Raw genomic sequence first — 115,343 nt, forward strand, 5'->3', positions numbered from 1 at the left:
ACACCACAAAAACGCAGCGGACGTTCTACCGGGTAATGGACGGATTGGGGCGGGGGGTAAAGACGGGGGTAAACACCGGCTCCCCCCCCCCCCCCCCCGGGGCCGGGGGGCGGGCCCCCCCCCCCCGCGCGCCCCGGCTGCTTCACCCACCCCGCACCACTCGAACCCCCACCCGAGAATCCGACACCACCCCCGTCACCCCGCTCACCTGCTCCCCAGCGACATGGAGGCCATGCGGTGCACACCCTGCCGCAACAGCTGGCCAACGGGCTGTTCCTCGGCTCGATGTACGGGCTCATCGCCATCGGCTACACGATGGTGTACGGCATCGTCCAGCTCATCAACTTCGCCCACGGTGAGATCTACATGACCGGCGCCTTCGGCGCTCTCGCGGTCTACACCAACCTTCCGAGCAGCATGTCCATATGGGCGGCCCTGCCCCTCATGCTCCTCGGCGGCGCCATCGTGGCCGTGCTGATCGCCGTCGGCGCCGAACGACTCGCCTACCGGCCACTGCGCAACGCACCACGGCTAGCGCCACTCATCACCGCCATCGGCCTCTCCCTCGCACTCCAGCAGGCGGTCTTCCTCTGGTACCCCAACGCCACCGCGGGCAAGCACTTCCCGCAACTCCCCGGCGGCCCCTTCCACATCGGCTCCATCGACGTCCAGAGCGGTGACATCTTCCTGCTCGCAGCCGCCGTCGTCTGCATGCTCGCCCTCGGCGTCTTCGTCCGCTCCAGCCGCACCGGCCGCGCCATGCAGGCCACCGCGCAGGACCCGGACACCGCCAAGCTCATGGGCATCGACACCAACCGGATCATCATCATCGCGTTCGCCATCGGTGGCTTCTTCGCCGCCGTCGCCGGCCTCGCGTCCGGCCTCAAATACGGCCAGATCCAGTACAACATGGGCTTCCAGGCCGGCCTCAAGGCGTTCACCGCCGCCGTCCTCGGGGGCATCGGCAACATCTACGGCGCCATGCTCGGCGGCCTCGTCCTCGGCATCGCCGAAGCCTGCGCCACCGCCTACATCGCCAACATCCCCGGCATGGAGCAACTCGGCGGCGGAGGCTGGGCCAACGTCTGGGCGTTCGTCCTCCTCATCGTCGTCCTCCTCGTCCGGCCCCAGGGCCTACTCGGCGAGCGCGTCGCGGACAGGGCGTGATCACGACATGACCGACCTCCCCATCGCCGCCGCAGAAGAAGCCGCCGCCACCCTCGACACCGGCCGGCGCACCGCCCCCTACATCCCCCTGCCGCCCGCCGCCGCCCGGATCCTCACCCTCGCCGGCGCCGTGATCACCGTCGCCTCCACGTTCATGTCGTGGACCTACACCACCGACTTCCCCGGCGACCTCACCGTCAGCGGCTACCCCGGCGGCCTGCAGATCCTCACCCTCATCAGCGCCCTCCTCACCGGCGTCATCGCCCTCGGGGCCTTCGGCGTCAAGGGCCTGCGCTGGCTCAACCCCAGCCGCACCGACAACGGCGTCCTGCTGCTCGCCCTGGCCACCCTGGGCACCACCTGGTACACCGTCATCGACATCGCCGCGAAACTCGGCGGATTCGCCAACCTCGACCCCGGCGGCTTCGTCGCCTTCGTCGGCGCGCTCGTCCTCATCGTCGGCGCCCTGGCCCTGCCCATCGACCGACGCCCCAAGGAAGCCGCCGGCGCCGAGTACTACGAACTCGGCCGGTTCGAAAGCATCCCCGCCGTCGTCCGCGGCTACGTCTGGCTGCGCGAAGCCCGCCTGCACCACAGCGACCTGCGCGTCCCCGACGCCCGCAAGGCCAACCCCTGGCTGCAGCGCCTGATCGTCGTCGTCGTCTACGCCGCCGGCCTGAAGGTCCTCACCTACGGCCTCGCCACCGACTACAGCGACCTGTTCATCGGCTACCTCATCGTCGTCACCGTCGCCTTCCTCGGACTCGGCGCCAGCGGACTGCTCAAGCAGTTCCAGCAACTCACCGCACGCAACAAGCGGTTCTCCGCCACCGTCGGCGTACTCGCCGCCGTCGCCTACCCGTTCGCCCAGAACAACGAACACTGGGCCAACCTCGGCGTCAGCGTCCTCATCGTCGGCACCGTCGCCCTCGGCCTCAACATCGTCGTCGGCCTCACCGGCCTGCTCGACCTCGGCTACGTCGCCTTCCTCGGCGTCGGCGCCTACACCGCGGCCCTGGTCTCCGGCTCCCAGTACTCCATCTGGGGCGTCCAGTTCCCGTTCTGGGCCGCCGCCCTCGCCGGCATGGCAGCCGCCTGCGTCTTCGGCATCCTCATCGGCGCCCCCACCCTGCGCCTGCGCGGCGACTACCTCGCCATCGTCACCCTCGGCTTCGGAGAGATCTTCCGCATCGTCGTCCGCAACCTCGACGGCGTCAGCGGCCCCAAGGTCACCAACGGCCCCAACGGCATCGCGCAGATCCCCGACCTGTCCATCTTCGGGTACAACCTCGGCGCCACCCACTCCGTCGGGTCCTTCACCCTCGGCCGGTTCGCCAACTACTACCTGCTGATGCTCGTCATCACCGTCATCGTCGTCCTCGTCTTCACCCGCGCCGCCGACTCCCGCATCGGCCGCTCCTGGATCGCCATCCGCGAGGACGAGACCGCCGCCACCGCCATGGGCATCAACGGCTTCCGCGTCAAGCTCGTCGCCTTCGCCCTCGGCGCGTCCCTCGCCGGCCTCGCCGGCACCGTCTTCGCCCACGTCACCAACAGCGTCGTCCCCGACCCCTACGTCTTCTCCGGACCCGTACCGCCCAACTCCGCGTTCCTCCTCGCCGCCGTCGTCCTCGGCGGCATGGGCACGGTCAGCGGCCCCATCCTCGGCGCCGCACTCCTCTACGTCATCCCCGAGAAGCTGGACTTCCTGTCCAAGTACGAACTCTTCGCGTTCGGCATCGCCCTCATCCTCATCATGCGATTCCGGCCCGAGGGCATCATCCCCAACCGGCGCCGCCAGCTGGAGTTCCACGAGGACGAAGCCCAGGCACCCGCCAACCGACCGATGGGCGACGACACCGTCCCCGCCACCACGGCAGGGGCGTGAGGCACACCATGACCATCACCATCCCCCAGCAGCCCGCCCCCGCCTCCGCGGACACCGCCCTGCTCAAGGCCAGCGGCGTCATCATGCGCTTCGGCGGCCTCACCGCCGTCCGCAACGTCGACCTCACCGTCAACAAAGGCGAGATCGTCGGGCTCATCGGCCCCAACGGCGCCGGCAAGACCACCTTCTTCAACTGCCTCACCGGCCTGTACGTGCCCACCGAAGGCACCGTCAGCTACCAGGGCGCCATCCTGCCGCCCAAACCCCACCTCGTCACCAAAGCCGGCGTCGCCCGCACCTTCCAGAACATCCGGCTCTTCGCCAACATGACCGTCCTGGAGAACGTCCTCGTCGGACGCCACACCCGCACCAAACAGGGCCTGCTCTCCGCCCTCGTCCGCGGCCCCGGCTACCACCGCGCCGAAGCCGAATCCCGCCGACGCGCCATGGAACTCCTGGAGTTCACCGGCCTCGCCGACAAAGCAGAACACCTCGCCCGCAACCTGCCCTACGGCGAACAGCGCAAGCTGGAGATCGCCCGCGCACTCGCCAGCGAGCCCGGCCTGCTCCTCCTCGACGAACCCACCGCCGGCATGAACCCCCAGGAGACCAGGGCCACCGAGGAACTCGTCTTCGCCATCCGCGACCAGGGCATCGCCGTCCTCGTCATCGAGCACGACATGCGGTTCATCTTCAACCTCTGCGACCGCGTCGCCGTCCTCGTCCAGGGCGAGAAACTCGTCGAAGGCAGCTCCGACATCGTCCAGAACGACGAACGCGTCATCGCCGCCTACCTCGGCGAACCCTTCGAAGGCGCACCCGCCGACGAGGGCGACGCCGAAGTCCAGGCCGAGAGCGCCGCCGCGGACGCCGCCGAACCGGCCGAGAACACCGGGACCGATGCCGCAAGCACCACCAGCGAGCAGGAGAACGACCGATGACCGCACTCCTCGAAGTCGAGGACCTCCGCGTCGCCTACGGCAAGATCGAAGCCGTCAAGGGCATCTCGTTCTCCGTCGAAGCAGGCCAGGTCGTCACCCTCATCGGCACCAACGGCGCCGGCAAGACCACCACCCTGCGCACCCTCAGCGGACTCCTCAAGCCCCTCGGCGGACGCGTCCGCTTCGACGGCAAGGTCCTCACCCGCGTCCCCCCGCACCGCATCGTCGCCCTCGGACTCGCCCACTCACCCGAAGGCCGGCACATCTTCCCCCGCCTCACCATCGAGGAGAACCTCAAACTCGGCGCCTACCTCCGCAAGGACGGCACCGGCATAGCCAAGGACATCCAGCGCGCCTACGACCTGTTCCCGATCCTCGGCGAACGCCGCCGCCAGGCCGCAGGCACCCTCTCCGGCGGCGAACAGCAGATGCTCGCCATGGGCCGCGCCCTGATGTCCCAGCCCAAACTGCTCATGCTCGACGAACCCTCCATGGGCCTCTCACCGATCATGATGCAGAAGATCATGGCCACCATCGTCGAACTCAGGAAGCAGGGCACCACCATCCTGCTCGTCGAGCAGAACGCCCAAGCAGCGCTCTCCCTCGCCGACCAGGCCCACGTCATGGAAGTCGGCACCATCAAACTCTCCGGCACCGGCCAGGACCTCCTCCACGACGAAGGCGTCCGCAAGACCTACCTCGGCGAGGACTGACCACCCGCCCCCGCCACCCGCACCACACGGGAAAGCCCCGGCACACCACAGTGCCGGGGCTTCCCCGTGAACCGGACGACACCGCCGCCCGGCCGCACCCGGCGACCCGGCAGCCGCCCGCCTACTTCTCCGCCACCTCGTCGATCACGGCCTGCGCCACCGCCTGCATCGACATCCGCCGATCCATCGACGTCTTCTGGATCCACCGGAACGCCGCCGGCTCCGACAGCCCGTACCGCGTCTGCAGCACGCTCTTCGCCCGGTCCACCAGCTTCCGCGTCTCCAGCCGCAGCGACAGATCCGCGACCTCCGCCTCCAGCGCACGCAACTCCTGGAACCGGCTCACCGCCATCTCGATCGCCGGCACCAGATCACTCTTCGTGAACGGCTTCACCAGATACGCCATCGCACCCGCGTCCCGCGCCCGCTCCACCAGCTCCCGCTGGGAGAACGCCGTCAGCATCAGCACCGGCGCCAGCTTCTCCCCGGCGATCCGCTCCGCCGCCGAGATCCCGTCCAGGACCGGCATCTTCACATCCAGGATCACCAGATCCGGCCGCAGCTCCTCCGCGAGCCGCACCGCCGTCTCCCCGTCCCCCGCCTCACCGACGACGGAGTACCCCTCCTCCTCCAGCATCTCCTTCAGATCCAGCCGGATCAGCGCCTCGTCCTCCGCGATGACGACCTTCGTCGTCACCGGAGGCACGTGCGACTGCTCGTCCTGAGCCTGCTCATCCTGGGGCGTCGGGGACTCTTCGGGGGCGCTCACGGTGCTCCTTGTGCTCCTCGGGCGGGTGAGGGGTACTGCCCCCTGAGCCTACCTAGCTCCGGTAGAGTTTGAGTGCGAAGGATGTGCGCTATCCTGTGAATCGAAGGCCCCGGTAGCCCAATTGGCAGCAGGCAATGGATTCAAAACCCATACAGTGTCGGTTCGAGTCCGACCCGGGGCACTCCACCTTCCAATCGAAGGTAAGCGGTTCTTTCTAGAGAACGCTGAACAGGGTGAACTTGTGAGCGAATCGAGCTGACCGGCTCGCGCATCGCACAGAGTTGCGCCATGTACAACCTCGACACACGTCGCAACGCCCTGCGCCTGGTGGCGTCCGGCCGCAGTCTCAACAGTGTGAGCCGCGAGACCGGCATATCCCGCTCGACCCTTCGCGACTGGCGCGCCCACGGCATCGAGCCCCTCGGTCCGGGGTCCCGTCCCCTCCGTACCGACGGCCCTGCCTACCCCTATCTCCTCGGCCTCTACCTGGGCGACGGCTGCCTCAGCGCCCACCGCCGAGGGGTGTACGTGCTGCGCATCGCGTGTGCCGACGCCTGGCCGGGCCTCGCCGACGCCTGCGAGGCGGCCATCCGCGCGGTGCGCCCCGGCGGTGCCGTCTGCCGGGTGCGCCAGCAGGGCTGCGCGCAGATCACCTCGACCAGCAAGCGATGGCCGGCGGTGTTCCCGCAGCACGGCTCCGGCAGGAAGCACGAGCGGAAGATCACGCTGGAGCCGTGGCAGCAGGACGCCGTCGACGCGTACCCCTGGGAGTTCATCAAGGGTCTCGTCCACTCCGACGGATGCCGGATCACCAACTGGACCGAGCGGATCGTCGCCGGGGTGCGCAAGCGCTACGAGTACCCGCGGTACTTCTTCACGAACACCTCGGCCGACATCCGGCGGCTGTACACGGACACCTTGGACGCCCTCGGTGTCAGCTGGACGGAGACCCGGCGGCGCGGGGACGCCCACAACGTCTCGGTGGCCCGGCGGGCCTCGGTCGCGGTGATGGACCGGCACGTCGGTCCGAAGAACTGAGCCCCCGCCGGGGTCAGGCGGCGCCGTTGGTGGAGGTGGTGGGGGTGGCAGGGCGGAGCATGCAGGTGAGGCGGGCGGTGCAGACGCGCTTGCCGGTGGCGTCGTCGAGGATGGCGACCTCGTAGGTGGCGGAGGAGCGGCCGCGGTGGACGGGGGTGGCGGTGCCGGTGACGGTGCCGGAGCGCAGGCCGCGGTGGTGGGTGGCGTTGAGGTCGACGCCGACGGCGATCTTGCCGGGGCCGCCGTGCAGCATGGCGCCGATGGAGCCGAGGGTCTCGGCGAGGACGGCGGAGGCGCCGCCGTGGAGGAGTCCGTAGGGCTGGGTGTTGCCTTCGACGGGCATGGTGCCGACCACCTTGTCGGGTGCCGCTTCCAGGATCCGGATGCCCATGCGCTCGCCGAGGTGTCCGGCGGAGAAGAGGGCGGGCAGGTCGATGCCGAGGCCGGCGTACTGCTCGAGGATCTCCGGGGGGAAGGAAATGGTGGTGGTCTGCTCGCCCATGGACGGGGGACTCCGTTCAGTGCTGTTCGAGTCGGATGACGACGGACTTGGATGCGGGGGTGTTGCTGGTGTCGGCGGTGTGGTCGAGCGGGATGAGGACGTTGGTCTCGGGGAAGTAGGCGGCGGCGCATCCGCGGGGGGTGCGGTAGTGGACGACGCGGAAGCCTTCCGCGCGCCGTTCGGTGCCGTCGGTCCATTCGCTGACGAGGTCGGTGTAGTCGCCGTCGGCGAGGCCGGCGGCGGCGGCGTCCTCGGGGTGGACGAGGACGACGCGGCGGCCGTCCTTGATGCCGCGGTAGCGGTCGTCGAGCCCGTAGATGGTGGTGTTGTACTGGTCGTGGGAGCGGAGGGTCTGCAGCAGCAGGCGGCCTTCGGGGACGCGGGGGTATTCCAGGGGCGCGGCGGTGAAGTTGGCCTTGCCGGTGGCGGTGGGGAAGGTGCGGCTGTCGCGCGGGGCGTGGGGGAGGGTGAATCCGCCGGGCCGGCGGACGCGGGTGTTGAAGTCGTCGAAGCCGGGGACGACGCGGGCGATGCGGTCGCGGATGAGGTCGTAGTCGTGCTCGAAGTCGGCCCAGGGGGTGGGGCTGTGGGGGCCGAGGGCGGCGCGGGCGAGCCGGGTGATGATGGCGGTCTCGGAGAGCAGGTGGGGTGAGGCGGGGGCGAGGTTGCCGTGGGAGGCGTGGACCATGCCCATGGAGTCCTCGACGGTGACGAACTGCTCGCCGCCGGCCTGCCGGTCCTTCTCGGTGCGGCCGAGGGTGGGGAGGATGAGGGCGCGTGCTCCGGTGACGGCGTGGGAGCGGTTGAGCTTGGTGGAGACGTGCACGGTGAGCCGGGCCTGGCGGACGGCGGCTTCGGTGACGGTGCTGTCGGGGGTGGCGGCGACGAAGTTGCCGCCCATGGCGAAGAAGACCTTGGCGGTGCCGTCGCGCAGGGCGCGGATGGCGTGGACGACGTCGAGGCCGTGGTGGCGCGGGGGTTCGAAGCCGAACTCGTCGCGGAGGGCGTCGAGGAAGGCGGTGGTGGGGCGTTCGAAGATGCCCATGGTGCGGTCGCCCTGGACGTTGGAGTGTCCGCGGACGGGGCAGACGCCGGAGCCGGGGCGGCCGATGTTGCCTTGGAGCAGGAGGACGTTGACGACTTCGCGGATGGTGGGGACGGAGTGCTTGTGCTGGGTGAGGCCCATGGCCCAGCAGACGATGGTGCTCCTGGCGTCGCGCAGCCGGGTGTGGAGTTGGCCGATCTGGTCGCGGGTGAGTCCGGTGGCGGTCTCGACCTCGGTCCAGTCGGTGGCGAGCGCGGCGTCCTTGTAGTCCTGGTATCCGTGGGTGTGGGTGTCGACGAAGGTGTGGTCGACGGTGTCGTCCTCGATGAGGAGGCGGCCGAGGGCGCGGAAGAGGGCCTGGTCGCCGCCGAGGCGTATCGGGAGGTGGAGGTCGGTGAGGGCGGTGCCGCGGCCGGCGAGGCCGGTGGCGGTCTGGGGGTTCTTGAAGCGTTCGAGGCCGGCTTCGGTCAGGGGGTTGATGCTGACGATGGTGGCGCCGGCCTGTTTGGCCTTCTCCAGTGCGGAGAGCATGCGGGGGTGGTTGGTGCCGGGGTTCTGGCCGGCGACGATGATCAGTTCGGCCTGGTGGAGGTCGTCGAGGAGGACGCTGCCCTTGCCGACGCCGAGGGTTTCGGTGAGGGCGGAGCCGGACGACTCGTGGCACATGTTGGAGCAGTCGGGCAGGTTGTTGGTGCCGAACTCGCGGGCGAAGAGCTGGAGGAGGAACGCGGCTTCGTTGCTGGTGCGTCCGGAGGTGTAGAAGACGGCCTCGTCGGGGTCGTCGAGGGCGGTGAGTTCCTCGGCGACGATGTCGAAGGCGCGTTCCCAGGGGATGGCCTCGTAGTGGTCGGCGCCTTCGGGCAGGTACATGGGCTGGGTGATGCGGCCTTGCTGGCCGAGCCAGTAGCCGCTGCGCCGGGCGAGGTCGGAGACCGGGTGCGCGGCGAAGAACTCGGGGGTGACGCGGCGGAGGGTGGCCTCTTCCGCGACGGCCTTGGCGCCGTTCTCGCAGAACTCGAACGTGTGGCGTTTGTCGCCTTCGGGCCAGGCGCAGCCGGGGCAGTCGAAGCCGTCCTTCTGGTTGACCTTGAGGAGGGTGAGGGCGGCGCGCCGTGCTCCCATCTGGGCGCCGGCGACCTTCACGGTCTGTCCGATCGCGGGCAGTCCAGCGGCGGACTGCTTGGGCGCACTGACGTGCGGCGCGTCTTGTACGGGGTCTCCGGCCGGGGGCTTCGTTGCCATACGAACGATCCTGCCACTGTTTTTTGAAAGCGGGATCCCCCCATTTCTTTTGCGCCGGATCGCCTGCGGGCCCTTTCGGGCCCGGTGCCGACAGGGGCCCGGAGGGTGAGGGGGCCGGGTTGTCGGTGCTGCGTGGGAGGATCGGGCTGTGGCAGAGAAAGCGACGAAGACGACGACCGACCGCCCCCGGCTGATGCTGCTGGACGGGCATTCGCTGGCGTACCGGGCGTTCTATGCGCTGCCGGTGGAGAACTTCAGCACGGCCACGGGCCAGCCCACGAACGCGATCTACGGGTTCACCTCGATGCTGTCGAACACGTTGCGTGATGAGCAGCCGACGCATCTGGCGGTGGCGTTCGACGTGTCGCGCAAGACGTGGCGGTTCGACGAGTACCCGGAGTACAAGGCGACGCGGTCGAAGACGCCCGACGAGTTCCGCAGCCAGGTGGGGTTGATCGGCGAGTTGCTCGACGCGATGGGTGTGAGCCGGTTCGCGGTGGACGGCTTCGAGGCGGACGACGTCATCGCGACGCTGGCCACGCAGGCGGAGGAGCTGGGGTACGAGGTGCTGATCGTCACCGGTGACCGGGACGCCTTCCAGTTGGTGTCGGATCACGTGACGGTGCTGTATCCGACGAAGGGCGTCTCGGAACTGACGCGCTACACCCCGGAGAAGGTCGAGGAGAAGTACGGGCTCACTCCGCGGCAGTATCCGGACTTCGCGGCGCTGCGCGGGGACCCGTCGGACAATCTGCCGGGGATTCCGGGGGTCGGGGAGAAGACCGCGGCCAAGTGGATCATGCAGTTCGGGTCGTTCGCGGAGCTGTGCGAGCGGGTCGGTGAGGTGAAGGGCAAGGCGGGGGACAACCTCCGGGCGCATCTGGAGGCGGTGAAGCTGAACCGCCGTCTGACGGAGATGGTCAAGGACGTGCCGCTGGGGGCGGGGCCGGCGGAGCTGGAGCGGCCGCCGTACGACCGGGAGAAGCTCGGCGGCGTGCTGGACGCGCTGGAGTTCCGCAACCCGAACTTCCGGGAGCGGCTGTTCGCGGCGGATCCGGGTGCGGCCGAGCAGGAGGCCGAGGTCGCCGAGGGGGTCGCGGTCGACGGGATCGTGCTGGCGGCGGGTGATCTGCCGGGCTGGCTGGCGGAGCGGGCCGGGGAGCGGCTGGGGCTGGCGAGCGTGGACACGTGGTCGCTGGGCGGCGGCAGTGTGTCGCAGATCGCGCTGGCGGGCACCGAGGGTGCGGCGTGGTTCGATCCGTCGCAGGTGGGGGAGGCCGACGAGCAGGCGTTCGCGGCGTGGCTGGCGGATGCGGACCGGCCGAAGGTGGTGCACAACGCGAAGAACGTGGCGCGGGTGTTCGCCGAGCACGGCTGGCGGCTGGCGGGTGTGGCGATGGACACGGCGCTCGCGGCGTATCTGATCAAGCCGGGCCGGCGGTCGTTCGCGCTGGACGTGCTGTCGGTGGAGTACCTGGGGCGGGAGCTGGCGCCGGCGGACGGGGGCAGCGGGCAGCTGGCGTTCGGTGAGGAGGACGACGGCGAGGCGGCCGCGGCCGAGGCGCTGATGGTGCAGGCCCGCACGGTGCTGGATCTGGGCGAGGTGTTCGGGCAGCGGCTGCCGGAGGTGGGCGCGGCGGAGTTGCTGGACGACGTGGAGTTGCCGATCTCGGCGTTGCTGGCGCGGATGGAGCGGGCCGGGATCGCCGCGGACCGGGCTCATCTGGAGGGGCTGGAGCAGCAGTTCGCGGCCGCGGTGCAGCATGCGGTGTCCGAGGCGCATGCGGCGGTGGGGCACGAGTTCAATCTGGGGTCGCCGAAGCAGCTGCAGGAGGTGCTGTTCGGGGAGCTGGGTCTGCCGAAGACGAAGAAGACCAAGACCGGTTACACCACGGACGCGGACGCGCTGGCGTGGCTGGCGGCGCAGACCGACCACGAGCTGCCGGTGATCATGCTGCGGCACCGGGAGCAGGCGAAGCTGCGGGTGACCGTGGAGGGCCTGGTGAAGACGATCGCGCCGGACGGGCGGATCCACACCACGTTCAGCCAGATCGTGGCGGCGACCGGCCGGTTGTCGTCGACGGATCCGAACCTGCAGAACGTCCCGGTGCGTACCGACGAGGGCCGGGCGATCCGCCGCGGGTTCGTGGTGGGCGAGGGGTACGAGTCGCTGCTGACCGCGGACTACAGCCAGATCGAGCTGCGGGTGATGGCGCACCTGTCGGAGGACGAGGGGCTGATCGCGGCGTTCACCTCGGGTGAGGACCTGCACACCACGGTCGGCTCCCATGTGTTCTCGGTGGAGCGGGACGGGGTCGACGCGGAGATGCGCCGCAAGATCAAGGCGATGTCGTACGGCCTGGCGTACGGTCTGTCGGCGTTCGGGCTGTCGCAGCAGCTGGGGATCGAGGCGGCCGAGGCGCGGGCGCTGATGGAGACGTACTTCGAGCGGTTCGGCGGGGTGCGGGACTATCTGCATCGGGTGGTGGAGGAGGCCCGGGTCATCGGGTACACCGAGACGCTGCTGGGGCGGCGCCGCTACCTGCCGGATCTGACGAGCGACAACCGGCAGCGGCGGGAGATGGCCGAGCGGATGGCGCTGAACGCGCCGATCCAGGGGTCGGCCGCGGACATCGTGAAGATCGCGATGCTGCGGGTCGACGAGGCGCTGGCCAAGGAGCAGTTGCGGTCGCGGATGCTGCTGCAGGTGCACGACGAGATCGTGGTCGAGGTGGCTCCGGGGGAGCGGGAGCAGGTGGAGGAGCTGGTGCGCCGGGAGATGGCGGGCGCGTATCCGCTGCGGGCGCCGCTGGACGTGTCGGTGGGCTGGGGCACGGACTGGGAGTCGGCCGCGCACTGACGGTGCGTCGGGTGCCGGGCCGGTGCCGGGCGCTGCGGGTCGGCGGTGAACGCGTCGCGTCCCCTGGGTGAAGGGCCGCCGAGGGGACGCGACCGGGCGGTGAATTGCGGGGATTCGTCCCCTGTGGATTGCCGACGGCCTGTGGTCCAGGGGCTGAAGTTGCCGTAGGGTCGGTCGGGTTGTGGCGTCGGGCACGGCGTCCATCTCGTCTGTGGGAGGGGACCGCGATGGCAGCGCGGAGGTACGGCCGGAGGCTTCGCAGGGGGGCGACGGCGACGGCGGTGGCCGCCGCGGCGATGGCGGCGCTGAGCGCCTCGCAGGCCCCGGGACTGCTCGGGGTCGCCCACGCGGCGTCGCAGGGCAGCAGTCAGGAGCAGCCGCCCGTGGTGCCGCCGCCGGGATCCCAGATAGACGGCGGTTCGCCGTACATCACCGACCTGCCGCCGCTGAACACCGCGCCCGGGCCGCTGGCCCCCACGCCGGGCGGCGGGCCCGCGGTCACCGTCCCGTCCGGGACGAGCCTGCCGACGACGGTGCTGGCTGCTTACCAGCGGGCGCAGGCGGCCCTGGCCCTGTCGCAGCCCGGCTGCCATCTGCCGTGGCAACTGCTGGCGGCCATCGGTCAGGTGGAGTCCGGTCAGGCCCGCGGCGGGGCGGTCGACGCGAACGGCACGACGCTGTCGCCGATCCTCGGCCCGGTGCTCAACGGCAAGGGCTTCGCGAACATCCCCGACACCGACGGCGGCCGCTGGGACGGCGACCCGGTGCACGACCGGGCGGTCGGCCCCATGCAGTTCATCCCCTCCACGTGGGCGACCTGGGGTGCCGACGGCAACGGGGACGGGGTGAAGGACCCCAACAACGTCTTCGACGCGGCGCTGGCCGCCGGCGACTACCTGTGCGCGAACGGCCGGGACCTGGCCGTGTCGTCGGACATGGACCGCGCGATCCTGGGCTACAACCACTCGCAGGCGTACCTGAACCTGGTGCGCGCCTGGTACACGCACTTCATGCAGGGCGGCGCGGTGAGCGTCCCGGACCGCTCCGGCCGGTCCGGCAGCGGCGTCTCCCCGGAGCCCAACCCCTCGACGTCGCCGGTCGCTTCGCCCACGTCGCCGTCGTCGCCGCCGTCTCCGTCGTCTTCGGGTTCGTCGCCGCGCGGCCCGGTGAGCGTGGGCGGCACCGTCAGCCCGGCCCCGCCCGGCACGCTGCCCAAGCCGACCACCAGCCCCACGGGTTCGCCCAGCACGCCGCCGACGACGCCGCCCACCTCGGAGCCCCCGACGACGCAGCCGCCGAGCACCGACCCGACGACGCCGACCACTCCGCCGACGACGCCCGGCTGCCCCACGGACAGCCCGTCGCCGTCGCCGTCGGACAGCGTCAGCCCGTCGCCGACCGACAGCGCGACGGCGGACCCGTGCGCCACGCCCTCGGACACCCCGAGCCCGGCGAACACCGCGGGCGAGGCCACCGGTTCGGCCCTGACGCCGTCCGCGGACGCCACCAGCTGACGCACCCCCGCGCGCCCTGACCGGCCGGCGGCCCTCCCGGGGGCCGCCGGCCGGTCGGCGTACTCCCCCCGCGTAGGGCGAATGCCGCTGGTCCTGCCGCATCTGCTGGTGCGCGCGACCACCCCCCCGGCCTGTCCGGGGCCGTCCCCGTCTCCGCGCGGGCCGTCGTGCCGTTCGCCCTCGGGTACGCGCTGCGGCTGCGGCACGAGACCGCGGCCCGGGCGCGCGCCGAGGCGATCCGGCAGAACGTCGACGACGAGCGGCTGCGCGTCGCCCAGGAAATGCACGGCATCGTGGGCCACGGCCTCGCCGCGATCAAGGTGCAGGCCGACATCGCCCTGCACCTGCTCCCCGGGAACCCCGGGCAGGCTGGATGGTCGACCTGGCCGTCGCCGAGGCGATGATCGGACGCCGCCGGCGCCCGCACGGGGTCCGCGCGGGGCGGCGGATGCTAGGAACGGCGCGGGTTGGTGCGGCGGGTCGGGGGCGCGGTCGACGGGTCCTCGGGCCAGGGGTGGCGGGGGTAGCGGCCGCGCAGCTCCGCGCGGACCGCGCGGTAGCCCTCGCGCCAGAACGACGCCAGGTCCGCGGTGACCGCGGCGGGACGGCCCGCCGGCGACAGCAGGTGCACCAGCACCGGCACGCCCCGCTCCGGGCCCGCGCCCGGTGGGACGGCCACCCGCGGGGTGTCCCGCAGCCCGAACAACTCCTGGAGCTTCACGGCCAGGACGGGCTGCTCGCCGCTGTAGTCGACCCGGACCCGGGAGCCGCTGGGCACCTCCAGCCGCTCCGGGGCGAGTTCGGCGAACCGCGCCGCCTCCCCGGTCGCCCACGGCAGCAGCCGCGGCAGCGCCCCGCCCGCCTCGATCCTGGCCAGGTCCGCGCGGCGCCGGGCGCGCGCCAGTTCGGGGCCCAGCCACTCCTCGGCCCGCTCCAGCAGCGCCTCCTCCGAGACGTCCGGCCACGGCTCGCCCAGCACCCGGTGCAGGAACGCGATGCGCTGCCGCGTCTCGCGGGCCTCCCGCGACCAGCGCAGCAGCTCCGTGCCCTCGGCCCGCAGACCGGCCAGCAGCGCGGCGCGCACCGCGGCGGGGTCCGGCGCGGTCAGCGGCTTCGCGCTCAACTCCACGGCGCCCAGCCGCGTCACCCGCCGGGCGACGACGTCGCCGCCGCTCCAGCGCACCTCCTCGTACGCCTCCAGCAGCCCGCCCGCCGCAAGGCGCGCGGTCTCCTCGTCGATCACCGCCGCCAGCCGCATCCGGGCCGTCGCGCTGCCCGCGCCCCGGTCGGCGACCGCGACGGCCACCCACTCCGCCTCGCCCAGCCCGGCGCCCGCCTCCGCGGCCGTCCCCCCGGCCATCAGGTACCCGCCGCCGGGGCGGCGCCGCGCCACCCGTTCCGGGAACGCCAGGGCCGCCACCAGCCCGGCCGCCTCGTCGTCGCCCCACGGCCGCCCGCCGCCCGGCCGCGCGGGAGTGCCGGCCGAGGTGAGCGCGGCGCGCAGCCGCCGGGACTCGGCGTTCCAGCGGGTGCCGAACGCGTCGCCGCCGCGGCGGGCGGCGCGCCAGGCGCCGGCCAGGTCGGTGCCGTAGGAGGAGGGCACCTCCTCGGAGAGCAGGGCGGTGATCGCCGCGGCGCGCTCCGGCCCGACGAGCGGGGCCGCGTCGAGCAGGGCGCGGGCCAGCCGGGGGTGCAGCCCGAGCAGGGCGAGCGCCCGGCCGCGCCCGGTGGCCCGGCCGTCCGCGTCGACGGCGGCCAGGCCGTGCAGGACCGCACGCGCCGCGGCCAGGGCGCCCGCGGGCGGCGGGTCGAGCAGGGCCAGGCCCGCGGCGTCCGGGTCGCCCCAGCACGCGGCCTGCAGGGCGAACGCGGTCAGGTCGGCCAGCACGATCTCGGGCGCCGGGCGCGCCGCCAGCCGCGGGTGCTCCGCCTCGGCCCAGCACCGGTAGACGGTGCCCGGCGCCTCGCGGCCCGCACGTCCCGCGCGCTGCTCGGCGGCGGCCCGCGACGCCCGTACCGTCGTGAGCGCGCCGAGCCCCCGCGCGTGGTCGGTGCGCGGCTCGCGGGCCAGCCCGGAGTCGACCACCACCCGCACGCCCGGCACGGTCAGGCTCGACTCGGCGACCGAGGTGGCCAGCAGCACCCGCCGCCCCGCGCCGGGCGCCAGCGCCGCGTCCTGGACCTCGGCCGGCGCCCGCCCGTGCAGGTGCAGCACCTCCACCCCGGCCGGGCCGCCGGCCAGCAGCCCGGCCACCCGGCCGATCTCGCCGACGCCGGGCAGGAAGCACAGCACGTCCCCGTCACGCTCGGCCAGCGCCCGCCGCACCGTGGCCGCCACGTGCTCCAGCAGCGCCGGGTCCACCCGCATGCCGTGCGGGGGCCGCACCGCCCGGGGCGGCGGCGCCCACCGCACCTCCACCGGGTGCAGCACGCCCGCGGCCTCCACCGCGGGGCCGCCCAGCAGCCGCGACCAGGCCGCCGTGTCGGTGGTCGCCGACGCCGCCACCAGCCGCAGCCCGGGCCGCAGCACCGCCCGCACGTCCAGCAGGAACGCCATGGAGGTGTCCGCGTCCAGGTGCCGCTCGTGGCACTCGTCGAGCATCACCGTGCCGACCCCGGACAGCTCCTGGTCGCGCTGCAGCCGCTGCAGCAGCACCCCGGTGGTGACCACCTCGACCGCGGTGCGCGGCGACACCCGCCGCTCGCCGCGGACGGTGTAGCCCACGGTCTCGCCGACCCGCTCGCCCAGCAGCCACGCCATCCGCCGGGCCGCGGCCCGCACCGCCATCCGCCGCGGCTCGGCGACCAGCACCCGGCCGCCGTCGCCGAACTCCCCGGCCAGTACCAGCGGCACCAGCGTCGTCTTCCCGGTGCCCGGGGGCGCGGCGAGCACCGCGGACCCGCCGGCCCGCAGCGCCGCCAGCAGGTCGGGCAGCACCGAGGCGACCGGCAGCGCGCGGCCCTCCGGGCGGATCCGCGCCGTCACTCCGCGACGCAGACGAAGATCGCGGTGCCCGGCAGCAGCCGTCCGCGCAGCGGCGACCAGCCCCCCCACTCCTGGTCGTTCCACTGCGGCCACTCCGGCTCGACCAGGTCCACCAGCCGCAGCCCGGCCGCGGCGATCTCGCGGACCCGGTCGCCCAGCGTGCGATGGTGCTCGACGTAGACCGCCAGGCCCCGCTCGTCCTGCTCGACATAAGGGGTGCGGTCGAAGTAGGAGGAGGAGGCGGTCAGGCCCTCGGGTCCCGCCTCGTCGGGGAACGCCCAGCGCACCGGGTGGGTGACCGAGAAGACCCAGCGGCCGCCGGGCCGCAGCACCCGCCGCACCTCGCGGTGCACCCGCGCGGTGTCCGCGACGAACGGCAGCGCCCCGTACGCCGAGCAGGCCAGGTCGAAGGAGGCGTCGGCGAACGGCAGCCGGCCCGCGTCGGCCTGCACCAGCGGCACCGGGCCCGGCGCCGCGCCCGCGTGATCGGTGGCCTCGTCGATCCGCCGCGCGTGCAGCAGCTGGCGGTGCGAGAGGTCCAGGGCGACCGGCCGGGCGCCCTGCGCGGCCAGCCACCGCGAGCACTGGGCCGCCCCCGCGCCGACCTCCAGCACGGCCTGGTCCTTCAGCTCGGCGGCGGGGCCCAGCAGCGCGGCGTCCGCCTCGTCCAGGCCCTCGGGCCCCCAGACGAAACCGTCGTCCCGCAGGAACGCGCCGTGCTCCAGCTGGTACTCGTCCGCGTTCCGGTCCCACCAGTGGCGGTTGGCCCGGCTGCTCTCGGTCGCACCGGCAATACGACGGGTAGCTTCGGGTTCGGGTCCTTGGATCATCGCGGCAGTCGTCGTACTCTCTGGGGAGACCTGCGGGGTGGTGAGTTGCTCCGGTTAGGTCCGTTATGCGCGTGGTGCGCTCTTCGTGCATTGACCCTGCCCGGCTGCCCCCGTATGCTACAAGTTGCGCTGGCAGCCTGCGCGCCTCAGACGGAGCAGGCCGCGCTCGACTCTGCTGCAGATCCCTTTCGGATCCCCGTCGCATCGGTGGGCCTCGCGGCTCCCGGTCCCACGACCGGGCCGCAAGGAGCAGTAGGGCGAAAGAGGCTCCCGGCGTAGCAGTACCTACGACTTACTGTCCGTACCGGAGTCCTTTCCCTAATGACGAGCAGCACCGAGTCCCCTCGTACCACCCCGCAGGTGGCGGTCAACGACATCGGCAACGAGGAAGCCTTCCTCGCCGCGATCGACGAGACGATCAAGTACTTCAACGACGGCGACATCGTCGACGGCGTCATCGTGAAGGTCGACCGGGACGAGGTCCTGCTCGACATCGGTTACAAGACCGAAGGTGTCATCCCCTCCCGCGAGCTCTCCATCAAGCACGACGTCGACCCCAACGAGGTCGTCGCCGTGGGTGACGAGATCGAGGCCCTGGTCCTCCAGAAGGAGGACAAGGAGGGCCGGCTGATCCTCTCGAAGAAGCGCGCCCAGTACGAGCGTGCCTGGGGCACCATCGAGAAGATCAAGGAAGAGGACGGCATCGTCACCGGTACCGTCATCGAGGTCGTCAAGGGCGGCCTCATCCTCGACATCGGCCTGCGCGGCTTCCTGCCCGCCTCGCTCGTCGAGATGCGCCGCGTGCGCGACCTGCAGCCCTACGTGGGCAAGGAGCTCGAGGCGAAGATCATCGAGCTGGACAAGAACCGCAACAACGTGGTCCTGTCCCGCCGCGCCTGGCTGGAGCAGACCCAGAGCGAGGTCCGCCAGACCTTCCTCACCACCCTGCAGAAGGGCCAGGTGCGCTCCGGCGTCGTCTCCTCCATCGTCAACTTCGGTGCGTTCGTGGACCTCGGCGGTGTCGACGGTCTGGTGCACGTCTCGGAGCTGTCCTGGAAGCACATCGACCACCCCTCCGAGGTCGTCGAGGTCGGCCAGGAGGTCACGGTCGAGGTCCTGGACGTCGACATGGACCGCGAGCGCGTCTCCCTGTCGCTGAAGGCGACCCAGGAAGACCCGTGGCAGCAGTTCGCCCGCACCCACCAGATCGGCCAGGTCGTCCCCGGCAAGGTCACCAAGCTGGTGCCGTTCGGTGCGTTCGTCCGTGTCGACGAGGGCATCGAGGGCCTGGTCCACATCTCCGAGCTGGCCGAGCGCCACGTGGAGATCCCGGAGCAGGTCGTCCAGGTCAACGACGAGATCTTCGTCAAGGTCATCGACATCGACCTGGAGCGCCGCCGGATCTCGCTCTCCCTCAAGCAGGCGAACGAGTCCTTCGGTGCCGACCCGGCCTCGGTGGAGTTCGACCCGACCCTGTACGGCATGGCCGCGTCGTACGACGACCAGGGCAACTACATCTACCCCGAGGGCTTCGACCCGGAGACCAACGACTGGCTGCCGGGCTACGAGAAGCAGCGCGAGGAGTGGGAGGGCCAGTACGCCACGGCCCAGTCCCGCTTCGAGCAGCACCAGGCCCAGGTCATCAAGTCCCGCGAGGCCGACGAGCAGGCGGCCGCGGAGGCCGGCAACGCCGCGCCCGCCGCGGGTACCGGTGGCGGCGGTTCCTACTCCTCGGAGTCGGACGACAACTCCGGCGCCCTGGCGTCGGACGAGGCGCTCGCCGCGCTCCGCGAGAAGCTCGCGGGCGGCCAGAGCTGACCTCCCCGCGGGGAGCAACTCCAGCCGCACCAGCAGGCCGTTGAACGGTGGGCCCGCACCCCGAAGGGGGTGCGGGCCCACCGCCGTTCACGCCCCGCGCGCGGCCGGGCCCGCGGCGACGGCGGTCACGGCGTGACCGGGACGTTCGTCAGGCCCTTGCCGCCGGTGACGGTGTTGCTTGCGTAGACCGTGGTCGGGCAGTCCGGAGCAGTGTTGGTGACGTCGATCGCCAGTTGGTTCGCGCCGGTGGCGCCGGTCAGGTCCGAGGCGTTGTCCCGGAAGACGGTGCCGCAGCCCCAGCCGGGCTGCTGGGTGTGCGTCTGGTAGCCGTCGTTGAGGGTGCGGGTGCCGCGGTTGCCGGTGATGACGTAGTCGTTGCCCTTCACATCGACCCACGAGTCGTCGTAGTTGGTCATGCTCAGACCGCTGCCGTCGAAGGTGTTCCCGGAGACCAGGCCGCCGGTCGTGCCCTCCTTCAGGTCGATGTTCTCGGCGCCGACGTTGGGGCCGATGACGTTGTCGAGGATCTGCACCCGGTCGCTGGCGTCGGTGAGCGTGTTGGCGGTGCCGACGTACACGCCCTCGCCGTAACCGGGCCGCTGCAGGCCGGTGTTGTAGATCCAGGAGTTCCTGATCACGTCGTCGGTGCTGGAGGTGCGGAAGTGCACGCCCTCCATCTGCAGGTCGTGCACGGTCACCGAGTCGATCACCACGTGCGAGGCGGTGTCGGTGACGATGCCCTTCTGCCCGCCGGTGACGGTCAGGCCCTGCACCGTCCAGTAGCCGGCACCGTCCAGGTACAGGCCGTAGCCGCCGCTGGAGGAGAGGACCGCGTTCGCCGAGCCGGTCAGGGTGATGGGGGCCGCGGCCGTGCCCGGGGTGTAGGCCTTGAAGTTCCCGATGTAGGTGCCGTCCGCGAGGTGGATGGTCTGGCCGGGGGCCGCCGCCGCGAGCGCGGCCTTCAGCTCCTTGGCCGTGGTGACCTCCACGGTGGTGCCGGCCGCGTGAGCCGGCACGGGGTAGGCGAGCAGGCCGGCGGCCAGCAGGGCGGCCGCGGCGGGGAGAGTCAGGAGCGCGTGGGGTCGCATCCGGAACGCCTTTCATGAACATGAACGGTGGGCGTTGACATGAACGAGGGCGGCGCCTGGACGGTAGGGCGCCCGCTCCCGGCCCGTCAAGACACCCGTTCCGGCCGTTCCGGCGCGCCGCGGCCCCGCCGGGAATGGCGGGCCGGGAGCGTTCGTTGAACGTCACAGAGAGCGAGGAGGACGATCACCGTGCTGGATCCCCAGGGACTGTACGCATACGTGCCGGGCGGGGCCGAAGCCGTCGACGAGGCGGTCGGTGACACCGGACCGGTGCTGCTGTACCACTTCGAGGGGTACATGGACGCCGGCGCGACCGGCGAGCAGATCACCGAGAAGCTGCTGGACCGCCTCGACGGCCAACTCGTCGCACGCTTCGACGCCGACCGCCTGGTCGACTACCGGGCCCGCCGCCCGCTGATGACCTTCGAACGCGACCACTGGTCGTCCTACGAGTCGCCGGCGCTCGACCTCCACCTGCTGCGCGACACCACGGGCACGCCCTTCCTGCTGCTCTCCGGCCCCGAGCCGGACGTGGAGTGGGAGCGCTTCTCCCGCGCGGTGCTCGAGATCATCGAACGCCTCGGGGTGCGCCTGGCCATCAACTTCCACGGCATCCCGATGGGCGTGCCGCACACCCGTCCGGTCGGCGTCACCCCGCACGGCAACCGGGTCGACCTGATGCCCGGCCACCGTGCCTGGTTCGACGAGGCGCAGGTCCCCGGCAGCGCCGCCTCGCTGATCGAGCTGCGGCTCGCCGAGGCCGGCCGGGACGTCCTGGGCGTCGCCGCCCACGTGCCGCACTACCTCGCCCGCTCCCCGTACCCCGACTCGGCGCTCACCGTCCTGGAGACGATCACCGCCGCCACCGGCCTGGTGCTGCCCGAGATCGCCCACGCGCTGCGCAACGAGGCGCACACCGTCCGGGTCGAGATCGACCGGCAGGTCGCCGAGGGGGACGGCGAGCTGGTCTCCGTCGTCCGCGGGCTGGAGAGCCAGTACGACGCGGTCGCCGGGTCGGACAACCGGGAGAACCTGATGGCCGAGCCCGTCGACCTGCCCTCGGCCGACGACCTCGCCGCCGAGTTCGAGCGGTTCCTCGCCGACCGGGAGGACGACGGCCGGTGAGCCGGCCGCCGTGCCCGCTCAGCGGGCGGCGGCCCGCTCGGTGAGGGTGTCCCAGGCCGCCCGGACCTGGGGCTCCAGCTCCTCCAGCGGGCCGTCGTTGGCGATCACCACATCGGCGATCGCCAGCCGCTGCTCACGGGTGGCCTGCGCGGCCATCCGGGCCCGTGCCTCCTCCTCGGTCATGCCGCGCAACCTGACCAGGCGGTCCAGCTGGGTCGCCGGCGCCGCGTCCACCACGATCACCAGGTCGTACAGCGGCGCCAGCCCGTTCTCGGTGAGCAGCGGCACGTCGTGCACGACCACCGCGTCCGGACCGGCGGCCTGCTGCAGCTCGGCCGACCGCGCGCCGACCAGCGGGTGCACGATCGCGTTGAGCGCCCCCCGCCGCTCCTCGTCGGCGAAGACGATGGCGCCGAGCCGGGGCCGGTCCAGGCTCCCGTCCGGCGCCAGCACCTCGGGGCCGAACTCGGCCACCACCGCCGCCAGCCCCGGCGTGCCGGGCTCGACGACCTCGCGGGCGATCCGATCGGCGTCGACCAGCACCGCGCCGTGGGACACCAGCAGCCGGGACACCTCGCTCTTGCCGGCGCCGATACCGCCGGTCAGGCCCACTGTCAGCATGAGCGACAGCTTAGGGTCTGCCGTCCGGCCGCCCCGCGCACGGGCGGGGAATGGGGTTGCCCGCCGGGGCGTTGGGTATGTCTGACCAGACGATCCGTCGTCACCCGTGCCCGATTCAGGGAGGCGGCCTTGCCCGAGCGGAGCCCCGAGACCCACATCATCGACTACCGCGCCGCGGAGCAGTTGCTGGCCGCGCGAGACCCGCGCGGCGCCGTCAAGCTCCTCGACCCGGTGATCGCCGCCCACCCGGAGAACACCGCGGCCCGCCTGCTGCGCGCCCGGGCGTTCTTCGCCGCGGCGCAGCTGCGCCCGGCCGAGCTGGAGTTCCAGGTGGTGCTGGAGCGCGAACCGGACAACGCGTTCGCGCACTTCGCCCTGGGGCGCACGCTGGAGCGGGCCAACCGCTCCGACGAGGCCCAGCGGCACTTCCGGCTCGCCGCCGCGCTCGATCCGCGCCCGGACTACGTCGCCGCGGCCCGCTTCGAGACCGGCTGACCGCTCGCCGCCGGTTCCCGCCCCGGGAACCGGCGGCGGCGCGGCATGCGTCAAACTCCCGTCAAGGAAACCGCGGTCGCGGTACGGCGGCGGGCCCCCGCCGCTACGGTCACACCCTTGTCATCGAAGGGGAGCGGGACATGGAAGTCGTCGTGGTGCTGGTGATCATCCTCGCGGTGCTGGGCCTGGTCGTGCTGCCCAGCAGCGTGCGCGTGGTCAAGCAGTACGAGCGCGGTGTCATCTACCGGTGGGGGCGCGTCACTTCGCTGCCCAAGGAGCCGGGCCCGCGCATGCTGGTGCCGTTCGTCGACCGCATGACCAAGGTCAACATGCAGGTCGTCACGATGCCCGTGCCGTCCCAGGACGGCATCACCCGCGACAACGTCTCGGTGCGGGTGGACGCCGTGCTGTACTTCCGGGTCGTCGACCCGATCAGGGCCACCGTCGACGTGCAGAACTACCAGTTCGCCATGCTCCAGGTCGCCCAGACCTCGCTGCGGTCGATCATCGGCAAGAGCGAGTTGGACGACCTGCTGTCCGGCCGCGAGCAGCTCCACGAGGGACTGGAGCTGATGCTCGCCACCCCGGCCGCGGGCTGGGGCGTGCACATCGACCGGGTCGAGATCAAGGACGTCGCGCTGCCGGAGTCGATGAAGCGGTCGATGGCCCGGCAGGCCGAGGCCGACCGCGAGCGGCGGGCCCGGATCATCACCGCCGACGGTGAACTCCAGGCCTCGCAGAAGCTGTCGGAGGCCGCGCGGACGATGGACGCCAACCCGGCGGCCCTCCAGCTGAGGCTGCTGCAGACGGTCGTCGAGGTCGCCGCGGAGAAGAACTCCACGCTGGTCATGCCCTTCCCGGTGGAGATGCTGCGGTTCTTCGACCGGGCCGCCGGATCCGCCGGCGGCGGCACGTCCCCGGCCGCGGCGGCGGACGCGGCGCCCGCCGACCCGCCGGCGGTCGAGGCCGCCGACAGCCCCGCCGAACTCCCCCAGAACGCCTCGCCGCAGATCCCGGACCCGCGCTCCTCGGAGGAGTGAGACCTGCGCCCCTCGCCCGCCCGGCGTGCGCACGGCGGGGCGGCCGGTGCCCGGCACCGGCCGCCCCGCCTTTCGCGTTCCCGGGGTTGGGGCGGAAGGTCAGCTCGACCAGTCGACCTTGAACACCCAGGCGTAGCGGCCGGCCGCCCGCGCGGCGGCCGGCACCTGCACGGTCAGCTTCCCGCCGTCGAACGTCCAGTCCAGCGGCTGGCCGTAGCCGAGCATCGTCACCTTGTTGCCCTTGCGGATCGGCACCGGCGCCTCCACCACCAGCGTGCTGCCGGGCTCCTCCAGCGAGGAGATGTAGAACGCCTGCCCCTGCTGCACGCTGAACCGCAGCGAGCCCAGCTGCGCCATCGGGGTCCAGTACGTGGTGCCGTACACCGACTCGCCGTTCACCCGCAGCCACTGGCCGGTGTCCCGCAGCCGCTGCTCCATGACCGCCGGGATGGTGCCGTCCGCCTTCGGGCCGATGTCCAGCAGGAAGTTGCCGTTCTTGCTGACGATGTCGACCAGCGTCTGCACGACCTCCTCCGCCGTCATGTAGCGGTCGTCGGGGGTGGCCTGGTTGTAGCCGTAGGAGTGCGGGTCCAGGCCGCGGCTGGCCTCCCACTTGGCCACCACCGTGTTGTTGTAGGTGGTGTACTCCGGGGTGGTGAAGTCGTGCGGGCCGATGCCGGAGCGGTTGTTGACCGTCACGTCCTTCGGACGCGCCCGGTTCTTGGCGTTGTTGAAGTAGTCGGCCAGCACGTGGTGGCTGTCGTTGGCGCCGCCGATGTCGCACCAGATGACATCCGGGTCGTAGCCGTGGATCAACTCCTCCATCTGCGGGGCCTGGTAGTCCGCGACGAAGTCCTTGCCCGCGGTGTAGCCGGTGTAGGGCACCGGCTCCAGGGTGTACGGGTTGCGCGGGGCGTGACCCATCCACGGGTTGTCGGGGTTGAACCACTCCGGCATCGAGAAGTACAGGCCGTTGCGCAACTGCGGGGTGTAGGTGCGCGACGCGGCGAACAGGTCCTTGATCAGGTCGCGGTGCGGGCCCATCCGCACCGCGTTGCGGTCCGAGACCTTGGTGTCCCACAGCGCGAAGCCCTCGTGGTGCTTGGAGGTCAGCACGTAGTACTCGGCGCCGGCGTCGCGGAACAGCTCCACCCACGACCGCGGGTTGAAGCGGCTCGCGGTGAACATCGGGATGAAGTCGTCGTACGCGAAGTCCTCGCCGTAGGTCTTGGCGTGGTACGCGTACACCGCGTCGCCGCTGCTCTGCATCGAGTTCCAGTACCACTCGGCGTACGACCCGCCGACCGGCGACCACGCCGGCACCGAGTACACGCCCCAGTGGATGAAGATGCCGAACTTGGCGTCGTTGAACCAGTACGGCGCCTGGTGCGAGCCGAGCGAGGCGTCGGTGGGCTGGTAGTCGGGGGTGCCCAGGATCAGCGGGGTGCTGCGGGACGCCGCGGTGGTCCCGTGGCCGGTGACCCGGACGGTGCCGGTGGCGGCGGTGCCCGGCGCGGTGCCGGCCGCGTTGCGGACGCCGATCCGCAACCGCGCCTGCTCGCCGGGGGCGAGCACCCGGACGGTGGCCGGCGCGACGGTCACGCCACCGGGGACCTGCACGTCGACCCGGACGTTGTCACCGGCCGCGATCCAGGCGGTACCGGCGTTGAGCACGGTCGCCTCGACGCTCTGCGTGAGGTGCGGGCCGGTCAGCGAGTTGGTCGACGCGGCCGAGCGCACCAGCAGGGCCCGCCCGGTGGCGGGCGGCTGCAGGGTGAGGGCGAAGACGTGCAGCGCCGAGGTGTTGGCCTGCGCGGGCCCGGTGGTCGGCAGCGTGACGCCGACCGCCTCGCGTGCCGGGTCCAGCCACAGCTCGCTGACGCTCATCGAGACCGGGTGCTGGTCGACGCCGGTGGGGGTGTAGCGGAACGACGTGGTCAGCTCGCCGCCGCCGGAGTACCAGTCGTCGCCGCCGAGGGGGGCGCTGGAGGTGCTGCCGTCGGAGTAGTGCACGGTCGCCGTGCCGGAGGCCGCGCCGTAGCTGCACGACACCAGGAACGACGCGGACAGGTAGTGGCCGGCCGGCAGGTCCACGAGCTGGCCGCGGGCCACGATGTTGTTCTTCGCGCCTGCTGCCGACGACGGGAAGAGGAAGCTCACCCCTCCGATGACTGCCGTACCGGAGGGCAGCTCCTCACCGGGGAAGGAGTAGCCGGACCCGTCGAAGTTCCCCCCGCGGGCGCCGGCGGTGTCGATGCCGTCGTTGTCGAACCAGGTGTCCAGGGGGACCGGCACCGCGTCGGGCACGCTGCCCCAGTCGCTGGAATCGGCCTGCTGTGCTGCGGATCTGTCGGGTGCTGCCACCGCGTTCTGTGCGGTGAGCAGGGTGGTGCCCACGGCTGCGCCGGCTGCCATACCCAGTACCTGGCGTCGTGGGAACGTGCTCATGTGCCCTCCTCGTCCATGGAGCGGCTCATCACGAATGAAAGGACATCCACTGAGACATCCGATGAGTGATCCTGGAGAGGTGAGTCGAACCTGTCAATAGATCGGACGGGCAGCGCAGCTCAGCGGACCCGGCGGGACCGCAGGGCGCAGGGGTGCGGGCGCGATGCGCAACGGCCCCGGCCCAGGTTCAGAACAGGGGCGCGGGCAGCACGCCCTCCAGCGCGAGCAGCTGCCGCTTGATCTCCAGGCCGCCGCCGAAGCCCCCTATGCCGCCGTCGCTCTCGATCACCCGGTGGCACGGCACGATGACCGGCAGCGGGTTCGCGCCCATCGCGGCGCCCACCGCACGCGCGGCGTCCCGCTCGCCGACCCGGTCGGCCAGGTCCTGGTACCCCACGACGGAGCCGTACGGCACGCCGGACGCCAGCTCGCGCAGCACTTTCCGGGCGAAGCCCGTGGCCAGCGACCAGTCCAGCGGCACGTCGAAGGTCCGCAGCGTGCCGGCGAAGTACGCCGCCAGCTGCGTCGTGACCGGTTCCAGGCGCGCGGCGTCCTCCACCACCGGCGCGCCCAGCCGGCGGCCCAGCGCGGGCAGCGTCCGCTCCAGGTACGCGGGCACGGCCCGGAATCCGACCAGCACCAGCCCCTGCTGCGTCCCCGCCACCAGCAGCGGCCCGATCGGCGCGTCCACCACGGTCCATGCCACCTCAGTCACGCTCCCCAGCCTAGGGCGGGGGTCCGACAGCGGGCCCCGGCCCCAGGCGGGAGCCGTCCGGAAGGCCACGGGCCGGGCCCTCGCGGGAGCCCCGGACCGGGGCCGCGGCCGATTGTCGGTGGCGGGCTTTACCGTGGAGGCATGCGGCCCGTTTCAGACATCGAACGCAGTGTGGCGCCCTTCGAGGTCGTCAGCCCCTACCAGCCCAACGGTGACCAGCCCACCGCCATCAACGACCTGGAGCGGCGGATCCGCGCGGGCGAGCAGGACGTGGTGCTGCTCGGCGCCACCGGTACGGGCAAGTCCGCCACCACTGCCTGGATGATCGAGCGGCTCCAGCGCCCCACCCTGGTGATGGCGCCGAACAAGACGCTGGCCGCCCAGCTCGCCAACGAGTTCCGCGAGCTGCTGCCGAACAACGCGGTCGAGTACTTCGTGTCGTACTACGACTACTACCAGCCGGAGGCGTACGTCCCGCAGACGGACACCTACATCGAGAAGGACTCCTCGATCAACGAGGAGGTCGAGCGGCTGCGCCACTCCGCCACCAACTCGCTGCTCACCCGGCGGGACGTGGTGGTGGTCGCCTCGGTGTCCTGCATCTACGGCCTGGGCACCCCGCAGGAGTACATCGACCGCATGGTGCGGCTCAACGTCGGGGACGTCATCGACCGCGACCAGCTGCTGCGCAAGTTCGTCGACATCCAGTACACCCGCAACGACGTGGCGTTCTCCCGCGGCACCTTCCGGGTGCGCGGCGACACCATCGAGATCTTTCCGGTCTACGAGGAACTCGCCGTCCGCATCGAGATGTTCGGTGACGAGATCGAGGCCCTCTACACCCTGCACCCGCTGACCGGCGAGGTGATCACCGAGGACCGGCAGATCTACGTCTTCCCCGCCACCCACTACGTCGCCGGCCCCGAGCGGATGGAACGGGCCATCGCCGGCATCGAGAAGGAGCTGGAGGGCCAGCTCGCCCAGATGGAGAAGCAGGGCAAGCTGCTGGAGGCCCAGCGGCTGCGGATGCGCACCACCTACGACATCGAGATGATGCGGCAGATCGGCACCTGCTCGGGCATCGAGAACTACTCCCGGCACATCGACGGCCGCGAGTCCGGCTCCGCGCCCGACACCCTGATCGACTACTTCCCCGAGGACTTCCTGCTCGTCATCGACGAGTCCCATGTGACCGTGCCGCAGATCGGCGCGATGTACGAGGGCGACGCCTCCCGCAAGCGCACCCTGGTCGACCACGGCTTCCGGCTGCCGTCCGCGCTCGACAACCGGCCGCTGAAGTGGGAGGAGTTCCTCACCCGCGTCGGCCAGACCGTCTACCTGTCGGCGACCCCCGGCCCGTACGAGCTGTCCCGCGGCGACGGCGTCGTCGAGCAGATCATCCGCCCGACCGGCCTCGTCGACCCCGAGGTCATCGTCAAGCCCACCGAGGGGCAGATCGACGACCTGGTGCACGAGATCCGGCTGCGCACCGAGAAGGACGAGCGCGTCCTGGTCACCACCCTCACCAAGAAGATGTCCGAGGACCTCACCGACTACCTGCTCGAACTCGGCGTCCGGGTCCGCTACCTGCACAGCGACATCGACACGTTGCGCCGCGTCGAACTGCTCCAGGAGCTGCGGGCCGGCGAGTTCGACGTGCTGGTCGGCATCAACCTGCTGCGCGAGGGCTTGGACCTGCCCGAGGTGTCCCTGGTCGCGATCCTGGACGCCGACAAGGAGGGCTTCCTGCGCTCCGGCACCTCGCTGATCCAGACCATCGGCCGCGCGGCCCGCAACGTCTCCGGCCAGGTCCACATGTACGCCGACCGCATCACCGCGGCGATGGAGAAGGCCATCGACGAGACCAACCGGCGCCGCGAGAAGCAGATCGCGTACAACACCGAGAACGGCATCGACCCGCAGCCGCTGCGCAAGAAGATCGCCGGCATCCTCGACTCCTTCGCCCGCGAGGACGCCGACACCGAGGAGCTGTTGGGCTCCGGGCGGCAGCGCTCGCGCGGCAAGGCGCCGGTGCCGGGCCTGTCGGCGAAGGCCGGCGGCAAGCGCGACAGCGCCAAGCTGCCCGCCGCCGAACTCGCCGACCTCATCGGCGAGCTGACCGACCAGATGCACTCCGCGGCCGCCGAGCTGCAGTTCGAGGTGGCCGCCCGGCTGCGCGACGAAGTCGGCGAGCTGAAGAAGGAGTTGCGGCAGATGCGCGAGGCGGGCATGGCCTGACCGGAGGGATCGGTTCCCGAGGCGAACCGGGACACCCATCGGCGGCGTCTTGTTAGGGTGCGGGACACAACCGCACACCAAGTGACGGGTGAGAGGGGACAGCGCGTGACGGTCAACATGACCAAGGGCCAGAAGATCAGCCTGAGCAAGGCGGACGGGGGATCGCTGACCGCGGTCAGGATGGGGCTGGGGTGGCAGGCCGCGCCGCGCCGCGGGCTGTTCGGCAGCCGCACCCGGGAAATCGACCTCGACGCCTCCGCTGTGCTCTTCGCCGACAAGCAGCCGGTGGACGTGGTGTTCTTCCGCCACCTCACCAGCGACGACGGCTCGGTCCGCCACACCGGCGACAACCTGGTCGGCGGTGCGGGCCAGGGCGGCGACGACGAGTCGATCCTGGTCGACCTGGCGCGCATGCCCGTGCACGTCGACCAGATCGTCTTCACGGTGAACTCCTTCACCGGCCAGACCTTCGCCGAGGTGCAGAACGCGTTCTGCCGCCTGGTCGACGAGACCAACGGGCAGGAGCTGGCGCGCTACACGCTGACCGGCGGCGGCCCGTACACCGCCCAGATCATGGCCAAGGTGCAGCGCAACGCCGGCGGCTGGTCGATGACGGCCATCGGCACGCCCGCCAACGGCCGCACCTTCCAGGACCTCATCCCGGCGATCCTGCCCGCGCTGTAGTCCTGCCGGACAGGACCTGACTGCCGGCCGGTGCACGCACGCACCGGCCGGCAGCCACCCGCCGGCCGGTCCACGCCGCGGGGACACACGACCAACAGAAGACGGGAACGGGGGCGGCCCTCATGACGGCCGAACTGGTCCGCGGGCAGAACCATCCGCTGCCCGGCAACCGGCTGGAGATCCGGGTGTCGGCGGGCACCCCCGTGGTGGCCGCGGTCACCCTCGGGGACGATCAGGGCCGGGTCTCCGGCGACCAGGGCTGGCTGGCCCACCCGGGGGAGCCGCAGCTGCCCGGCGTGGAGGTGCCGCGGCAGGCCGCCGCCGAGCACCGGCTGGCCGTCGACCTCGGCGCCATGCCGGACGAGGTGCACCGGGTGCACGTCCTGCTGGCGCTGCCCGGCGGGCGCCCCGGCGCGGCCGCCGTGTTCGGCGCGGTACCCGCGCCGCACGTGGAGGTCACCACCCCCGAGGGCGCCGGCATCGCCGGCTTCACCATCACCGGGCTCGGCCCGGAGACGGCGCTGCTGGCCGCCGAGCTGTACCGGCGCCAGGGCGCCTGGAAGATCCGGGCCGTCGGCCAGGGCTACGCCGGCGGGCTGCCGGCGCTGCTCGCCGACCAGGGCGTGCCGGAACCCGCGGACACCGCAGGCCGGATCCACCACGCCGCCGACCGCGAGCTGGCCCGCTCGGTCACGCCGCCCCCCGAGACGCCGGCGGGCGGCCGCCGCGCGGCCACCGGTGCGGCCCCCACCGGCGCCAGCACCTCCTCCGCGGGGACGTCGGAGACGTCGGGCGCGTCGGGCACGTCACAGGGAGCGACCGCGAGCGGCGGCGGCATCGACTACCGGCACCCGCGCCGCCGTCCGACCCAGCCCCCCGCCCCGCAGCCCGGCGCCACCGGCGGCACGCCGCCCATCCCCGCGCAGGCCCAGGCCCCCGGCTCCGCCCAGGGTGCCCCGCAGCCGAACCCGTCAGGACCCCCCGCGCCCGTGGCCGGCGACGCCGCCGGCTGGTCGATGGAGGAGCGGCTGCACAACCAGATCTGGGGCATGTTCGAGGATCTGGCCAGGACCGTCGCGGCCTACCGCAGCGCCGAGGACTTCGCCCAGTCCCGTTACGACCAGGAGCTCGACCGGCTGCTGGCCGACCCCCGCTCCCGCAGCGGTGCGGGCGCCGACGCGGCCCGCGACGCCGCCGAACTCAAGCAGATGGCTCTGATCGACCAGGCCCGCGCGGTGCTCGACCGCGACCTCGCCCAGCTCGCCGCGGAGGCCGAGGTCGTCGATCCGGCGCTGCCGCCGCCGTTCGCCGGCTGGGAGAACCCCTGCTGGCACGGCTACCAGGTGCCGGCGGAGCCCCCGATGGCGGTGCGGCTCGGAAGCCTGACGCTGCCCGAGGCGCCCGAGCTGCGGATCCCGCTGCTGGCCCGGCTGCCGCTGAACCGCGGCCTGTGGATCGACAGCGCCGAGGACCGGCGGCTGGCGATGGACGTCGCGGTCTCGATCGCCGCCCGGCTGCTCGCCTCCCACCCGGCCGGCGCCTTCGCGGTGCACGCGCTGGACCCCGCCGGATCCGGCGCCCAGGCGCTGGCGCCGCTGCAGGCCGGCGGCGCGCTCGTGCTGCCGCCGCCCGCCGCGGGCGTGGCGGGCGTCAGCGAGGTGCTCGGGCGCCTCACCGAGCGGGTCGACCTGCTGCATATGGCGATGCGCGCCGGCGCGCCCGACGCGCTGCCGCCGGGCTTCGACACCGCGGAGCAGCTGCTGATCGTCAACGAGTTCCCGTACGCCTTCGACGACCGGACGGTCAACCAGCTGCGCTACCTCGCCGACGAGGGACCGGCGGCCGGCGTCCACCTGCTGCTGGTCGCCGACCGGGAGGATGCCGCCGCGTACGGCCCGGTCCTCGACCCGCTGTGGCGGTCGATGCTGCGGCTGACGCCGCTGCCCAGCGACCACCTGGCCGACCCCTGGGTGGGGCACGCGTGGACCTTCGAGCCCGCGCTGGTGCCGCCGGGCAGCGACGTGCTCGGCCAGGTGCTGCGCCGGCTCGCCGCGGCCCGCCCCGCCTACGGAGCGTGAGCCCGCCCGACCCCGCCGTGCACGCCGCCGGAGCGGTGGCACCGTGACCCGCGTCCCGGAGTCACCGCTCTGACCTGCCCACTTGGACGTACCTTTACCTTTCTTTGGTGATTCGTGTACCGTTTTCTGACGTACTGAATCTGCCGGAGGATCTGTGGACGTCTCCCTCACCCTCTGGGCGCTCACCATCGCAGGACTGTGTGCCCTGATCGCGGCCGACTTCGTCATCGGCCGCACCCCGCACGACGTCTCCCTGCGCGAGGCCGGGATCTGGACGGGAGTCTGGGTCGCCCTCGCCGCCCTGTTCGGCCTCGGACTGCTGGTCTTCGGCGGCGGCCAGCCGGCCGGTGAGTTCTTCGCCGGCTACATCACCGAGAAGTCGCTCAGCGTCGACAACCTCTTCGTCTTCGTGCTGATCATGGGCAAGTTCGCGGTGCCCTCGCAGTACCAGCAGCGGGTGCTGCTGGTCGGCGTGCTCATCGCGCTGGTGCTGCGCGCGGTGTTCATCGCCGCGGGCGCCACCGTCATCGCCAGCTTCAGCTGGGTCTTCTTCCTCTTCGGCGCCTTCCTGCTCTGGACCGCGTGGAAGCTGATCCAGGAGGCCCGCGGGGACGAGGAGGAGGCCGAGTTCGAGGAGAACCGGCTGCTCAAGGCGGTCGAGCGGCGCGTGCCCTCCACCGACCGCTACCACGGCACCCGGCTGTTCGTCCGCGAGAACGGCCGCCGGCTGATGACGCCGATGCTCGTGGTGATGCTCGCCATCGGCACCACCGACGTGCTCTTCGCCCTGGACTCGATTCCGGCGATCTTCGGCCTCACCCAGGACCCTTACATCGTGTTCACCGCGAACGCCTTCGCGCTGATGGGCCTGCGGCAGCTGTACTTCCTGATCGGCGGGCTGCTGAAGAAGCTGGTGCACCTGTCGTACGGGCTGTCGGTCATCCTCGGGTTCATCGGCGTGAAGCTGGTGCTGCACGCCCTGCACGAGGCCGGCGTGCACGTCCCCGAGATCTCCATCCCGGTCTCGCTCGGCGTCATCGTCGGCGTCCTGGCGGTCACCACCGTCACCAGCCTCGCCGCCTCCCGCCGCCAGCGGGCCGACGAGGAGCAGCGGCCGGAGACCGTCGACGCCTGACCGCCGGCTCACGCTCCACCCGCACCCGCACCCGCACCCGCACCCCCGGCGCGCGCCGCGGCCCGCACGCCGCGACGCGCGCCTCGCGGCGACGCGCCCTGCGCGCGGGGGCCCACCGGCGGGGGACTACCGTGGCCGTGTCGCGGACGGTTCACGTGGAAAGGCGCGGATGTGCCGAGCACCCTGGCTCTGCCCGAGCTGACCGGATCCCGGTTCTTCGACGCCTGGCAGCTGGACGTGCCCGCACTCGTGGTGATCGTGCTGCTCGGCGCGGGCTACGCGTACGGCGTGCGGCGCAGGCGGTGCGCGGGCGAGCCGTGGCCGCTGTGGCGGACCGCCGCGTTCTTCGTGGCGGGGCTGGGCATCCTGGCGGTCGCCACGATGTCCTCGCTGGCCGTCTACGACAAGGTGCTGTTCTGGCCGGCGGCCGTCCAGAACATCCTGCTTGACCTGTTCGCCCCGCTCGGCCTGGCACTCGGCGACCCGCTGGGCCTGGCCGATCCCGAGGGCCGGCTGCGCCGCGCCTTCGCCTCCCGCCCGGTGCGCGCCCTCACCTACCCCCTGGTCAGCTCCGTGCTGGTGCTCGCCTCCGAGCTGACCATCTACTTCACGCCCTACTTCGCCACCGCGCTCGGCAACGAGCTGGTGCTCCAGCTGATGCACCTGCAACTGCTGCTCACCGGCTGCCTGTTCGTGCTGCCCATGCTCAGCCGCCAGGAACTGCTGCCGGCCTGGTGCAGCCACCCGGTCCGGGCCGCGCTGGTCTTCTTCGACGGGCTCTTCGACTCGGTGCCGGGCATCGTCGTGATGACCAGCGGCACGCTGGTCGCCGGGCACTGGTACGCCGGCCACCCGCGCACCTGGGGGCCGTCGCTGCACCACGACCAGATGCTCGGCGGCGGGCTGATGCTCACCCTCGCCGAACTCGTCGCCCTGCCCTTCATACTGCTGGTCTTCCTGGAATGGGTCCGCGCCGAGCGGGCCAGGACCGCCGAACTCGACGCCCGGCTCGACCGCGAGGCGGGGCTGGGCGTGCAGGCCGTGCCCGCTCCTGCCGGTCCCGCCGGCCCGGCCGCCGTACCCGCGGCCGCGGCGAGGACGGCCGCACCCGCGGCACCGGCGGCGGAGAACGCCGAGGCCGGTCTGGCTCCCGGGATGAGCCGTCCCTGGTGGGAGACCGACCAGGGTGAAGTGGGCTCGCGGATGCGCCGCCGGCGCTGAGCCCCGGGCCGCCCGCCCAAGCCCGGCCGGCTCCCGTCCGGCCCTCCACACCGCGCCGGCACCCCCCCGCACCGCCCCGTGGACCAGAGGCCCGTCACTGCCTGCCGTAGACCGCCGCGAGCGCGCGGACCGTCGCGGCCAGCAACTCCCGCAGCTCGGGCGGCGCCAGCACCTCCGCCTCGGCGCCCATCGCGAGGAAGGCGCCGTGCGCCTGCTCCAGGGACTCGGTGGGCAGCGTGGCGCGTGTCCAGCCGTCCGGCTCGGGCTGCCCGGTGGCCGCCAGCGCCTGCGCCGCGGGGCCGGTCAGCCGGGCGGCCGCCGCCGGTGACAGCCGCACCACCGCCTCGCCCCGGTGCAGCCGGGACAGGAAGTCCGCCTCGTAGCGGCGCCAGTACTCGGCCAGCACGAAGCCGGCCGGGGGCTCGAACCGCTCCTCGGCCGCGGTCAGTTCCAGGATCTGGTCGACCCGGTAGGTGCGCGGCCCCGGGCCCGCCACCGCGTACCAGCGGCCGGCCTTGAGGACCAGGCCGTACGGCTCCAGGCGGCGGTCGACGTCCGTCGGCTCCCGCCACCGCCGGTAGCGCACCTGGAGCACCCTGCTGTGCCACACCGCGTCCGCGACCTGCTCCAGGAACGGCACCGGGTCGCCCTGCGCGTACCAGCCGGGCGCCTCCAGATGGAAGCGGGAGCGGATCCGCTCGGCCTGCTCCCGCAGCGGCGCCGGCAGCGCCGCGCCGACCTTGAGCTCCGCGGCGGCCAGCGCGGGGCCCAGGCCCAGCTCGGCGGCCGGGCCCGGCACGCCCGACAGGAACAGCGCCTCCGCCTCGCCGCTGGTCAGCCCGGTCAGCCGGGTGCGGTATCCCGCCAGCAGCCGGTAGCCGCCGCCGTGCCCCGCGTCGCCGTACAGCGGCACACCCGCGGCGTGCAGCGCCTCGACGTCCCGGTACACCGTCCGGACCGACACCTCGAGCTCGGCCGCCAGCTCGTCCGCCGTCATCCGGCCGCGGTTCTGGAGCAGCAGGAGGATCGACAGCAGACGGCTGGACTTCACTGACACAGGCTGTCAGGGGAGCGGCCGTAGCGTCCAGCCATGCCCTTCGCGGAGAAGTTCCTGACGGCGCCGCCACCGGTCGAGGTGGCCGGCCGCCGCATCAAGCGCTACCACGTCAGCGCCGACCCGGCCGGCATCGAGCCGGCCGTCGAGCGGGCGGCGTACGCGATCCTGCCCGAGCTGCTGCCCGAGCCCGACGGGACGCCGCCGGCCACGTTCGTCGTCCTCCACAGGGGAGGGGACGACGGCGCGTACCTCAACGCCTACAGCTGGGCCTGGGACAACGCCCTGTTCTTCCGGGGCGCGGCCGCCGGCCAGCCGTTCCTGGGCTGCCCCGACCGGGACCCGGCGCACTTCGTCGTGCTGCCGCCGCAGCTCATCGGCTGCGTGTGGGAACTCCCGCCGCTGCTGCACGAACGCGACGCCTGGGTGCGGCACATGCTCGCGCCCGAGCACCCCGACCTGACCGCCTACCTCACCGACTCGCTGCCCGACGGCACCACAGGAGACCGCGCATGAACGACTTCGACTTCCTCGTCGGCACCTGGGACGTCGCCAACCGCTGGCGCACCGACTTCCTCGACGAGACCAGCGACTGGGAGGAGTTCCCCGGCAGCAGCCGCTGCTCCGGGCACTTCGGCGGTGCCGCGAACTTCGACGAGATCGAGTTCCCCACCAAGGGGTTCTCCGGCCTGACGCTGCGGCTGTACGACCCCGAGCGCAAGGAGTGGTCGCTGTACTGGGCGAGCAAGCGGACCGGCACCCTCTTCCCGCCGGTCACCGGCCGGTTCACCGACGGCCGCGGCGTCTTCCACGGCGACGACACCCACGGCGGCAAGCCGATCAGGGCGCGCTTCGTGTGGTCCGGCGTCACCGCCACCACCGCCCGCTGGGAGCAGGCGTTCTCGCAGGACGGCGGCACCACCTGGGTCACCAACTGGATCATGGAGTTCACCCGCGGGTGACCGCCCGTGCGCGGGTGACCGGGCCCCCGCGCCGGTGCGGCGCCCGGTCACCAGGGCACGGTCCGGCCCTGGTAGTCGAGGTACTCCAGCCCCGGCCGCGCCCGCTTGGCCAGCAGCACGTCCACCACTCGCGGGACGTTCTCCTCGATGGTGAACGGCGCCTGCGGCCCGCCGAGATCGGTGCGGATCCAGCCCGGCGCCATGAGGACCAGGGCGCGCCGGCCGCCGGACTGCCGGGCCGCGAAGCTGCGCATGAACATGTTCAGCGCGGCCTTGCTGCCGCGGTACAGCTCGCGCAGCCCGGTCGTGTTGTTCGTGATGCTGCCCTGCCCGGAGGACATCGCGCCGATCAGCCCTGACGGTGTCACGAGGTCCTCCAGTGCCTCGACGACCCGCATCGGGCCGAGCGCGTTGGTGAGCATCACCTCGGTGAAGTCGGCGGCCGGGACCTTGCCGATCGGCGTGTCCTGGTGCTGCGTGGTCCCGGCGTTGACGAACAGCACGTCCAGTTGCCGGCCCGCCAACCGCTCGTGCAGAGCCGCTGGTTGGGCCGGTTCGTTGACGTCGAGGTGCTCGACGGACAGGCGCCCGGACGAGCGGTCGGCGAGATCGTGCAGGGGGGTGCGAGCGGTCGTGTCCCGGACCGTGCCGACGACGTTCCATCCCCGGTCCAGGAACTCGGCCGCCAGCGCGTGGCCGAGACCGCGCGACGCCCCGACGATCAGGGCGGTCGGCGCGGGCGGTGCTTCGGACGACGTCATGCGCGTCATCTCCCTCAGTCGCAGGTGCGGGGTTCGCGGGTGCGCGGTCCCCGGGCCCGCGGGGGCCGCCGTGCAGCGGCATCCGCCGTGAACCCCGGGGCGCTCCGAGTCTTTCCGCGGTACCGCCGTCCGCGTGCGTCCGACGGGCCGATTCGTACGATTGCCCGCATGACGGCTGCGCCCATGACGGAATCCGACGCTGTACGGGGCGACGGCGTGCGGATCATCCGCGCGCTCCAGATCGCACCGCGCGCCTCGTTCGCGGCGATCGCCGCCGCGCTCGGGCTCACCGAGGGCGCCGTCGCCCGCCGCTACCGCCGGCTGCGGGCCGACGGCGTCATCCGCATCGCCGGCGTCGTCGATCCGGGGGCGCTGGGGCAGAGCAAGTGGCTGGTCCGGCTGCGCTGCCGACCGGGCAGCGTCGCGGCGATCGCCGACGCGCTCGCGGAACGCGACGACGTGAGCTGGGTGGCCCTGTGCGCCGCGGGCTCCGAGATCACCTTCGCGGTCCGGTCCTGGACCCGGGAGCAGCGCGACGAGCTGCTCGGCCGGCGGCTGCCGCGCACCGCGGCCGTGCTCGACATCAACGCGTCCGCGATGCTGCGGCAGTTCGTGGGGGGCCGCGGCCACTACTGGGCCGCCCTGCGCGGCACGCTCACCCCGGAGCAGGAGGCGGCGCTCGGGAGCGAGGGCACGCCCTTCACCGAGGCCCCGGTCGTCGCCCGCGAGCCCGTACGGCTGACGCCGGAGGAGGAGGCGATGCTCGGCGTCCTGGCCGCCGACGGCCGGGCGGGCCTGGTGGACCTGGCCGCGGCGGCCGGCCTCACGCCCGGGCGCGCGTCACGCCGCCTCGAAGCGCTGCTGCGGCGCCGCGTCGTCCACATCGACGTCGAGATCGCGTCGGAGGCCCTGGGCTTCCACGCCCGGGCGAACCTGTGGCTGCGCGTGCACCCCTCCCAGGTCAAGAACCTCGGGCGCACCCTCGCCGAGGAACCCGAGATCGCCTTCGCCGCGGCCGTCTCCGGCCCCGCCAACCTGCACGCCGTCGCCCACTGCCGGGACCTCGACGCGCTCTTCGAGTTCACCACCGACCGCATCGGCTCCCTCCCGGGCCTGCAGGCCCTCGAGGTCTCCCCCCTGCTCCACCACGTCAAGCAGGCCCGCACCCTCCTCACCGGCGACCGCCTCGCCCACCCCGCCTTGCCGGACCTCATCGGGCGCGCGCGGGCGTAACAGCTCCCTCGAGTGCCCACCCCGCCGCCTGCTCCTGCGCGAGGATCGCCCCCATGGACGCGACGGTGGTGGCGGGCTGGATCGGCGGCCTGGCGGGGCTGGGAGGCGCGGTCGTGGGTGCCGGGGGCGCGATCGTGGCGGGGTGGATACAGCAGTCGAAGCAGGCGGAGGTCGCACGGGCGGAGCGGCTGGAGTCGCGCGGGTACACCGCCGCGCAACGGGCGCTCGGCGAGCTGCTGTCGGCGCGGGAGGCCCTGGCGGCCTACATCAGGGACCCCTCCTCCGCGCCGAACCCCTACCGCCCGGCCAGGGACGCCGTGCGGCGGGCGGAGGCCGAGGTGCTGGTCGTGCCGAACGCCCGGGAGCTGCGGCACAGGATGCGGACGATCTTCACCGTGTACCGCGCGGACCGGTGGCCGGAGTCCAGCAGCAGGAGGGACCGCACCAAGTGGCGGGTCGACGTGGTCGCCGAGGGCATCAGCCTCCTCAGCTACTACCTGCGCGGCGACGTCCTCCCCGCACCGTCGAGCCGCTTCGTCAGGGCCCAGTCGGTGATGGTGCCCGAGGACACCTCGTGAGCACCGCCTTCGCCGGGCGGCGGCGCGCGGCGGACCCCGCGGCCGGGCGTGGGGCTACCAGCCGCGCTCGCGCCACTCCTCGAGGTGAGGGCGCTCGGCGCCGAGGCTGGTGTCCTTGCCGTGGCCCGGGTAGACCCAGGTCTCGTCGGGGAGGACGTCGAAGAGGCGGGTGACGACGCCCTCCAGCAGCGAGGTGAAGGCCGCCGCGTCGTTGTGCGTGTTGCCGACGCCGCCGGGGAACAGGCAGTCGCCGGTGAACGCGTGCGGGTGGCCGTGCGGGTCGTCGTAGACCAGCACGATGCTGCCGGGGGTGTGGCCGACCAGGTGGCGGGCGGTGAGCCGGATCTGGCCGAAGGCGATGGTGTCGCCGTCCTCCACCAGGACGTCGGTGGGCACCGGGATCCCGTCGGCGTCGAGCCGCCCGGCGTAGGTGCGGGCGCCGGTGGCGGCCGCCACCTCGCCCAGCGCCTGCCAGTGGTCGGGGTGCCGGTGCGTGGTGGCCACGGCCGTCAGCCCGTCGTCCCCGATCACCTCCAGCAGCGTCCCCGGGTCGTTCGCCGCGTCGATCAGCAACTGCGCGTCGGTGGCCCGGCAGCGCAGCACGTACGCGTTGTTGTCCATGGGCCCGACCGCGACCTTGGTGATGATGAGGTCGCCCAGTTCGTGCACGTCGGGCGTGCCGCCGACGGTGACTTCTCCCGTGTACGCCATGACCTCAGCCTAGTGGCGGGAGCACCGGCAGCGGGCGCTCCGGGCTCGCCGACAGGCCCTCGCCCTTGCCGCGGCCGGCCACCCAGGCCAGCAGCGGCCCGGTGGCGCCGCGCACCGTGACCTCCGGCTCCGCGGCGGCGCCGATGGTCCACTCCCGGTCCTCGGCCGTGTCGTGCAGCCGCACCGCGGCGACGCCCTCGTGGCCGGTGAGGCCGTCCGCGATCCACGCCAGCTCGCGGGACGCGAAGTCCGCCGGCAGGTCGTCGAAGCCGGTGCCGATACCGAGGTCGACGTGGTGCAGCCGCAGCTCCACCAGCCGCCGCCAGGGGATCTCCGCGGCGGCGATCACCCGTCCCGACCGCAGCACGACCTGGGCCGCCCAGCCGGCGGGCGGCAGCTGCGCGACGGCCTGGGCGAACCGCTCGGCGGACTCCCGCAGCGCGGTCAGCTGCTCGGCGGGCGGGCGGGTCGCGCCCTCCTCGATCGCCTTCTCGCGGGCACCGCCGTCGCCGTACATCGGGGTCTCGTCACCGGTGCGGGCCCAGGCCAGCAGGTTGACGAAGCCGTCGGCGTTCCCGGCCAGGTGGGCCAGCACGTGGCCACGGGTCCAGCCGGGCAGCAGCGACGGCTCGGCGAGCTCCTCGGCGGACAGCTCCGAGGCCGCCTGGATCAGCTCCGCCGTCGCTTCCGCCACCGCGGCGGTGTCGCGCTCGGGATCGGGTCGTTGAACGGTCACGGGGCCTCCCGGGGTGCGTCCTGGTCACGACCTGCACGTTGAAAGCTAGCGCTCTGTCCCCCGACGCTAGCGCGCCGCACACGATCGGGTGAACCTCGCGGCGCGGCTCCATAATTCGAATGCACGTGCTATACCCTCGAAGCTGTCGCCCTGGACGGGTCCTCAGCGTCCGGGACGGCGGACATCTACCGCAACAGGAAGAAATGCCGAGGGCACCCCGTTTAGGCTGACTGGGGGGTGCCGGCCACTGGTCCCCGTCTCCCACGGGATTCTCCAGGGCCCCTCTGACAGACCGCCCCCTGTTCTCTATGAAAGGTGCGCACTGGCGTGGCCGATCGACTCACCGTCCGTGGCGCTCGCGAGCACAACCTGAAGAACGTGTCGCTCGACCTGCCCCGGGACTCGCTCATCGTGTTCACCGGCCTGTCCGGTTCCGGCAAGTCCTCCCTGGCGTTCGACACGATCTTCGCCGAGGGGCAGCGCCGCTACGTGGAGTCGCTCTCCTCCTACGCCCGGCAGTTCCTCGGGCAGATGGACAAGCCCGACGTGGACTTCATCGAGGGCCTGTCACCGGCCGTCTCGATCGACCAGAAGTCCACCTCGCGCAACCCGCGCTCCACCGTCGGCACCATCACCGAGGTCTACGACTACCTCCGGCTGCTCTTCGCCCGGATCGGCAAGCCGCACTGCCCCGAGTGCGGCCGGCCCATCTCCCGGCAGTCGCCGCAGGCCATCGTGGACCGGGTGCTGGAGCTGGAGGAGGGCAGCCGCTTCCAGGTGCTGTCCCCGCTGGTGCGCGAGCGCAAGGGCGAGTTCGTCGACCTCTTCGGCGACCTGCAGACCAAGGGCTACAGCCGCGCCCGGGTGGACGGCGCCACGATCCAGCTCACCGACCCGCCGAAGCTGAAGAAGCAGGAGAAGCACACCATCGAGGTGGTCGTGGACCGCCTCACCGTCAAGGACTCCGCCAAGCGGCGGCTCACCGACTCGGTGGAGACCGCGCTGGGCCTGTCCGGCGGCATGGTCATCCTGGACTTCGTCGACCTGCCCGAGGACGACCCGCAGCGCGAGCGGATGTTCTCCGAGCACCTGTACTGCCCGTACGACGACCTGTCCTTCGAGGAGCTGGAGCCGCGCTCCTTCTCCTTCAACTCGCCCTTCGGCGCCTGCCCCGAGTGCACCGGCATCGGCTCCCGGATGGAGGTCGACCCCGAGCTGGTCGTGCCGGACGAGGAGAAGTCGCTGGAGGAGGGCGCCATCGCGCCCTGGACCGGCGGCATGTCCAAGGGGTACTTCGACCGGCTCGTCGACGGCCTGGCCTCCGAGCTCGGCTTCCGCACCGACATCCCGTACGCGGGCCTGCCCGCCCGCGCCAAGAAGGCGCTGCTGTACGGCCACAAGTCCGAGGTCCGGGTCTCCTACAAGAACCGCTACGGGCGCGAGCGGGTCTACAACGCCCAGTTCGAAGGCGCGATCCCGTTCGTCAAGCGGCGCCACCAGGACTCCGAGAGCGACTCCAGCCGGGAGCGCTTCGAGGGGTACATGCGCGAGGTGCCCTGCCCGGCCTGCCGCGGCGCCCGGCTCAAGCCGGTGGTGCTGGCCGTCACCGTCCAGGGCCGGTCCATCGCCGAGGTCTCCGGGATGTCGATCAGCGACTGCGCGGAGTTCCTGGGCGCGATGAAGCTGGACGCCCGGGACCGCAAGATCGCCGAGCGGGTGCTGAAGGAGGTCAACGAGCGGCTGCGCTTCCTGGTCGACGTCGGCCTGGACTACCTCTCGCTGAACCGTGCCGCGGGCACCCTGTCCGGCGGCGAGGCGCAGCGCATCCGGCTCGCCACCCAGATCGGCTCCGGCCTGGTCGGCGTGCTCTACGTGCTGGACGAGCCGTCCATCGGCCTGCACCAGCGCGACAACCACCGGCTGATCGAGACGCTGGTGCGGCTGCGCGACCTGGGCAACACGCTGATCGTCGTCGAGCACGACGAGGACACCATCAAGACCGCCGACTGGGTCGTGGACATCGGCCCCGGCGCCGGCGAGCACGGCGGCAAGGTGGTGCACTCCGGCTCCCTCAAGGAGCTGCTGGGCAACGACGAGTCGCTCACCGGCCAGTACCTGGCGGGCAAGCGGGCCATCCCCACCCCGGAGATCCGGCGCCCGGTGGACCGCAAGCGCCGGCTGACCGTGCACGGCGCCCGCGAGCACAACCTCCAGGACATCGACGTGTCCTTCCCGCTGGGCGTGCTCACCGCGGTCACGGGCGTCTCCGGCTCCGGCAAGTCCACCCTGGTCAACGACATCCTGTACACGCACCTCGCGCGCGAGCTGAACGGCGCCCGCAGCGTCCCCGGCCGGCACACCCGGGTGGACGGCGACGACATGGTCGACAAGGTCGTGCACGTCGACCAGTCGCCGATCGGCCGCACCCCGCGGTCCAACCCGGCCACGTACACCGGCGTCTTCGACAACATCCGCAAGCTGTTCGCGGAGACCATGGAGGCCAAGGTCCGCGGGTACCTGCCCGGGCGCTTCTCCTTCAACGTCAAGGGCGGCCGCTGCGAGAACTGCTCCGGCGACGGCACCATCAAGATCGAGATGAACTTCCTGCCGGACGTCTACGTCCCGTGCGAGGTCTGCCACGGTGCCCGGTACAACCGGGAGACGCTGGAGGTGCACTACAAGGGCAAGTCCATCGCCGAGGTGCTGGACATGCCGATCGAGGAGGCGCTGGACTTCTTCGAGGCGGTGCCCACCATCGCCCGCCACCTGCGCACCCTGAACGAGGTCGGGCTGGGCTACGTCCGCCTGGGCCAGTCGGCGCCGACGCTCTCCGGCGGCGAGGCGCAGCGCGTCAAGCTCGCCTCCGAGCTGCAGAAGCGCTCCACCGGCCGGACGGTCTACGTGCTGGACGAGCCGACCACCGGCCTGCACTTCGAGGACATCAGCAAGCTGATCAAGGTGCTGTCCGGGCTGGTCGACAAGGGCAACTCGGTGATCGTCATCGAGCACAACCTGGACGTCATCAAGACCGCCGACTGGGTCATCGACATGGGTCCCGAGGGCGGCAGCGGCGGTGGCCTGGTGGTCGCCGAGGGCACCCCGGAGCAGATCGCCGGGATCCCGGCGAGCCACACCGGGAAGTTCCTGCGCGACATCCTCAGCCCCGACGCGGTCAGCGACGCGGCGGTGCCCGCGCCCAGGAAGCGGGCGGCCTCCGGCGGCGCGGCCAAGGCGGCGTCCGGCACCGGGACCAAGTCCGGCGCCAAGTCGGGCACCGCGGCCAAGAAGGCCGCCCCGCGCAAGCGCGCGGCGGGCCGGGCCTGAGCCGGGCCCGCACCGCCGCGGCGGTGCGGGGGCTCAGAGGGGACGGACAGCCGGAGCACGTAGAGTCGGTCCGCAAGATCGCCGGGTCGTACGGCGCTCCGGCTGGTCGCTGCCGGACCGGCGGCGCCCCGGCCGGACCCGACCGACCCCTGGAGCGCCCATGTCCACCGAACTGCCCGCGAGCCGCCGTACCGTCCTGCGCGGGGCGGCGCTGGCCGGAGCGGCCGGAGCCGCCGGGGTCGGCCTGACCGCGTGCGGCGGGAAGAAGGGCTCGTCCGCGGGCCCGACGGCGGCCGCCGACCTCGGCGCCGCCTCGGAGGTGCCGGTGGGCGGCGCCAAGCTCTACCGGGACGACAAGGTGCTGGTGTCGCAGCCGTCCCAGGGCGCCTTCAAGGCGTTCAGCGCGGTGTGCACCCACCAGGGCTGCGTGCTGGACTCGGTGGACGGCACCACCGCCTCCTGCCCGTGCCATGGCAGCAAGTTCAACGCCGAGACGGGAGCGGTCGTGCAGGGCCCGGCGACGCAGCCGCTGCCGGCCGTCAAGGTCACCGAGTCCGGCGGCAAGCTCACCGCGGGACCCGCCTCCTCCTGAGCCGCCGGATCCGCCTGCGCCCGGCCCGCCGACCGGGCCGCGCGCAGCCCCGGACCGGGCCGGGGCGCGTCCCGCGGCGGCCTCCGTCCGGCCCGCCGCCCGTCCCGCGCCGGAGGCGGGTTTGTCACTTCCCGCCAGTAGGGTGGGAGGCATGGCAGACCCCAGCAGTTACCGTCCGAAGCCGGGCCAGATTCCCGACTCTCCCGGGGTCTACAAGTTCCGGGACGAGTACGGCCGGGTGATCTACGTCGGCAAGGCCAAGAGCCTGCGGGCGCGGCTGTCCTCGTACTTCCAGGACATCACCAACCTGCACCAGCGCACCGCGACGATGGTCACCACGGCGGCCTCCGTGGAGTGGACGGTGGTCTCCACCGAGGTGGAGGCGCTGCAGCTGGAGTACTCCTGGATCAAGGAGTTCGACCCGCGGTTCAACGTCAAGTACCGCGACGACAAGAGCTATCCGTCGCTCGCCGTCACCATGAACGAGGAGTTTCCCCGGGTCCAGGTGATGCGTGGCCCCAAGCGCCGCGGCGTCCGCTACTTCGGGCCGTACGCGCACGCCTGGGCGATCCGCGAGACCGTCGACCTGCTGCTGCGGGTCTTCCCCGTCCGCACCTGCTCCGCCGGGGTGTTCAAGCGCTCCGCGCAGATCGGCCGCCCCTGCCTGCTCGGGTACATCGGCAAGTGCTCGGCGCCCTGCGTCGGCCGGATCAGCGCCGAGGACCACCGCGAACTCGCCGAGGAGTTCAGCGACTTCATGGCCGGTCACACCGGCACCTACCTGCGCCGCCTGGAGCAGCGCATGAAGGACGCGGCCGCGGCGATGGAGTACGAGCAGGCCGCGCGGCTGCGCGACGACCTGGAGGCGCTGCGCCGCGCCATGGAGAAGAACGCGGTGGTGCTCGCCGACGCCACCGACGCCGACCTGATCGCGGTCGCCGAGGACGAACTCGAGGCCGCGGTGCAGATCTTCCACGTCCGCGGCGGCCGGGTGCGCGGCCAGCGCGGCTGGGTCACCGACAAGGTCGAGGCGGTCGACACCGCCGGGCTGGTCGAGCACGCCCTGCAGCAGCTGTACGGCGACGAGAGCGGTGACGCCGAGCAGTCCGGCGGCAGCGGCGGGGTGCCCAAGGAGGTGCTGGTGCCGGCGCTGCCCGAGCCCGCGGAACCACTCGTGCAGTGGCTGTCGCACCGGCGCGGTTCGCAGGTGAGCCTGCGGGTGCCGCAACGCGGCGACAAGAAGGACCTGATGGCCACCGTGCAGCGCAACGCGCAGCAGGCGCTGGCCCTCCACAAGACCAAGCGCGCCTCGGACCTGACCACCCGTTCGCGCGCGCTGGAGGAGATCGCCGCCGCGCTCGACCTGGACACCGCGCCGCTGCGCATCGAGTGCTACGACATCAGCCACCTGCAGGGCGACGACGTCGTCGCGTCCATGGTGGTCTTCGAGGACGGCCTGGCCCGCAAGAGCGAGTACCGCCGCTTCCAGATCAAGTCGTTCGCCGGCCAGGACGACGTCCGGTCCATGCACGAGGTGATCTCCCGCCGCTTCCGCCGCTACCTCCAGGAGAAGCAGCGCACCAGCGAGTGGGAGGAGGAACTGCCGGACGACGCGGGGGCGGTGGACGGCGCGGAGACCGCGGGCGGCACGGAGGCGGTGGACGGCGCGGACACGCCGGCCGCGGCGGGCGGTCCGATCGACCCCGACACCGGGCGCCCGCGCAAGTTCGCCTACCCGCCGCAACTCGTCGTGGTCGACGGCGGCCAGCCGCAGGTGGCCGCCGCGCGCAAGGCGCTGGAGGAACTGGGCATAGACGACGTCGCCGTGTGCGGCCTCGCCAAGCGGCTGGAGGAGGTGTGGCTGCCCGGCGAGGACGACCCGGTGATCCTGCCGCGGACCAGCGAGGGCCTGTACCTGCTCCAGCGGGTGCGCGACGAGGCCCACCGGTTCGCCATCGCGTACCAGCGCAGCAAGCGCTCCAAGTCGATGAAGGCCGGCGCGCTGGACACCGTTCCGGGCCTCGGCGAGACGCGCCGGCAGGCGCTGCTGAAGCACTTCGGCTCGCTGAAGCGGCTGCGCGCGGCGACCGTCGAGGAGATCTGCCAGGTCCCGGGCATCGGCCGCCGTACGGCGGAGACGGTCGCCGCGGCCCTGGCGTCCGCGGCGCCGGCCGCGCCCGCGGTGAACACCGCGACCGGCGAGATCATCGAGGACAGCGACGGGACGCCGCTGGCGGCGGTCCCGTCAGACCATCGGGGGAAGAGCACATGAGCGAGCAGGACGCGACACATATGGACATCCCTGACATTTCAGGCGGCATGGACGGCACGAACACCCCGGGCGACGCCAGCGGCGCGGCCGACGCGAACGGCGCGGACGGCACGGACGCCGTGCGCGCACGCGAGACGGCCCTCCCCAGGACCGGCGGCAGCCCGGCGGCGGGCACGGGAGCGGGAGAGCCCCTCGCGGGCATCCCCGAACTGGTGATCATCTCCGGGATGTCCGGCGCGGGCCGCAGCACCGCGGCCAAGTGCCTGGAGGACCTCGGCTGGTTCGTGGTGGACAACCTGCCGCCCGCGCTCATCCCGACCATGGTCGACCTCGGCGCCCGCTCCCAGGGCAACGTGGCCAGGATCGCGGTCGTGGTGGACGTCCGCGGACGCCAGTTCTTCGACAACCTCCGCGAGTCGCTGGCCGACCTGGCCACCCGCAGCGTCAAGCGCCGGGTGATCTTCCTGGAGGCGTCCGACGACGCGCTGGTGCGCCGCTTCGAGTCGGTCCGCCGCCCGCACCCGCTGCAGGGCTCCGGCCGGATCGTGGACGGCATCGCCGCCGAACGCGACCTGCTGCGCGAGCTGCGCGGCGACGCCGATCTGGTGATCGACACCTCCAGCCTGAACGTGCACGAACTGCGCGCCAAACTCGACGCGCAGTTCGCCGGCGAGGAAGAGCCGGAACTCAGGGCCACCGTCATGTCGTTCGGATTCAAGTACGGGCTGCCCGTCGACGCCGACCTGGTGGTGGACTGCCGCTTCCTGCCGAACCCGCACTGGGTTCCGGAGCTGCGCCCCTTCACCGGGCTCAACGACGAGGTGGCCACGTACGTGTTCAACCAGCCCGGCGCCAAGGAGTTCCTCGACCGGTACGCCGAGCTGCTGCACATCATCGCGGCGGGCTACCGCCGCGAGGGCAAGAGGTACGTGACGATCGCGGTGGGCTGCACCGGCGGCAAGCACCGCAGCGTGGCGATGTCGGAACGGCTCGCGGCGCGACTGGCGGCGGATGGAGTGGAGACGGTGACGGTGCACAGGGACATGGGGCGCGAGTGATCATGACGGGTCGGCGGCTGCGTCGTTCCAGCCGCCAGGCGGGCGGCCGCCGCGCCGGGGTGCCGCCGAAGGTGGTCGCCCTCGGCGGCGGCCACGGGCTGTCCGCCTCCCTCGCGGCGCTGCGCCGCATCACGGGCGACCTGACCGCGGTGGTCACCGTCGCCGACGACGGCGGCTCCAGCGGGCGGCTGCGCAGCGAGATGGGCGTGCTGCCGCCAGGGGACCTCAGGAAGGCCCTCGCGGCGCTCTGCGGGGACGACGAGTGGGGCAGGACCTGGGCCCAGGTGATCCAGCACCGCTTCGTCAGCGGCGGCGACCTGCACGGCCACGCGGTCGGCAACCTGCTGATCGTCGCGCTGTGGGAACAGCTCAACGACGAGGTGGCGGCGCTCGAATGGGTCGGCCGGCTGCTCGGCGCGCACGGCCGGGTGCTGCCGATGTCCGCGGTGCCGCTCGACCTGCACGCGATCGTCCGCGGCCACGACCCGGACCGGCCGGACGAGATCTCGACCGTCCGCGGCCAGGCCACCGTCGCGCTGACGCCCGGTGAGGTCCAGGAGGTCCAACTGGTGCCGGCCGACCCGCCGGCGGTCCCGGAGGCGGTCCAGGCGGTGATGGACGCCGACTGGGTGGTCCTGGGACCCGGTTCCTGGTTCTCCTCCGTCATCCCGCATCTACTGGTGCCGGAACTGGCAGAAGCCCTGATGACGACCAGGGCCCGCCGGGTGCTCACCCTCAACCTGGCGCCGCAGCCGGGAGAGACCGAAGGATTTTCTCCGCAGCGTCACTTGGAGGTTTTGGGGCGACACGCCCCTAAACTCACCATCGACGTGGTGCTCGCCGACGAGGCGGCCGCACCCGACCGCGAGAGCCTCACCGAGGCCGCCGAGCGGTTGGGGGCGGCGGTCGAACTGGCAGCGGTCGCCGCCCCCGACGGGCCGCGGCACGACCCGGAGTTGTTGGCCGCCGCGTATGACAGGATTTTTCGTATGCGTGGAAGGATCGGCCCATGGCGATGACGGCAGCGGTGAAGGACGAGATCTCCCGGCTCCCCGTCACCCGGACCTGCTGCCGCAAGGCGGAGGTCTCGTCGATCCTGCGCTTCGCGGGCGGGCTCCACCTGGTCAGCGGGCGGATCGTGATCGAGGCGGAGCTGGACACCGGCATCGCCGCGCGCCGGCTGCGCAAGGACATCCTGGAGATCTTCGGGCACGCCTCCGACCTGGTCGTGATGGCGCCCGGCGGGCTGCGGCGCGGCAGCCGGTACGTGGTGCGGGTGGTCGCCGGAGGCGACCAGCTGGCCCGGCAGACCGGGCTGGTCGACGGGCGCGGGCGGCCCATCCGCGGCCTGCCGCCGCAGGTCGTGTCCGGCGCCACCTGCGACGCGGAGGCCGCCTGGCGCGGTGCCTTCCTGGCGCACGGCTCGCTCACCGAGCCCGGCCGGTCCTCCTCCCTGGAGGTCACCTGCCCCGGACCCGAGGCGGCGCTGGCCCTGGTCGGCGCGGCCCGCCGGCTGCAGATCCCGGCCAAGGCCCGCGAGGTCCGCAACGTGGACCGCGTGGTGGTGCGCGACGGCGACGCGATCGGCGCGCTGCTGACCCGGCTCGGCGCGCACGACTCGGTGCTGGCCTGGGAGGAGCGGCGGATGCGGCGCGAGGTGCGCGCCACCGCCAACCGGCTGGCGAACTTCGACGACGCGAACCTGCGCAGGTCCGCGCGGGCCGCGGTGGCCGCCGGGGCGCGGGTGCAGCGGGCGCTGGAGATCCTCGGGGAGGAGGTCCCCGAGCACCTCGCCGCCGCGGGACGGCTGCGGATGGACCACAAGCAGGCGTCGCTGGAGGAGCTGGGCTCGCTCGCCGAGCCGCCGCTCACCAAGGACGCGGTGGCCGGGCGGATCCGCCGCTTGCTCGCGATGGCCGACAAACGGGCCTCCGACATGGGCATGCCCGGCACCGAGGCCAACCTCACTGACGAGATGGTCGGCTGACCCATCGCCCCGGGCGCCGTCCCCGCCCCCCGCGGGCTGCGTTTCACCTGACGGTGTACGTCAACCCCCAGGGGCGCGGGGAACTGCGCGACCAGCCCACCACTCGCCGGTGGTCCGGGACGGACCGATCTGCCCCTTCGGGGCGGTGGCGACCTGCGGGCCGCAGATGGGCTGCCCCGAAGGGCATCGCCTCCGTCGCACGGCCGGTGGGGGGCTGGGCGACGGTGCCCCCGTCCGTGGGAACGGGGAAGGCGAGTATGGGGGAGGGGCGCGCCGCAGGCGAGGGAGCCCCGTGACGCGACCGGGCCGCGGGACGGGTAGGCTCAGCAGTGGTCGGGGACATCCCATATTTCGCAGCCGGAGAGGGACTCCGGCGAATGAGCGAGGAGATCGGTTCGTGACGATCCGGGTAGGCATCAACGGCTTTGGCCGTATCGGTCGTAACTTCTTCCGCGCCATCCTGGAGCAGGGCGCGGACATCGAGATCGTGGCGGTCAACGACCTGGGTGACACCGCGACCACCGCGCACCTGCTGAAGTACGACACCATCCTGGGCCGCCTCAAGGCCGAGGTGACCCACACCGCAGACACCATCACCGTGGACGGCCGGACCATCAAGGTTCTCGCCGAGCGCGACCCCGCCGCCATCAAGTGGGGCGAGCTGGGCGTCGACATCGTGATCGAGTCGACGGGCATCTTCACCAAGGCCGCCGACGCCGGCAAGCACCTCGCGGGCGGCGCCAAGAAGGTCATCATCTCGGCGCCCGCCAAGGACGAGGACATCACCATCGTCATGGGCGTCAACCAGGAGAAGTACGACCCCGCGAAGCACAACATCATCTCCAACGCCTCGTGCACCACCAACTGCGTGGCGCCGATGGCGAAGGTGCTGCTGGAGAACTTCGGGATCGTCAAGGGCCTGATGACGACGGTCCACGCGTACACCAACGACCAGCGCATCCTGGACTTCCCGCATTCGGACCTGCGCCGCGCCCGCGCCGCCGCGGAGAACATCATCCCGACCACCACGGGTGCCGCGAAGGCCACCGCGCTGGTCATCCCGGAGCTCAAGGGCAAGCTGGACGGCCTGGCCATGCGCGTGCCGGTCCCGACCGGCTCGGTCACCGACCTGGTCGTCGACCTGGAGCGCGAGGTCACCAAGGACGAGGTCAACGCGGCCTTCCAGAAGGCCTCCGAGGGTCAGCTCAAGGGCCTGCTGGAGTACACCGAGGACCCGATCGTCTCCTCGGACATCGTCAACACGCCGTTCTCCTGCACCTTCGACTCGTCCCTGACCATGGTCCAGGGCAAGACCGTCAAGGTCATCGGCTGGTACGACAACGAGTGGGGCTACTCCAACCGCCTCGTGGACCTCACGGTCTTCGTCGGCGGCCAGCTCTGATCGCGCGCCGACCGCGCACCGCGATGTGAGGGACAGGGCCCGGAGGGGTGCGAGCACGCACCTCCCGGGCCCTGTTCGCATGCCGACGTCCAGCTCACCACAGGAGACCCCCCTTTCATGAAGACGATCGACGACCTTCTCGCCGAGGGGCAGGTGGCCGGCAAGCGGGTGTTCGTCCGCGCCGACCTCAACGTGCCCCTCTCGGACGGCACGATCACCGACGACGGCCGGATCCGCGCCGCCGTACCGACCATCGCCAAGCTCGCCGACGCGGGCGCCAAGGTGATCGTCGCCTCGCACCTGGGCCGCCCCAAGGGCGCGCCCGACCCGCAGTTCTCGCTCGCCCCGGTCGCCGCGCGGCTGGGTGAACTGCTCGGCAAGGACGTGGCGTTCGCGTCCGACACGGTCGGCGAGAGCGCGGCGGCCACCGTCGCGGGCCTGGCCGGCGGGCAGGTCGCGCTGCTGGAGAACCTCCGCTTCAACCCGGGCGAGACCGCCAAGGACGACGCCGAGCGCGGCGCGTTCGCCGACCAGCTGGCCGGGCTCGCCGACTCCTACGTCGGCGACGGCTTCGGCGCGGTGCACCGCAAGCACGCGTCCGTCTACGACCTGCCGGCCCGGCTCCCGCACGCCGCGGGCGGCCTGATCGCCACCGAGGTCGGGGTCCTGAAGAAGCTCACCGAGGACGTGCGGCGCCCGTACGCGGTCGTGCTCGGCGGCTCCAAGGTGTCCGACAAGCTCGGCGTGATCGACCACCTGCTGGAGAAGGCCGACCGCATCCTGGTCGGCGGCGGCATGGTCTTCACCTTCCTCAAGGCCCAGGGCCACGAGGTCGGCAAGAGCCTGCTGCAGGAGGACCAGCTGGCGACCGTCACCGAGTACCTGGAGCGCGCCAAGGCCAAGGGCGTGGAGTTCGTGCTGCCGGTCGACGTGGTCGGCGCCACCGAGTTCCCCGACCTGAAGACCAAGGCGCCCTCCTCGCCGGCCACCGCGCCGGTGGACGCCATCCCGGCCGACATGATCGGCCTGGACATCGGCCCGGAGTCGCGGAAGCTGTTCGCCGCCAAGCTGGCCGACGCCGCCACGGTGTTCTGGAACGGCCCGATGGGCGTGTTCGAGCACCCCGAGTACGCCGACGGCACCCGCGCGGTCGCCCAGGCGCTCATCGACTCCCCGGCCTTCACCGTGGTCGGCGGCGGCGATTCGGCCGCAGCGGTCCGCATCCTGGGCTTCGACGAGAACGCGTTCGGCCACATCTCCACCGGTGGCGGCGCCAGTCTGGAATACCTCGAGGGCAAGACCCTCCCCGGCCTCGCCGCACTGGAGGGTTGATCACGATGACCGAGCAGAACACCCGCACCCCGCTGATGGCGGGCAACTGGAAGATGAACCTCAACCACCTCGAGGCCATCGCGCACGTCCAGAAGCTCGCCTTCGCGCTGAACGACAAGGACTACGACGCGGTCGAGGTCGCGGTCCTCACGCCGTTCACCGACCTGCGGTCGGTGCAGACCCTGGTCGACGGCGACAAGCTGAAGATCAAGTACGGTGCCCAGGACATCTCGGCCCACGACTCCGGTGCGTACACCGGCGAGATCTCCGGCCCGATGCTGTCCAAGCTCAAGTGCGCCTACGTGGCCGTCGGCCACTCCGAGCGGCGCCAGTACCACCACGAGACCGACGAGCTGGTCAACGCCAAGGTCAAGGCGGCGTTCAAGCACGGCCTGACCCCGATCATGTGCGTCGGCGAGGAGCTGGAGGTCCGCGAGGCGGGCAACCACGTCGGGCACACCCTCGCCCAGGTCGAGGGCGGTCTGAAGGGCCTCCCGGCCGAGCAGGCGGCGACGATCGTGATCGCCTACGAGCCGGTCTGGGCGATCGGCACCGGCAAGGTGTGCGGCGCCGACGACGCCCAGGAGGTCTGCGCGGCGATCCGCGGCAAGCTCGCCGAGCTGTACTCGCAGGAGGTGGCCGACCAGGTCCGCATCCAGTACGGCGGCTCGGTCAAGGGCGGCAACGTCGCGGAGATCATGGCGAAGCCGGACATCGACGGCGCCCTGGTCGGCGGTGCCTCGCTGGACGCCGAGGAGTTCGTCAAGATCGTCCGCTTCCGCGACCAGTGAAGTCCTGGCACGTGTGAAGTACCCTGTCGGGGCCGGTGCGGTGCGTAAGTGCCGTCGCCGGCCCCGCACCGTAGTCCCTCAGTGCCGTCGTGTAGTCGAGAGAGTTGGTCCAGCCGTGGTCATCGGGTTCTCCATCGCCCTCATCATCTTCAGCCTGCTGCTCCTGCTGCTCGTGCTGATGCACAAGGGGAAGGGCGGCGGCCTGTCGGACATGTTCGGCGGCGGCATGCAGTCCTCCGTCGGCGGCTCCTCGGTCGCCGAGCGCAACCTCGACCGCATCACCGTGGTCGTCGGGCTGCTGTGGTTCGCGTGCATCGTCACGCTCGGCCTGGTGATGAAGTTCCAGAAGTAGCGGTCCCGTTGCTGCATCTGCGGCGTTTGCGGCGTTGAGGAAGTTCGGTCGGTTCAGGCCGATCTGACGCCTCGTCGGCGGCGCGGCTCATCCACGACTTATCATGGAGCCGCGTCTTGGGATACCGTGCCCTTTCCCGCCAAGCGCGGGGGGCGAACCGGTCTCCGGCAAGGGGCGACCTCGCAGCACCATCACGCAGGGAGTTACGACCGTGGCAAGTGGCAACGCGATCCGTGGCAGTCGGGTCGGAGCGGGGCCGATGGGCGAGGCTGAGCGCGGCGAGTCCGCGCCCAGGCTGCGCATCTCCTTCTGGTGCTCCAACGGGCACGAGACCCAGCCGAGCTTCGCCAGCGACGCGCAGATCCCGGAGACCTGGGACTGCCCCCGCTGCGGCTTCCCGGCCGGGCAGGACGAGGAGAACCCGCCGGCACCGCCGCGGACCGAGCCGTACAAGACGCACCTGGCCTACGTCAGGGAGCGCCGCTCGGCGGCCGACGGCGAGGCGATCCTCGCTGAGGCGCTTGCGAAGCTCCGCGGCGAGATCTGACGCGGTGCCCCCGGTTCCGGGGCAGGCTCAGCCCGCTGAGCCGGCCCGGCGGCCGGGGGCCCTTTTCGTGCGGTGGCCCTCCGCGATGTGCGAGGTCAGGGCGATGGACGCGGTGGCCCGTTCGTAGGTCAGCTGCGCGACCCGCGCGTACAGGCAGTCCACGATCAGCAGCACCGAGTGGCGGGTGCCGAAGTTGCCCCGCCGGAAGCTGGTCTCGCCCGAGAACGACGTCAGGCGGACATCCGCGGCCTGGGCGATCGGCGACCGCGGGTCGCCGGTGACCGCCACCGTCGCCGCCCCGCGCTCCGCGGCCATCCGCAGCGGCTCCAGGACCTCCCGGGTGGTCCCCGAGTGGGATACCGCCACCACGGCGTCCGAGGGCGTCAGAAGGGCCGCTGAGGTCTCCGCCGCGTGCACCTCGGTCCACGCGTGGGCCTGGCAGCCGATGCCGAACAGCCGCGCCTGCGTCTCGTGCGCGACGATGCCCGAGCCGCCGACGCCGTAGACGTCGATCCTGCGGGCCCTGGCGAGGGCCTGCGCGGCCCGTTCCAGCGCCTCGCGGTCCAGCAGGTCGGCGGTGTGCCGCAGCGCCTCCAGGTCGGCCTCCGCGACCACCCCGATGACGTGCTCCAGGTCGTCCTCCGGCCCGATCTGCGGCCCCAGTGCCGCGCCCCGCGGCTCGGCCCCGGCCCGGCCCTGCTCCTGCGCCAGCTCGATCAGCAGCTGCTGGTACGACTCCAGGCCCAGCGCGCGGCAGAAGCGGGTCACGGTGGCCTGCGAGGTGCCCGTCCTGCGGCCCAGCTCCGCGGCCGAGCCGTGGGTGGCCGCCACCGGGTCGGCCAGGACCAGCTCGCCGACCTTGCGCAGGGAACCGGACATCCGCGGAAGTTCGGAGCGGATCAGTGCGGTGATCATGACGACGCGTCCCGTCAGGTCTTGTGCAGGAGTGAATCCATCAACCACCATGCGGGTTGATGAGTGAAATCTACAGCCAGCCGCTGCTGATCGGTATCGACGCGGGCGGCACGCGCAGCCGGGCCTGCCTGGTCCCCGCCGAGCCGGCCCCCGGTCCCGGCGACGACCCGGCCGCCGCGGTGCTGGGCCGCGGCGCCGGCGGCCCCGGCAACGCCCTGAGCGTCGGCCGCGCCGACCTGACCCGGCACCTGACCGACGCGATCGCCCAGGCCGTGCCACCCGCCGCTCGGGGGCGGGTGGTGGCGGCCTTCGGCGGCTTCGCCGGCGCGGCCGAGGGCCTGGGCAGCGAACGCGGCCACGGGCTGGCCCTGTCCTGCCTGGCCGACGCGCTCGACGCCAACGGGATCCGCGGCGCGGCGGTCGGCGTGGGCGGCGACACGGAGGTGGCGCTCGCCGCCGCCCCCGGGGCGCCGGTCGACGGGCTGGTGCTGATCGCCGGCACCGGAGCCATCGCCACCCGGCTGGCCGGCCGCAAGCGGCTTGCGGTGATCGACGGCCACGGCTGGCTGCTCGGCGACGAGGGCAGCGGCTACTGGCTCGGGGGCCGGGCGGTGCGCGCGGCGCTGGAGGCACTGGACGGCCGCGGGCCGTGGACGTCGCTGGTCGCCGCGGTCGCCGCCCACTACCTCGGCGAGCAGGCCGCGCCGCCGGCCGGCCGGCGGCCCGGCTCCGAGGAGTGCTGGCTGCTGAGCGAGGGCATCGTCACCAGCGCCTACCAGCAGCCGCCGCCGCAACTGGCCCTGCTCAGCCCGGCCGCGGTGGCCGCCGCCGGCGAGGGCGACGCGGTGGCGCTGCGGCTGCTGGACGAGGCCGCGTCGCTGCTCACCGCCGCGGTCGGCGCACTGCACCCGCAGCCGGGGGAGCCGCTGGTGCTCACCGGCGGGCTGCTCGGCCCGGGCGGCCCGCTGCTCTCCCGGGTCCGCGCCCGGCTGGCGGGTCTCGGGCTCCAGTTGCACCCGACCGCCGACGGCGCACCCGGCGCCGCGGCTCTCGCCCGCACCCTGCTGTGACGCCACCGGGCGGCGCCGGGCAGCCTTGACGCCGCTCATTGGTTCGTTGTTTCATCATCGTGCCGACAATGTGGTTGGCTCAACCAAAGATCGATCTTCTCAGTGATCACCCAGGATCACCGCTCTGCGAAGGAGCCCCGGCCATGGCCGCAGGACAGATCAGCGCCGCAGCGTTCGCCGACGAGGGCCGCGCGGCCGTGGAGCGCGCGATCGAGGCGAACAAGGACTCCGTGGCGGCCGCCGGCCGGCTGTTCGCGGACTGCGTGGCCGCCGACGGCGTCATCCACGGCTTCGGCACCGGCCACTCGCAGGCCACCGTGCTGGAGATCGTCGGGCGGGCCGGCGGCTTCATCCCGACCAACCGGATCGGCCTGTCCGACCTGGTGCTGCGCGGCGGCGAGGACCGCTCGGTGCTCACCGACCCGCTGCTGGAGCGCTCCCCGGGCCTGGCCCGGCGGCTCTACGAGCTGGCCGACCCGCGCCCGCAGGACCTGTTCGTGATCGTGTCCAACTCCGGCGTCAACAACTCGATCGTCGACATGGCCCTGCAGGTCAAGGAGGCCGGCCACAAGCTGATCGCGCTGACCTCGCTCATCCACACCCGCGCGGTGCCCGCCCTGCACCCCAGCGGCAAGCGGCTGGCCGACGTCGCGGACGCGGTGCTGGACAACTGCGCCCCGGCCGGCGACGCCCTCCTCCCGCTGCCGGACGGCGGCGCGCTGTGCGGCGTGTCGACGATCACCTCCGCGCTGCTGGTGCAGATGGTCCTCGCCGAGTCCGTCGGGATCCTGCAGGCCGAGGGCCACGAGGCGCCGGTGTACGTGTCCGCGAACCTGCCCGGCGGCCACGAGCGCAACATCGTCCTGGAGGAGCGCTACGCCGGGCGGCTGCACCGCGGCGGCTTCTGATCTCCCCTCATCTCGTCCCGCTGCGGCATCAACTAGCGTGGGTGTCGCAGCGAGGACGAGGAGAAGTGGACTGATGTCCGAAACCAACGCGCAGACCCGGCTCGACCAGCGGCCCGAGTGGCACGCGCTGGCCAAGCACCGCGACGAGCTGGCCGACGTACACCTGCGGGACCTGTTCGACCGCGACCCCGACCGGGGCAGCCGCTACACCCTCCAGGTCGGCGACCTCCACCTGGACTACTCCAAGCAGCTGGTCACCGACGAGACGCTGCGGCTGCTGCGCGAACTGGCGGACGCCACCGGCGTGTTCGAGCTGCGCGACGCGATGTTCCGCGGCGAGCGGATCAACGTCACCGAGAACCGCGCCGTCCTGCACACCGCGCTGCGCGCCCCCCAGTCCGCGACCATCGAACTCGACGGGCAGAACGTCGTGCCCGGCGTGCACGCGGTGCTCTACAAGATGACGCAGTTCGCCGACCGGATCCGCTCGGGGGAGTGGACCGGCCACACCGGCAAGCGGATCCGGAACATCGTCAACATCGGCATCGGCGGCTCCGACCTGGGCCCCGCGATGGCCTACGAGGTGCTGCGGCCCTACAGCGACCGCAATCTGATGGTGCGCTTCGTGTCCAACGTGGACGGCGCGGACCTGCACGAGGCGGTGCGCGACCTCGACGCGGCCGAGACGCTGTTCATCATCGCGTCCAAGACGTTCACCACCATCGAGACCATCACCAACGCCACCTCGGCCCGCCAGTGGCTGCTCGGCGAGCTGGGCGCCGGCGACGACGCGGTGGCCAAGCACTTCGTCGCGCTGTCCACCAACGCCGAGAAGGTCTCCGCGTTCGGCATCGACCCGCAGAACATGTTCGAGTTCTGGGACTGGGTCGGCGGCCGCTACTCCTACGACTCCGCCATCGGCCTGTCGCTGATGCTGGCCATCGGCCCGGACGCGTTCCGCGAGATGCTCGCCGGATTCCACCTGGTGGACGAGCACTTCAGGACCGCGCCGCCGGAGCAGAACGTCCCGCTGCTGCTCGGCCTGCTCGGCGTCTGGTACGGCGGCTTCCACGACGCGCAGTCGCACGCCGTGCTGCCCTACAGCCACTACCTGAGCAAGTTCACCGCGTACCTGCAGCAGCTCGACATGGAGTCCAACGGCAAGTCCGTGGACCGCCAGGGCAACCCGGTCCGCTGGCAGACCGGCCCGGTCGTGTGGGGCACCCCGGGCACCAACGGGCAGCACGCGTACTACCAGCTGCTCCACCAGGGCACCAAGCTCATCCCGGCGGACTTCATCGGCTTCGCCCGCCCGATCGGCGAACTGGGTCCGCTGGCCGGCCACCACGACCTGCTGATGGCGAACTTCTTCGCCCAGACGCAGGCGCTGGCCTTCGGCAAGACGCCGGAGGAAGTGCGTGCCGAGGGCGTGCCCGAGAAGCTGGTGCCGCACAAGACGTTCCGCGGCAACCACCCGACCACCACGATCCTGGCGTCCGAGCTGACGCCGTCCGTGCTGGGGCAGTTGATCGCCCTCTACGAGCACAAGGTGTTCGTCCAGGGCGCTGTGTGGAACATCGACTCCTTCGACCAGTGGGGCGTCGAACTCGGCAAGGTGCTGGCCAAGCGGGTCGAGCCGGCCCTCACCGAAGGGGCCGACGTGCCGGGTCTCGACCCGAGCACCAAGGCCCTGGTCGCCACCTACCGCGAGCTGCGCGGCCGCTGAGCGAACCGAAGGGGCGCGGGCGACGGCACAAGTGCCGTCGCCCGCGCCCCTTTTCGGGTACCGCGAGCCCGAGGGCCTACGAGGAGGCCGGCGGGTAGAGCTGGGGCGGGAGCTTCGCCGCCGCGGCACGGTCGAGCAGCCACAGGGTGCGCGACCGCCCGTACGCGCCGGAAGCCGGAGCCTGGAGCTCGCCCGGCGCGGACAGCGCGAGCGCGACCGCGCCCGCCTTGTCCTCGCCCGCCGCCAGCAGCCACACCTCGCGGGCCGCCCGGATCGCCGGGAACGTCAGCGAGACGCGGGTCGGCGGCGGCTTCGGCGCGCCGTGCACGCCCACCACGGTGCGCGACAGCTCCCGCGTCCCCGGGTGCTCGGGGAAGAGCGAGGCCACATGCGTGTCCGGCCCCACCCCGAGCATCAGCACGTCGAACGACGGCACCCGCACGTGGTCCTCGGCGCCGGCCGCGGCCGCCAGCTCCGCGGCGTACGCCGCGGCCGCCGCGTCCGCGTCCGAGCCGTACGGCCCGCCGGCGGCGGGCATCGCGTGCACCCGCTCCGGGGACACCGGGACCGCGTCCAGCAGCGCCGCACGGGCCTGCGTGACGTTGCGCTCCGGGTCCCCCTCGGGGAGGAACCGCTCGTCGCCCCACCACAGGTCCAGCCGCGCCCAGTCCACCGCGTCCCGCGCCGGGGACTCGGCGAGCGCGGCCAGCAGCGCGTTGCCGTTGCGGCCGCCGGTGAGCACCACCGACGCGGAGCCCCGCGCCGCCTGCGCGTCCACCACCTTCGTGATCAGCCGGGCCGCCGCGGCCTGCGCCATCAGCTCCTTGTCCCGGTGGACCACGACCTGCGGCGTGCTCACTTCGACGACGCCTTCCCGGAGCCGGACGCCGCCTTCTTGGCCGGAGCCGCTGCCGGCTTCTTCGCCGCCGGAGCCGGGTCCGCCTTCGCCGCGGCGGGGGTCGGTGCGCCCGGCGCCGCCGGGGAGCCGTTGCCCGAAGCCACCAGGTGCGTGGTGCCGAACTGCACGGTCGCCCGGTAGATGTCGTCCGGGTCCAGCCGCCGCAGCTCCTCGGCGATCAGCTCGGACGTCTCCCGCCGCTTGAGCGCGACATGCCGGTCCGGCTGGCCCGGCATGGCCAGCTCGGCCAGCGCGCCGTCCGGCCGGTCCAGGCAGATCTCGCCGTCCGCACTGGTCAGATGGACCCCGGTGATCCCCGGACCGCCGGAGACCTTGCGCTCCACCGGCACCCCGAGCCGGTCCGCCAGCCACAGGGCCAGCAGCTCGACGCTGGGGTTGTACGCCTCGCCCTCCACTATGGCGCCGGAGATCTTGGAGTGCTTCTGGTCCAGCGCGGCGGCCAGCATCGACCGCCACGGGGTGACCCGGGTCCAGGCCAGGTCGGTGTCGCCCGGCGAGTAGGAATCCGCGCGCAGCCCCAGCGTGCCGACCGGGTCCTCGGCCGCCGCGGCGTCCGAGATCCGGCGCTGGCCGAGCTTGCCCAGCGGGTCCGAGGCCAGGTCGTCCGGGCCGGCCTCCGGCCACCAGACGACCACGGGGGCGTCCGGCAGCAGCAGCGGCAGCACGACCGACTCGGCGTGCTGGGCGAGTTCGCCGTGCAGCCGCAGCACGACCGTCTCGCCGGTGCCCGCCTCCGAGCCGACCAGCACCTCCGCGTCGAGCCGGGCCAGCGCCCGGTCCCGCGGGGAGCGGCCGGGCCGCTTGATGACGACCAGGATCCGCGACGGGTGCTCCTTGGACGCCTCGGTGGCGGCCTTCAGCGCGTCGTAGGCGCTGCCCTCGTCGGTGACGATGACCAGGGTCAGCACCATGCCGACGGCCGGGGTGCCGATGGCCCGCCGGGCCTGGATCAGGCCGGAGTTGATGCGGGACGACGTGGTGTCCGTCAGATCGATCTTCATGGCCGGCGCCAGCTCCTGCCGTCTCGTGCGAGCATCTCGTCCGCCTCGGCCGGGCCCCAGGTGCCCGCCGCGTACTGCGCGGGCTTGCCGTGCCGGTCCCAGTACTCCTCGATCGGGTCGAGGATCGTCCAGGACAGCTCGACCTCCTGGTGGCGCGGGAAGAGGTTGGCGTCGCCGAGCAGCACATCCAGGATGAGCCGCTCGTACGCCTCCGGGCTGGACTCGGTGAACGACTCGCCGTAGGCGAAGTCCATCGTCACGTCCCGCACCTCGGTGGAGGTGCCCGGAACCTTCGACCCGAACCTGACCGTGACGCCCTCGTCCGGCTGCACCCGGATGACCAGGGCGTTCTGCCCCAGCTCCTCGGTGGCGCCGGACTCGAACGGCAGGTACGGCGCGCGCTTGAAGACCACCGCGATCTCCGTCACGCGCCGGCCGAGGCGCTTGCCGGTGCGCAGGTAGAACGGCACGCCCGCCCAGCGCCGGTTGTTGATCTCCAGCTTGATCGCGGCGTAGGTGTCGGTCTTGGACTTGGGGTCGATGCCGTCCTCCTCCAGGTACCCGAGCACCTCCTCGCCGCCCTGCCAGGCGTGCGCGTACTGGCCGCGCACGGTGTACTTGCCGAGGTCCTCGGGCAGCACGACGGCGCCCAGCACCTTCAGCTTCTCCGCGGTCAGCGCCTTCGGGTGGAAGGAGCCCGGCTCCTCCATCGCGGTCAGCGCCAGCAGCTGCAGCAGGTGGTTCTGGATGACGTCGCGCGCCGCGCCGATCCCGTCGTAGTACCCCGCGCGGCCACCGATGCCGATGTCCTCGGCCATGGTGATCTGCACGTGGTCCACGTAGGACCGGTTCCAGATCGGCTCGTACATCGTGTTGGCGAACCGCAGCGCCAGGATGTTCTGGACGGTCTCCTTGCCCAGGTAGTGGTCGATCCGGAAGACCTCGTTGGGCGGGAAGACGTCGTGCACGATCCGGTTGAGGTCCTGCGCGCTCTCCAGGTCGTGGCCGAACGGCTTCTCGATCACCGCACGCCGCCACGACTCACCGCTGCCCTGGGACAGCCCGTGCTTCTTCAGCTGCTGCACGACGTTTGGGAAGAACTTCGGCGGGACCGACAGGTAGAACGCGAAGTTGCCGCCGGTGCCGCGGACCTTGTCCAGGTCCTCGATCGTCGACTTCAGCGTCTCGAAGGCGGTGTCGTCGTCGAACTCGCCGGGCACGAACCGCATGCCCTCGGCGAGCTGCTGCCACACCTCCTCGCGGAACGGGGTGCGGGCGTGCTCCTTGACCGCGTCGTGCACGACCTGCGCGAAGTCCTCGTCCGCCCAGTCGCGGCGGGCGAAGCCCACCAGCGCGAAGCCCGGCGGCAGCAGGCCGCGGTTGGCCAGGTCGTACACCGCGGGCATCAGCTTCTTGCGCGACAGGTCACCCGTCACGCCGAAGATGACCAGCCCGGAGGGACCCGCGATACGCGGCAGCCGCCGGTCCAGCGGGTCCCGCAGCGGATTGCCGGCGTACGCCGGTGATTCGGTGGTCACCTCAGGCCTCCGAGGGAGCGAGCCGTTCGAGTTCGGCCTTCGTGGAGTCCAGCAGCTCGTTCCAGGCCGCCTCGAACTTCTCGACGCCCTCGTCCTCGAGCACCTTGACCACGTCGTCGTACGACACGCCGACCGCCTCGAGGGCGTCCAGCTCGGCGCGCGCCTGCTCGTAGGTGCCGCGCACCTGGTCGCCGCCGATCCGGTCGGCCTGCGCGACGGCCTCCATGGTGGCCTCCGGCATGGTGTTGACCGTGTTCGGCGCCACCAGCTCGTAGACGTACAGGTCGGCCGGGTAGGCCGGGTCCTTCACGCCGGTCGAGGCCCACAGCGGGCGCTGCTTGTTGGCGCCGGCCTTCTCCAGCTCCAGCCAGCGGTCGGAGGAGAAGACCTCCTCGTACGCCTGGTACGCCAGCCGCGCGTTGGCCACGGCGGCCTTGCCCTTGAGCGCCTTGGCCTCGTCGGTGCCGATCTTCTCCAGCCGCTTGTCGATCTCGGTGTCCACACGGGACACGAAGAACGACGCGACCGAGTGGATCTCGGACAGGTCCAGGCCCGAGGACTTCGCCTTCTCCAGACCGGTGAGGTAGGCGTCCATGACCTCGCGGTAGCGCTCCAGCGAGAAGATCAGCGTGACGTTGACGCTGATGCCGCGGCCGGTGACGTCCGCGATCGCCGGCAGGCCGGCCTTGGTCGCCGGGATCTTGATCAGCGTGTTCGGGCGGTCCACCAGCCAGGCGAGCTGCTTGGCCTCGGCGATCGTCGCCTTGGTGTTGTGGGCCAGCCGCGGGTCGACCTCGATGGAGACCCGGCCGTCCCGGTGCTCGCTGGCGTCGTAGACCGGACGCAGGATGTCGGCGGCGTCGCGGACGTCCGCGGTGGTGATCATCCGCAGCGCCTCCTCCACCGTCAGCTTCCGCGCGGCCAGGTCCTCCAGCTGGACGGAGTAGCCGTCGCCGCCCGAGATCGCCTTCTGGAAGATCGACGGGTTGGTGGTGACCCCTACGACGTGCTGCTGGTCGATGAGTTCGGCCAGGTTGCCCGACGTGATCCGCTTGCGGGACAGGTCGTCCAGCCAGATCGCCACGCCTTCGTCGGAGAGGCGCTTGAGTGCGTCTGTCATCGGAATTGCATCTCCTACTAGTCGTTGCCCGGTTCAGCGATCAGCGGCGGCGAGAGATTCCCGGGCCGCGGCGGCCACCGCCTCCGCGGTGAACCCGAACTCACGGAAGAGCACCTTGGCGTCGGCACTGGCGCCGAAGTGCTCCAGGCTGATGATCCGGCCCGCGTCGCCCACGTACCGGTACCAGGTCAGGCCGATACCGGCCTCGACCGCGACGCGCGCCCGCACCGACGGGGGCAGCACGCTGTCCTTGTACTCCTGGTCCTGCTCCTCGAACCACTCCACGCACGGCATCGACACCACGCGGGTGGGGACGCCGGCGGCCTGCAGCTCCTCGCGGGCGCCCACCGCCAGCTGCACCTCGGACCCGGTGGCGATCAGCAGCACCTGCGGCTCGACGGCCGCGCCGCCCTCGCCCTCGGCGTCGAAGAGCACGTAACCGCCGCGCGCCGCCGCCTCGTTGCGCTCGTAGGTGGGCACGCCCTGCCGGGTCAGCGCCAGGCCGTGCGGGGCGCCCTTGCCGAACTCCTTCGTCCAGCGGCGGTGCACCTCGCGCCAGGCGATCGCGGTCTCGTTGGCGTCCGCCGGGCGCACCACGTTCAGCCCGGGGATGGCGCGCAGCGAGGCCAGGTGCTCCACCGGCTGGTGGGTCGGGCCGTCCTCGCCGAGGCCGATCGAGTCGTGCGTCCACACGAACGTCACCGGCAGGTGCATCAGCGCGGACAGCCGCACCGCGTTGCGCATGTAGTCGGAGAAGACGAGGAACGTACCGCCGTACGCACGGGTGTTGCCGTGCAGGGTGATCCCGTTCAGCTCGGCGCCCATCGAGTGCTCGCGGATGCCGAAGTGGATGGTCCGGCCGTAAGGGTCGGCGCCCGGCAGCGGGTTGCCCTTCGGCAGGAACGAGGACGTCTTGTCGAACGTGGTGTTGTTGGAGCCGGCCAGGTCCGCGGAACCGCCCCACAGCTCGGGGAGCACCGCGCCCAGCGCCTCCAGCACCTTGCCCGAAGCGGCCCGGGTGGCGACCGACTTGCCCGGCTCGAAGACCGGCAGGTGCTCCTCCCAGCCGGCCGGCAGCTCGCCCGCGTTGATCCGGTCGAACAGCGCGGCGCGCTCGGGGTTGGCGGTGCGCCAGGCGGCGAAGGACTTCTCCCACTCCGCCCGCGCCTCGCGGCCGCGGTCACCGACGGCACGGGTGTGCGTGATGACGTCGTCGGCGACCTCGAAGTGCTTCTCGGGGTCGAAGCCGAGCACCCGCTTGGTGGCCGCGACCTCCTCCTCGCCGAGCGCCGAGCCGTGCGCCGCCTCGGTGTTGCGGGCGTGCGGGGCCGGCCACGCGATGATCGAGCGGACCGCGATGAACGACGGCCGGTCGGTCACCGCCTTCGCGGCCTGCATCGCCGCGTACAGCGCCGGCACGTCCAGGGCGCCGCTCTCCAGCATGTCGACCCGCTGCACGTGCCAGCCGTACGCCTCGTACCGCTTGCAGGTGTCCTCGGAGACCGCGGTCTCCGTGTCGCCCTCGATGGAGATGTGGTTGTCGTCCCACAGCAGGACGAGGTTGCCGAGCTTCTGGTGGCCGGCGAGCGAGGACGCCTCGGCCGAGATGCCCTCCTGGAGGCAGCCGTCGCCGGCGATCGCCCAGACCATGTGGTCGAACGGGGAGGTGCCCTCGGCGGCGTCCGGGTCGAACAGGCCGCGCTCGTAGCGGGCCGCCATGGCCATGCCGACCGCGTTGGCGACGCCCTGGCCGAGCGGCCCGGTGGTGGTCTCGACGCCGGCGGTGTGACCGTACTCCGGGTGGCCCGGGGTCTTGCTGCCCCAGGTGCGGAAGGCCTTCAGGTCGTCCAGCTCCAGGCCGTACCCGGCGAAGTAGAGCTGCGTGTAGAGGGTCAGGCTGGAGTGCCCCGCGGAGAGCACGAAGCGGTCCCGGCCGGTCCAGTCGGGGTCCGCCGGGTCGTGCCGCATCATCCGCTGGAACAGCAGGTACGCCGCAGGAGCGAGGCTCATGGCCGTGCCCGGATGGCCGTTGCCGACCTTCTGCACCGAATCCATGGCCAGGACGCGGGCGGTGTCCACCGCGCGCTCGTCCAGTTCGCTCCACTCGAGGTCTGTGGTGGTCGGCTGCTTGCTCACCCTGGGTCAGGGCTCCTCTCCACATGTTCGAAAGCGCCGGTGACGTGGTGCCTACCCGACGCGTCGAGCCTACCGCCGCAGGGCGCTCACCTTTTCGATCCTCCCTCCGGGCGGTCCGCTCCGCCTGCCGAACCTGTGAACAGGGAGTGAACCCGCGACGTCGGGCCGCGGCGCAGGTGGCGTCGGCGGACACGTTCGGCACCCGGCCACCCCCGAGCGAAAGGCAGCTATTCCCTACCTCTAGAGTGGCGTGGTACGCGCAAGCCTCACAGGGCCCCCGTTGAATCCGCCGGTCGCCCGTGCTTGCTGACTCATCTCTCTTGGGGTGTTCGTGACGGCCGTCGAAACCCGACCCGCAGGGGTCCTCGGGACGGGCTCAGCGCACCGGCCGCTTGGGGCCCGTGTCATGGGGTTCGTGGCACTCACCAAGCCGCGCATCATCGAACTGCTGCTCATCACCACCGTTCCGGTGATGTTCCTGGCCGCCGGCGGGGTGCCGTCGCTGTGGCTCGTGCTGGCGACGGTGGTCGGCGGCTACCTGTCGGCCGGCGGCGCGAACGCGCTGAACATGTACATCGACCGGGACATCGACGCGCTGATGCACCGGACCGAGCAGCGGCCACTGGTCACCGGCCTGGTCTCGCCGGCCGAGGGGCTGGTCTTCGGCATCACGCTCTCGGTGGTCTCCACCGTCTGGTTCGCGGTGCTCGTCAACCCGCTGTCGGCGGCGCTGTCCCTCACCGCGATCCTCTACTACGTGTTCGTGTACACGCTGTGGCTCAAGCGCCGCACGGCGCAGAACATCGTGTGGGGCGGGGTGGCCGGCTGCCTCCAGGTGTTCATCGGCTGGTCCGCGGTCCGCAACGAGCTGGCGTGGGCGCCCTTCGTGCTGTTCCTCGTCCTCTTCTTCTGGACGCCGCCGCACTACTGGCCGCTGTCCATGAAGGTCAAGGACGACTACGAGCGCGTCGGGGTGCCGATGCTGCCGGTCGTCGCCGGCAACCAGGTCGTGGCGCGGCAGATCGTGCTCTACAGCTGGGTGATGGTGCTGACGTCCCTCACCCTGTGGTGGCCGCTCGGCCAGACCTCGTGGTTCTACCCCGTGGTGGCCGTGGCGCTCGGTGCCTTCTGGCTGAAGGAGGCGCACGGGCTGCACTCCCGTGCGAAGGCCGGGATCACCGGCGCCAAGCTCAAGGAGATGCGGCTCTTCCACTGGTCGATCACCTACGCGACCCTCCTCTTCGTCGCCGTCGCGGTCGACCCCTTCCTGCACTAGGCCGCGGCCCGGGCCGGGCCGGCTGCGGCCGGTCGCGGCCGGCTGACCTGCTGCTCCATGCGCTGTTACCTGCGTCGCTCTTAGGGCCGGGTCTGTTGATTTCCGGCCCGCGCGGCCTCCAGGATGTGGGCTCGTCCCGTGCACCATCGGAGGTACGTGTGAGAAGGCGGCGCACCATGCGCGACGCGCTGGTGACCGCGCTCGGCGCGGTGGTGGCCCTGGTGACCGCGGGATCGGCCTCGGCCGGCACGACCCTGGTGTCCGATCATCCGATAACGTTGTCGGCGCCCTCGTCCTCGGGGGCCGCCCTGGTGTCGGCCCCCGCGGGCTACGTGGATCCGCTCATCGGCACGGGCCGCGGCGGCTCCACCGTCGGCGAGATCAACGACTTCCCCGGCCCGGCGACACCGTTCGGGATGATGCAGTTCTCCCCGGACACCGCCGGCTCCTACGCCGGCTACCAGTACCACGGCGACCAGATCCGCGGCTTCAGCATGGACCACGCCTCGGTGGGCTGCCGCGCCTTCGGGGACGTGCCGATCCTGCCGGTAACGGGGTCGGTGGGGGACGCGCCCTGGAAGGCCACCGAGCACTTCACCCACACCGGGGAGCAGGCCGAGCCGGGCTACTACGCGGTGAACCTCGACGACTCGGGCGTGCGGGCCGAGCTGACCGCCGCCACCCGCACCGGGCTGGCCTCCTTCACCTTCCCCTCGGGCGCCGGGGCGGCGCAGCTGCTGGTGAAGGCCGGCGGCAGCCTCAGCGTCGTCAAGACCGCCGACGTCCAGGTGGTGGGCGACCGGGAGGTCACCGGCTCGGTCACCACGGGCAACTTCTGCAGCAAGGGCAACCAGTACACGGTCCACTACGCGATCACCTTCAACCAGCCCTTCACGGCGCACGGCACCTGGGACGGCACGACCGTGACCGCGGGCGGCGACTCCGCCACCGCGGCCGGCGCCGGTGCCTACCTCACCTTCGGGGACGGCGGCAGCCGCACCGTACGAGCCAAGGTGGCCATGTCGTACGTGTCCGTGGCCGGGGCCGAGGCCAACATGGCGGCCGAGGTGCCCGGCTGGGACCTGGACGCGCTGCACCGGCAGACCCGCGACCAGTGGAACCAGGCCCTGGGCAAGGTGCGCGTCGCGGGCCGGGACACCGACGAGCTGAAGACGTTCTACACCGCGCTCTACCACTCGCTGATGCACCCGAACACCTTCAACGACGCCGACGGCCGCTACATCGGCTTCGACGGAAGGATCCGCACCCTGCCCGAGGGGCACGCGCAGTACACCAACTTCTCGGACTGGGACACCTACCGCTCCCTCGCGCCGCTCCAGGCGATGCTGTTCCCACGGCAGGCCAGTGACATGGCCCAGTCCCTGGTCAACGACGCGGAGCAGAGCGGCTGGTGGCCGCGCTGGCCGCTCGCCAACTCCGCCACCGGGCAGATGTCCGGCGACAACTCCGTGCCGCTCATCGCCAGCCTCTACGCGTACGGGGCCCGCGACTTCGACCTGAAGACGGCGCTGACGTACCTGGTCAAGGGGGCCACCACGGTGGACCCGGACCCGCACGCCTACCACGAGCGGCCCGGCATCGGGGAGTACGTCGAGCACGGCTACATGCCGGAGAGCGACGCGGCCAGGGGCGACCACGGCCACGTGGGCGCCTCGGAGACGCTGGAGTGGGCCATCGACGACTTCGCGATCTCCCGGCTCGCCGCCGCCGCCGGGCAGGACGACGTGGCCCGCACCTTCGCCCAGCGCGGCCAGAACTGGCAGAACATCCTTGACCCGGCCACCGGCTACCTCGAACCGCGCGGCGAGGACGGCCGGTTCCCCGACCAGGCGGGCTTCCAGCCACCGGCCGCGGGGAAGTTCGGGCAGGACGGCTACGACGAGGGCAACGCCGCCCAGTACAACTGGCTCGTCCCGCAGGACATGGCGGGACTGATCGCCTCGATGGGCGGGACCGCCGCGGCCGCCGACCGGCTGGACACGTTCTTCACCCAGCTCAACGCGGGCCCCAACGCCCCCTTCATGTGGGCCGGGAACGAGATCGACTTCGGGGCGCCGTGGGTCTACAACCAGGTCGGCCAGCCGTGGAAGACGCAGAAGACCGTCCGCGACATCGCCACCAGCCTGTTCAGTCCGACCCCCGACGGCGAGCCCGGCAACGACGACCTGGGGGCGCAGTCCTCCTGGTACGTCTGGGCCGCGCTCGGCATGTACCCGGCGACACCGGGGACGGCCGACCTCGCCCTGCACAGCCCGCTGTTCGAGCGGGTGGTGATCGACCTGCCCGGTTCCGGCGACCTGGACATCCGGGCGCCCGGGGCCTCGGACGGCACGCCCTACGTCCACCGGCTCACCCTCGACGGGCACACCTGGGCCCGCACCTACCTGCCGCCGTCGGTGGTCGCGCACGGCGGGCGCCTGGACTTCACCCTGTCCGCCACGCCCGACACCCGGTGGGCCGCGTCCCCGAGCGCCGCGTCGCCCTCCTACCGCACCGGCGAGCACGACTTCCTGGCGACGGCCACCCCGAACCAGTCGGTGGTGACGGCGGGCGGGGCGGCGGCCGACGTCGTCGTGCACGCGCAGCGGCTGGCCGGGCACGGGACCACCCTGCCGGTCGCCGCCGTCCCGCCCGCCGGCATCACCGTGACGCCCGCGGGCGGCGCCCTCACGCTGGACCCGGCGACCGGATCGGGCACCGCCCGGCTCTCGGTGAGCGCCGCGGCCGGCACCCCCGCAGGGTCCTACCAGGTGCCGCTGACCGTGGGCGGCCCGGCAGGCGCGTCGCCGGTGCGGCTGACGGTGACCGTCCAGGTCGCGGACTACGACGACGCGCGCGCCGGGCCGTTCGCCGGCTTCCCGGCGGAGATCCCGACCGTGAGCGGGTCGCCAGTGTGAGTTACCGATGGGTAGCATGGTGGGCATGACCGAGAGCACAGCGCAGCAGAAGCGCGACGAGGCGCGAGCCGAGCGCCGCGCGGCCCGGCTGGCCCGCCAGATCACGGCGTTCGCCGCCACCCACGGCGGCTCCGCCGAGGCCGTCGTGGAGTACATCGGCGCCCGCGGCTCCCGCATCGTCCTGGTGGGCGCCGACGGCGGGTGGGGCGACCTCGTCGCGCCGACCCCGGCGATCGCGGACGCCGCCGTCGCCCGGGCGGGCGTGACCGTCCACGAGGACTTCGAGGGCGAGTTCGCCGGCCGCCTGCGCACCGGCCCCTACGAGTGGACCCGGATGGCCGGGCTGCAGATCGGCGGTCCCGCCAACACCTGACGGCACCCTGCGCCGTTATGACCTTGGCAGGGTCGTTCGCGCAGGAGTGACGCAGGAGTAGGGGAGCCGATGGACGGGGCGCAGGGACACCTCGTGGACGCGCAGTGCCACGGGGTGCTCCAGCAGGAACTGGGCCTCGGCTCCTTCGAGGCCCGGCTGCCGGGGACCGCCGCCCCGCACACCACCTTGTTCGACAGCCCCACCGGGTTCGCGGTACGCCGCTGGTGCCCGCCGCTGCTGGGGCTGGAGCCGCACTGCACGCCGGCCCGCTACCTGGCCCGCCGCCGCGAACTCGGCGCGTACGAGACCGCCCGGCGGCTGCTGCGCGGCACCGGCGTCACCGCGTACCTGGTCGACACCGGCGAGCCCGGCGACCTCACCCCGCCCAAGGACCTGGGCGCCGCGGGCGGCGCCGCCGCGCACGAGATCGTGCGCCTGGAACCGCTCGCCCAGCAGGTCGCCGACACCTCCGGCACCGTGGACGGCTTCCTGGCCAACCTCGCAGAGGCCGTGCACGCGGCGGCGCTGGACGCGGCCGGCTTCTCCTACGGCACCGGGCCCGGCGCCGAGCCCGCCGGCCGCCACGCGCGCAGCGGACCGCCCGCGATCGGCGCGCCCTGGCCGGAGCCCGGCAGCGCCCCCGGCGTCCGCGGGCGCCACGCCCGGCCGTGGGACGACGGCGACGGAACGCCCCCGGACTCCGGGGACGGGGGAGACGCCCGCGCGCCGGGCAGCGGCGGCGGGCCGCGGCCGCCGGGCGCCTACGCGGTGCGCTGCGCGGCCGGCCGCTGGCTCGCCGACCGCGCCGTCGGCGGGCGGCTCACCGACGGGGTGCTGCGCCGCCACCTGGTGTGGCACGCGGTGGCCACCGGGCTGCCGCTCGCGCTGCGCTACGGCCCGGCCGGCCCCGGGCCGCGGGCCGCCGCCGACTTCCTGCACGCGACGGCCGGGCTGGGCACCGACGTCGTCCTGCTGCCCGCCGCCCGGCACGAGGCCGCCGCCGGGGAACTGGCCGCCGCGCTGCCGCACGTCTATGTGGCGCTGGGCGGCGACCCGTCGGGCGTGCTCGCCCGCAGCCCGTTCGGCAAGGTGCTCTACGCCAGCGGCGCGGCCGGGCTGCCGGAGCTGTACGTCACCGGCAGCCGGGCGTTCCGGATCGGCCTGGCGCGCCTGGTGGACGAGCGGGTGGCGGCGGGGGAGTGGTCAGCCGCGGACGGAGAGCGGGTCGCCGCCTTGGTCGGCGAGGGGAACGCGCGCCGCGTCTACCGGCTGCCGGTCACCGCTGCCGGCCGCGTCCCGCACCCGCGCCTGCCGCACGCCGACACCCTCCGCTGACCGCGCGCCGGGCGCCTCGCCGGGCTCCGTGAGTGGCCGCTCGCGGAACGACAGCAGCACCCGCAGGGTCGCGATCCACACCAGGCAGGCGCCCAACATGTGCAGGTCGACCAGCGCGGACGGCAGGTGGGTGAAGTACTGGACGTAGCCGATGACGCCCTGACCCATCAGGACCAGGAACAGCTCGGTGGACCTGCGCTGCGGCCCGGGCGGCGCGTCGACCGCCCGCAGCACGAACCACAGGGCGACGGAGAGGCCGACCACCACCCACGCGAAGTCGGCGTGCAGCTGGGCGATCGTCTTCCAGTCCACGTCGATCCGCTGCACCTTGTGCGCGGCGCTGGAGTCACCGGGGTGCGGGCCGGCGCCGGTGACCAGCGTGCCCACCACGATCAGCACCGTGGTCGCGCCGGCCAGCACCTGCCCCAGCTGCCGCACCGCCTTGCCGACCAGCGGCCGCGGCGCCGCATCGCCCTCCGCCACCCGCTGCCAGGTCAGCACGGCCACGGTGATGAGCGCCGCGGAGAGCAGGAAGTGCAGCGAGACCACGTACGGGTTGAGCTTGGTGAGCACGGTCAGGCCGCCCCACACCGCGTTGCCGACCACCACCCAGAACTGCGCCCAGGCCAGCCGGTACAGGCCGGTGCGGCGCGGCTCCATGGCGCGGATCGCGATGATCGCCCAGCCGACCGCGGCGCACAGCACGTACGTCAGCATGCGGTTGCTGATCTCGATGGCGTGGTGGATGCCCATCTCGCGGGTGCCCAGCAGGCTGTCGCCGCTGCACGTGGGCCAGGTCGGGCAGCCGAGCCCGGAGGCGGTCAGCCGGACCGCGCCGCCGGTGATCACGATGACCACCGACATCACCAGGGCGGCGAGCGCCGCGCGGCGCACCGCCACGGGGTTCGGCGTCCACCTGGCGGCGATGAAGGCGAGCGGGTTTCGCGCGATTTCGGGCAGCTTCGGCACGGACACATGGTAGGCGCCCCCCTTGTGCACGCGTTCACGAGGGGTCCGGCTCGCGGTCAGCCGGGCGTGGCGGCGTCCTGGCGGACCGGGCCCGTCACTCCCAGCGGAAGAACCGGCCGGCCGCGGCCAGGCCGATGACCGCCCACACCGCGAGGATGCCCAGGTCGCCCCACGGCATCCCGGCGCCGTGCTGCAGCACGTCGCGCAGCCCGCCGGACAGCGCGGAGATCGGCAGCAGCTCCAGCGCCGCCCGCACCCCGCCGGAGAACTTGTCCATCGGCACGATCACTCCGCCGGCGACGAGCAGCAGCAGGAACACCAGGTTGGCCGCGGCCAGCGTCGCCTCGGCCTTGAGGGTGCCGGCCATCAGCAGCCCGAGGCCGGAGAACGCGGCCGTGCCCAGCAGGAGCAGCAGCACGACGGCCAGCGGGTTGGCGTGCGGCGACCAGCCCAGGGCCAGCGCGATGACGGTGAGCAGCAGCACCTGCAGCACCTCGGTGACCAGCACCGAGCAGGTCTTGGCGGTCATCAGCGCCCAGCGCGGCAGGGGGGAGGCGCCGAGCCGCTTGAGCACCCCGTAGCGGCGCTCGAAGCCGGTGGCGATGGCCTGCCCGGTGAACGCGGTGGACAGCACGGCGAGCGCCAGGATGCCAGGGGTGAGGAAGTCCACCGACTTGCCCTTGCCGGTGTCCACGATGTCGACCGCGCTGAACAGCACCAGCAGCAGCGCCGGGATCACCACGGTGAGCAGCAACTGCTCGCCGTTGCGCAGCAGCATCCGGGTCTCCAGCAGCGCCTGGGCCCGGATCATCCGGGGCAGCGGCGCGGAGCCCGGCCGGGGGCTGAAGGCGCCTCGGGCGTGGGCGGTGTCCGTGGTCGCAGTGCTCATGCCCGCAGCTCCTTGCCGGTCATTTCCAGGAAGACGTCCTCCAGGGTGCGGCGCTCCACCGCGAGGTGGTCCGGCATGACGCCGTGCTGGGCGCACCAGGAGGTGACGGTGGCCAGCAGCTGCGGGTCGATCTTGCCCTCGACGCGGTAGCTGCCCGGGGTCAGCTCGGCGGCCATCGCGTCCGCGGGCAGCGCGTTGAGCAGGGACGCGACGTCCAGGCCCGGCCGGCCGGAGAAGCGCAGCGTGTTCTCCGCGCCGCCGCGGCACAGCTCCTCGGGCGTGCCGCCGGCTATCGCCCGGCCGCCGTCGATGATCACCACGTGGTCCGCGAGCTGCTCGGCCTCGTCCATGAAGTGCGTGGTCAGCACGACGGTGACGCCGTCGGCGCGCAGCTCGCGCACCAGGTCCCAGGTGGCGTGCCGGGCCTGCGGGTCCAGCCCCGCGGTGGGTTCGTCGAGGAAGACCAGCTCGGGGCGGCCGACGACCGCCATGGCCAGCGCGAGCCGCTGCTGCTGCCCGCCGGACAGCCGCCGGTACGGGGTGCGGCCGCAGGTCCCGAGGCCGAGCCGCTCGATCAGCAGGGCCGGGTCCACCGGGTCGGCGTACAGGGTGGCGGTGTGCCGGAGCATCTCGGCGGCGTGCGCCCCGGGGTACACGCCGCCCGACTGCAGCATCACGCCGATCCTGGGCCGCAGCTCGGCGCCCTGGGCGACCGGGTCGAGGCCCAGCACCCGGGCGGTGCCGCCGTCCGGCCGGCGGTAGCCCTCGCACACCTCGACGGTGGTGGTCTTGCCGGCGCCGTTCGGGCCGAGGACGGCGGTCACCGAGCCCGCGGGGACCGTCAGGTCGAGGCCGTCGACCGCGGTCCTGGTGCCGTACCGCTTGACCAGTCCGGCCACCTGGACCGCGGGCTCGTTTCGCATGCGCACGAGTCTAGGGAGCGCGTGGACCGCGGAGTGCGGCAGGGCGGAATTAGGTGACCCTAAGTGATGCAGCACACCGTGTCGGCGAGCGGAGCGGCTTGCCCGTCTCCGGCGAATTACGCAACAATGGCCTTGTGAAAAACGTCGGTGGTGCCGCTCAGGGGGCGGCGGAGGAGCAGACGACCGGGGAGCGGCGCACCCGCACCCGGGTCGCCCGGTCCATCCTGAACCACGGGCCCTCCACGGCCGCCGACCTCGCCGAGCGCCTCGGGCTCACCCAGGCGGCGGTACGCCGTCACCTGGACGCCCTCGTCGCGGAGAACGTGGTGGAGCCGCGCGAGCAGCGCGTCTACGGCCACCGCGGCCGCGGCCGCCCGGCGAAGGTCTTCGCGCTCACCGACTGCGGCCGGGACTCGTTCGACCAGGCCTACGACCAGCTCGCCGCCGACGCCCTGCGCTGGATAGCCCAGTCGGCCGGCGACGGGGAGGACGGGCAGGCCGCGGTCACCGCGTTCGCCCGTGCCCGGGTCGCCGCCCAGGCCGAGCGGTACCGCGCGATCGTGGACGCCGCCGCCCCGGAGGACCGGGCCAAGGCCCTGGCCCGCGCCCTGTCCGCGGACGGGTACGCTGCTACCGCGCGCAGCGCGAGTACGCCCGGCCCGGCCGGGGAGCAGCTCTGCCAGCACCACTGCCCGGTGGCGCACACGGCCGAGCAGTTCCCGCAGCTGTGCGAGGCGGAGGCCGAGGTCTTCTCCCGACTGCTCGGGACGCACGTCCAGCGGCTGGCCACCATCGCCCACGGCGACGGGGTGTGCACCACGTTCATCCCCGAGACCGGCCCGAGAACCGGCCAGGCCGACCAGGCCGAGCCGCCGCGCCCGGCCGCCCCCGCATCCGGCGCAACCGACCACGCACCATCCGCAACTGCCAGCACGTCCGGGAGGAACCCCGCATGACTGCTCCCACGGAGACCACTCACCCGGAGCTCGAAGGTATCGGCAACTACGAGTACGGCTGGGCCGACTCCGACGTCGCCGGCGCCGCCGCCCAGCGCGGCCTCTCCGAGGACGTCGTCCGCGACATCTCCGCGAAGAAGTCGGAACCGGACTGGATGCTGAAGCTGCGGCTCAAGGGCCTGCGGCTGTTCGACAAGAAGCCGATGCCGACCTGGGGCTCCGATCTCACCGGCATCGACTTCGACAACATCAAGTACTTCGTGCGGTCCACCGAGAAGCAGGCGGAGTCCTGGGAGGACCTGCCCGAGGACATCAAGAACACGTACGACAAGCTCGGCATCCCCGAGGCGGAGAAGCAGCGCCTGGTCGCCGGCGTCGCCGCGCAGTACGAGTCCGAGGTCGTCTACCACCAGATCCGCGAGGACCTGGAGGAGCAGGGCGTCATCTTCCTGGACACCGACACCGCGCTCAAGCAGCACCCGGAGCTGTTCCAGGAGTACTTCGGCACCGTCATCCCGGCCGGCGACAACAAGTTCGCCTCGCTGAACACGGCCGTGTGGTCCGGCGGCTCCTTCATCTACGTGCCGAAGGGCGTGCACGTGGAGATCCCGCTGCAGGCCTACTTCCGGATCAACACCGAGAACATGGGCCAGTTCGAGCGGACGCTGATCATCGTCGACGAGGACGCCTACGTCCACTACGTCGAGGGCTGCACCGCGCCGATCTACAAGTCGGACTCGCTGCACTCCGCGGTCGTCGAGATCATCGTGAAGAAGGGCGGCCGCTGCCGCTACACGACCATCCAGAACTGGTCGAACAACGTCTACAACCTGGTCACCAAGCGCGCCGTGGCGTACGAGGGCGCGACCATGGAGTGGGTCGACGGCAACATCGGCTCCAAGGTCACCATGAAGTACCCGGCCGTGTACCTGATGGGCGAGCACGCCAAGGGCGAGACGCTGTCCATCGCGTTCGCCGGCGAGGGCCAGCACCAGGACGCCGGCGCCAAGATGGTGCACATGGCGCCGAACACGTCGTCGAACATCGTCTCCAAGTCGGTGGCGCGCGGCGGCGGCCGTACCTCCTACCGCGGCCTGATCGAGATCGGCGACGGCGCGGCCGGATCGAAGTCCAACGTGCTGTGCGACGCGCTGCTGGTGGACACCATCTCCCGCTCCGACACCTACCCCTACGTGGACGTCCGCGAGGACGACGTGTCCATGGGCCACGAGGCGACCGTCTCCAAGGTCTCCGACGACCAGCTCTTCTACCTGATGAGCCGCGGCATGACCGAGTTCGAGGCCATGGCGATGATCGTGCGCGGCTTCGTCGAGCCGATCGCCAAGGAGCTGCCGATGGAGTACGCCCTGGAACTCAACCGCCTGATCGAGCTCCAGATGGAAGGCGCGGTCGGCTAGCCGGCACCCGCCCCCGATCCCCTTCGACGTACACCCGGAAAGAGAGCAGTACGACACGCCATGGCTGAGAACACCCCTGCGGGCAGCACCACGGACGGTGCCATCACGGTGGGACGGTCGGCCGAGCAGCCCGCCCAGCCCACCGACGCCCGGGTCAGCGCGGCCCCGTCCTACGACGTGGCCGACTTCCCGGTGCCGCACGGCCGCGAGGAGGAGTGGCGGTTCACCCCGCTGGAGCGGCTGCGCGGCCTGCACGACGGCACCGCCGAGGCGACCGGCGGCCTGCGGGTCGAGGTGACCGCGCCCGAGGGCGTCACGGTGGAGACCGTGGACCGCACCGACGCCCGGATCGGCAAGGCCGGCAAGCCCGCCGACCGGGTCACCGCGCAGGCGTTCAGCGCCTTCGAGAAGGCCTCGGTGGTCACCGTCCCCAAGGACGCGGTGCTCACCGAGCCGGTGCGGATCGCCGTGCACGGCGAGGGCGGCACCGTCTTCGGCCACCAGGTCGTGGAGCTGGGCGCGTTCGCCGAGGCCGTGGTCGTCATCGACCACACCGGCGACGCGACGCTCGCCGCCAACGTGGAGTTCCTGATCGGCGACGGCGCCAAGCTCACCGTGGTGTCCGTGCAGGACTGGGACGACACCGCGGTGCACGTCGCCCAGCACACCGCGCTGGTCGGCCGCGACGCGAGCTTCAAGTCCGTGGTCGTCACCTTCGGCGGCGACGTGGTCCGGCTGCACCCGCGGGTGATCTACGGCGCCCCCGGCGGCGAGGCCGACCTGTTCGGCCTGTACTTCACCGACCAGGGCCAGCACCAGGAGCACCGGCTCTTCATCGACCACGACACCCCGCACTGCCGCTCCAACGTCGCCTACAAGGGCGCGCTGCAGGGCCGGGACGCGCACGCGGTGTGGATCGGCGACGTGCTCATCCGGGCCGCCGCCGAGGGCACCGACACCTACGAGCTGAACCGCAACCTCGTGCTGACCGACGGGGCGCGGGTCGACTCGGTGCCGAACCTGGAGATCGAGACCGGCGAGATCGTCGGCGCCGGGCACGCCTCGGCGACCGGCCGGTTCGACGACGAGCAGCTGTTCTACCTGATGTCCCGCGGCATCGGTGCCGACGAGGCCCGCCGCCTGGTGGTCCGCGGCTTCTTCGGCGAACTCGTCCAGCAGATCGGCCTGGCCGACCTGGAGGAGCGTCTGATGGCGAGCATCGACGCCGAACTGGAGGCCTCGGTCGGATGACGAGTACCGAGCAGAGCGCCCCCGCCGGCTTCGTGCGGGTCTGCGCGCTCAGCGAACTCGAGGACGCCACCCCGCACCGGGTGGAGATCGACGGTGTGCCGGTCTCCGTCGTCCGCACCGAGGGCGAGGTGTTCGCGATCAACGACATCTGCTCGCACGCGAACGTCTCACTGTCCGAAGGCGAAGTCGAGGACTGCCAGATCGAGTGCTGGCTGCACGGCTCCAGCTTCGACCTGCGCAGCGGCAAGCCATCCGGGTTGCCCGCCACGCGGCCCGTCCCCGTATACCCCGTCAAGATCGTTGGGGACGACGTGCTCGTCTCCGTCACCCAGGAGTCCTGAGTCACCCATGGCCACGCTTGAAATCCACGACCTGCACGTCTCCGTCGAGGCCGACAACGCCACGAAGGAGATCCTCAAGGGCGTCGACCTGACCGTGAAGCAGGGCGAGACGCACGCCATCATGGGCCCCAACGGCTCCGGCAAGTCCACCCTCGCCTACTCGCTCGCCGGCCACCCCAAGTACACCGTCACCGGCGGCACCGTCACCCTCGACGGCGAGGACGTCCTCGCGATGACCGTCGACGAGCGGGCCCGGGCCGGCGTCTTCCTCGCCATGCAGTACCCGGTCGAGGTCCCCGGCGTCTCCGTCTCCAACTTCCTGCGCACCTCGGCCACCGCCATCCGCGGCGAGGCCCCCCGCCTGCGCACCTGGGTGAAGGAGGTCAAGGAGACCATGGAGCGGCTCCACATGGACCCCTCCTTCGCCGAGCGCAACGTCAACGAGGGCTTCTCCGGCGGTGAGAAGAAGCGCCACGAGATCCTCCAGCTCGAACTGCTCAAGCCGCAGATCGCGATCCTGGACGAGACCGACTCCGGCCTCGACGTCGACGCCCTGCGCATCGTCTCCGAGGGCGTCAACCGGGTGCGCGAGACCGGCGAGGTCGGCACCCTGCTGATCACCCACTACACGCGCATCCTGCGGTACATCAAGCCCGACTTCGTGCACGTCTTCGTGGGCGGCCGGGTCGCCGAGTCCGGCGGCGCCGAGCTGGCCGACAAGCTGGAGGAAGAGGGCTACGAGTCCTACGTGAAGGGCGGCGCTTCCGCGTGACCACATCCTCGTCCGCCGGCCTGGTGCTGCCCGGCCTCCTCGACACCGAGACGATCCGCAAGGACTTCCCGGTGCTGGACCGTCTGGTCCACGGCGACCGCAAGCTCGTCTACCTGGACAACGCGGCGACCTCGCAGAAGCCGCGCCAGGTGCTCGACGTGCTCAACGCGTACTACGAGCGGAACAACGCCAACGTCCACCGCGGCGTGCACGTGCTCGCCGAGGAGGCCACCGCGCTCTACGAGGGCGCCCGCGACAAGGTCGCGGCGTTCATCAACGCGCCCAGCCGCGACGAGGTCATCTTCACCAAGAACGCCTCGGAGTCGCTGAACCTGGTGGCCAACATGCTCGGCTGGGCCGACGAGCCCTACCGGGTGGACCGCGACACCGAGATCGTCATCACGGAGATGGAGCACCACTCCAACATCGTGCCGTGGCAGCTGCTGTCGCAGCGCACCGGTGCGAAGCTGAAGTGGTTCGGCCTGACCGACGACGGACGGCTCGACCTGTCGGACATCGAGCAGGTCATCACGGAGAAGACCAAGATCGTCTCCTTCGTGCTGGTCTCCAACATCCTGGGCACCGTCAACCCGGTCGAGGCGATCGTGCGCCGCGCCCAGGACGTCGGCGCGCTGGTCCTCATCGACGCCTCGCAGGCCGCCCCGCACATGGTGCTGGACGTGCAGGCGCTCGGCGCTGACTTCGTGGCCTTCACCGGCCACAAGATGCTCGGCCCGACCGGCATCGGCGTGCTGTGGGGCCGCCAGGAGCTGCTGGAGGACCTGCCGCCCTTCCTCGGCGGCGGCGAGATGATCGAGACCGTCTCGATGCACTCCTCCACCTACGCGCCGGCCCCGCACAAGTTCGAGGCGGGCACCCCGCCGATCGCGCAGGCCGTCGGCCTGGGCGCGGCGGTGGACTACCTGACCGCCATAGGGATGGAGAACATCGCCCGGCACGAGCACGCGATCACCGAGTACGCGGTGGGCCGGCTGCTGGAGGTCCCGACGCTGCAGATCGTCGGCCCCGCCACCGCCGAGGACCGCGGCGCTGCGATCTCCTTCACGCTGGGCGACATCCACCCGCACGACGTGGGCCAGGTGCTCGACGAGCAGGGGATCGCGGTACGGGTCGGCCACCACTGCGCCCGCCCGGTGTGCCTGCGCTACGGAATTCCTGCGACGACGCGGGCGTCGTTCTATCTGTACTCCACCCCGGCCGAGGTCGACGCCCTGGTCGACGGGCTGGAGCAGGTCCGGAACTTCTTCGGTTGATGGTGGTGCCGCTGTGAAGCTCGACTCGATGTACCAGGACGTGATCCTGGACCACTACAAGCACCCGCACGGGAGCGGTCTGCGCGACGGGCAGGCCGAGGTGCACCACGTCAATCCGACGTGCGGTGACGAGATCACCCTGCGGGTGCGGATGGACGGCTCCGTGATCGGCGACGTCTCCTACGAGAGCCAGGGCTGCTCGATCAGCCAGGCCAGCGCGTCGGTGCTCAACGACCTGCTGGTCGGCAAGGACGTCGCCGAGGCGCGGAAGATCCAGGAGACCTTCCTGGAGCTGATGCAGTCCAAGGGGCAGATCGAGCCGGACGACGCGATGGAGGAGGTGCTGGAGGACGCGGTGGCGTTCGCCGGCGTCTCCAAGTACCCGGCGCGCGTCAAGTGCGCGCTGCTGAGCTGGATGGCGTGGAAGGACGCGACCGCACAGGCGCTGTCCGGCGCTGCGGGAAAGTAAGGAGACCGCCGCATGACCGAGTCCGCTGAGAACCAGGCAGCCGCCCTCAAGCCGGCCTCCGAGGAGGAGGTCCGCGAGGCCCTCTACGACGTCGTGGACCCCGAGCTGGGGATCGACGTGGTGAACCTCGGCCTGATCTACGGCATCCACATCGACGAGGGCAATGTCGCGACCCTGGACATGACCCTGACCTCCGCGGCGTGCCCGCTCACCGATGTCATCGAGGAGCAGGCCCAGACCGCGACCGAGGGCATCGTCAACGACCTGAAGATCAACTGGGTCTGGATGCCGCCGTGGGGCCCGGACAAGATCACCGACGACGGGCGCGAGCAGCTGCGCGCCCTCGGGTTCAACGTCTGAGCCGAGGCACCTCCCGAACCGTCCCGACCGGCGGTCGACCGCGTCTGCGCACGCGGCGGCCGCCGGTCGCGGTGTTTCCGGGCGGACCCGGGCACCGCAGCCGTGGACGCCTGTTGACGCCTCCCGGCCGGAGTTGCGAAAGTTCTCGCAACTTCGTCGGACAAGGGGAGGCGGACCGCTCATGGCCCACGACGCGGACGGACGGCAGGCCACGGCACGCGAGGACCTGCAGGACTACGTGCGGGACCTCGCCGAGCCGCTGGTGCCCTACGCGGGGGGAAGCGGCGCCCGGATCACGCTCGGCGTCAACATCGCGCACCACGACGACGCGGCCGCCGACCTGGAGGGGTACGCCCGCCCGCTGTGGGGGCTCGCGCCGCTCGGTGCGGGCGGTGGCGACTTCGCGCACTGGGACCTGTGGGCCCGCGGCCTCGCCGCCGGCACCGACCCCGGCCACCCCGACTACTGGGGGAGCCCGCGCCATCTCGACCAGCGGCTGGTCGAGATGGCCGCGGTCGGCTTCGCCCTCGCCCTGGTCCCCGAGCGCCTGTGGGACCCGCTCTCCGGCGCCGAGCGCGACCGGGTCGCCGCCTGGCTGACCGCCGCCCTCGACCGGGAGCACGCCCCGAACAACTGGAACTTCTTCCCCGTCCTGGTCAGCCTGGGCCTGGACCGGGTCGGCGTGGCGCACGACCGCGAGGCCCGGCACGCCCGCCTGGACCGGCTGGAGGGCTACGCGCTGGGCGACGGCTGGTACGCCGACGGCGACACGCCGCAGCGCGACTACTACATCCCCTGGGCCATGCACTACTACGGCCTGCTGTACTCCGCGCTGGCCGGCGCCGAGGACCCGGACCGCGCGGCCCGGTTCCGGGAGCGGGCCGCCGAGTTCGCGGTGGGCTTCCGGCACTGGTTCGCCGACGACGGGGCCGCGGTGCCGTTCGGCCGCAGCCTCACCTACCGCTTCGCGCAGGGCGCGTTCTGGGGCGCGCTGCCCTACGCCGGGGTGGACGCGCTGCCGGCCGGCGAGGTCAAGGGCCAGTTGCTGCGGCACCTGCGCTGGTGGCGGGCCCGCACCGCGCGGACGTCGCCGCACGGCCTGCTGAGCATCGGCTACGGCTACCCGCAGCCCGGCGTCGCCGAGCAGTACAACGGGCCCGGTTCGCCGTACTGGGCGATGAAGGCGTTCCTGCCGCTGGCGCTGCCGGCCACCGACCCGTTCTGGACCGCGCGGGAGCAGCCGCCCGCCGCGCTGCCCGCTGCCCTCGCCCAGCCGCACGCCGGCGCGGTGCTGATGCGCTCCGGCGGCGACGTCACCCTGCTCAGCGGCGGGCAGCACAACACCTGGGCGCGCGGCGGAGCCGCCAAGTACGCCAAGTTCGCCTACTCCACCCGCTTCGGCTTCAGCCTGCCCGCCGGTGAACTCGGCCTGGCCCAGGGCGCGTACGACTCGATGCTGGCGGTCAGCGACGACGAGGGCGATCCGCGGCACTTCCGGGTGCGCGAGCAGTGCCTTCCGCCGGTCGACGTCCCGGCCCCCTCGGAGAACACGGCCGCCGATCCGCAGGCCGATCCGGACGGCACCGTGTGCAGCACCTGGTACCCCTGGCCGGACGTGGAGATCACCAGCTGGATCAGCGCCGCCGCGCCCTGGCACCTGCGCACCCACCGCATCCGCACCGGCCGGGCGCTGCACACCGCGGAGGCCGGCTTCGCGGTCGACCGGGACGGCGGGGTGCCGGTGCGCACCGAGGACGAGGGCGCGGCGGCCGCGGTGTCCGCGGCCGGCGACCTGACCGGGCTGCGCGACCTGGACGGGACGCGCACCGGCACGGTCATCGAGCTGCTGCCGGGCACCAACGTGCTGGCCCGGCGCACCGTGCTGCCGCTGCTCACCGCCCAACTTCCGCCGGGGGAGCACTGGTTGCGCTGTGCCGTGCTGGGCGCCGGGCCCGCGCAGGCGGCCGCCTGGGACGAGAAGCCGCCGCAGGCCCGCCACTGAGAGCAGGGGGACGCGCGCTCGGTGCCCCCCGGGGGTGCGCCGGAGCCCAGGTGCCGACGCGGTCAGCCGGTCGCGTCCCGCACCGCCCGCAGGGCCGCGTCGACACTCTGCTCGATGTCGGTGACCGGGTACAGCGCGGCCCGCACGGTGCGCCCGGCGTCCAGGACGAGGGTCAGGCGCTTGAGGCGCACCGCGCCGCCGGCCCGGAACGTCGGCAGCCGCAGCGCGGCGCTCAGCATCAGCCCGTCGTCCGAGAGCAGCGGGAAGCCCAGCCGCTCCTTCGCCGCGAACTCCGCCTGCTCGTCCGGGCGCTGGGTGCTCACCCCGTGCACGGCCGCGCCCGCGGCGGCGAACTCGGCGTGCCGGTCGCGGAAGGTGCAGGACTCCAGCGTGCAGCCGGGTGCGCCGGGGATGCCCGACCAGCCGGGCGGATACGACTCGGGGCGCGCGTAGGCGCCGGGGAAGCAGTACAGCACGGTGAACGGCCGGTCGGCGCTGACCGGGTCCACCGGCCCCCCGGCGCCCGGCAGCCGCAGCTCCGGCAGCTTCGTGCCGGGCAGTTCGCGGACCCGCGCGGCCTCCTGCGAACCGGGGTCGGCGGTCGCCGTCGTGGTGCCGTCGCCCAGCACCCAGCCGTCGCCCCAGTCCTGCAGCCCGACCAGCACCGGCAGCAGTGCCCGACCGCGCGGCGTCAGCAGGTACTCGTGGCGGGTGGGCCGCTGCTGGTACGGCTCGCGGGCCAGCACGCCGTCGGCCACCAGCGACTTCAGCCGCTCGGCCAGCACCTTGCGGGAGACGCCCAGTTCGGCCTGGAGCGCGTCGAACCGCCGCACGCCCCGGGCGATGTCGCGCACGATCAGCAGCGTCCAGGCGTCGCCCACGACGTCGAGTGCCGCGGCGATCGCGCAGTGCGGGTCGGCCGGCCCGCTCCGGTGTGTCATGTCACCCCTGCCTCGTCGCTGTGCGGTTGACGATAACCCCCGGCGGCTGGGAGTGTCAGTTCCGAATGGGAACTGACGGGGGAGGCGGGGGGATGCGCGCGGTACCGAAGGTCGTCTGGCTGCTGGCGGCGGGCTCGTTCGCGAACATGGTGGTCGCGTACACGTTCGTCTACCTGGTGCTGTACCTGACCGGGCCGCGCGGCCTCCCGGTCGCCCAGGCCGGGCTGATCGCCGGGCTCGGCGGCGCCGGCCTGGTGGCCGGGAACTTCACCGGCGGCTGGTTCGGCGACCGCCACGGGCACCGGCGCACCCTCGTCGCCGCCGCGGTGGTCAGCGGGACCGGACTGGTCTGCCTGCCGCTGCTGCCGCTCGCCGGGCTGCTGCTGGTGCTGCCCGTCGCCCAGTACGCGGCGGGCGCGGTGCGCGCCTCCAACTCCGCGCTGGTCGCCGTCTCGGTGCCGGAGGGCGCGCGGCGGCAGGGGTACGCAGTGATGCGGTTCGCGTCGAACGCCGGCTTCACCCTCGGGCCGCCGATCGGCGCCCTGCTCGCGGCGCACTTCTCCTACGGATGGCTGTTCGTCGCCGACGGAGCCGGCACCCTGTGCTTCGCCGCGTACGCCGCACGCATCCTGCCCGCGCACGGCCGCAGCCGCCGGGCGGCCGCGGACCAAGGCGGCACCGCCACCGCGGGCGCGGCCACCGGAGAAGCACAGCCGGCCCGCGCACCCGTCCGGCTGCTCGCGGAACTGCGGGCCAGGCCCGCGGTGCTGGCGCTGCTCGCGGCGATCGTGGTCACCGACACCGTCTACCGCCAGCAGTACAGCACCCTGCCCGTCTACCTCACCGGCCACGGCTTCTCCACCGCCTTCTACGGCGCGCTGCTCGCCGTCAACGGCGGGGTCATCCTCTGCCTGGAGATCCCGGTGACCCTGGCCCTGCGCCGCGCGGCGCCACTGCGCATCATCTCCGGCGGGCTCGCCCTGGTCGGCCTCGGCTACGGCGCCCTGGTGCTCGGCGCCTCCACCGCCACCGCGCTCGCGCTGATGGTGCTGCTCACCGCCGGCGAGATCCTCTACAAGACGCCCGCCACCGCGTACGTCGCCGACCACAGCCCGCCCGGCATGGAGGGCCGCTTCCAGAGCCTGTACGCGGGGGCGTCGGTGGCCGGCACGGTGCTGGCCCCGCCGCTCGGGGCCGCCCTGTACGCCGCCGCGCCCGCCGCCCTCTGGCCCACGTGCGCGGGCCTGGCGCTGGCCGCGGCCCTCGGCCTGTTCGCCGCCTCGACCGCCCGCCGGCCCGCGCCGCTGCCCGCGGACGATCCCGCTCCGGCCGCCGCCGCCCCGCGCTGAAGGGCCGTGCCGCGACCCGCCCGCGGGCCCGGCGGCGGCATTTCGCATGGTGAGCCGGTTCGGTCGGCGCCCGCCCCACGCGTTAGCGTGCTGCCATGACTGAGAACCGCGCCCCCGGCGCCATCGCCGTCGGCCTGGCCACCGTCGCCGACGACGGCACCGTACTCGACACCTGGTACCCGGCCCCCGAGCTCGCCGACGAGCCCGGCCCGGCCGGCACCACGCGGCTCACCGCCGACGAGGCCGCGGCGGCCCTGGGCAGCGCGGCCCCCGAGGCGCTCGGCCCCGACCCGCGCCGCGGCGTGGAGGTCGTCGCCGTCCGCACGGTCATCGCCTCGACCGAGGACAAGCCGCTCGACACCCACGACGTGTACCTGCGGCTGCACCTGCTGAGCCACCGCCTGGCCAAGCCCAACACCCAGAACCTGGACGGCATTTTCGGCCTGCTGGCGAACGTCGCCTGGACCTCGATCGGCCCGGTCCCGGTGCCGCGGCTGGAGCAGGCCAGGCTGGCGGCCCGCGCCGAGGGCCTGCACCTGTCCGTCCACGGCGTCGACAAGTTCCCGCGCATGACGGACTACGTCGCGCCGGCCGGCGTGCGCATCGCCGACGCCGACCGGGTCCGCCTCGGCGCGCACCTGGCGGCGGGCACCACCGTGATGCACGAGGGCTTCTGCAACTTCAACGCCGGCACCCTGGGCACCTCCATGGTCGAGGGCCGCATCTCGCAGGGCGTCGTCATCGGCGACGGCTCCGACGTCGGCGGCGGCGCGTCCATCATGGGCACCCTGTCCGGCGGCGGCACCCAGATCGTCTCGGTCGGCGAGCGCTGCCTGCTCGGCGCCGAGTCCGGCCTCGGCATCGCGCTCGGCGACGACTGCGTGGTGGAGGCCGGCCTGTACGTGACCGCCGGCACCCGCGTCACCCTGCCCGACGGCGAGATCGTCAAGGCCGTCGAGCTGTCCGGCGCCGACAACCTGCTCTTCCGCCGCAACTCCACCACCGGCAAGGTGGAGGTGCTGCAGCGCACCGGCTCCTGGGGCGGGCTCAACGCCGTCCTGCACAGCCACAACTGACCCGCGCCCGCGGGCCCGTCGCAGCACCCGGCCCCGGGCCGGCCGTCAGCCGTAGAGCCGACTGCCGTACCCGGGGCCGTAGTACACCTCGAGCTCCTCGACGGACTCGCCCCTGCGCTCCTGGCCCGCGGCCATCCGGGCGCGCGACGGGGCCGCCTCCGGCTGCCACGTGTCCGGCTTCCACAGGGCGCTGCGCAGGAAGGACTTGGAGCAGTGCGAGAACACCTCGTCGACCTCGACCAGCAGCACCACCTGCGGCCGGTGGCCCTTGACCGCCATCCGGTCGAAGAAGTCCGCGTCGCGCAGCAGCCGGGCACGGCCGTTGACACGCAGCGTGTCGCCGCGCCCGGGAACGAGGAACAGCAGCCCCACATGGGGGTTGGCGAGGATGTTGCGGAACCCGTCCGCCCGCCGGTTGCCCGGCCGCTCGGGGATCGCCAGCGTGCGGTCGTCCAGCACCAGCGCGATCCCCGCGGGGTCGCCCTTCGGCGAGACGTCGCAGGCCCCCGCGCCGTCCGAGGTGGCCACCAGGCAGAACGGCGCCGCCGCGAGCCACGCGCGGTCCAGCGCGTCCAGGCTGGTGCGGACCTTGCCCGCGTCGCGCGGCGTCGGCTCGCCGATCAGCTCCCGCAGCTCCGCCTCGCTGGTGATCTCCTGCACCGCGGTACCGCCCTTCGCACCTGCGGGGCCCGTCCCGAGTGAGTCCCCGTCGGGAACTCACAGGTTACCCGGGCCCGTTCCGCCTCCGGCAGGGGGTTTCCGCGACGGCACGCGGCCGCGGGGCGCATGATCGGCCGTGGGAGCCGGTGACCCGGGACCGGTGATCCGGACCAGGGACCCGCGAGCCGGGGCCGTGCCCCGGGACCCGCAACCCGGGGCCCGGACAGAGCCGCCGCACGCAGAGCAGCAGAACCGCAGAACCGCAGAACCGCAGAACCGCAGAAGCGCAGAAAGGGGAGCAGCGCGTGAGCGAACCCGAGCACCACGCACCCTCCGGCCGCCAGGGACCCGGCGGCCACCCCGCACCCGCCGTGCCCGAGATCCCGCCCGCGGCGGCCGACCGCGGGCGGACCGACCCGCTGGTGCAGCTGTCGCTGGAGCAGTTGCGCAGGCGCAGCAGCATGAAGTGGCACGCCCACCCCGCGGACGTCCTCCCGCTGTGGGTGGCCGAGATGGACGTGCCGCTCGCCCCGGCCGTCGTGGAGACCCTGCACCGGATCGCCGACCTCGGGGACACCGGCTACCCGTACGGCACCGCCTACGCCGAGGCCCTCGCCGCGTTCGCCGCCGACCGCTGGGGCTGGGACGGCCTGCGCGTGGAGCACACCGCGATCGTGCCCGACGTGATGATGGGGATCGTCGAGGTGCTCAGGCTCGTGACCGGCCCCGGCGACGCGGTCGTGGTGTGCCCGCCCGTCTACCCGCCGTTCTACGCGTTCGTCGCGCACAGCGGCCGGGAGGTCGTCGAGGCTCCGCTCGGCCCCGCCCTGCGCCTGGACCTCGACGCGCTCGACGAGGCGTTCGCCCGCGCCCGCCGCGGCGGCCGGCGGGCGGCATTCCTGATCAGCAACCCGCACAACCCGACCGGCGTCGTCCACACGCCCGCCGAACTCGAGGCGGTCGCCGCGCTCGCCCGCCGGCACGGCGTCCGGGTCGTCGCCGACGAGATCCACGCGCCGCTGGTGCTGGCCGGCGCCCGCTTCACCCCGTTCCTGAGCGTGCCCGGCGCCGAGAACGGCTTCGCCCTCACGTCCGCGTCGAAGGCGTGGAACCTCGCCGGCCTCAAGGCGGCCGTCGCCGTCGCCGGCACCGAGGCCGCCGCGGACCTGAGCCGCATGCCCGAGGAGGTCGGCCACGGCCCCAGCCACGTCGGGATCCTCACCCACACCGCGGCGTTCCGCGACGGCACCGGCTGGCTCGACGCGCTGCTCGCCGGGCTGGACGCCAACCGGACCCTGCTCGGCAGCCTGATCGAGGAGCACCTGCCCGGCGTCGGGTACGTCCCGCCGCAGGGCACCTACCTGGCCTGGCTGGACTGCACCGGGCTCGGCCTGCACGAGGAGACGCCCATGGACGGGCCCGGCGTCGTCAGCGACCTGGCGGGACCGGCGCGGATGTTCCTCGACGAGGCCCGGGTCGCGCTCAGCTCCGGACACGTCTTCGGCACCGGCGGCGCCGGCTGCGTCCGACTCAACTTCGGCACCTCGCCCGGCATCCTGCGCGAGGCCCTCGCCAGGATGGGGCGGGCGATGGCCGCGCACGGCCCGGGGCGCTGACCCGCCGCGGGCCGGCCGTCGTGGTCCGGCCGTTCGGGCCTCCCGTCGTCCCATCGGACCGTTCGGGCACGACGTGCCGCGGCTCGCCCGTTCGGCGCCGGCCGAACTGACTGCCTCGGCCGCCCGGACCCCGGCCGCCCGGGCCCCGGCCGCCCGGACCCCGGCCGGCGGGGCCGCCCCGGCCCCTCCCCGGCGGCGGCGCGCGGCGGTAGCGTGCGGCCGCGGGGATCCGGCCGGTGGGAGGAGCCGCGGCAGATGGCAGCACCAGAGGGCGTCACCCGACAGGGGCGGGTACGCGGCGTCCAAGGGCCGCACGGGATCGAGGTGTTCCGCGGAATCCCTTACGCGGCACCGCCGTTCGGCCCGCGCCGCTTCACCGCCCCGCAGCCCGCGCCCGCCTGGGACGGCGTGCGCGACGCGACCGCCTTCGGGCCCACCGCGCCCAAGGGCGGCTACGCGCCGCCGTTCGACGCCCTGCTGCCCGAGCCGTCCGTGGCGGGCGAGGACTGCCTCAACCTCAACGTGTGGACGCCGTCGGCCGTCGGCCGGGCGCCGGTGATGGTGTGGCTGCACGGCGGCGCGTTCGTCAACGGCTCCGGCGCGGTGCCCTCCCACGACGGCACGGCCTTCGCCCGCGACGGCGTGGTCTGCGTCACCGCCAACTACCGCCTGGGGACGGACGGTTACCTGGCCCTGGAGGGCGCGCCGGACAACCGCGGCGTGCTCGACCAGATCGCCGCCCTGCGCTGGGTGCGGGACAACATCGCGGCCTTCGGCGGCGATCCGGACCGCGTCACGGTCGCAGGCGAGTCCGCGGGCGCGATGAGCGTCGCCTTCCTGCTGGCCGCGCCCGCCGCCCGCGGGCTGTTCCACCGGGCGATCCTGCAGAGCGGCGCCCACGGCATGACCGTGACGCCCGCCACCGCCCGCCGGATCACCGCCCGTTTCGCCGCGATGCTGGAGATCGAGCCCACCGCGGCGGCGTTCGCCGCGCTGCCGGCGGCCGCCCTGGGACCGGCGCAGACCCTGCTGCGCGCCGAGGCCGCCGCGGGCGCCGACCCCGCGCTGTGGGGCGAGACGGCGCTGACCATGCTCCCGTTCGCTCCGATCGCGGACGACCCGGCCGCCCTGCGGGCCGCGACAGACCCCGGCGTCCCGCTGCTCGTCGGCAGCACCACCGAGGAGTACCGCCTGTTCACCGTGCCCACCGGCGTGGTCGACCGGGTGACCACGGCACGGCTGCGGCAGACCGCCGCCCGCTACGGCCTCGACCCGGACACGGCGCTGCCCGTCTACGCGGCCGCCCGCCCCGGAGCGGGCCCCGGCGACCTCATGTCCGCGATCCTCACCGACTGGTTCTTCCGCGTCCCCGCCCTGCGGCTCGCCGAGGCGGCACGCCGGGCCCACGTCTACGAGTTCGGCTGGCCCTCCTCCGCCTGCGACGGCAGGCTCGGTGCCTGCCACGGCAGCGACGTCCCGTTCGTTTTCGACACGCTCGGTACCGCCGGCGGTCTGCTCGGCCCCGACCCCGCCCCGCAGGCACTCGCCGACGCCATGCACGCGGCCTGGGTCGCCTTCGCCACCGGCGACGACCCCGGGTGGCCCGCCTACACGCCCGAACGGCGCGCGACCCTGCGCTTCGGCGGTCCCGACCGGGCCGTGCCGCGCCTGCTCGACGACCCGGGGGCGGCCGAACGGGCCCTGTGGGACGGCGTGCGCTGAGCGTCCGCCGGCCCGCCCGGGGGGCGCGGCCACGGCCCGCGGCACCGGTCGCCGGCCGTCCGCGACGCCCCGAGGACGGCCGGAATGCACGAGCCGGCCGTGTCCTGTACGCGCGGTCGCGACCGGACGGACCCGCCGAGGCAATACCCTGGACCACGGGCACGCCTGCGCACCGCCCGCAGGCACCGTGCCGGCCGTGCACGGCGCCGTGACGCCGTCGCACCCCCAAGTCCCCGGAAGAACGCCGAATGGGAGCACGTCCGATGTCCGCAAGTCCTCTCGTCCTGCCGCCCGTCCGGCTGCTTCCCGCGGACGACCTGGCACAACTGGCGCTGGCCGCGCCCCTGCTGGAGCGGGCGCTGCGGCTGGCCAGGTGGGCCGCGCCGCACCGCGAGGTCGACGCCATGGGAGAGCTGCTCGACGACGATCTGGCGCTGGCCGCAGTCGAGTTGGGGCTGGTGGACGCGGACGGCGACGAGGTGGTGGAGGACGGGCTCGCCTGGACCGCCCAGGCCTGGGACGTCGCCGTCGACACCGGGCTGGTGTCCCTGGAGATCCCCGAGACCGCCGCCGAGGCCACGCAGCCCGGCGAGGCCGCGGGCCGCGCCTTCCCGGGCGAGACGCTGGACCGGGTCGGCAAGGGCGACCCGCACGAGATCCTCGACCTGTGGCTGGCAGCCGCCGAGTCCGCGCTGGCCGAGGCCGCCGCACCCGACTACGACGGCCTGCGCGACGTGCTGGACGACGGCGACCAGGTGCTGCTGGACGAGGCGGACTGGGACCCCGAGGAGGAGGCCGAGTTCCTCGACATGGCGCTCGCCAACCTCTACGCGCTGATGGCCATGGACACGGCCGAAGGGCCGACGGAGCCCGGCGCGGTGCCGCTGCCGGTGCTGGCCGCGTCGCTCGTCGTGCCCGACGAGATGGAGCAGCCCAGCGACGCGGTGCTGGAGGAGGTCACCGAGGTCATGATGCGGCTGGACGACCACTTCCGGCTGCTCGCCCCCACGGGGTTGCTGGAGTACCAGCCCGTCGATGAGGCGCTCATCGAGGAGGAGGGCGAGGAGGGCCCCGGCGACGCGGAGGACCTGGACGCCGAGGAGATCTCCCGCTACGGCATGGTCCGCCTCACCCCGCTCGGCGTGCACGGCATGCGCGAGCGGCTCAACGACTCCGGGGCGGAGGCGCCCGCGCTCGGCGATCTGGCCGAACAGCCGGCGGCCGAGCTGCTGGCCGCGCTCGGCGGATTCCCCGATCACGCGGCGCGTGCCGAGGCCGAGTTGTGGCTCGCGGGGCGCGAACAGGCCGACGCGGCACGGGAGCTGCTCGCTGCCGGGCGCGGCGGTGACGAGGAGGCGCCGCGGCGCCGTCTGATGGCCCAGCAGGCCCTGGCGATGCTCGGCCCGGCCGCCGAACCCGCTCTGCGGGAGGTGCTGGACGACCGCGAGCTCGGCGGGCTCGCCCGGGTGTGGCTCGCGGAGCGCGGCGCGGCGGACGTGCCCGCTCCCGATGCGGCGATGGTCTTCTGGCTGACCATCGACACGGTGGCGGCGCAGCTCGGCGCGGACGCGGAGGAGTCGCCGGAGCTGTTGCGCGAACTGGTTCGCGACCTGGTCGCGCGGCATGACGGCTTCTTCGAGGCGGCGTGGCGGGTGGACCATCCCGCGACGGCGGACGTGCTCGAGGCGATGGGGCGGCTGCATCCGGATCGGGGTGCGGCGAAGGATGCGCGTAAGGCAGCTTTCAAGGCTCGTTCCCGCACTTCTCGCTAGGCTCCTCCGCCCTCTGAGCTACCCCGCCCCATGGGCGGACCACCCCCGCCCGTTCCCGTCCCGCCCTCGGTATCCGGGGTGCCCCTTGGCCGCCGCTCCCGGCGAACGGTCCGTCGTGGCTGGTCGCGCAGTTCCTCGCGCCCCTGGCGGTGCACGTTCGGTGGGTGGGGTCGGGGCCGCCACGGGAGTGTCTCCTCGGAACTGTGCGTGCACCTTTTTCCGTGAAGTGGGCCGGGGGGATGCACAGTTCCTGCGGGGACACTCCCGCACCGTCCCCTCCCGGGCCGGCCCCCGTCTGCGGGAGGGATGGGGACGGGGGTCACCCCGTAGGGGCGCGGGGAACTGCGCGACCAGCCATCCAGGCACCGCGCACCCGGCAACGCACCCCCGGGGGCACCCCGGACCCCCGCCCCGGAGGGGCGATGCTCCAGGAGCGCGGGGAACTCCGCGCCCAGCCACGATGCATGTCGCAGACGGCAGCGGCGCCCAGGGGGCACCCCGGATACCGAAGGGGCGCGGGGAACTGCGCGACCAGCGACGGGGGGGGCGGGTTCGCCCGCGGCGCCGTCGCCGTGAGCGCGCCGCAGGCGGAGGGCCGCAAGGACCAGCACGCCCCGGGGTAGGGGCCGTTGGTCGACGACCCGGTCGGCCTGCTGGCGGGTCGTCACCCGCCCGGGCACCACCACGCTGGAGTCCGGCGAGTCCACGCCGTCCAACGACGACGGCACCGCCGCGTTCCCCGGGCAGCGCGGCGCCACCCTGCCGGTGAACAACCACGAGCTGGGCGGCTCCCGTTCGCCACCCGAAGCCGGTCAAGGCGCTGGGCCGGTACGCGCACGAGGCCGTGGTGGTCGACCCCGAGCTTGGTCACCTGTACCTGCTGGAGGGCATGCTGACGCGGTCCGGCCGCCCCGGGGCCAGCTTCACCAGGGCGGCCGGACGTCCGTGGTCCCGCTCGGGCGGAACGATTCAGCAGCCGCTGAGGAGGGAGGACAGCGCCGACTTCTCCGTGCTGTCCACGCTCAGCCCGTAGTAGTGCTTCACCTGCACCCAGGCGCGGGCATAGGTGCACTGGTAGGACGCCTGCGGCAGCCACTCGGCCGGGTCCCTGTCACCCTTGGAGCGGTTCGAGGACGCGGACACCGCGAGGAGCTGCGGGCGGGTCACGTCGTTGGCGAACGCCTGGCGCTGCGCGGTCGTCCACGACCAGGCGCCGGAGTCCCACGCCTCGGACAGCGGGACCAGGTGGTCGATGTCGAAGGTCGACGCGCTGGTGGTGGTCACGCCGTCGTACGGGCTGCTCCAGTGGCCCGAGGTGGCCTTGCAGGAGCTGTCGGTCACCACGCTGGTGCCGTCGCGCTTGATCACGTACTCGCGGGTGTCGCAGGTGCCCGAGATGGTGATCCAGGTCGGGAAGAGGCTGCGGTCATAGGTGGAGGCGTGGCTCTCGGGCGTGGCCGCCATCCCGGACAGGTAGCTGCGGGCGGTGGACGCCGCGATGGGGGTGGGCAGCGCGGCCTGTGCGGTGCCGCTGCCGAGGAGCAGCGCCGTCATCGCGAGCAGGGCCGAGCCGATGACGGCGCATATGCGGTGCAGGAGACGGTATTTGGGCATGGCTGAGCGCTCCCGTGACTAGGGGTCGTGGTGGTACGGCAGTGCTCGACCAGCGTCCCGGCCCCGGGTCTATGCGGGTAGATGTCAGCGGTGAAAATTAGGTGAACATGACAGCCCCAGGTGTGCCGCCCCGCCCCGGACACACCGACGGCCCGACCCCCTTACGGGGCCGGGCCGTTGTGGACGCGCCCGCGGCAGGGAGTTCACCGCCAGCTGCAGACGCGCTGCCCGAAACATGACGAAGCCCCCGATCGCAGAGACCGGGGGCGTGGTGTCATCGATCACTGAATGAGCAGCTGGCGATCGCCGAAGTCGGCCACCATGCGCAGGCTGCCGCCCAGTGCTTCCACGTAGGCGCGAATCGTCGACAGGGCGGCAGCGTCGATCTCACCCTTCTCGAGGCGGGACACGTTCGGCTGCGTGATGCCAATGATCTGCGCGACCTCGGACTGCGTGAGGTCCTGCTCCTTGCGGATCTCGGCAAGCCGATATGCGCGGACCTCCGCGTCGAGCTTCTTGCGGTGCTCGGCCACCCGGCCCAGGTCGGTCACGACCTCGGGCCGGATCTCCTTCCAGGACCTCATGGCTTCTGCTCCTTCAGTCTTCGCAGATGGGCGTCGAAGCGATCATCTGCGATGGGGATATTGGTTGTGTACCACGACTCCCAGGCTCCCTGCTTGTCGCCGGCGACGAGGACCAGAGCCTGGCGTTCAGGATCGAAGGCGAACAGCATGCGGGTCTCGCTGGTGCCGCTGGTGCGTGGTCGCAGCTCCTTCATGTGGTGGTGCCGTGAACCGTGGATGCGGTCTGCGAGTGGGCGTCCCAGGGTGGGGCCGTCGTCGGCGAGCTTGTCGACGGCAGCCGCCACCTCGTCTGCGGCCTGGGGGGCCTTCCGCCCTCCGGCAGAAGCCCTCATCGTAGGGAGGGGCCCGTCATCGTTGGCAGGCGAAGGCCCGTGCACCCTGTGTTCGGTGCCCGGGTCACTCCGCGGTCAGGGGTCGGCTGCCCGACCTGCTTCGGGTCAGAGCGCGGCGGCGCCCGGCTTTTCCATGCCGCGGGCGGTGCGGGAGTCCACGAAGGTGCCGAGGGCGGTCATCTCCCACTCGCCCGAGTACTGCTTGATCAGCTTGGCCATGAGCACCCCGGTGCGGGCCTCGCCGTTGGTGAGGTCGAAGCGGACCAGTTCCTCGCCGCTGCCGGCGTCCAGCAGACGGCAGTACGCCTTGGCGACCTTGTTGAACTTCTGGCCGGAGTAGGAGTTGACGGTGAACACCAGCCCGGTGACCTCCGGCGGCAGGTTGCCCAGGTGGACGGTGATCGACTCGTCGTCCCCCGAGCCCTGGCCGGTCAGGTTGTCGCCGGAGTGCTCGATCGCGCCCTTGAGCACCTTGAGCTTGCCGAAGTAGCAGGTGGCGATGGCGTTGCGCTGCGGGCCGTAGGCGATGACCGAGGCGTCCAGGTCGATGGCGCGGCCGCCGAACGCCGGCTCCCAGCCCAGGCCCATGCGGACCGCCGTCAGCAGCGGCCGGCCGCCCTTGACCAGGGACACCGTCTCGTTCTTGCGCAGGTTGACGCGGCCCTTGTCGAGGTTGATCCGGCCCGGCGCCGGGGGCGCCGCGGGCGCCGGCGGGGCGGCCGGTGCCGACGCGGGCGGCGGCGGCAGGTGGGTGGCCGCGGGTCCGGTCGGGGCGGGGCCGCCCGGCGGCGGGAACGCGGCCGGGGGCGGCGGCGGAACGGTGGCCGGCAGCGGCGGCGCCGGGGGAGCGGGCGGGGCCGCGAGTGCGGCGGGTGCGGCCTGGCTTGCGGGCGCCGCGGGTTCCTCCACCGACACCCCGAAGTCGGTGGCGATCCCGGCCAGGCCGTCGGCGTAGCCCTGGCCCACGGCGCGGACCTTCCACGCGCCGCCGCGCCGGTAGACCTCGACGACGATCAGGGCCGTCTCGGGGCCGAGCCCGCTGGGGGCGAAGGTGGCGATCTCCGCGCCGTCGCCCGCGCCCCTGACCGTGGCGGTGGGCGTCGTGCCGGCGAACGCCCCGCCGCCGTCGATGCTCGCCGTGACGACGATCTTCTCGATCTCGGGCGGTACCCCGTCGGTGTCGACGGTGATCGCGTCGGGGGCGGAGCCACCGCCCGAGCGGTGCGACACGCCGGGCCCCTGGGGCTGGTTGTAGAAGACGAAGTCGTCGTCGGAGCGCACCTTGCCGTCGGCGGCGAGGAGCAGGCCCGAGACGTCGAGCCGCACGGGGGCGGTGACCTCCACCGTCACCCGCGGCACGGACAGCGGCACATTCGAGCCAGGCGTCATTGCGGTCATGCCCGGGTAAACGTCCGGCCCGGCTTTACGGTTCCATGACCCGCGCGGACGGGTGACGGGCGGCCTCGTCAGGTCCAGGAGGCGCGCAGCGCCGAGCCGCGCACCGGCAGGGACAGGCCCTCGGTGGCCGCGGTGGGCAGGTCGAACGCGGCGGCGGTCTCGGCCGGCAGCGGGGTGAACCCGAGCAGCGCGCCCACCGAGTCGGCGGTCAGCGAGTGCCACACCGAGGCCTCCCGGACCATGGCGTGGTCGCCGCGGGCCAGTTCGTAGCGGCAGACCTGCGCGCCGGCCGCGCGGGCCCGCCCGGCCAGGGCGAGCGACTCGCGGGGCGAGGTGATGCGGTCCGCCGCGGCGTGCACGAACACCAGCCGCCGGCCCGCGAGATGGGCCACCGGCTCGCCGGGCGGGCACCAGGGCGCGAGGGCCACGACGCCGGCGACCCCGCCGGCCCCCGCGGCCCGCAGCGCCGCCCGGCCGCCCATCGAGTGCCCGAGCAGGACGGTCGGGACGCCGCCGGTGACCTCCGCCAGCTCCGCGACCGCGGCCTCCGCGTCCTTCGCCGCGTCGGCCCGCTCGCCGTTCCAGCCGCGGTGCCGGTAGCGCACCTCGGCGACCAGCAGCGCCCGCGTACCGGCCGCGCGGTCCAGGGCCCTGGTGAACGGCCGCATCCGCCAGGAGGGCGCGTTGAGCAGGGTCGGCGGCCGCAGGCCGTGCTCCGCGCCGCCGTGCAGCACCAGCACCGCGGCCTCCGGCCGGTCGGCCGGCCGCCGCACCACGAACCCCCGGTACGCCCGCTCTGCGGCCACCGTGCACCCCACTTCCGCGGGCCAGCCCCGCCGGGGTCATTGGTAGCAGACGGCGCGGGCGCCCGGCGCGCAGGACGGCGCGCGCGGCAGGCGGCGGCGCCGGATCGGCGGGCGCGCGGGCCGGCGCCGGAGCCGTCAGTACGGCCAGATGGGCGGGGTGGTGCAGAACACGCCGCCGAGGTGGGCGTGCGCGGGGTCGTCCGGGTCGAGTTCGCCCTGCGCGGCGACCAGCGCGGCGGCGAACGGCTCGGAGTCGTCCTGCGGCTCGTAGCCCAGCGCCCGCGCCCCCGACAGGTCCCACCACAGCCGGGTGTTGGCCGAGGAGCCGTAGACGACGGTGTGGCCGGTGACGTCGGCGGTGAGCGCGGCATGGAACAGCCGCGCGCCGTCGCCCGGGCTCATCCACACCGACAGCATCCGCACGGTGGTCGGCTCGGGGAAGCAGGATCCGATGCGCACCGAGACGGTGTCGATGCCGTGCAGGTCGGCGTAGAGCTGGGCGAGGTCCTCGCCGTAGCACTTGGAGAGCCCGTAGAAGGTGTCGGGGCGGCGCGGCGCGGTGATCGGGATCAGCGCCTCCTGCGGCAGCGGGTACTCCCCCCGCGGGCGCGGGGTGAAGCCGACCACGTGGTTGCTGGACGCGAAGACGACCCGGCGCACCCCCTCCTCGCGGGCGGCCTCGTAGAGGTTGTGGGTGCCCTCGACGTTGGCGCGCAGCACCTTGTCGAACGTGGACTCCAGCGAGATGCCGGCCAGGTGCAGCACGGCGTCGGCGCCGCGCACGGCCTCGCGCAGCGCGTCGCGGTCGCCCAGGTCGGCGACGATCGCGCCGGGCTCGTCCGGGATCGGCCGGACGTCGAACAGCCGCAGGTCGTAGCCGTACGACGGCAGCAGGCCGCGCATCAGGGTGCCGAGCCCGCCGGCGGCGCCGGTGAGCAGGACGGTGCGGGGAGCGGGCATTCTGGGGCCTCCTCGGTGCCGGACGACCCGCCGAGTATATCCATGGATGCAGTTCATGTACGTAGACAAGTGGGGCACGAGTGAATCGCGTTGTGGGGGCCGTTCGTCGGCTTGACCCGCGCCGGGCACCTCGCCTAGCGTGGCAGCGTTCACGAATATGGACGTGGATCAGATGGGCGCACATCCTGCGCCTCAGGCAGAGGGGACCACGATGACCTCACCCGCGCTCGCCGAGCGTCTCGACGGCCTGCTGTTCTTCCCCGTGACGGCCTTCGGCCAGGACGGCGGCCTCGACCTCGACGCCTTCCGCGCGCATGTGCGGGCGGGGGTGGAGGCTGGTGCGGCGGCCGTCTTCGCCTGCTGCGGCACGGGTGAGTTCCACGCGCTGTCGCCCGAGGAGTTCGGCGCGTGCGTCGCGGCCGCCGTCGAGGAGGCCGCCGGGCGGGTCCCGGTGGTGGCCGGCGCCGGCTACGGCACCGCGCTGGCCCTGCAGTACGCCCGGATCGCCGAACAGGCCGGCGCCGACGGCCTGCTGGCCATGCCGCCCTACCTGGTGGTCGCCGACCAGCGGGGCCTGCTGCGCCACTACACCGCGCTCGCCGAGGGCACCGGCCTGGACATCATCGTCTACCAGCGTGACAACGCGGTCTTCGCCCCCGAGACCGTCGTCGCGCTCGCCCAGGTCCCCAACATCATCGGCCTCAAGGACGGCCTCGGCGACCTCGACCTGATGCAGCGGATCATCAGCGCGGTCCGCAGTGCGCTGCCCGGCCGCGACTTCCTGTACTTCAACGGCCTGCCCACCGCCGAACTCACCGGCCTGGCCTACCGCGGCATCGGCGTCTCCCTCTACTCCTCGGCCGTGTACGCGTTCTCGCCCGAGATCGCGCTCGCCTTCCACCGGGCGCTCGTCCGCGGCGACGACGCCACCGTCAACCGGCTGCTGGACGGCTTCTACCGGCCGCTGGTCGACCTGCGCAACCAGGGCCGCGGCTACGCGGTCTCCCTGGTCAAGGCCGGGGTGCGGATGCGCGGCCTGGAGGTCGGCGAGGTCCGGCCGCCGCTGTCGGAACCGACGCCCGCGCACGTCAAGGAACTCGGCGAACTCATCGAGCGCGGCCTGGCCCTGCTCGGCGACAACTGACCGCCGGCGCAAGGCCGGACGCCGCCATGACCCACCCGAACCCCGCCCCGCAGCACCAGGACCCGCAGCCCCCGGCCGCGGCCCCCTCCGACGCGAGGACCCCCGACGTGAAGATGCCCGACGCGAAGACCTCGGCCCTGAAGGCCTCCGCGTTCCTGTACCCGTGGGACGTCGTAGGCGACCCCGCCGCCGCGGCCCGCGTCGCGGACCTGGGGGTCCGCCAGGTCACCCTCGCCTCCGCCTACCACTCCACGCGGGCGCTGACCCCGCGCCACCCGCGGCACCGCGTCGTCACCGCCGAGTACGCCGCCGTGCTCTACCCGCCCGGCGAACAGCTCTGGCAGGGGCGGGAGTTGCGCCCGCGGCCGGCCGGCGCCTGGGCCGAGGGCCCGGACGCGTTCGGCACGGCGGCCGCGGCCCTGGACGCGGCCGGGCTCGACGTGCACACCTGGGTGGTGCTCGCCCACAACTCGCGTATGGGCGAGGAGCATCCGGACACCACCGTGGTCAACGCCTACGGTGACCGCTACCCGTGGGCGCCGTGCATCGCCCACCCCGGAGTGCGCCGCTACCTGCTGGACCTCGCGGCCGAGGCCGCGGTCCGGCCGGGCGCCCACGGCACCGAACTGGAGTCCCTGGGCTGGTACGGGCTCGCGCACCTGCACGCGCACGACAAGATCGGCGGTGTGCCGCTCGGCGACGCGGCGCAGTACCTGATGTCGCTGTGCTTCTGCGCGCACTGCCGCGACGGCTACCGGGGACTCGGCGCCGACCCCGACCGGCTTGCGGCCGAGGTGCGCCGGGCGCTCGAACCCGCGTGGGTGCGGGGGAGTACGGCCGCGGGCCCGGCGGCCGTGGAGGAGCTGCTCGGCGCGGAGCCTGCCGCTCTGGCCCTGAACTGGCGTACGCAGCAGGCCCGTTCGCTCCAGGAGCAGGCCGTCGCCGCGGTACGCGCCGCCGCGCCGCCGGGATTCCAGGTGCTGATGCACGCCGACCCGGCGCCGTACCACTGGGGCGCCAACGCCGGTGTGGAGCCCGCCCACATCCTCGGCCACGTCGACGGGCTGGTGCTGCCGTGCACCGGCGGCCCGGAGGTGCGCGAGGCGATGCTCGGCCCGACCGTCCCGCACGCCCGGCAGGACACCGTGCTGGCCGCCAACTTCACCGTCGTCGCCGGAATGGGCGGCCGTCCCGCCGGCCTCGCCGCCGACGCCGCGCACGCCGCGGAGCTGGGGGCCAACCAACTCCGCCTGTACCACGCGGGACTGGCCTCGGACGCTGACCTGGCGGCGGTGCGGCAGGTGCTGACCGGGGGCTGAACGGGCCCCGACCGGGCGCCGGACGGACACGGAGCCGAGTCGTGCCTCCGGCCGGCCCGGCCCGAACGAGCCGCAGGCCAGGGTGGGTTGCCGTGGGCTGGTCGGCGGGGCCGGCAAGGGCCTGGCACCCGGGGAGCGGCGATCATGGGGGTACCGCCGCGCCCCGGGGTGCCACCCTCCCGCTGGGGCGGGAGGGCCGTGCATACCCAAGTCGCCACCGGGACTCAGGAGGTTGCCGTGGCAACGGGCAATTTTCCCGGGACGTTACCAGGCGGTAGCCCGGGGTCACCCGCTTTCCCGGCAATCGTGTTGCCGGTCCGCGCGGTCCGGCCGTTCTTCCGGTTGCCGGCCGGGCCGAGCGCCGGCCGCCGCAGGCCGGCGGGGCGCCGGGCCCGGTCGCCGGCCGGTCCCGGTGGTGCGCCCGCGCGGGTCAGTAATCGCCGCCGAGCGTGGCCGGCCCGCCCGGTCCGTTGGCCACCGCGGTGTACCGGTCGCCGCTGGTGTCGCGGTCGCCCTGCGCGTGGTTGAACTGGCCCGCGAACGTGTACGTGCCCGGGGCCAGCGCCTGCCCGGGGTTGAGCTGCCACCGGTAGACCAGGTCGGCCCCCTCGACGGTGACCGAGGCGCTGGTCTGCCCGGACGCCGAGTCGAAGGAGCCGGTGCTGCTCACCCCGGCCGTCCTGGCGATCCTCAACTCCACGGTGAGCTCGGTCAGTTCCGTGGTGACGGTCAGCCGGACGTCGGTCTGCGTCCAGTAGCCGTTGCTGCTGGAGTCGATCGTGCCCACCGACGACACGCCATTGGCCGGGCCGGACGCGGACGACGACGGCGAGCCGTCGGAGCCGCCGGTGCCGGCGGGCGGGACCGCCGTGTCCGCCGGGCCGTCCGATGCGCCGGAGCCCGGTGTCACCGTGGCGCGCCCGGGGCTGTGCCCGCCGCCCGGGTTCGGCTGCGCCGGCGCGGTGGTGCCCTGGCGGCCGGGGGAGTGCGGGCGGCTGGTCGCCGTCCCCGCGGTCCCCGAACCGATCGCCGGAGGGCTGCCGCCGCCGTTGCCGGCCGGTGACACCACGCTCTGCCCCGGGGTGCCGCTGCCGGTGACCGCGCCCACCGCCAGACCGCCCAGGCCCACGGCCCCGGCGACCGCGGCGGCCACCGCCGTCACCCGCATCCACGGCGCCGGCGGGCGGTCCCGCGCCGCCGGGTGCTCGTGCGGCCCCGCGTCGGCGTCCGCGTCCGGAGCGGCCATCGCCCGCTCCACGCGGGCCAGCATGCGCTCCCGGTCGGGCCGGTGCGCGACGGCCGCCTCCCGCAACCGCTCCGGCAGTTCGGCCATCACACTCCCCGTCCCGTCCGTGTACCGGCACGCGCCGGCTGGGCGGGCGCCCCCAGGATCCGTGCCGCGCCGGGGTCCTGTGCCCCCGCGCGCGGTCCCGCCGGAACCGTATCGGGCTCGGCCGTCCGCGGTGCCAGCAGGCGCTCCAACTCCGCGACGCCGCGCGAGGTCTGGCTCTTCACGGTGCCCACCGAGATGCCCAGCGCCGCCGCGGTGTCGCGCTCGGACAGGTCGAAGGCGTGCCGCAGCACCACGCACGCACGCTTGCGGAACGGCAGCCGCTGCAGCGCCTCGCGCAGGTCCAGCACCGCCGGCACGTCCGGGCCGTCGACATGCTCGCTGCGATGGGACCAGAACAGCGCGATCCGCCGCCGCTCGCGGACCGCGCTGCGGATGCGCGAGCGGGCCAGGTTGGCCACCACGCCGCGGGCGTAGGCGACCGGGTTCTCGGCGCCCCGCACCCGGTCCCAGTGGCGCCACAGCGCCACCAGCGCGTCGGCCGCGAGATCGTCCGCCGCGTCCGCCTCACCGGTCAACAGATGGGCGAGGCGGGCGAGTTCGGCATAGTGACGTTCGAAGAACGCGTGGAACGCCGCCGTTTCGTCGTCGCCGACAGTGCCCACGGTCACCTCTTCCTGCCCGGACCTCCCCGCCACGGCGCGGCGTGAGCGTAGCAGCGGGGAAACGGCCTGGGCAGAGGTCGGGAATCAGCGAATTCGCCGAGGTGGCCGCGGGGTTGCGGGCAGTGACCCGCGCCGGTGCCAGGGGCGGGTGTGCGCGGTGTCAGGCGGCGCTACGCACGCAGCGCTCCACCAGGGTGACCATCGGGAAGTCGAAGGCACCGCCGGAGGTCTCCGGCCGGGCGGCCAGGTGGTCCCGGACCCGGCCGAGGACCTGCTCGCGCTCGGCGGGCTCCAGCACGAGGAGCCTGGAGTGCGTGGCGACGTTGGCCACCAGCGACTCGGCGGTCCGCCGGTGCTGGTGCGGGATCTGGGTGCCCTCCACCGGGGAGAACGCCGGGTGCGCGCCGATCCCGTGGCTCGACGGCCAGTCCACGAACGACACCCGGCTGCCGGAGATCCGGCCCAGCTCGGCGATCCACTCCACCCGGTCGTCGTCGCCGTTCCACAGCGCGGCGAGCACACCGCCGGGCCGCAGCACGCGGGCGATCTCCGGCAGTGCCCTGTCCTGGTCGAACCAGTGGAAGGCCTGCCCGACGAGCACCGCGTCGACCGAGGCGTCCGGCAGCGGGATGTCCTCCGCGCCCCCGGCCTGCGCGGTGACCCCGGGGAACCGGACGCGCAGCTCGGCGAGCATCCCCGGGTCGGGCTCCACCGCGGTCACCCGGTGGCCGAGGTCGGTCAGCACGCCGGTGAGCTTGCCGGTGCCGGCGCCCAGGTCGAGCACGTCCAGGGCGGCGTCCGGTGCGGGCAGGACCGGTGCCAGCGCCCAACGCACGCCCTCTCGCGGGTAGTCGGGCCGGTGCTCGGCGTACGCGGCGGCCTCGGCGCCGAAGGACGAGGCGCGCCGCGCGTGCAGCTCGGGGTCGGACGGCGTGCGGGCTTCGTTGTGCGGTGCGCGACCGCGGTCGGTGGCCATGCCACCGACCCTACGCACCGGGCGCGGGCTACAGGCGGCGGGTGGCCAGAAGGAGCCGGTCCCGGGCGTCGAACAGGGTGTCCTTGATCATCTGCTCGTGCCCCGGAGTGAGCCGGGCGACCGGCACCGAGCAGCTCACCGCGTCCCGCGCGGGCGTCCGGTAGGGGATCGCGATGCCGAAGCAGCGCAGTCCCAGGGTGTTCTCCTCGCGGTCCACCGCGTACCCCTGCTCGCGGATCTGGGCCAGCTCCTCGATGAGCTTCTCGCGGTCGGTGTGGGTGTGCTCGGTGAGCGGCTCCAGCGTCTCCGGCAGCATCTTGCGCACCTGCTCGTCGGTGTACGTGGCCAGCAGCGCCTTGCCCAGCGACGTGGAGTGGGCCGGCAGCCGGCGGCCGACCCGGGTGAACGGCCGCAGGTAGTGCTGCGACTGCCGGGTCGCCAGGTACACCACGTTGGTGCCGTCCAGCCGCGCGAGGTGGATGGTCTCGCTGGTGTCGTCGGACAGCCGGTCCAGCGTCGGCCGGGCGGCGGCCACCACCTCGTCGCCGTCGATGTACGAGGTGCCGACCAGCAGCGCGCGCACCCCGATGCCGTACCGCGTACCGGTGGCGTCGGTCTCGATCCAGCCCAGTTCCACCAGGGTGCGCAGCAGCATGTACAGGCTGGACTTGGGATAGCCCACGGACTCCTGCACGGCGGCCAGGCTGTGCATGCCGGGGCTGTTCGCGAAGAACTCCAGCAGTTCCACCGTGCGGACCGCGGACTTGACCTGGGAACCCGCTCCCTCGGCAGCAGCCATCGCGTCAGACCCCTCTTGTTCGCCTGGGAGGCACGGACGTAGGCTCCCGGGATAGGTTCACATGTGAAGACGTCGTTCAGTATAGAAAACAGTACAGAAAACCGCGGACCGTGTGGGTGCGGTACGGCGGCGGAAGCGGCGGCAGCAGGCACGCACGGCGGTGCAGCGTCCGCAGCGGGCCGCGCTCACCCCCTGGTCGGTCACCCCGACCGTACCGTCACAGGTCGCAGGCGTGGACAGATGGAGGTAATTCCGGTGGCAGTACCAGTCTGGAGCGTCGACCCCCGAACCGGGAAGCAGCGGGCCGGTGACGGTCCCGTCGCCACCGAGGCCACCCCGGAGCAGGTGGACGCCGCGGTGCGGGCGGCCGCGGCCGCACTGCCCGCGCTCGCCGACCGCGCCGCACGCGCCCGGCTACTGCGCGGCGCCGCGGCGCTCCTGGAGGACTCGGCCGATGCGATCATCGCCGCCGCCGACGCCGAGACCGCCCTCGGCACGCCCCGCCTCACCGGCGAACTGGCCCGCACCGCCTTCCAGTTGCGAACCTTCGCCGAGGTCGTCGAGGAGGGCGCGTTCCTCGACGTGATCATCGACCACCCGGATCCGCAGGCGGTGCCCATCCCGCGGCCCGACCTGCGGCGCTACAAGATCCCCCTGGGCGTCGTCGCCGTCTACGCCGCCAGCAACTTCCCGCTCGCCTTCTCCGTGCCCGGCGGCGACACCGCCAGCGCGCTGGCCGCCGGCTGCCCCGTCGTCGTCAAGGCGCACCCCGACCACCCGGCCACCTCCGAGCTGTGCGCGGACGTGCTGCGGCGGGCCGCCGTCGACGCGGGACTGCCCGCCGACACCGTGGTGCTGCTGCACGGCTTCCAGGCGGGCGTCGACCTGGTGCGCCACCCGCTGGTCGCCGCGGCCGGCTTCACCGGGTCCATCCCCGGCGGGCGGGCGCTGTTCGACGCGGCCGCCGCCCGGCCCCGGCCGATCCCCTTCCACGGCGAGCTGGGCAGCCTCAACCCGGTCGTGGTCACCGAGGCGGCGGCCGCGGAACGGGCCGAGCAGATCGGCACCGGGCTGGCCGGCTCCTTCACCCTGGGCAACGGGCAGTTCTGCACCAAGCCCGGCCTGGTCCTGGCGCCCGCGGGCGCCGGCGGCGACCAGCTCGTGGCCGCGCTGACCGGCGCCGCCCGCCAGGCCGCCGCCGGGGTGCTGCTCGACTCCCGCATGCGGGAGAACTTCCTCAAGGGCGCCGCCGCCCGCGTGGCCCTGCCCGGCGTCACCGCGCCCGTCACGCCGGGGGCGGGCGAGGACGCGGACGCCGAGGGCGCGGGCCAGGACGTGCGCGCCGGGTACGTCGTCGTCGACGCGGCCGACCTCACCGAGCAGGGGGCCTCCGACCTGCTGCTGGAGGAGTGCTTCGGGCCGCTCACGGTGATCGTGCGGTACGCGGACGCCGCCGCGCTCGACGCGGTGCTGGACCGGCTGCCCGGCAACCTCACGGCGACCGCCCACCTCGGCGCGGCGGAGGCCGGCGAGGACGGCGGCCCGGCCGCGGACCTGCTGCGCCGGCTCACCGCGCTGGCCGGCCGGGTCCTGGTCAACGGCTGGCCCACCGGCGTCGCCGTGACCGGCGCGCAGCACCACGGCGGCCCCTACCCGGCCACCACCTCGACGTCCACCTCGGTGGGCGCCACCGCCATCGAGCGCTGGCTGCGGCCGGTCGCCTACCAGGACACCCCGCCCGCGCTCCTGCCGCCCGAGCTGCGCGACGGCAACCCGCTCGGCCTGCCGCGCCGGGTGGACGGCGTCCGGGAGTAGCGCGGGCGGCTCCCGGGCCGCGGTGTGCCGCTTCCCGCATCTTCCCGCGGGGGCGGCCGGCGCGTCAGGCGGCGTGGCCGCCCGCCCGGGGCCATGCGGCGCGCTCCAGGAGGTCGAGGACGAGGGCGGCGATGTTCCAGGCGTCGTCCACGCCACGGTGGTGGCGCCCTTCCAGCGGCAGCCCGGCGATCTCCAGCGCCTGCTTCATCCCCGGCCGCTTGCGCAGCCCGTAGGCGGTGGTGAACACGGCCTTCGCGTTGGTGTGGGTGCGGTCGGCCGGGAGGCCGAACGGGTAGGCCACGTTCTCGGCCCGGCACTGCCGGGTGAACTGATGGCGGTCGTAGTCGCCCCAGCTCGCCCACGGGTGGCGGCCCGCGCCGTGCTCGTCGGCCAGGATCCGGCACGCTTCGGCGAAGGGCACGCCGCGGTCCACCTCGGCCTGGGCCAGGCCGGTCAGTTCCGTGCAGAAGGCGCTGACCGCTGAGTGGGCGGGGCGGACGAGGATCGAGTGCCGGCTGAGCCGGCGGCCTGACGCCAGGTCGACGGGGGTCAGGCCGATCTCGATGATCTCGCTCGCCGAGCCGGCGGGCGGTTGCCCGTCCCAGCAGGTCGCTTCCACATCGATGACGTTCACGACGTCGCGGTCCTGGCTCACCCTGTGACCCTATGCACCCGACGCGGGCCGGGCCCCCGAATTTCCGCTCCCCTGTCCGCCGGGGGGACCGGCCGGGTGGGGTGGCCGGCGCCGTCCCCGGACCACCGCCCGGTGGCGGGTTGCGCGCGCTGGGGGCACCTCCCAGGCGAAGCGCTGGGGGACCTCGCGCCCCTGGCGGTGCACGTTCGGTGGGTGGGGTCGGGGCCGCCACGGGAGTGTCTCCTCGGAACTGTGCGTGCACCTTTGTCCGTGGGGTGGGCCGGGCGCATGCACAGTTCCTGCGGGGACACTCCCGCACCGTCCCCTCCCGGGCCGGCCCCCGTCTGCGGGAGGTAGTGGCCTGGGCTTCCCTGCCCACCGGGTGCACCCAAGGGGCGCGGGGAACTCCGCGACCAGCCACCACGTACGGTTCACCCGGCAACGGCGGCCCGGGGGCACCCCCGACCCCCGCCCCGGAGGGGCGATGCTCCAGGAGTGCGGGGAACTCCGCGCCCAGCCACAGCCGGTCCGCACCCGGCAGCGCACCATTCGGGGGCACCCCCGACCCCCGCCCCGGAGGGGCGATGCTCCCAGGAGCGCGGGGAACTCCGCGCCGAGCCACCCATGCACATCGCAGACGGCAAAGCACCTCCGGGGGCTGCCCAGATCCCGCAGGGGCGCGGGGAACTGCGCGACAAGCCACAACGGATCCGCACCCGGCAACCTACCCCCGGGGCAGCCCGGAAGCCGCAGGGGCGCGGGGAAAGGGCGCGGTCAGTCGGGCCGGGCGCCGCGGGGAGTCACGGGGCGCTCCGGGCGACCGGACGGTGGCTGGTCGGGGTCCCGAGGGGGCCCTAGCGGTGGAGAGCGGCGGAGAGAGCCGTCAGGGAGCGGGTGACAGCCGAGGAAGTGGCGTCGGGGCCGTAGTGGTTGATGCGGAGCATGTCCGCGGCCAGGGCGCCGCCGCCCGGGGCGAGGGGCGCGGTGGGGTCGGCGGCCAGAGCGGCAGCGACGAGCTCGGCGGCATGCATGCCCTGGGGCGTGCGGATGGTGGTGGCGACCGGCGCCGCATGGGCGGCCTCGGTGACGAACGGGGCCAGGCCCAGGTCCAGCGCGCCCTCGCGGGCCGCCGCGGCCGCGGCCCGGTGCCGGGCCGTCACCGCGTCGAGCCCCTCCGCCTCGATGCGGGCCAGGCACGCGTCCAGCGCCAGCATCTCCAGCTGCGCCGGCGCGTGCAGCAGGGTGCGCCGGCCCCCGTCGATCCACCGCTCCTTCCAGTCCAGCAGCGACAGGTAGGAGCGGCGCGGCGCCGCCTCGTTGGCGGCGATCCGCTCCCACGCCCGCTCGCTGACGGCGACCGCGGACACCCCGGCGGGCCCGCCCATCGCCTTCTGCCCGCCGATCACGCAGAGGTCCACGCCCCACGCGTCGGGCAGCAGCGGCTCGGCCGCGACGGACGCCACCGCGTCCAGCATGAACAGCGCGCCGCTGCCCCGCACCGCCTCGCCGATCTCCGCGACCGGATTGGTGTTGCCGGTCGCGGCCTCTGCGTGCACCAGCGACACGAAGTCGATCTCCGGGTGCTCGCGCAGCGCCTGCGCGACCTGCTCCGCGGAGACCGCCGAGTCGAACGGGACGGCGAGGTCCACCACCTTCGCCCCGGCGTCCCGCAGCCAGCCGCCGAAGGTGTTGCCGTAGGGGCCGGTCACCACGTTGAGCGCGGTGGAACCAGGCCGGGCCGCACCGCGGATGCACGCCTCCAGCGGCAGCAGGGCCTCGCCCTGCATGATCACGACGTCCTGCCGGGTGGAGAGCAGCGACGCCACCCGCCGCTCGATGGCCGCGAAGTCCGCGGCGGTCAGCGGCGGCAGGCCGAGCAGGCCGGCATGGGGGTGCGACGACGCGGGGGACGCAGCAGCGGACACAGTGGTGCTCCTCGGGAAGATCAGGGCCGTACGCCCCGACCCTAACCGGCGCCTCGTACAGTGCGGTGCATGGCTGAACGCGAGGTGTTGCACATCAGGGGCCGTGTCCTGGCCGGGCCCGAGGACGTCCACGACGAACTGTGGGTCGTCGGCGGGCGGATCACCTACACCCGGCCCGCCGCCGCGCCCGACGTGACGGTCGACGGCTGGGTGCTGCCCGGCCTGGTCGACGCGCACTGCCACATCGGCCTGGACGCGCACGGCGCCGTCGACCGCGACACCACGGAGAAGCAGGCGCTCACCGAGCGCGAGGCCGGGATGCTGCTTGCCCGCGACGCGGGGACGCCCGGCGACACCCGCTGGGTCGACACGCGCGACGACCTGCCCCGGATCATCAGGGCCGGCCGCCACATCGCCCGCACCCGCCGGTACATCCGCAACTACGCCCACGAGATCGAGCCCGGTGACCTCGCCGCGTACGCGCGGCAGGAGGCGCGGCGCGGCGACGGCTGGGTCAAGCTGGTCGGCGACTGGATCGACCGCGACGCGGGCGACCTGGCCGCGTGCTGGCCCAGGGACGCGCTGGCCGAGGCGATCGCCGCCGCGCACCAGGAGGGCGCGCGGGTCACCGCGCACTGCTTCGCCGAGGACTCGCTGGCCGACCTGGTCACCGCCGGGATCGACTGCATCGAGCACGCCACCGGCCTGACCGACGCGACCATCCCGCTGTTCGCCGAGCACGGTGTGGCGATCGTGCCGACCCTGGTCAACATCGCGACGTTCCCGCAGATCGCGGCCGCCGGCGCCGCGAAGTACCCGCGGTGGGCGCACCACCTGCAGCGGCTGCACGCCCGGCGCCACGACACCGTGCGCAACGCCTACGACGCGGGCATCGCGGTCTTCGCCGGCACGGACGCCGGCGGCGGGCTGCCGCACGGGCTGATCGCCGACGAGGTGGCGGAACTCGTCCGCGCCGGGCTGCCGGTGACCGCCGCGCTGTCCGCGGCGACCTGGGGCGCGCGCAGGTGGCTGGGCCGCGAGGGCCTGACCGAGGGCGCGTCCGCCGACCTGGTGGTGTACGAAGCCGACCCGCGCGAGGACGTGGCGGTGCTGCGCGCGCCCCGCCGGGTCGTGCTGCGCGGCGCGGTCGTGGCCTGACCGCCGCGCTGTTCGCCGTCGCCGCACCGTCCCGGCCGGGTCCGCCGCCTCGTGTCGGCCGGTCCTGTTGACGTGGCGTGACGCGGTGGTGCCTTCGCGCGTTGAGCACTTCCACGCACGCCGGGCACGTCAACGGAGCTGCGGCACTCGTCCCGTTCCGGGAGTGACGGGAGAGAACGGCCGTGCGTGGAGTAATCGAAAAAACGCGCGGAAACCACCCATAAGGGTGAACTAGCTTCGTGTAGCCGACAGTTCACCCTCAGTGCGTAAACATTGCCGGGTCGAGGTCCCCGGCGAGCTGTCCCCATATCAGCGCGCGCCGGGGATGCCATGCCATCCACAGGGGTTCGCCTACCGTGTATCGCACTATCAACTTCGTTGCTCCCAGCAGCCGTTCGGCTCGCCGTACGCTCGCCGCCATCGGAACGACCGTCGCCCTCGCGGCCGGCTCCGCGGCCTTCGCACCCGCCGTGCAGGCCGCCCCGGCCACCACGCACGGTGGCGGAACGGCCACGGCGACCGTGCTGCGTGCCGGCCTGGACGTCTCGCTGCTCAACAAGACCGTCGACGTCCCCGTCAACGTCTCGCTGAACGACGTCCACGCGCCCGGCAACGCCCGGGAGACCGCGCTCACCGTGACCGTCGGCCACGGCGTGGAGTCCGGCCGCCCGGTCAACCTGCTGCGGGCCGCGGTGGCCACCGCGAACGCCACCGTGGAGCACGGGACCGCACAGGGCTACGCGAACATCGCCAACGCCCAACTCCACCTGCCAGGACTGCCGTTGCTGTCCCTGGTCAAGCTGGACGCGATCTCGTCCAAGGCCACCTGCACGGTGGGCCGCACCCCGACCGCTTCCTCCAGCCTGGCCGGGGTGACCGTGCTCGGCCGGCACATCGCCCTCGACGCGGTGGGCACGACCGACCTCGACGTGCCGGGTGTCGGCCGGGTCAGCCTCGAACTGACCCACAAGGTGGTCACGTCCAGCAGCGCCGCGGCGACCGCCCTCCACCTGAACGTGCACGTCAACCCGCTCAACCTGGGGGTGGCCGACGTCAGCGGTGACATCGTCCTCGCCCAGGCGACCTGCCACACCCCGCACGGCGGTGGCGGTTCGACCGGCGGCACGACCGGTGGCGGGTCCAACGGCGGTTCCACCAACGGCGGTTCCACCAATGGCGGTTCCACGAGCGGCGGGTCGACGAACGGGGGATCGACGAACGGCGGGTCGAACGGCGGTTCCACCAGCGGCGGCACGGTGTCCGGCGGGCAGACCTCGGGCGGCTCCACGAGCGGCGGTTCGACGGCCGGCTCGTCCGGCACCTCGGGCTCGACGGGCACGTCCGGTTCGACGACGGCCGGCGGTTCGTCCGGCGGCGACACCCGGACCCAGACGGTCGCCGACACCGGCAACCTGGCGGAGACCGGCGCCAGTTCGACGACGCCCTACCTGGCGGGCGGCGCCGCGGTCCTCGTCGCCGCCGGGGCCGGCGTGGTGCTGGTCGCCGGCCGGCGCCGCAAGAGCGCGGCCGCGCGCGACGGCAGGTAACAGGCGCGCGCCGCGGACGGCGGTGCGGGGTGCGGGCGGCGCCGGGGAGGCCGGCCCCGCACCGCCCGCCGTCTCAGTGCCCCTGCCCCGAACGGCCGGGAGCCGTGGCCGCGGAACGGCCGGGAAGCCCGTCGGAGCCGGGAGCGCATGCGGAACCGGGGGAGCCCGGATCGCCGGGGGAACCGGGGAGTTCCGGCGCACCGGCGTGCCCGGAGGAGGGGCTGGCCCCGCCCGCGCGAGCGGGGAGGGGCGGCAGGCCGGGGAGGTCCGGGAGGGCGACGGTGGCCATCGCGAGGGCGTTCGCGAAGCCGTCCGTCGTCCGCCGGTCCCGGACCGCGACCCGCAGCCAGTCGGGACCGAGCCCCGGGAAGGTGTCCGCGCGGCGCACCGCGTACCCCGACTCCCGCAGCCGCAGGCGCGCTTCGGCCCCGCCCGGCAGGTGCAGCAGCAGGAACGGACCGGCCGGGGTGTCCCCGGCGACCCGCACCCCGGGCACGCCGCGCAGCCGCTCCACCAGATAGGCCCGGTCGGCGGTGACCGTGCGGGCCGCCTCCGCCGCCTCGGACAGCGCCTCCGGCGCCATGCACGCCTCGGCCGCGGCGAGCGCCGGGGTGGACACCGCCCACAGCGGCTGCGCCTCCTTCAGGGCGGCGACCAGACCGGCGCCGGCCAGCAGGTAGCCGACGCGCAGGCCCGCCAGCCCCCAGGTCTTGGTCAGGCTGCGCAGCACGACCAGACCGGGGACGTCCTCCTCCGGCGTCCCGCCGGCCAGCGACTCGCGCTCGCCCGGCACCGCGTCCATGAACGCCTCGTCCACCACCAGCGTCCGCCCGGGACGCGCCAACCGCCGTACGAGAGCGGCCGGGTGGAGCACCGAGGTGGGGTTGGTCGGATTGCCGAGCACCACCAGGTCGGCGTCTTCGGGGACGTCCGCGGGGTCCAGGCGGAAGCCGTCCGCCGCGTCGAGCAGCACCCGGTCCACCGTGTGCCCGGCCGCGCGCAGCGCCGCCTCCGGCTCGGTGAACTGCGGGTGCACCACGACCGCGCGGCGCGGCCGCAGCACCCGGGCGAGCAGCACGAACGCCTCGGCGGCACCCGCGGTCAGCAGCACCTCGGACTCGGGCCGACCGTGCCGTGCGGCGACCGCGCGCCGCGCCGCGGTGCCGTCCGGATAGGCGGCAAGTCCCGCCAAGGAAGCCGCGATCCGTTCCGCCAGCCATGAAGGCGGCGTGCCGGCGCGGACGTTGACGGCGAGGTCGACCAGACCGTCGCCGACCTCGGCGTCCCCGTGGTGCCGCAGGTCGTACTCCGCCTCGGCCTCAGCGGGTGGGCGCATGGCGGTGGTCCCCTTCCTGGGGCTGGTCCGCGTGCGGTTCGTGGGTGTGGGGTTCGTGGTCGTGCGGGCCGTGGTCGTGCGGGCCGTGCGTGTGTCCCGGGTCGTCCGGGTGGTGGTGCGGCTGCTGCGGCCGGCCGACCCGGTCCTCGAACCCGGGCAGCTTGATCCGGTACACGCAGGAGTCGCAGTTCATCCGCAGGTCGCCCCGGAGCGTCTCGCGGTAGCGCTCCATGACCAGTTCGGCGAGTTCGGGCTCCGGGCCGATCACGCCGGCGCAGCGCACGTCCGTGCCGTCGTGCCCCGCGGCCCACTCCCGCGCCTGGTCCCGGACCCGGTCCGGCAGCACGCCGGGGAAGAGGAAGTACGGCAGCACCACGACGCGGCGCGCGCCCAGCGCCCGGCACCGGTCGAGGCCGGCCCGCACCGACGGCTGCGCGAGCGACACGAACGCGGTCTCCACACCCCCGATGCCGCGCCCCTCCCACAGCAGCCGCGCGGCCTTGAACACCTCGGCGTTGGCGTCGGGGTCCGTCGAGCCGCGGCCCACCAGCAGCACCGTCGTGCCCGCGCGGTCCGCGCCGGCCAGAGCCTCGTCGAGCCGGCGCTCCAGCACCTGCAGCAGCTTCGGATGCGGGCCCAGCGGGCGCCCGTAGGCGTACGAGGTACCGGGATGGCGCTGCTCCTCGCGGGCCAGCGCCGCCGGGATGTCGCCCTTGGCGTGCCCGGCCGACACCAGCACCAGCGGCACCGCGGCGAAGCGCCGCACCCCGGCGTCCACCAGGGCGGCCACCGTGTCCGCGAGCGGCGGCGGCGACAGCTCGATGAAGCCGCCGCCGACCGGCAGCCCGGGCTCCGCGGCGTCCAGTCGGGCGACGAAGTCGCGGAACGCCGCGGCGCCGGCGGCATCACGTGTGCCGTGTCCGACGAGCAGCAGTGCAGGCGGGTTCACCGGTCGTTCTCCTTCAGGGGATGGTGCGTGTACAGCAGGGCGTTGAGGGCGGCGGCGGCCACCGCGGAGCCGCCCTTCTCCGAGACGTTGCTCACCGCGGGCAGCCCCGACGCCCGCAGGTGCGCCTTGCTCTCCGCGGCGCCGACGAAGCCGACGGGCATGCCGATGACCAGGGCGGGCGCGGCGTTCAGCGCGATCAGCTCCTCCAGCGCGGTCGGCGCGCAGCCGATCACCCACACCGCGCCCGGCCCCACCTCGGCGTAGGCCAGGCGCACCGCGTGCGCGCTGCGGGTCAGCCCCGCGCAGGCCGAAGCGTCCGGCAGCCGGCAGACGGCGCGCCGCGCGGTGATGCCCGCGGCGACCATCTCGACGTCCGCGACGACCGGCGCGCCGGCGTGCAACGCCTCGTGCGCGGACCGCAGTTCGTCCTCGTCCGCGACGAGGTCGGTGGCGTAGGCCAGATCCGCGCTGGAGTGGATCACCCGTTCCAGCACCGCGCGCCGCAGCGGCGGCAGGTGCGAGGTGTCGAGCCGCGAGCGCAGGATGCGGAAGGACTCCTGCTCGATGGGGTGGACCGTGCGGGTCACGATGCTCCTTCCGGTCGTGGTGCGGGCCGCTCCGGCGGCTGCTGAAGGCATGGTGCGGGCCGGGCCGGCGGGTGTCGCGGTCGTGGCGCGGGCGGGGCGTGCGCCGGGTGCGGGCCGGGGCGCGGTCACGACTGCCACCGGTAGCCGCGCGGGGTGACCATGCGGCCGGCGACGGTGCGGGTCGCGGTGTTGCCGACGGTCACGACGGTGACCATGTCGACCGCCGCCACGTCCAGGGCGGTCAGCGTGGTGACCGCGGCGCGCTCGTCCGGTCGGGACGCGGCGTGCACCACGCCCACCGGCGTGTGCGGGGCCCGGTGCTCCGCGAGGATCGCCAGGGCCTTCGGCAGCTGCCAGTCCCGGCCGCGGCTGCGCGGGTTGTAGAACGTCACCACCAGGTCCGACTCCGCGGCCGCCCGCACCCGGCGCTCGATCACCTCCCACGGCGTGTGCAGGTCGGACAGGCTGATCGACACGTGGTCGTGGCCGAGGGGCGCGCCCAGCAGGGCCGCCGCCGCGAGGGCCGCGGTGACGCCCGGCACGCCCACCACGTCGATGTCGTCCGCTGCCTCGGCGAGGGCGGGCGAGGCCATCGCGTACACCCCGGCGTCGCCGCTGCCGATGAGGGCGACCGCGTGGCCCGCGCGTGCCTCGGCCACCGCGGTGCGGGCCCGCTCCTCCTCGGCGCCCAGCCCGGACTCCAGCACGCGGGTGCCGGGCCGCAGCAGGTCCCGGATCTGCGCCACGTACTGGTCGAGGCCCACGACGACCGAGGCCCGGCGCAGCTCGGCGGAGGCCCTGGGGGTCAGCAGGTCCCGGGCGCCCGGGCCGAGTCCGACCACCGCGAGTCTGCCGCGGGGGCGGCGGCGCGCGACGGCTGCGGTGGCCATCGCCGACTTCCGCTTGGGTACGAGGAGTTCGGGGCCGGGGGCCGTGCCGGTCGCGGCGCCGGGGCCGCGGGCGTCGAGCAGGGCGGCGGCCTCCGCGACCGAGGGCGTGCCCACCGCCTGGAGCGGCGCGTCCGACGGGTTCGGGACGGCGACCCCGGCGAGCGCCCCGGCCGGGAACGTCCGCAGCTCCACCCCGAGGTGCGCGGCCGCCTCGACGATGCCGGCCTCCGACGCCTTCGCGTCCACGGTGGCCAGCGCGGCGACGCTCGCCTCGGCGAGACCGGCCTCCGCCAGCGCCGCGCGGACGAGGGCCAGCACCTCGGCGGACGTCACGCCCCGGCTGGCGCCCACCCCGACGACCAGCGACGGCGGCCGCACGAACACGGTGTCCTCGCGCGGGCCGTGCGTCTCGTCGGTGACCCACACCAGGGGCTGCCCGGCGTCCGGGGCCTGCCAGGCGGTCGTGGGCAGCGGCGGCAGCGGCCACGGCGGGTCCGCGCGCAGGGCGACGGGGTCGCCGTCCAGCAGCGCCCGGGTCACGGCGGCGACGGCGCCCTCGACCGGGTACGGGAGGGTGTCCAGCGCCGTGTGCGAGGTGGCGTCGGTGGCCGTGGTCACGACCGGCTCGGAGCCCAGCACCGCGGCGACGTCGGCGGCGAGGTCGTTGGCGCCGCCGCCGTGCCCGCCGAGCAGGGCGAGCGCGTAACGGTGCGCCTCGTCGACGGT

The 115,343-nt window shown here is 73.2% G+C and carries 96 protein-coding genes, 1 tRNA gene and 2 pseudogenes (1 of these 99 only partly in view); 59 read left to right on the forward strand and 40 right to left on the reverse strand.

Annotation, left to right across the window (positions count from 1 at the left end; all coding sequences use genetic code 11):
- Positions 1-237 precede the first annotated feature (237 nt).
- Genes ACH4TG_RS03075 through ACH4TG_RS03090 form a run of 4 tightly spaced genes read left to right on the forward strand, consistent with a single transcriptional unit; the run spans position 238 to position 4,709 of the window.
- Entirely contained in the window at positions 238-1,167 is a 930-nt protein-coding gene (locus ACH4TG_RS03075) for a branched-chain amino acid ABC transporter permease (RefSeq protein WP_398240150.1), read from the forward strand.
- A gap of 7 nt (positions 1,168-1,174) precedes the next feature.
- Positions 1,175-3,055, forward strand: a complete 1,881-nt coding sequence (locus ACH4TG_RS03080) for a branched-chain amino acid ABC transporter permease (RefSeq protein WP_398240152.1) — start codon at positions 1,175-1,177, stop codon at positions 3,053-3,055.
- Between the two features lie 8 nt (positions 3,056-3,063).
- Positions 3,064-3,996 carry an ABC transporter ATP-binding protein gene (locus ACH4TG_RS03085; protein WP_398240154.1) on the forward strand — a complete coding sequence of 311 codons (933 nt, stop codon included), beginning with the start codon at positions 3,064-3,066 and terminating at the stop codon, positions 3,994-3,996.
- A complete protein-coding gene (locus tag ACH4TG_RS03090) occupies positions 3,993-4,709 on the forward strand; it encodes an ABC transporter ATP-binding protein (protein WP_398240156.1) in 717 nt (238 codons plus the stop codon). Before ACH4TG_RS03085 ends, ACH4TG_RS03090 begins: the two co-directional genes overlap by 4 nt.
- Positions 4,710-4,830: 121 nt before the next feature.
- Here ACH4TG_RS03090 and ACH4TG_RS03095 read toward each other — a convergent pair whose 3' ends face one another.
- On the reverse strand, positions 4,831-5,478 hold the full coding sequence (locus tag ACH4TG_RS03095) for an ANTAR domain-containing response regulator (protein ID WP_398240157.1): 648 nt from the start codon (positions 5,476-5,478) through the stop codon (positions 4,831-4,833).
- Between the two features lie 106 nt (positions 5,479-5,584).
- On the opposite strand from ACH4TG_RS03095, the gene ACH4TG_RS03100 reads away from it, so the two are divergent.
- Both ACH4TG_RS03100 and ACH4TG_RS03105 read left to right on the forward strand, forming a co-directional pair.
- Positions 5,585-5,659 (forward strand) — tRNA-Leu (locus ACH4TG_RS03100).
- Positions 5,660-5,766: 107 nt separating this feature from the next.
- Complete coding sequence (locus ACH4TG_RS03105) at positions 5,767-6,516, forward strand: helix-turn-helix domain-containing protein (RefSeq protein ID WP_398240159.1); 750 nt, start codon at positions 5,767-5,769, stop codon at positions 6,514-6,516.
- 13 nt (positions 6,517-6,529) lie between these two features.
- On the opposite strand, the gene ACH4TG_RS03110 is transcribed toward ACH4TG_RS03105, so the two are convergent.
- Both ACH4TG_RS03110 and ACH4TG_RS03115 read right to left on the reverse strand, forming a co-directional pair.
- On the reverse strand, positions 6,530-7,018 hold the full coding sequence (locus tag ACH4TG_RS03110; RefSeq protein WP_398240161.1) for a PaaI family thioesterase: 489 nt from the start codon (positions 7,016-7,018) through the stop codon (positions 6,530-6,532).
- Positions 7,019-7,034: 16 nt separating this feature from the next.
- Complete coding sequence (locus ACH4TG_RS03115) at positions 7,035-9,305, reverse strand: FdhF/YdeP family oxidoreductase (RefSeq protein ID WP_398240163.1); 2,271 nt, start codon at positions 9,303-9,305, stop codon at positions 7,035-7,037.
- 193 nt (positions 9,306-9,498) lie between these two features.
- Here ACH4TG_RS03115 and polA point away from each other — a divergent pair, with 193 nt between their 5' ends.
- The 3 genes from polA to ACH4TG_RS03130 all read left to right on the forward strand — a co-directional run bounded on the left by polA (position 9,499) and on the right by ACH4TG_RS03130 (position 14,083).
- On the forward strand, positions 9,499-12,165 hold the full coding sequence (gene polA, locus ACH4TG_RS03120; protein ID WP_398240483.1) for a DNA polymerase I: 2,667 nt from the start codon (positions 9,499-9,501) through the stop codon (positions 12,163-12,165).
- Positions 12,166-12,392: 227 nt separating this feature from the next.
- The gene (locus tag ACH4TG_RS03125) at positions 12,393-13,679 is read left to right on the forward strand and encodes a lytic transglycosylase domain-containing protein (RefSeq protein WP_398240165.1); all 1,287 of its coding nucleotides are present in this window, start codon (positions 12,393-12,395) and stop codon (positions 13,677-13,679) included.
- A 167-nt stretch (positions 13,680-13,846) separates the two neighbouring features.
- Entirely contained in the window at positions 13,847-14,083 is a 237-nt protein-coding gene (locus ACH4TG_RS03130) for a histidine kinase dimerization/phosphoacceptor domain-containing protein (protein WP_398240167.1), read from the forward strand.
- A 47-nt stretch (positions 14,084-14,130) separates the two neighbouring features.
- Here the strand turns inward: ACH4TG_RS03130 and hrpB are convergent, their stop codons facing one another.
- A complete protein-coding gene (gene hrpB / locus ACH4TG_RS03135) occupies positions 14,131-16,665 on the reverse strand; it encodes an ATP-dependent helicase HrpB (protein WP_398240169.1) in 2,535 nt (844 codons plus the stop codon).
- On the reverse strand, positions 16,662-17,495 hold the full coding sequence (locus tag ACH4TG_RS03140) for a class I SAM-dependent methyltransferase (RefSeq protein WP_398240170.1): 834 nt from the start codon (positions 17,493-17,495) through the stop codon (positions 16,662-16,664). Before ACH4TG_RS03140 ends, hrpB begins: the two co-directional genes overlap by 4 nt.
- A 321-nt stretch (positions 17,496-17,816) precedes the next feature.
- Here ACH4TG_RS03140 and rpsA point away from each other — a divergent pair, with 321 nt between their 5' ends.
- Complete coding sequence (gene rpsA, locus ACH4TG_RS03145) at positions 17,817-19,313, forward strand: 30S ribosomal protein S1 (protein WP_398240172.1); 1,497 nt, start codon at positions 17,817-17,819, stop codon at positions 19,311-19,313.
- Between the two features lie 125 nt (positions 19,314-19,438).
- Here the strand turns inward: rpsA and ACH4TG_RS03150 are convergent, their stop codons facing one another.
- The gene (locus ACH4TG_RS03150; protein ID WP_398240174.1) at positions 19,439-20,401 is read right to left on the reverse strand and encodes a right-handed parallel beta-helix repeat-containing protein; all 963 of its coding nucleotides are present in this window, start codon (positions 20,399-20,401) and stop codon (positions 19,439-19,441) included.
- A gap of 189 nt (positions 20,402-20,590) precedes the next feature.
- On the opposite strand from ACH4TG_RS03150, the gene ACH4TG_RS03155 reads away from it, so the two are divergent.
- The gene (locus ACH4TG_RS03155) at positions 20,591-21,526 is read left to right on the forward strand and encodes a PAC2 family protein (RefSeq protein WP_398240175.1); all 936 of its coding nucleotides are present in this window, start codon (positions 20,591-20,593) and stop codon (positions 21,524-21,526) included.
- Between the two features lie 18 nt (positions 21,527-21,544).
- Here the strand turns inward: ACH4TG_RS03155 and coaE are convergent, their stop codons facing one another.
- The gene (gene coaE / locus ACH4TG_RS03160; RefSeq protein ID WP_398240177.1) at positions 21,545-22,147 is read right to left on the reverse strand and encodes a dephospho-CoA kinase; all 603 of its coding nucleotides are present in this window, start codon (positions 22,145-22,147) and stop codon (positions 21,545-21,547) included.
- A 129-nt stretch (positions 22,148-22,276) separates the two neighbouring features.
- On the opposite strand from coaE, the gene ACH4TG_RS03165 reads away from it, so the two are divergent.
- Together ACH4TG_RS03165 and ACH4TG_RS03170 are read left to right on the forward strand one after the other, a co-directional pair.
- Entirely contained in the window at positions 22,277-22,642 is a 366-nt protein-coding gene (locus ACH4TG_RS03165) for a tetratricopeptide repeat protein (RefSeq protein ID WP_398240179.1), read from the forward strand.
- A gap of 140 nt (positions 22,643-22,782) precedes the next feature.
- The gene (locus ACH4TG_RS03170; protein WP_398240180.1) at positions 22,783-23,682 is read left to right on the forward strand and encodes a slipin family protein; all 900 of its coding nucleotides are present in this window, start codon (positions 22,783-22,785) and stop codon (positions 23,680-23,682) included.
- A gap of 99 nt (positions 23,683-23,781) precedes the next feature.
- On the opposite strand, the gene ACH4TG_RS03175 is transcribed toward ACH4TG_RS03170, so the two are convergent.
- Positions 23,782-26,097 carry an alpha-L-fucosidase gene (locus ACH4TG_RS03175; RefSeq protein WP_398240181.1) on the reverse strand — a complete coding sequence of 772 codons (2,316 nt, stop codon included), beginning with the start codon at positions 26,095-26,097 and terminating at the stop codon, positions 23,782-23,784.
- Positions 26,098-26,317: 220 nt separating this feature from the next.
- On the reverse strand, positions 26,318-26,854 hold the full coding sequence (locus tag ACH4TG_RS03180; protein ID WP_398240485.1) for a methylated-DNA--[protein]-cysteine S-methyltransferase: 537 nt from the start codon (positions 26,852-26,854) through the stop codon (positions 26,318-26,320).
- A gap of 132 nt (positions 26,855-26,986) precedes the next feature.
- Between ACH4TG_RS03180 and uvrB the strand changes: the two genes are divergently transcribed.
- The 5 genes from uvrB (at position 26,987) to ACH4TG_RS03205 (ending at position 34,201) form a co-directional block, all read left to right on the forward strand.
- A complete protein-coding gene (uvrB, locus tag ACH4TG_RS03185) occupies positions 26,987-29,083 on the forward strand; it encodes an excinuclease ABC subunit UvrB (protein ID WP_398240182.1) in 2,097 nt (698 codons plus the stop codon).
- Between the two features lie 105 nt (positions 29,084-29,188).
- Entirely contained in the window at positions 29,189-29,767 is a 579-nt protein-coding gene (locus ACH4TG_RS03190) for a TerD family protein (protein WP_398240184.1), read from the forward strand.
- A gap of 122 nt (positions 29,768-29,889) precedes the next feature.
- Positions 29,890-31,845, forward strand: a complete 1,956-nt coding sequence (locus tag ACH4TG_RS03195; RefSeq protein WP_398240186.1) for a TerD family protein — start codon at positions 29,890-29,892, stop codon at positions 31,843-31,845.
- A gap of 154 nt (positions 31,846-31,999) precedes the next feature.
- Positions 32,000-32,980, forward strand: coding sequence for a TerC family protein (locus ACH4TG_RS03200; RefSeq protein WP_398240188.1), 981 nt, complete (start codon positions 32,000-32,002; stop codon positions 32,978-32,980).
- Positions 32,981-33,151: 171 nt separating this feature from the next.
- The gene (locus ACH4TG_RS03205; protein WP_398240190.1) at positions 33,152-34,201 is read left to right on the forward strand and encodes a cytochrome c oxidase assembly protein; all 1,050 of its coding nucleotides are present in this window, start codon (positions 33,152-33,154) and stop codon (positions 34,199-34,201) included.
- 94 nt (positions 34,202-34,295) lie between these two features.
- Here ACH4TG_RS03205 and ACH4TG_RS03210 read toward each other — a convergent pair whose 3' ends face one another.
- A complete protein-coding gene (locus ACH4TG_RS03210) occupies positions 34,296-35,252 on the reverse strand; it encodes a helix-turn-helix transcriptional regulator (protein ID WP_398240191.1) in 957 nt (318 codons plus the stop codon).
- A gap of 39 nt (positions 35,253-35,291) precedes the next feature.
- Between ACH4TG_RS03210 and ACH4TG_RS03215 the strand changes: the two genes are divergently transcribed.
- Positions 35,292-35,771 (forward strand): hypothetical protein, encoded by a 480-nt coding sequence (locus ACH4TG_RS03215; RefSeq protein ID WP_398240193.1) that lies wholly within the window; start codon positions 35,292-35,294, stop codon positions 35,769-35,771.
- Positions 35,768-36,217, forward strand: coding sequence for a hypothetical protein (locus tag ACH4TG_RS03220; protein ID WP_398240195.1), 450 nt, complete (start codon positions 35,768-35,770; stop codon positions 36,215-36,217). The genes ACH4TG_RS03215 and ACH4TG_RS03220 overlap by 4 nt, the downstream gene beginning before the upstream one ends.
- Before the next feature lie 47 nt (positions 36,218-36,264).
- Here the strand turns inward: ACH4TG_RS03220 and ACH4TG_RS03225 are convergent, their stop codons facing one another.
- Positions 36,265-36,978: an SDR family NAD(P)-dependent oxidoreductase gene (locus tag ACH4TG_RS03225; RefSeq protein WP_398240197.1), complete on the reverse strand. Its 714-nt coding sequence runs from the start codon at positions 36,976-36,978 to the stop codon at positions 36,265-36,267.
- A gap of 168 nt (positions 36,979-37,146) precedes the next feature.
- On the opposite strand from ACH4TG_RS03225, the gene ACH4TG_RS03230 reads away from it, so the two are divergent.
- Together ACH4TG_RS03230 and ACH4TG_RS03235 are read left to right on the forward strand one after the other, a co-directional pair.
- Positions 37,147-38,211: an Lrp/AsnC family transcriptional regulator gene (locus ACH4TG_RS03230; RefSeq protein WP_398240199.1), complete on the forward strand. Its 1,065-nt coding sequence runs from the start codon at positions 37,147-37,149 to the stop codon at positions 38,209-38,211.
- 53 nt (positions 38,212-38,264) lie between these two features.
- The gene (locus tag ACH4TG_RS03235; protein WP_398240200.1) at positions 38,265-38,789 is read left to right on the forward strand and encodes a hypothetical protein; all 525 of its coding nucleotides are present in this window, start codon (positions 38,265-38,267) and stop codon (positions 38,787-38,789) included.
- Positions 38,790-38,843: 54 nt separating this feature from the next.
- On the opposite strand, the gene ACH4TG_RS03240 is transcribed toward ACH4TG_RS03235, so the two are convergent.
- Positions 38,844-39,500: an MBL fold metallo-hydrolase gene (locus ACH4TG_RS03240; RefSeq protein WP_398240202.1), complete on the reverse strand. Its 657-nt coding sequence runs from the start codon at positions 39,498-39,500 to the stop codon at positions 38,844-38,846.
- Between the two features lie 4 nt (positions 39,501-39,504).
- Positions 39,505-40,236 (reverse strand): maleylpyruvate isomerase family mycothiol-dependent enzyme, encoded by a 732-nt coding sequence (locus tag ACH4TG_RS03245; RefSeq protein ID WP_398240204.1) that lies wholly within the window; start codon positions 40,234-40,236, stop codon positions 39,505-39,507.
- A 327-nt stretch (positions 40,237-40,563) separates the two neighbouring features.
- Here ACH4TG_RS03245 and uvrA point away from each other — a divergent pair, with 327 nt between their 5' ends.
- The 11 genes from uvrA to ACH4TG_RS03300 all read left to right on the forward strand — a co-directional run bounded on the left by uvrA (position 40,564) and on the right by ACH4TG_RS03300 (position 53,893).
- Positions 40,564-43,560: an excinuclease ABC subunit UvrA gene (gene uvrA / locus ACH4TG_RS03250; RefSeq protein WP_398240206.1), complete on the forward strand. Its 2,997-nt coding sequence runs from the start codon at positions 40,564-40,566 to the stop codon at positions 43,558-43,560.
- A 160-nt stretch (positions 43,561-43,720) separates the two neighbouring features.
- Positions 43,721-44,152: a Rieske (2Fe-2S) protein gene (locus tag ACH4TG_RS03255; RefSeq protein ID WP_398240208.1), complete on the forward strand. Its 432-nt coding sequence runs from the start codon at positions 43,721-43,723 to the stop codon at positions 44,150-44,152.
- A 151-nt stretch (positions 44,153-44,303) separates the two neighbouring features.
- Entirely contained in the window at positions 44,304-46,424 is a 2,121-nt protein-coding gene (gene uvrC, locus ACH4TG_RS03260) for an excinuclease ABC subunit UvrC (protein WP_398240210.1), read from the forward strand.
- Positions 46,425-46,471: 47 nt separating this feature from the next.
- Positions 46,472-47,482, forward strand: a complete 1,011-nt coding sequence (gene rapZ, locus ACH4TG_RS03265; RefSeq protein WP_398240487.1) for an RNase adapter RapZ — start codon at positions 46,472-46,474, stop codon at positions 47,480-47,482.
- A gap of 2 nt (positions 47,483-47,484) precedes the next feature.
- Positions 47,485-48,501, forward strand: a complete 1,017-nt coding sequence (gene yvcK / locus ACH4TG_RS03270; RefSeq protein WP_398240212.1) for a uridine diphosphate-N-acetylglucosamine-binding protein YvcK — start codon at positions 47,485-47,487, stop codon at positions 48,499-48,501.
- Positions 48,492-49,469, forward strand: coding sequence for a DNA-binding protein WhiA (whiA, locus tag ACH4TG_RS03275; RefSeq protein ID WP_398240214.1), 978 nt, complete (start codon positions 48,492-48,494; stop codon positions 49,467-49,469). Before yvcK ends, whiA begins: the two co-directional genes overlap by 10 nt.
- 397 nt (positions 49,470-49,866) lie before the next feature.
- Positions 49,867-50,871: a type I glyceraldehyde-3-phosphate dehydrogenase gene (gene gap / locus ACH4TG_RS03280; RefSeq protein ID WP_398240216.1), complete on the forward strand. Its 1,005-nt coding sequence runs from the start codon at positions 49,867-49,869 to the stop codon at positions 50,869-50,871.
- Between the two features lie 117 nt (positions 50,872-50,988).
- Complete coding sequence (locus ACH4TG_RS03285) at positions 50,989-52,203, forward strand: phosphoglycerate kinase (protein WP_398240218.1); 1,215 nt, start codon at positions 50,989-50,991, stop codon at positions 52,201-52,203.
- 35 nt (positions 52,204-52,238) lie between these two features.
- Entirely contained in the window at positions 52,239-52,994 is a 756-nt protein-coding gene (gene tpiA / locus ACH4TG_RS03290; protein WP_398240488.1) for a triose-phosphate isomerase, read from the forward strand.
- Between the two features lie 115 nt (positions 52,995-53,109).
- Entirely contained in the window at positions 53,110-53,346 is a 237-nt protein-coding gene (gene secG, locus ACH4TG_RS03295) for a preprotein translocase subunit SecG (protein ID WP_355333892.1), read from the forward strand.
- Positions 53,347-53,557: 211 nt separating this feature from the next.
- Entirely contained in the window at positions 53,558-53,893 is a 336-nt protein-coding gene (locus ACH4TG_RS03300) for an RNA polymerase-binding protein RbpA (protein WP_073497103.1), read from the forward strand.
- Between the two features lie 27 nt (positions 53,894-53,920).
- Here ACH4TG_RS03300 and ACH4TG_RS03305 read toward each other — a convergent pair whose 3' ends face one another.
- Positions 53,921-54,808: a MurR/RpiR family transcriptional regulator gene (locus tag ACH4TG_RS03305; protein ID WP_398240221.1), complete on the reverse strand. Its 888-nt coding sequence runs from the start codon at positions 54,806-54,808 to the stop codon at positions 53,921-53,923.
- 59 nt (positions 54,809-54,867) lie between these two features.
- Here ACH4TG_RS03305 and ACH4TG_RS03310 point away from each other — a divergent pair, with 59 nt between their 5' ends.
- The 3 genes from ACH4TG_RS03310 (at position 54,868) to pgi (ending at position 58,512) form a co-directional block, all read left to right on the forward strand.
- A complete protein-coding gene (locus ACH4TG_RS03310) occupies positions 54,868-55,878 on the forward strand; it encodes an N-acetylglucosamine kinase (protein WP_398240223.1) in 1,011 nt (336 codons plus the stop codon).
- 143 nt (positions 55,879-56,021) lie between these two features.
- The gene (locus ACH4TG_RS03315; protein ID WP_398240225.1) at positions 56,022-56,786 is read left to right on the forward strand and encodes a sugar isomerase domain-containing protein; all 765 of its coding nucleotides are present in this window, start codon (positions 56,022-56,024) and stop codon (positions 56,784-56,786) included.
- A gap of 73 nt (positions 56,787-56,859) precedes the next feature.
- Complete coding sequence (pgi, locus tag ACH4TG_RS03320) at positions 56,860-58,512, forward strand: glucose-6-phosphate isomerase (protein ID WP_398240227.1); 1,653 nt, start codon at positions 56,860-56,862, stop codon at positions 58,510-58,512.
- 76 nt (positions 58,513-58,588) lie between these two features.
- Here the strand turns inward: pgi and pgl are convergent, their stop codons facing one another.
- From pgl to tkt, 5 genes are read right to left on the reverse strand one after another with little or no spacing between them, the layout of a single operon-like run.
- Positions 58,589-59,371, reverse strand: coding sequence for a 6-phosphogluconolactonase (gene pgl / locus ACH4TG_RS03325; protein ID WP_398240229.1), 783 nt, complete (start codon positions 59,369-59,371; stop codon positions 58,589-58,591).
- Entirely contained in the window at positions 59,368-60,432 is a 1,065-nt protein-coding gene (gene opcA, locus ACH4TG_RS03330; RefSeq protein WP_398240231.1) for a glucose-6-phosphate dehydrogenase assembly protein OpcA, read from the reverse strand. Before opcA ends, pgl begins: the two co-directional genes overlap by 4 nt.
- Positions 60,429-61,970, reverse strand: coding sequence for a glucose-6-phosphate dehydrogenase (zwf, locus tag ACH4TG_RS03335; protein WP_398240233.1), 1,542 nt, complete (start codon positions 61,968-61,970; stop codon positions 60,429-60,431). The genes opcA and zwf overlap by 4 nt, the downstream gene beginning before the upstream one ends.
- A gap of 1 nt (position 61,971) precedes the next feature.
- Positions 61,972-63,090 carry a transaldolase gene (gene tal, locus ACH4TG_RS03340; protein ID WP_398240235.1) on the reverse strand — a complete coding sequence of 373 codons (1,119 nt, stop codon included), beginning with the start codon at positions 63,088-63,090 and terminating at the stop codon, positions 61,972-61,974.
- A 33-nt stretch (positions 63,091-63,123) separates the two neighbouring features.
- Positions 63,124-65,226 carry a transketolase gene (gene tkt, locus ACH4TG_RS03345; protein ID WP_398240237.1) on the reverse strand — a complete coding sequence of 701 codons (2,103 nt, stop codon included), beginning with the start codon at positions 65,224-65,226 and terminating at the stop codon, positions 63,124-63,126.
- Between the two features lie 331 nt (positions 65,227-65,557).
- Between tkt and ACH4TG_RS03350 the strand changes: the two genes are divergently transcribed.
- The 4 genes and pseudogenes from ACH4TG_RS03350 to ACH4TG_RS03365 all read left to right on the forward strand — a co-directional run.
- The gene (locus ACH4TG_RS03350; RefSeq protein ID WP_398240239.1) at positions 65,558-66,502 is read left to right on the forward strand and encodes a heme o synthase; all 945 of its coding nucleotides are present in this window, start codon (positions 65,558-65,560) and stop codon (positions 66,500-66,502) included.
- Positions 66,503-66,678: 176 nt separating this feature from the next.
- Positions 66,679-69,420, forward strand: a complete 2,742-nt coding sequence (locus ACH4TG_RS03355; protein ID WP_398240241.1) for a GH92 family glycosyl hydrolase — start codon at positions 66,679-66,681, stop codon at positions 69,418-69,420.
- Between the two features lie 16 nt (positions 69,421-69,436).
- Entirely contained in the window at positions 69,437-69,793 is a 357-nt protein-coding gene (locus ACH4TG_RS03360; protein WP_398240490.1) for a hypothetical protein, read from the forward strand.
- Positions 69,794-69,862: 69 nt separating this feature from the next.
- Positions 69,863-70,789 (forward strand): annotated as a pseudogene (locus ACH4TG_RS03365) (hypothetical protein); the annotation flags it as partial.
- Positions 70,790-70,996: 207 nt separating this feature from the next.
- Here the strand turns inward: ACH4TG_RS03365 and ACH4TG_RS03370 are convergent.
- The 3 genes from ACH4TG_RS03370 to ACH4TG_RS03380 all read right to left on the reverse strand — a co-directional run bounded on the left by ACH4TG_RS03370 (position 70,997) and on the right by ACH4TG_RS03380 (position 73,909).
- Positions 70,997-72,103 (reverse strand): heme A synthase, encoded by a 1,107-nt coding sequence (locus ACH4TG_RS03370; protein WP_398240243.1) that lies wholly within the window; start codon positions 72,101-72,103, stop codon positions 70,997-70,999.
- Positions 72,104-72,191: 88 nt separating this feature from the next.
- A complete protein-coding gene (locus ACH4TG_RS03375) occupies positions 72,192-72,986 on the reverse strand; it encodes an ABC transporter permease (protein ID WP_398240245.1) in 795 nt (264 codons plus the stop codon).
- The gene (locus ACH4TG_RS03380) at positions 72,983-73,909 is read right to left on the reverse strand and encodes an ABC transporter ATP-binding protein (RefSeq protein WP_398240247.1); all 927 of its coding nucleotides are present in this window, start codon (positions 73,907-73,909) and stop codon (positions 72,983-72,985) included. The genes ACH4TG_RS03375 and ACH4TG_RS03380 overlap by 4 nt, the downstream gene beginning before the upstream one ends.
- Positions 73,910-74,043: 134 nt before the next feature.
- Here ACH4TG_RS03380 and ACH4TG_RS03385 point away from each other — a divergent pair, with 134 nt between their 5' ends.
- The 9 genes from ACH4TG_RS03385 to ACH4TG_RS03425 all read left to right on the forward strand — a co-directional run bounded on the left by ACH4TG_RS03385 (position 74,044) and on the right by ACH4TG_RS03425 (position 82,752).
- Positions 74,044-74,865: a helix-turn-helix transcriptional regulator gene (locus ACH4TG_RS03385; RefSeq protein WP_398240249.1), complete on the forward strand. Its 822-nt coding sequence runs from the start codon at positions 74,044-74,046 to the stop codon at positions 74,863-74,865.
- Entirely contained in the window at positions 74,862-76,283 is a 1,422-nt protein-coding gene (sufB, locus tag ACH4TG_RS03390; RefSeq protein ID WP_398240251.1) for a Fe-S cluster assembly protein SufB, read from the forward strand. The genes ACH4TG_RS03385 and sufB overlap by 4 nt, the downstream gene beginning before the upstream one ends.
- Before the next feature lie 60 nt (positions 76,284-76,343).
- On the forward strand, positions 76,344-77,534 hold the full coding sequence (sufD, locus tag ACH4TG_RS03395; RefSeq protein ID WP_398240253.1) for a Fe-S cluster assembly protein SufD: 1,191 nt from the start codon (positions 76,344-76,346) through the stop codon (positions 77,532-77,534).
- The gene (locus tag ACH4TG_RS03400; protein ID WP_398240254.1) at positions 77,531-77,875 is read left to right on the forward strand and encodes a non-heme iron oxygenase ferredoxin subunit; all 345 of its coding nucleotides are present in this window, start codon (positions 77,531-77,533) and stop codon (positions 77,873-77,875) included. The genes sufD and ACH4TG_RS03400 overlap by 4 nt, the downstream gene beginning before the upstream one ends.
- Before the next feature lie 7 nt (positions 77,876-77,882).
- Entirely contained in the window at positions 77,883-78,647 is a 765-nt protein-coding gene (gene sufC, locus ACH4TG_RS03405; RefSeq protein WP_398240256.1) for a Fe-S cluster assembly ATPase SufC, read from the forward strand.
- A gap of 20 nt (positions 78,648-78,667) precedes the next feature.
- Complete coding sequence (locus tag ACH4TG_RS03410; RefSeq protein ID WP_398240492.1) at positions 78,668-79,921, forward strand: cysteine desulfurase; 1,254 nt, start codon at positions 78,668-78,670, stop codon at positions 79,919-79,921.
- A gap of 13 nt (positions 79,922-79,934) precedes the next feature.
- Positions 79,935-80,390, forward strand: a complete 456-nt coding sequence (sufU, locus tag ACH4TG_RS03415) for a Fe-S cluster assembly sulfur transfer protein SufU (RefSeq protein WP_398240258.1) — start codon at positions 79,935-79,937, stop codon at positions 80,388-80,390.
- A 12-nt stretch (positions 80,391-80,402) separates the two neighbouring features.
- Positions 80,403-80,750: a metal-sulfur cluster assembly factor gene (locus ACH4TG_RS03420; protein ID WP_398240260.1), complete on the forward strand. Its 348-nt coding sequence runs from the start codon at positions 80,403-80,405 to the stop codon at positions 80,748-80,750.
- A gap of 181 nt (positions 80,751-80,931) precedes the next feature.
- Positions 80,932-82,752 (forward strand): DUF2264 domain-containing protein, encoded by a 1,821-nt coding sequence (locus ACH4TG_RS03425; protein WP_398240262.1) that lies wholly within the window; start codon positions 80,932-80,934, stop codon positions 82,750-82,752.
- Between the two features lie 62 nt (positions 82,753-82,814).
- Here ACH4TG_RS03425 and ACH4TG_RS03430 read toward each other — a convergent pair whose 3' ends face one another.
- Entirely contained in the window at positions 82,815-83,693 is an 879-nt protein-coding gene (locus ACH4TG_RS03430) for a winged helix-turn-helix transcriptional regulator (RefSeq protein WP_398240264.1), read from the reverse strand.
- Positions 83,694-83,785: 92 nt separating this feature from the next.
- Here ACH4TG_RS03430 and ACH4TG_RS03435 point away from each other — a divergent pair, with 92 nt between their 5' ends.
- On the forward strand, positions 83,786-85,042 hold the full coding sequence (locus tag ACH4TG_RS03435) for an MFS transporter (RefSeq protein ID WP_398240266.1): 1,257 nt from the start codon (positions 83,786-83,788) through the stop codon (positions 85,040-85,042).
- A 95-nt stretch (positions 85,043-85,137) separates the two neighbouring features.
- Positions 85,138-86,118, forward strand: a complete 981-nt coding sequence (gene dapD / locus ACH4TG_RS03440; RefSeq protein WP_398240268.1) for a 2,3,4,5-tetrahydropyridine-2,6-dicarboxylate N-succinyltransferase — start codon at positions 85,138-85,140, stop codon at positions 86,116-86,118.
- A gap of 45 nt (positions 86,119-86,163) precedes the next feature.
- On the opposite strand, the gene ACH4TG_RS03445 is transcribed toward dapD, so the two are convergent.
- Positions 86,164-86,778 carry an MSMEG_1061 family FMN-dependent PPOX-type flavoprotein gene (locus ACH4TG_RS03445; protein ID WP_398240270.1) on the reverse strand — a complete coding sequence of 205 codons (615 nt, stop codon included), beginning with the start codon at positions 86,776-86,778 and terminating at the stop codon, positions 86,164-86,166.
- Positions 86,779-87,149: 371 nt separating this feature from the next.
- On the opposite strand from ACH4TG_RS03445, the gene ACH4TG_RS03450 reads away from it, so the two are divergent.
- The 3 genes from ACH4TG_RS03450 (at position 87,150) to ACH4TG_RS03460 (ending at position 91,888) form a co-directional block, all read left to right on the forward strand.
- Positions 87,150-88,394 carry a MalY/PatB family protein gene (locus tag ACH4TG_RS03450; RefSeq protein ID WP_398240493.1) on the forward strand — a complete coding sequence of 415 codons (1,245 nt, stop codon included), beginning with the start codon at positions 87,150-87,152 and terminating at the stop codon, positions 88,392-88,394.
- 255 nt (positions 88,395-88,649) lie between these two features.
- The gene (locus ACH4TG_RS03455) at positions 88,650-90,116 is read left to right on the forward strand and encodes a carboxylesterase/lipase family protein (RefSeq protein WP_398240271.1); all 1,467 of its coding nucleotides are present in this window, start codon (positions 88,650-88,652) and stop codon (positions 90,114-90,116) included.
- Between the two features lie 263 nt (positions 90,117-90,379).
- Positions 90,380-91,888 carry a hypothetical protein gene (locus ACH4TG_RS03460; protein WP_398240272.1) on the forward strand — a complete coding sequence of 503 codons (1,509 nt, stop codon included), beginning with the start codon at positions 90,380-90,382 and terminating at the stop codon, positions 91,886-91,888.
- Between the two features lie 969 nt (positions 91,889-92,857).
- On the opposite strand, the gene ACH4TG_RS03465 is transcribed toward ACH4TG_RS03460, so the two are convergent.
- The 6 genes from ACH4TG_RS03465 to ACH4TG_RS03490 form a co-directional block, all read right to left on the reverse strand.
- A complete protein-coding gene (locus tag ACH4TG_RS03465) occupies positions 92,858-93,502 on the reverse strand; it encodes an HNH endonuclease family protein (protein WP_398240274.1) in 645 nt (214 codons plus the stop codon).
- Between the two features lie 281 nt (positions 93,503-93,783).
- Positions 93,784-94,086 carry an XRE family transcriptional regulator gene (locus ACH4TG_RS03470; protein ID WP_398240276.1) on the reverse strand — a complete coding sequence of 101 codons (303 nt, stop codon included), beginning with the start codon at positions 94,084-94,086 and terminating at the stop codon, positions 93,784-93,786.
- The gene (locus ACH4TG_RS03475) at positions 94,083-94,418 is read right to left on the reverse strand and encodes a type II toxin-antitoxin system RelE/ParE family toxin (RefSeq protein WP_398240278.1); all 336 of its coding nucleotides are present in this window, start codon (positions 94,416-94,418) and stop codon (positions 94,083-94,085) included. Before ACH4TG_RS03475 ends, ACH4TG_RS03470 begins: the two co-directional genes overlap by 4 nt.
- Positions 94,419-94,523: 105 nt before the next feature.
- Positions 94,524-95,807: a TerD family protein gene (locus ACH4TG_RS03480; protein WP_398240495.1), complete on the reverse strand. Its 1,284-nt coding sequence runs from the start codon at positions 95,805-95,807 to the stop codon at positions 94,524-94,526.
- Positions 95,808-95,884: 77 nt separating this feature from the next.
- Positions 95,885-96,622, reverse strand: coding sequence for an alpha/beta fold hydrolase (locus ACH4TG_RS03485; protein WP_398240280.1), 738 nt, complete (start codon positions 96,620-96,622; stop codon positions 95,885-95,887).
- Positions 96,623-96,757: 135 nt separating this feature from the next.
- A complete protein-coding gene (locus ACH4TG_RS03490; protein WP_398240281.1) occupies positions 96,758-97,582 on the reverse strand; it encodes an NAD-dependent epimerase/dehydratase family protein in 825 nt (274 codons plus the stop codon).
- 211 nt (positions 97,583-97,793) lie between these two features.
- On the opposite strand from ACH4TG_RS03490, the gene ACH4TG_RS03495 reads away from it, so the two are divergent.
- Positions 97,794-98,726, forward strand: a complete 933-nt coding sequence (locus ACH4TG_RS03495; RefSeq protein WP_398240283.1) for a 5-dehydro-4-deoxyglucarate dehydratase — start codon at positions 97,794-97,796, stop codon at positions 98,724-98,726.
- Between the two features lie 137 nt (positions 98,727-98,863).
- Positions 98,864-100,045 (forward strand): hypothetical protein, encoded by a 1,182-nt coding sequence (locus ACH4TG_RS03500; RefSeq protein ID WP_398240497.1) that lies wholly within the window; start codon positions 98,864-98,866, stop codon positions 100,043-100,045.
- A 430-nt stretch (positions 100,046-100,475) separates the two neighbouring features.
- On the opposite strand, the gene ACH4TG_RS03505 is transcribed toward ACH4TG_RS03500, so the two are convergent.
- The 4 genes from ACH4TG_RS03505 to ACH4TG_RS03520 all read right to left on the reverse strand — a co-directional run bounded on the left by ACH4TG_RS03505 (position 100,476) and on the right by ACH4TG_RS03520 (position 103,776).
- Positions 100,476-101,378 (reverse strand): hypothetical protein, encoded by a 903-nt coding sequence (locus ACH4TG_RS03505; RefSeq protein WP_398240285.1) that lies wholly within the window; start codon positions 101,376-101,378, stop codon positions 100,476-100,478.
- Positions 101,378-102,001 carry a SigE family RNA polymerase sigma factor gene (locus ACH4TG_RS03510; protein ID WP_398240286.1) on the reverse strand — a complete coding sequence of 208 codons (624 nt, stop codon included), beginning with the start codon at positions 101,999-102,001 and terminating at the stop codon, positions 101,378-101,380. Before ACH4TG_RS03510 ends, ACH4TG_RS03505 begins: the two co-directional genes overlap by 1 nt.
- Positions 102,002-102,161: 160 nt before the next feature.
- Positions 102,162-102,977, reverse strand: coding sequence for a class I SAM-dependent methyltransferase (locus ACH4TG_RS03515; RefSeq protein WP_398240288.1), 816 nt, complete (start codon positions 102,975-102,977; stop codon positions 102,162-102,164).
- A 28-nt stretch (positions 102,978-103,005) separates the two neighbouring features.
- The gene (locus ACH4TG_RS03520; RefSeq protein WP_398240290.1) at positions 103,006-103,776 is read right to left on the reverse strand and encodes an IclR family transcriptional regulator; all 771 of its coding nucleotides are present in this window, start codon (positions 103,774-103,776) and stop codon (positions 103,006-103,008) included.
- 255 nt (positions 103,777-104,031) lie between these two features.
- Here ACH4TG_RS03520 and ACH4TG_RS03525 point away from each other — a divergent pair, with 255 nt between their 5' ends.
- On the forward strand, positions 104,032-105,591 hold the full coding sequence (locus ACH4TG_RS03525) for an aldehyde dehydrogenase (NADP(+)) (protein WP_398240292.1): 1,560 nt from the start codon (positions 104,032-104,034) through the stop codon (positions 105,589-105,591).
- Positions 105,592-105,655: 64 nt separating this feature from the next.
- Here the strand turns inward: ACH4TG_RS03525 and ACH4TG_RS03530 are convergent, their stop codons facing one another.
- Both ACH4TG_RS03530 and ACH4TG_RS03535 read right to left on the reverse strand, forming a co-directional pair.
- Positions 105,656-106,246 (reverse strand): exonuclease domain-containing protein, encoded by a 591-nt coding sequence (locus tag ACH4TG_RS03530; protein WP_398240294.1) that lies wholly within the window; start codon positions 106,244-106,246, stop codon positions 105,656-105,658.
- Between the two features lie 833 nt (positions 106,247-107,079).
- Complete coding sequence (locus ACH4TG_RS03535) at positions 107,080-108,150, reverse strand: pyridoxal-phosphate-dependent aminotransferase family protein (RefSeq protein ID WP_398240296.1); 1,071 nt, start codon at positions 108,148-108,150, stop codon at positions 107,080-107,082.
- A 69-nt stretch (positions 108,151-108,219) separates the two neighbouring features.
- Between ACH4TG_RS03535 and ACH4TG_RS03540 the strand changes: the two genes are divergently transcribed.
- Positions 108,220-109,308 (forward strand): amidohydrolase family protein, encoded by a 1,089-nt coding sequence (locus ACH4TG_RS03540; protein WP_398240298.1) that lies wholly within the window; start codon positions 108,220-108,222, stop codon positions 109,306-109,308.
- A 356-nt stretch (positions 109,309-109,664) separates the two neighbouring features.
- Positions 109,665-110,855 carry an SCO1860 family LAETG-anchored protein gene (locus ACH4TG_RS03545; RefSeq protein WP_398240300.1) on the forward strand — a complete coding sequence of 397 codons (1,191 nt, stop codon included), beginning with the start codon at positions 109,665-109,667 and terminating at the stop codon, positions 110,853-110,855.
- Between the two features lie 283 nt (positions 110,856-111,138).
- On the opposite strand, the pseudogene cobC reads toward ACH4TG_RS03545, so the two are convergent.
- From cobC to cobJ, 4 genes and pseudogenes are all read right to left on the reverse strand, one after another.
- Positions 111,139-112,191 (reverse strand): annotated as a pseudogene (cobC, locus tag ACH4TG_RS03550) (Rv2231c family pyridoxal phosphate-dependent protein CobC); the annotation flags it as partial.
- Positions 112,175-113,140 (reverse strand): CbiX/SirB N-terminal domain-containing protein, encoded by a 966-nt coding sequence (locus ACH4TG_RS03555; protein ID WP_398240302.1) that lies wholly within the window; start codon positions 113,138-113,140, stop codon positions 112,175-112,177. The pseudogene cobC and the gene ACH4TG_RS03555, both read right to left, overlap by 17 nt.
- Positions 113,137-113,727, reverse strand: coding sequence for a precorrin-8X methylmutase (locus ACH4TG_RS03560; RefSeq protein ID WP_398240304.1), 591 nt, complete (start codon positions 113,725-113,727; stop codon positions 113,137-113,139). The genes ACH4TG_RS03555 and ACH4TG_RS03560 overlap by 4 nt, the downstream gene beginning before the upstream one ends.
- Positions 113,728-113,852: 125 nt before the next feature.
- On the reverse strand, positions 113,853-115,343 hold the 3' portion of the coding sequence (gene cobJ, locus ACH4TG_RS03565) for a precorrin-3B C(17)-methyltransferase (RefSeq protein ID WP_398240306.1). It continues 225 nt past the right edge of the window; the window shows 1,491 of its 1,716 coding nt (coding positions 226-1,716); its start codon lies off the right edge, out of view — the gene reads right to left on this strand; it ends in the stop codon at positions 113,853-113,855.

Origin of the sequence: Streptomyces sp. NPDC020917, assembly GCF_044333795.1 — a bacterium.
Lineage (GTDB): Bacteria > Actinomycetota > Actinomycetes > Streptomycetales > Streptomycetaceae > Actinacidiphila.

Bases quoted from the DNA above. Each gene is read 5' to 3' on its own strand.
- ACH4TG_RS03465 (WP_398240274.1), bottom strand. From the start codon at position 93,502: ATGCCCAAATACCGTCTCCTGCACCGCATATGCGCCGTCATCGGCTCG.
- rpsA (WP_398240172.1), top strand. From the start codon at position 17,817: ATGACGAGCAGCACCGAGTCCCCTCGTACCACCCCGCAGGTGGCGGTC.
- ACH4TG_RS03360 (WP_398240490.1), top strand. From the start codon at position 69,437: ATGGTGGGCATGACCGAGAGCACAGCGCAGCAGAAGCGCGACGAGGCG.
- coaE (WP_398240177.1), bottom strand. From the start codon at position 22,147: ATGCTGACAGTGGGCCTGACCGGCGGTATCGGCGCCGGCAAGAGCGAG.
- ACH4TG_RS03520 (WP_398240290.1), bottom strand. From the start codon at position 103,776: ATGGCTGCTGCCGAGGGAGCGGGTTCCCAGGTCAAGTCCGCGGTCCGC.
- ACH4TG_RS03425 (WP_398240262.1), top strand. From the start codon at position 80,932: ATGGCCCACGACGCGGACGGACGGCAGGCCACGGCACGCGAGGACCTG.
- sufB (WP_398240251.1), top strand. From the start codon at position 74,862: ATGACTGCTCCCACGGAGACCACTCACCCGGAGCTCGAAGGTATCGGC.
- yvcK (WP_398240212.1), top strand. From the start codon at position 47,485: ATGACGGGTCGGCGGCTGCGTCGTTCCAGCCGCCAGGCGGGCGGCCGC.
- ACH4TG_RS03080 (WP_398240152.1), top strand. From the start codon at position 1,175: ATGACCGACCTCCCCATCGCCGCCGCAGAAGAAGCCGCCGCCACCCTC.
- ACH4TG_RS03105 (WP_398240159.1), top strand. From the start codon at position 5,767: ATGTACAACCTCGACACACGTCGCAACGCCCTGCGCCTGGTGGCGTCC.
- ACH4TG_RS03315 (WP_398240225.1), top strand. From the start codon at position 56,022: ATGGCCGCAGGACAGATCAGCGCCGCAGCGTTCGCCGACGAGGGCCGC.
- ACH4TG_RS03495 (WP_398240283.1), top strand. From the start codon at position 97,794: ATGACCTCACCCGCGCTCGCCGAGCGTCTCGACGGCCTGCTGTTCTTC.
- ACH4TG_RS03470 (WP_398240276.1), bottom strand. From the start codon at position 94,086: ATGAGGTCCTGGAAGGAGATCCGGCCCGAGGTCGTGACCGACCTGGGC.
- dapD (WP_398240268.1), top strand. From the start codon at position 85,138: ATGACTGAGAACCGCGCCCCCGGCGCCATCGCCGTCGGCCTGGCCACC.
- ACH4TG_RS03170 (WP_398240180.1), top strand. From the start codon at position 22,783: ATGGAAGTCGTCGTGGTGCTGGTGATCATCCTCGCGGTGCTGGGCCTG.
- ACH4TG_RS03380 (WP_398240247.1), bottom strand. From the start codon at position 73,909: ATGCGAAACGAGCCCGCGGTCCAGGTGGCCGGACTGGTCAAGCGGTAC.
- ACH4TG_RS03375 (WP_398240245.1), bottom strand. From the start codon at position 72,986: ATGAGCACTGCGACCACGGACACCGCCCACGCCCGAGGCGCCTTCAGC.
- ACH4TG_RS03225 (WP_398240197.1), bottom strand. From the start codon at position 36,978: ATGACGTCGTCCGAAGCACCGCCCGCGCCGACCGCCCTGATCGTCGGG.
- ACH4TG_RS03115 (WP_398240163.1), bottom strand. From the start codon at position 9,305: ATGGCAACGAAGCCCCCGGCCGGAGACCCCGTACAAGACGCGCCGCAC.
- ACH4TG_RS03220 (WP_398240195.1), top strand. From the start codon at position 35,768: ATGAACGACTTCGACTTCCTCGTCGGCACCTGGGACGTCGCCAACCGC.
- sufC (WP_398240256.1), top strand. From the start codon at position 77,883: ATGGCCACGCTTGAAATCCACGACCTGCACGTCTCCGTCGAGGCCGAC.
- ACH4TG_RS03460 (WP_398240272.1), top strand. From the start codon at position 90,380: ATGTCCGCAAGTCCTCTCGTCCTGCCGCCCGTCCGGCTGCTTCCCGCG.
- ACH4TG_RS03505 (WP_398240285.1), bottom strand. From the start codon at position 101,378: ATGGCCGAACTGCCGGAGCGGTTGCGGGAGGCGGCCGTCGCGCACCGG.
- ACH4TG_RS03305 (WP_398240221.1), bottom strand. From the start codon at position 54,808: ATGATCACCGCACTGATCCGCTCCGAACTTCCGCGGATGTCCGGTTCC.
- ACH4TG_RS03110 (WP_398240161.1), bottom strand. From the start codon at position 7,018: ATGGGCGAGCAGACCACCACCATTTCCTTCCCCCCGGAGATCCTCGAG.
- ACH4TG_RS03540 (WP_398240298.1), top strand. From the start codon at position 108,220: ATGGCTGAACGCGAGGTGTTGCACATCAGGGGCCGTGTCCTGGCCGGG.
- ACH4TG_RS03240 (WP_398240202.1), bottom strand. From the start codon at position 39,500: ATGGCGTACACGGGAGAAGTCACCGTCGGCGGCACGCCCGACGTGCAC.
- ACH4TG_RS03230 (WP_398240199.1), top strand. From the start codon at position 37,147: ATGACGGCTGCGCCCATGACGGAATCCGACGCTGTACGGGGCGACGGC.
- ACH4TG_RS03215 (WP_398240193.1), top strand. From the start codon at position 35,292: ATGCCCTTCGCGGAGAAGTTCCTGACGGCGCCGCCACCGGTCGAGGTG.
- pgi (WP_398240227.1), top strand. From the start codon at position 56,860: ATGTCCGAAACCAACGCGCAGACCCGGCTCGACCAGCGGCCCGAGTGG.
- ACH4TG_RS03400 (WP_398240254.1), top strand. From the start codon at position 77,531: ATGACGAGTACCGAGCAGAGCGCCCCCGCCGGCTTCGTGCGGGTCTGC.
- ACH4TG_RS03515 (WP_398240288.1), bottom strand. From the start codon at position 102,977: ATGGCCACCGACCGCGGTCGCGCACCGCACAACGAAGCCCGCACGCCG.
- ACH4TG_RS03235 (WP_398240200.1), top strand. From the start codon at position 38,265: ATGGACGCGACGGTGGTGGCGGGCTGGATCGGCGGCCTGGCGGGGCTG.
- opcA (WP_398240231.1), bottom strand. From the start codon at position 60,432: ATGAAGATCGATCTGACGGACACCACGTCGTCCCGCATCAACTCCGGC.
- ACH4TG_RS03090 (WP_398240156.1), top strand. From the start codon at position 3,993: ATGACCGCACTCCTCGAAGTCGAGGACCTCCGCGTCGCCTACGGCAAG.
- sufD (WP_398240253.1), top strand. From the start codon at position 76,344: ATGGCTGAGAACACCCCTGCGGGCAGCACCACGGACGGTGCCATCACG.
- polA (WP_398240483.1), top strand. From the start codon at position 9,499: ATGCTGCTGGACGGGCATTCGCTGGCGTACCGGGCGTTCTATGCGCTG.
- uvrC (WP_398240210.1), top strand. From the start codon at position 44,304: ATGGCAGACCCCAGCAGTTACCGTCCGAAGCCGGGCCAGATTCCCGAC.
- ACH4TG_RS03195 (WP_398240186.1), top strand. From the start codon at position 29,890: ATGACGGCCGAACTGGTCCGCGGGCAGAACCATCCGCTGCCCGGCAAC.
- ACH4TG_RS03285 (WP_398240218.1), top strand. From the start codon at position 50,989: ATGAAGACGATCGACGACCTTCTCGCCGAGGGGCAGGTGGCCGGCAAG.
- ACH4TG_RS03480 (WP_398240495.1), bottom strand. From the start codon at position 95,807: ATGACGCCTGGCTCGAATGTGCCGCTGTCCGTGCCGCGGGTGACGGTG.
- ACH4TG_RS03085 (WP_398240154.1), top strand. From the start codon at position 3,064: ATGACCATCACCATCCCCCAGCAGCCCGCCCCCGCCTCCGCGGACACC.
- tpiA (WP_398240488.1), top strand. From the start codon at position 52,239: ATGGCGGGCAACTGGAAGATGAACCTCAACCACCTCGAGGCCATCGCG.
- ACH4TG_RS03355 (WP_398240241.1), top strand. From the start codon at position 66,679: ATGCGCGACGCGCTGGTGACCGCGCTCGGCGCGGTGGTGGCCCTGGTG.
- whiA (WP_398240214.1), top strand. From the start codon at position 48,492: ATGGCGATGACGGCAGCGGTGAAGGACGAGATCTCCCGGCTCCCCGTC.
- tal (WP_398240235.1), bottom strand. From the start codon at position 63,090: ATGACAGACGCACTCAAGCGCCTCTCCGACGAAGGCGTGGCGATCTGG.
- ACH4TG_RS03455 (WP_398240271.1), top strand. From the start codon at position 88,650: ATGGCAGCACCAGAGGGCGTCACCCGACAGGGGCGGGTACGCGGCGTC.
- ACH4TG_RS03255 (WP_398240208.1), top strand. From the start codon at position 43,721: ATGTCCACCGAACTGCCCGCGAGCCGCCGTACCGTCCTGCGCGGGGCG.
- uvrB (WP_398240182.1), top strand. From the start codon at position 26,987: ATGCGGCCCGTTTCAGACATCGAACGCAGTGTGGCGCCCTTCGAGGTC.
- ACH4TG_RS03310 (WP_398240223.1), top strand. From the start codon at position 54,868: ATGAGTGAAATCTACAGCCAGCCGCTGCTGATCGGTATCGACGCGGGC.
- ACH4TG_RS03490 (WP_398240281.1), bottom strand. From the start codon at position 97,582: ATGCCCGCTCCCCGCACCGTCCTGCTCACCGGCGCCGCCGGCGGGCTC.
- ACH4TG_RS03435 (WP_398240266.1), top strand. From the start codon at position 83,786: ATGCGCGCGGTACCGAAGGTCGTCTGGCTGCTGGCGGCGGGCTCGTTC.
- ACH4TG_RS03175 (WP_398240181.1), bottom strand. From the start codon at position 26,097: ATGGCAGCCGGCGCAGCCGTGGGCACCACCCTGCTCACCGCACAGAAC.
- ACH4TG_RS03140 (WP_398240170.1), bottom strand. From the start codon at position 17,495: ATGATCCAAGGACCCGAACCCGAAGCTACCCGTCGTATTGCCGGTGCG.
- ACH4TG_RS03420 (WP_398240260.1), top strand. From the start codon at position 80,403: ATGACCGAGTCCGCTGAGAACCAGGCAGCCGCCCTCAAGCCGGCCTCC.
- ACH4TG_RS03475 (WP_398240278.1), bottom strand. From the start codon at position 94,418: ATGAGGGCTTCTGCCGGAGGGCGGAAGGCCCCCCAGGCCGCAGACGAG.
- rapZ (WP_398240487.1), top strand. From the start codon at position 46,472: ATGGACGGCACGAACACCCCGGGCGACGCCAGCGGCGCGGCCGACGCG.
- ACH4TG_RS03125 (WP_398240165.1), top strand. From the start codon at position 12,393: ATGGCAGCGCGGAGGTACGGCCGGAGGCTTCGCAGGGGGGCGACGGCG.
- ACH4TG_RS03430 (WP_398240264.1), bottom strand. From the start codon at position 83,693: ATGACACACCGGAGCGGGCCGGCCGACCCGCACTGCGCGATCGCCGCG.
- ACH4TG_RS03150 (WP_398240174.1), bottom strand. From the start codon at position 20,401: ATGCGACCCCACGCGCTCCTGACTCTCCCCGCCGCGGCCGCCCTGCTG.